The sequence below is a fragment of the Aquirufa sp. ROCK2-A2 genome (assembly GCF_054558485.1).
Window position 1 is genome coordinate 57,672 of the sequence record NZ_JBPXKA010000007.1, and the last position, 96,457, is coordinate 154,128.

Here is a 96,457-nt window from a genome sequence, read left to right on the forward strand (position 1 = left end):
ATTTTATAAATTCATCTAAAAATCATTGTAATATGGAGAATAAAGAATTAGCAATTAGGTTAAAGACATATTGTGAATCATTAAAGGATGCGGACTCCATTTCAAAAAAACAAATGGAAAAACTATTTAATATGGTCGATGAATTAGTTGAAATATTATATTCCGAACTTGATGATGACGATGATGATAATTTCCCTGAGACCATTAAAGTGAATCAAAAAGTCAAAATAAAACCATTTATTTCTTCTTATGAAGAAGATGATTTACCATTTTAGGAATTTATTTACTATTCTATATAATTTATATTTAGGAATTTGTGAAAAACCCGAATTGAAAAAGAAAATTTTTTAATTTTCCTACAAGCTTCACCTAAGTACGGCCAGTAAGATTAGAGTTAATAACAAAAGCTTGTTAAATTTAAATATCATAAAAAAAAGAATATTTGAAATCATATAAGCACAAAAAATACTGAAGCTAACTTACATGCTTATAATTATTCAAAAAATAATGCCGATATTTTATCCAAAAATTAACTATTAAACTAAAATACAAAGACGAAAGTGGGACTACTTATCATACTTTTATAATTGAGAAAAAGATGAAAATAAGCTATTCATATGTTGAATTAGCAATTTGGAATAGAATAATCTTTATTTATGCTGACCCAGTTATGAAATAAGTTATTTTCTACTAAAAAAAATATAATTAAAGGTGACCATTATTAAAATCAACTCATTAATTTTTATTTCTTCTATCATTTTTGTTTTTATTAGCTATTTTCTAATTCAACAAAAAAAGAAGGCTAATCTAAGAAAATTATGGCAAGAAAGATTGGAAAAGGAAAGACTGGAACGAGAACGCCTTCGTTTAGAAGCTGAGGAAGCAAAACGTTTAAAAGACAAGAGAATTATTGAAAATCTATTTCCCGAGGTTATCATTGCAAATAAATCATTTTCTAATTATACACTCTACAAATCTGGCTACTTCAATAACAACAAATTAGTATTCTGGAAACAATCCATTAGTGATTTACGTAAAAAGCTCAATAAGTATAATTTAGAATCACTAGGGCTAGACATTTCAATTATAACAGAAATAAATCAACTGAACAGGTTCTATGAGAACTGTGAATCAATTCGAAAAAAGTATAATAAAGATTTTATTGAATATGAGTTAAACGAAAACGATGCTCTTTTTGCAAACATTGAGGGTCAGTCATTAGACGTTCAACAACGAACAGCAATAGTTAAAGATGAAGATCACAATTTAGTAATTGCTGGTGCGGGTAGTGGTAAAACAACAACTGTAGCAGGTAAAGTTACTTATGTAATTGAGCGTTTCAATACAAATCCAGAAGATATATTACTCATTACATTTACCAAAAAGGCAAGTGATGAAATGAAAGATCGTATAAAGGAGAAAATGAATATTGACATTGAAGTCAATACATTTCACTCATTTGGAAGAAAAGTCATTGGTGAGGTTACACAAAACATGCCCTCTGTAATTGAAGAAACGCAATCTTACAAAGAATTGAAAAATATCTTCGCTTCTTTATTCAAAGATTATAAGTATGCCAACAATGTAATAAGATTCATTACTGAATTCCGAATAGAAACTAAGGATGTAAATGATTTTAAAAGTCACGGTGAATACATCAACTATCTTAAAGATAACAATATTCGAACATATAAGATGTCAGAAGTTGTTATCAATGGCAAAAAAACCATAATGAGGGATTATTGTAAAAGTTTGGAAGAGGTACAAATTGCGAATTATTTATTTCTTAACAGCGTAAACTACAAGTATGAAGATCCATACAAATATAAGACCGCAGACAGTGTTTATGCTCAATATAAACCTGACTTTTATTTACCTGACTATGATATCTATATTGAACATTTTGGGCTAATAGACAGAAATAATAATGTACCACATTGGTTCTCAAGTTCAAACGGTCAATCCGCAAAAGAAAAATACAATGGTGACATTGCGTGGAAACGTGAAACCCACACCAAACATGAAACAACACTCATTGAAACGTTCTCCTACGAAAATAAGGAAGGTATTTTATTAGAAAATCTAAAAGAAAAATTAGAAAATCAAGGAGTTGTTTTTAAGCAAAGAACAAGTGAAGAAATTTGGAAAATTTTAAATTCAACTGCAAAAGAAGAAGTTAGTGCTTTAGACACTTTAATCAGCACATTCTTAAACCTCTTCAAGTCTAACAACTATATCATTAAAAATATTACTGATCAAATTTCATCTTATACAGATGAGAAGATTAAAGCACGATATTACCTATTCTTAGAGATATTTACTCCTGTATTAATCAAATATAATGAATTCCTAAAATCAAAAAATCTAATTGATTTTAGTGATATGATAAATGATGCCACAGCATTCATCGCATCAAACAAATTCAAAAACAAGTTTAAATATATTATTATTGACGAGTTTCAAGACACTTCTATTGGTCGATTTAATTTGATTAATGCTTTACTAAAGAATAATAAAACTTGCAGATTATTTGCGGTTGGGGATGATTGGCAAAGCATTTATCGTTTTGCTGGAAGTGATATTTCTCTTTTTACTCAATTTGAAAAACACTTTGGAGTCACAGAGTTTTCGAAAATTGAAACAACATACAGGTTTGGAAAAAGTATGATAGATATTAGTAGTAAATTCATTTTAACCAATCCTAATCAAACAGTTAAAAAATTAAAATCGATTAAGGATGACAATATTAGCCCAATCGAAATAATACATAGTAACAGTTTTCGAAACGATGACCCATTTCCATTAATTGATGCTTTAAATCAAATTGATATAGAAAATTTTGATAACGATAAGAATCTAACGATTTTAGCATTATCTCGATACAATTTTGTAATAGAGCTTTACAAAGAAAGATCTGATTTATTTTCTGTTTACAAGGATCAAAATGATAACAGTTATACCATCGTATATTTAGAATTACCCCATCTTGAAATTAAATTTCTTTCAGTTCATCGGGCTAAAGGATTACAAGGAGATTATGTTATTTTGTTAAATTGTGTCTCAGGCCAATTTGGCTTCCCATCGGAACAATCGGATGACCCAATATTAAATTTATTACTATCAAAATCTGATCAATTCACAAATGGAGAAGAAAGACGATTGTTCTATGTAGCTCTAACCCGTTCAAAAAGGAAAACATTTATTACTACGAATATAAGCTATAAATCAAAATTCATTAACGAAATTGACCCAAATTATATTGAAGATCCAATTAGTAAATGCCCAATATGTAAATTGGGAGATAGGATAAAAAGAGAAGGTATAAGCAAAACAGGTAGACCTTATATTAAATATTCTTGTTCAAACTGGAAATTCGGTTGCGACTATTTGGCTTGGGGATAATTTAATATAAAATTAGAAAAGTCCCTACGTAAAGAAAGAAGAAACTGATAATCATGCACATTTAAGGGATCATCAAATATCTCCCATATTTTATCTACCAATGCCTCCCTGATTTCAATATCTAGTGCAAAACGCCTGAGCCTAGGAATGACGTTGCTAATAAAATTAATATCCAAAATTTAAAAAGTTAATAAGGTAAAAATAGAGATAAAATTTACAGTGGAAAAATTTCATTATCCTAAGATTTTTTTTCTTTTTGTTTAGGTAAGTTTTCCAAATAATCGTTCATTGAAAGTAGAAATGATATTCGTGAATTTACATAAATGAAAATTCTAAAACTCATCTTTTTCGTTTTTTTGATTTTAGTCTTACATTTCTCTTAAGTGAGAAAAAATATAAATTTTGTAATTCAACACCATCAATAACAATCTTGTCTTTCAGAATTTCAAAAACCTTTGATTTTGACATTCTTAACTTAAACGTTACCCTACGTATTTCATTTTGAATACTCTCTTTGGTGAAATTTTTATCTATTCCCTGAAAAGGCCTTATGATTTGAGATTTACTACCTAATATTTTAACTTCCTCTAATTTAAGAGTTTTATCATTTTCTCCCCAAAAAGGCTTTAATAAAGATCGACTTGAATTAATATCATATTTCATATTAAAAAGCTTAGTGATTTTAATCTATTAGATTATGGTTTAATATCCGAAGTTATATTTTCAATTAAGGTTCTTTAAATTCTCATTTAAATTAATTTTAAATATTATTTCTTTTAAATTGATTGAAATCAAATTTCTATTCTTATAATTTTCATATAAAGTTATAAAGTCAAAATTTGATTTTTCAAATGATATGGTCAAAATTTCATTTGAGTCAAATAATTTAAATTCGTTATTATTTTCTTTATAATAATTAAAATAAGAAATAATAAATTGAAAATATAGAGCCCTTAAATGTACACCATCATTCTCCTTTTTTAATTTCATATAGTCATTTTCAAATTCATCAATTAAACCTTGAACTGTGTATTGTAGGTTATAAATTTTATCAAATATGAAAGGTTTTATATTTTTCAAATAAACAAGCCAAAATATTAATGAGGGATAACAGTAGTGGCATTTATTCATTTGGCCAATAACTAAACTAGAATGAAAATACAATTTATCAATTAGTCGTAAATTAAGGTGATAATCCTTACAAATATAAAAAGCTATCTTCATGAAAATACCTTCATCACCTTCAAATATTGGATAATTTTTACGTTCAGAGTTGATAAAAAATTCATTGAGTTTATAATGAAAAAAAAGAAATTGAGTGTAAGGTTCAATATTGGGTGATGGCAAGGTATATTCAAGATCAATAAACCTTCTAAGGTATTCATTTGAATTAATACTCTCCGATCCATAGTAACCTTTAATAGAATTACATAATTGATTCTTATCTATAGCCAAAACAAATACGATACCAGGTATATTAAAGAAATGTTTAATCTTTTCGAGTACTTGCACCGCATAATCTGGCCGACATCTATCTAATTCGTCTACAAAAAAAACTAAAGGTTTTTTGTCGATTCTTTTAGAAATAGCAATTGATAACTTGTTTTTAAATTCTTTAATTGAATCTTTTCTTTTGGAGTAATCATCAATTTGATTTAATAGGAATTCAGAAGACTTTTCAGTAATTAATTTAAATAACTCATTAGCAGGACCTTCAGAAATAATTTTAGATAATACACCTTTAAGAAAGATAGGTAAAGCTTTGGCAGAAATTTTTCCAGCAGCCAAAATAATATTTTGAAAATCACTATCGTTTAACCCTAGAGTTTTAAAAGCCGCTAAAATTGCAACCATGGGATCAACCTCGAGATCATTTTCCCATGAATTAAAATAGACAGTTTGATATTCTGCGTTTTTCAAATTTTGTTCCCACATTTTGATAAATGTAGTTTTTCCTCCTCCCCATTCATTATCTATTGCCAATACAAATCCATCGCAATGCATTTGAATAATTTGAGTAAGGTTGTCGGCATATAATTTCCGATTAAGCCTACAATTTTTAAAATTATAGTGAGAATCGTCAACTGAAATACTATTATTGGATAAAGACATGTTATTAGTGATTTTAAGTATTTACAAAATTATCGAAAAAACTATGTATAAATATAAAATTGAAAAATATTAAAATTATTTAGTGACAAAATTACTTTAAAAGATCAGAAGATGAATTCAAATTGAGTCTTATACTTTTAAACAAAATATTGTAAAAACTATAAAATTCAACAACTTTTAAGATAACATTTTAACATATACATTATCACTATTTCAATATTCTCAAAGCTGATAGAATGAATAAAAAACATAAAATAAGTCGGTATTATAAAAATCGCTAATTCCTTAAATATTGATAATTTATATTTTAGCACCTCAAAAAGTGCATTTAAATTAACCATAAAGGCTTTAAATTTTTTAAGTAGGTAACTATACTATGAAAAATCTTCCTTTAATTTGCATTGCAACTAAAGAATATTTTATATAATCCTATTATAAATAGCAATCCAGTATATTTAATTATTTCAATATTTAAAATACCAAAAAGTGGTGTACAAAGTGGTGTATAAAGTGGTGTACAAAAACCAAAAAACAAGTAAAATTTGAGTGATTCATAAAGTATAAACAATTGGCTATCAGCAACTTAAACAATATATCATTTTTGAGTCTACTCCCTTGTAATCAGTAGGTCATTGGTTCGATCCCGATAGGAGGCTCTTGATAATTAACCCGTTACGATGTAAAAATTGTAACGGGTTTTTTATTTGCACCCAGAGAATATTTAACCCTATTTAATATTTTCTCTTTAAGTTAAATAATTCTGAATAAATCCTCAAAACTCCTCCCTATTTTTATCATTATTAGATCAACATTTTTTATTGACCAGGCTTATGAATATGAGGTTTTAGTTCTGGAAACTTAGGTTTATTTTCAGGAGTGACCCTTCTCCTTTCGTCAGGTTTGCCATTGGGCTTCATTGGTTTAGGCCCTGGTTTAATTGCATGAATTTGCATCATAATATAAATAATTAAAATTGAAAACAAATGAGTGTAAAGCTCATTAGAGTACACACGTAACTCCATTATAATTAACAATTTAAACTACCAAATAATTCCTCCCATATACGGAATAAATAGCTATAAATTCAAATGATTTTTTTTGGGTAAAATTTTTCATTTGCATTACGCTTTCTGAAGGGTGCCACCTTTTAAAGACCCCTACTCAGTTCGGGGCGGGAACACCCCCCTCTATTTCAATATCATAGAAATAGATTTCATCCAATATCCAAAACAAAATTATTATGGTAACAGTATCAAACTTCTTCGAAATGAAGAATGAAGAAGGGGAATCCTTCGTATCACTTGAATTGAGTGGTGATCTAGAAATGGTCCAAAGTCAAACGACAGGACTCTTCTATGCTACTTCTAGACGTTGTAGAATCAATAGCACCTTCAACGTGGAATTAGCAAAAACGATGGTTGGCAAAACACTTTCAGGTAATCTTGCTAAAATTCAGTGTGAAGAGTATGATTATACAATTCAAGACACAGGCGAAATTGTAAGGCTCGGACATCGATATGTCTATATGCCTGAAGGAGCATTTCCAGATGCATACTTAAATGTAAATGAAACTCCTCAAGCAGAAAAAAAGAAGAGCATTTCATTACTAAATCGTTAAATCTTTAAGGTGTGGGTTAATTCCTACACCTTTTTCGTTTACACCTAAATTATTTAACAAAATGGAATTACAAACAGCAAAACGAAAGAAAGCCAAGATTAAGTTGGCAATTACAGGTGCTTCTGGAAGTGGTAAGACCTATTCATCTTTACTACTTGCACACGGGCTTGCCATGGATTGGGAGAAAGTTGTAGTTATTGATACAGAGAATCATTCAAGTCATTTATATGCCCATCTTGGTGCTTATAAAGTCCTCAATTTGGATGCTCCATATACACCTGAGAGCTACATTGATACAATAGACTTTGTAGTATCTCAGGGAATGGAAGTTGTTATCATTGACAGCCTTAGCCATGAATGGGAATGCTTGCTAGATTATCACAGCAACCTAACAGGTAATAGCTTTGCCAATTGGGCGAAGGTAACGCCGAGGCATCAAGCATTGGTTCAGAAGATGCTTCAAGCTCCTGTACATATAATTGCTACCATGAGAAGTAAGAGTGATTATGTACTCTCTGACAAGAATGGCAAAATGGTTCCTGAAAAGGTAGGACTTAAAGCCATTCAGCGTGATGGGTTAGATTATGAATTTACCCTCGTATTTGATATTGATATCAAACATTTAGCTACAGCTACTAAAGATCGGACAGGATTGTTCTCTTCCAAACCTGAGTTTAAGATAACCTCGTATACAGGTCAACAAATAAGTCAATGGTGCATGGAAGACCTTACACCAAGGATTGAGTATGTTAAGGATAGAATTCAACAAACTAACAGTACGATAGAACTGCTTGGCTTGTACAATCAATATCCTGAGTTTAGAGATCTTCTGCTTCCTTATTTTGAGAAGCGTAAACAAGAGATTCGTTCCCATTTTATAACAAAAAAAGTTAATCCAATAGAAAATGTCTAATCAAATTGATTATTTAGAGGAAGTGGAGATAGTTTCCAGTTCTTCTGCTTTTATAGAAGCGAATACCATTGAAGTTAGCCTTCAAGAAATAGAGCGTCATCATATAGTTCCGAGCTACACAAAGGACTACGAACCCTTTATTTCTGTGGGTGATTTTGTCAACCGTACAAAAGATGTGCTTCATCATTACCTTGATGGTGAAACAATCCTTGCACCCGCTATTCGTGTTTCTCATCCTATCAAAGGAAGAGTTCCTGAAGCCAGGTTTAAACCTACTTCTGAACTACTAGAAAATGAGAAGACCGTTTACTATGAACGAACCATGTTTCTCTTTGAAATACCTTCAATTACAAGCTCAATAGATGGTCAGCCTATGAATCTTATTGTTGGGGGTATTAAAGCCTACAACGAGGATAAAATCAACGGTAAGAAAGGAAGCCTAGAAAGCTTCAAGCTCTTTATTGGATTTCAGGTAAAGGTGTGCAGTAACCTTGCTGTTTGGACAGATGGTGCTGTAGTGAATGTGAAGGTTAGATCCATTGGAGAATTGATGGATCACACGATGCAAATGCTCAATCAATATCATCCAAAAAGACAAATACAAGCCATGGAATCATTACTAAATTATAGCCTTACAGAGAGCCAATTGGCACCAATCATAGGAAGAGCAAGGCTTTACAATTACTTACCGATACAAGAGAGAAAAGGCATCTCCGATCTGTTGTTTACTGACTCTCAAATCAATGCGGTAGCAAAAGATTACTACCAAGATGAAAGCTTCTGTAGAGGGCAGAATGGAGAAATATCTCTCTGGCGATTGTACAACTTACTGACTGGAGCAAACAAATCAAGTTACATTGATCAATTTGCATCACGGGCGCTCAATGCCTCAAATTTTGTGCAACAGCTACAAAACTCGCTTGATGAAGGAACTAGTAACTGGTTCTTAAACTAGAATTGATGAAGAGAAAACAGAATGTCGAATATCTTCATCCCAATGTCTTATTACTAGTAAATTCCAAAGGTATCTTGATTGAACTGTTTACGCCGATCAGAGCACAGGTCACTTCGCAAGTTGGCAAGTTAGCAGAAGGTACACATGTGTACATTGATGCCATCATGCAATCCAAGGAACATAAGATATTGTATTATGTCATGGGAAATTGGCTTCCCTATCATCATTTTAAAGTAGGTAAATATGTAAGTGTCCCTAAATAACAGACAGTTTAGAATTGAAGAAAAAACCTTTAATTTTAAATTGCATATGAAGAAGACCCGATTTACAGAAACGCAGATTGTTTCGATTTTGAACCAGCAGGAAAGCGGCCGAAGTGTCCGTGACATCTGCCGAGAACACGCCATCGCCGAAGGCACTTTCTATAAGTGGAAGAACAAGTATGGCGGAATGGTTGTCAGTGATGTCAAGCGATTAAAAGAGCTTGAGGAGGAGAATTTCAGACTTAAGCGGATGTTTGATGATTTAAGCTTAGATCATTCGGTTTTAAAGGATATAATATCAAAAAAAGGCTGGGGCATAAACCCTTTTTCTTAAAGGGTTTTTAAGGCTATCTCAACTGATTTTTGGCAAGCTGTTTCATCAATTTCAAATTCTAGCAACAAATTTTCAATTATTTGTTCCTTGGTCATTTGATTTTGGAGCCCTAATACAATTTTAGTTAAGGTTTCGTTTGTGCTAAAATATTCATTTGTTTCTACATGAAATAAAACTCCGTCCTCACCTAATTGTGTAAATAATACTTTTTCTGGATTTATGATATGCATAAGCTTTTATGATTTATTGCCAATATCCAAAATGTTTCATCATTTCTTAATTAACTATTTTAATTGATTCTATTTGTTCTTCAGTTAAAAGCGATTTTCCATAATTGATTTCCCCTTTGTTAAAAAAGAATTTAGTCTTACTACTTTTTTCTTTGAATCCATTTTGTTCTTCTTGTTTTCTGAGGTTTTCAAATGAGGTTATCATCAAAGCCTGCCGTATTTGTTCATCTGAATAATCTAATTCCATGAATTTAACTGCATTTTTAAAGGATTCAAAAGAATTTAATTTCATATCCTCATAGCGCAGAAAAAGAACGGGAAATTTAGGGTGGATAAGCCAACTTTTCACATGTTCATTCCAAGTTCCTAGATGTTGATAAAATTGATTTGCCGCTTCACTTATTTTCTTTTTAAGATTGATAAAACAAGCCTCTGACCGATTTATAAATTCAACAGTTTGTTCAATGGAATCACCTGAATGGTTGGCGAGCGAAGGTACAACATCAAATGGGTTTCTTACAAAATAGATGGCTTTATATGTAGCTTCTTCAGGAATGAGTGGCTGATTTTCATTATTTGACAAAAAGTCAAAAGCATCATGAATTTTGACAAATTGCTTATTTTTTGCTTGTAAAGAAATATGAGTCCAAGCCAATCGTTGATATTTTTGAATTTCTTCAGGGTACAGTACATCAGAATCAACATCTAATATGTTTTCAAAATGTTCTTTGCCTGAAAATATACCATCTGTTTTTAGGTCGTTTATATTAAAAACACTTTCATCTGTTTTTAATGCCGTTAAAAATGATCTAAACCATGTATTTCCCGATTTTGGATACGAAGCTAGCCAAATGATTTTATTTACGGATTCCATTCAATTTATAAATAATTTCCTTTTCAATGCTCGATGAAAATTCATCAAAAGTATCCTTCGATTTAGGCCTATTTGCTAAATAGGCTGGAACGCATTGACTGATGGTAGAAATCAATTGGAATTGTGGGATCTGTTTTTTCATTCCTGCAATCCATTGTTTTCGATAAATATTATGCCCTAAATGTAAAAAAACATCCTTCGTTTTTAGACTTTCGATTTTTTAATTCATCTGTTTGGTTATTCAAAAATACTAAGGCGGCAACCTCCATTTTTTTGTAGGTAAACTGATCATTAATTGAAATGCCAAATTTTGACATACCCGGCCTTAATTCATACCCATCCGCTACATTGAATTGCTCACTTTGCTCAATTGTATTTTGCCATGATCGCATGATGGGATAGGAAGGAGTAGCGTAGCATTTGCCATTAATTACTTCTAAGAGGACTGTGTCATCTGAAAAAATGGGATAGCCTAATTTATCTAAAAATAAAGCGGTTGTCGATTTTCCGGTTCTAGATGGTGCGGGAAACAGAATTACTTGTGTATCATTAATTTTAACACCAGAGGCATGAAATGGAATAAGATTTCGCTGATATAAAATAGCAGCTAGGACATTCGAATAAAAGAATAAAAGGATTTCTGTTAAATTTTCTGAAATAGGTTCAATGCAGATTTAATTTCCATTCCGAATGTAGTAGTTAGCAATATTTGGAATCCGGTAAAGGAATTCATTTTCATTAAATGTAGAGAAAGGTTTTTCTTGATTAGAGGCAATCTCTAGCTTTTCAGGTGTTTTACCATAAGAAACATGGATTGAATCTAAATTGAATTTAGGTGCTTCTAAAGTTGGAATCCCAGGAAATTCAATTTCTGAAATAATATGCTGGGAATAAAATTCATAATCGAACATAGAATTTCATAATATTTAAATGATAAGTAATAGTGGAATGTTTTATGAGGTTACAGAATTGGTATCTTCCAATGGCCTTGGGTTAATACCAGAATTTAGAATTAGTGTCGTTAGTTTTGGCTCTTGCCACGATTTCTTTTGAATTTGAAATTCTTCATTTTTAGTTACTTCAGTTGAATTTTTCAGTTGATTTTTCATGAAATTAAAAAAAGATAAATGTGATTACTAATGAAAAGTTTCCAAAAATCAAATATAGTTGAATAAATTATAGTTACAAAAAGAAAAATGTAGATTTGGTTTAAAGTTTTTTTCAAATACCTATATGTATCATTTTTTTGCAAAATTTTCCGCCAATTCACTAGGTACAGTTCAATCAAAAAGGGTAAATAAATATTTCCATAATTTATCTCAAAAAGAAGTTTTCTAATTTAATAATAAAGAATTCCATGCGAAAATTTGGTCACATAAATCATGGGGATCGCCGAATCATATACGTTTTCAACGAGGCCATTTGACATTTATAGAATCGGCTCGATTGGATAACTTGGATGAATTAATATTGGATTTAGGAGATGGAAGGGTTCAGGAAGCTTCTGAAATTATCTTAGCTCTGTTTGAAAAATATCAAGAGGAATGTTTAGAAAGATTATCAGGAGATTTTGGATTTCTTATATATGATGCTGAAAAAAACATGGTGTGGTGCGTAAAAGATCAATTAGGAGTTCGTCCCCTATTTTACCTTCAAAATGAAGATTTCATTTTATTTTCTTCCTCTTTAGCAGCCATTCGCGCCTATGTTGGTCTTGAGAACTTAAGCATCAATAAAAAATACGTTGCTAAGGAATTGAAGAATTATCCGGTTGATGTGGAAGAAACTTTTTTCAATGAAATTCATCGCCTAAAACCCGCTCATTATGCTAAAATAGGTCTTGGAAATTCTCCAATTCAGGAAATAAGGTATTGGACTTTTAAGCCAATGGTGAACTGCTAAGATTTTCCATTGTTATTTAATTGTGAAATTGTTTTAACTAAAATACCAATAAAATAAAATTTAGAAAACATATTTTATGTGAAAACATGTGCGAAAAATTAATCTTGACTTCTTTATGCTGAATATCCTTAAATTATGACAAAATGGGGCTTGACATATCAATTTTTCTGATTACTTTCTTCAATCTTTCGCCCTCAGGTTTATACTCAGATCGGTGAAGGCTAATTATTCTTTTTTAGGACATATAAATGAATTTGCGGTAATCCGACGAAAGAAAAGAAATAAATGATGAGTTATGAATTATGAGTTATGAATTTTTAAAAACGCTCATAATTCATACTTCATAATTAAATTGATTCGTCTTGGATTAACTGGTAGAAAATAAGTTTTTTTGTTTCTTTTTTTCTAAAAAAAGAAATGCCTTAAAAAATGAATTAGCCAATAAATTGCATTGTCAGGTAATAGGTATTAGTGTTTAGATATTAGTGATTAGGGATTAGTGTTTTTAGTATTTTTTGTTATTAGTTATTAGTTATTAGTTTTGTCTTGTCCTGAAATAGGCTGACTAATTATTTTACTAACAACTAATAATTAATCACTAATACCTAAACTATTACCTATTACCTTTTACCTATTACCTATTACAAAAATACGCTCAAACTGCTCAGACCAAAGGTCTTTTAGTTCTTGGTGCATCGAAGCAAGGGATGCTGAATTTTGCTTAAAATTACCCATTAAATGCACGTAAGGTCGTTTGATATCACCATTTGTGAAACTTGTGATGTGGTCATACGCTACCTTAAATGAAGGTTTTATCAGCGTCCGAATGTCAATTTCTTTATTCTTAATCGCTTCGTACAAAATATGCTGCTCCAAAAACAAATAGAAAAAATAAAGTTCCTCTGCATGTTGTTCCAACAAAACACTATTCTCCTCCAACATATTTTTGGCCAACACATAAAAATCTTTAAAAAACGCCAGATTCTTCCCTCCTACAATCCCAACATTTAATGCTACAGCAGGATGTTTCGCTTCCAAAATATAATTGGGTAATTTCAATCCCAATTGAACCGATTTTGTTCTCATATCCGTGTAAACAGGATGATTGATTTCCAAATTTTGTGCAAATATGTCCGAATCTAAGTACTCCTCCGACGGCTTTTCAAATAGAAAAAAATCCGTATCAATATGTACAAAAGGCTCTTTCTGAATGGCATACGCATACAATTTATGAATACTCCAAACAAAATCGCTTAACTCAGTTTCCTCATGCTCAATCATTTGAATTTTATCAAATTTCAATCCCAACTCCTCAGTCATAAACCTCTTCCCATATTCATTACAAACCAAATGAACTCGATTAAAATGCTTCTTCAAAAGAAAATAACTAAGCGAACAACTTACCATTAAATTCTGCTTATTCCCCCAAAACTGCCAACTCGTATCCCCCTCTTTTAACCAAAATGTTTGTACTCCGACCATTTTTTTCTTATTTTCATTCATTAAAACACATCTTGTCAAAAATAGACAAGAATTTCTACATTATACTCAATCATTTATACCAAAATTCCCCAATATTCTTTCGTTATGAATTACATCTTAAACAAAGTCGATTTATCAAAAGAAATTTTTGATAACGAAGCAGTTATCATCAATATTCCTTCTGGTAAATATTACAGCGTAAACAGCGAATCAGGTGTTGTTGTCTTACGTTTATTAGAGAACGCAACGAACAAAGAACAGATTTGCGAATACTTGATGGCTAGATATGATTGCAGTGCAGTCGATTTATCTACCCAAGTAACTGCCTTTCTGGAAAGTTTATTGGTAGAAAAAATTATCATTGAAATATCTGAGAAGGAGCAAGCGACCACCGACATTTCCATCAGCACGCAAGCATTTAAACCTCTATTGCTAGAAATTTATGATGATATGCAAGAACTCATCGAATTGGACCCCGTTCATGATGTAACAGCTTCCAAAGGCTGGCCAAACAAAAAATAATAGGCTTGTGTGGAATTTTGATATAGAAAATCTCCATAATGAGCTAAAAGAAGTCAGCGATTACCAAATAGGACCTGATATCTTAAAGTTGCATTATTCAGAACTCTCAGATTTAACGTATTACCTGCAAAGCATCAATCATTTGTTGCTGGAAATATCTGTGGCCCCCTCCGATTTCCAACTCTATTGTTGGGAAACGGACGTCGTCGACATTCCAATACCTAATCTTTTGCTGAATTGGGAAAACATTGACCCTTATAATGGTCAATTATTGGGATTGCCAAATGGACTGATCGGAGTGAAAAATTCGAATGAAAAAAGTTTCATTTGGATCGATAAAGCGAATAAAAGCATCTTTTATGTCCTTGAAAATATTCGATTCATCACTCACAATGAGCTTGTAGCGCCCTTTCGATCCATTTTTCATCTTTGGTACGAAGATAGTCCCTTTTTTATGTGTCATGCCGCTGGAATCGCTATCAATGACCAAGGCATTTTACTTACTGCCAAAGGAGGTTCCGGGAAATCCACCAGTTCATTGGCGTCCATCCAGCATGGTCTAAACTATGCAGGCGATGATTTCCTTTTGGTTGATACTCAGAATTGCATCGCCTATAGCCTTTACCATGTGCTCAAATTGGACATTCCGCAATTCGAGATGTTTCCCGAACTAAAGCCCTACATTGAAAACATTGAAAGTACCCCAAGGGAAAAAGGACAAGTTTTTTTAAATAAATTATATCCGGGCCAAATGTGCTTAAAATTCCAAATAAAGGCACTTTTGATTCCTGTATTTTCCAAAGGTATAGATACCCATGTTCGCCAATGTTCAAAAAGTGAGGCCATCAAAGCATTGGTTCCTTCTTCCATTTGGATCATGAGGGGCTCACCGGCTTCAGCGACTAAAATGATTGCCTTTATTCAGAAGCTCGACTGCCACATATTATCCACGGGCACCGACTTTAGACAATTATCTGCCAAAATAAAAGAAGTAATCCATGAAAATTAGTGCCGTTGTTACCTGTTATAATTGTGAGGCCTATGTCGCAGAGGCTATTCATTCCATTTTAAACCAAACGGTTAAAGTGCATGAAATTATTGTCGTCAATGATGGATCAACGGATAAATCCTTGGAAATTCTGGAATCATTTGGCGATCAAATTAAAGTTTTTACTCAGGAAAATAAAGGACTTTGCAAATCCCTCAATCTGGGGGTGAGACTTAGTGAAGGCGATTTTGTAGCGTTTTTAGATTCTGACGATTTGTGGGAATTGGACAAAATAGAAAATCAATTAATCGATGTACAAAATAACCCCGATTATTCTGTTTATGCAGGAGCTGTTCGGCAATTTGTTAGTCCTGAAATTGAAAACCACAGTTATTCCTTTACCGAATTTCCAAAAAAATCTTTTTCGAAAACAACCTGTTTGATCAATAAAAAGGTGTTTTTGAATGGTGCGTGGTTTAAGGAAGAAAACAGCTTAATCGATTTCCTTGAGTGGGTTGAATTAGTGAAATCAAACAATGAAAAGATTTATTTTTCTCCAAAAATAGTTTCTCTCCGTAGAATCAGGCCAAATTCTATGTCGCAATCGAAAGATTATTACCCAAACCTTTTGAAATTTTTGAAAAATAGAATTGACCAAAAAAGACAAAATGAGCAAGAATAACTTAAGAGCTAACTACCCAAATCAAAGTCAGGTAGCTTTGCTAAAAGCAGCCTTGTTGACTAACTTACAAGTGGCAGAAAAACACTTTGAATCTTGGTTAATTGACAAATACCTTGACCAATTGGATGTCCAACATCCTGATTTCCTATCCCATTTCATGGATCCTTTAGATACGGGAAGTCAACGACTCATTCCGCTTTTACATCATAATTTGACGGGTTCAAAGCATGCCTATATTCCTTATTTAATCGGGCACACAAAAAAGACTTGGTTCAGAAACAAACAAATAGAATTTTTTGCACAAAAATTGCAAGCTCAATTGGAAGAACACCAAATCCCTTCTATAATTATGAAGGGATTAGACTACGCCAATAATTATTATCCAGCATTTTCCTCCAGACCCATGAACGATGGAGATCTTTTGATTTCCCTCCGTGACAAAGAGAAATTTTTTAAATTGTACTACCAAGGGGTATTTGATTTTACCATCAGTGAAGGAGTCGCGAATATGCTTGATTTCACCCATGCTGCACATTTAGAATACCCATACGATGTTGATATTGACCTACATTGGAATCTTTTTCCAGAATATGCTGAGGATTTGAGTGTAAGCGATCTCGTTTGGAAGCAAACTAAACAGGACGCAAAAGGAAATCTAAGACTTTCTGAAACGATGACCCTCTATGTTGCATTGACACATGGAAGAAATTTTGATCCCATCCCACCCTTTCGATGGGTTTCTGACAGTATGTTGATTTCTAAAAATTCAAATATTGATTGGGAAGTATTTTATGAACTTACCCAACAATTACAATTTAAACCGTTTATCATTCATGCTGTCAATTACTTAAAAGAAGAATTTGGTTTTGAAATACCTGATGATGTATTAATTAAACTGAATCTTATTCAGCCTTCGTATCTAGAAAAGCAATATTACAACACAATTTCAATGGACATAAGGACTTATGGAATATTTTCTTTGTTCTACGTGGGACTAAAAAGAAGAATCGTTTTTTATCAACTTTTTCTAATAGATTATTATAAAAGTATTTGGCATTACTTGTTTAGTTGGTTAGCAAAAAGAATTTGGATAGAAATAGAAAAATATAAAAATTGGAAAAATAAATTATTCAAAAACCAATAAGTAAAAGTGTATTTACCATCTGCATGATGGATTCAAATCATTTTGCCTCATTGAAATTTCACAACTCTTGATTTAGAAAAACTATCAAATTTTCGCCACTCATTTCCAATGAATAATCAAAAGTAGAAAGCGCATTGAAAAATGATCGAGTTGATCCTGCGCGCATTTTATCATGCAATTCAATAATGATTACTTTTGTTTTGGGCAACCATGTTTCAAAATTGCTTTCAAACAATTCTTTTTCGGAACCCTCAATGTCAATTTTAAGAATATCAATTTGATCAATGCCAAATTGCGTCATCAATTGAGCTATAGTATAAGATTTGATCGAATCATTGGTTTGAAGAGATGACTCTTCAATCATAAATCCCCAACTACCTATCCCTTGGTCTTTGATGATTAAATTTGTTTCCTTATTCCAAACTGCCCCTTTTACACAAAACACATCTGAATAACCTCGCGTATTTTGTAGAAGCATATCAAAATTATCTCGATCTGGTTCAATGGAGATGATTTTTGATTGAGGAAAGCGATTTTTGAAATACACCGATGCCAATCCTACATTAGCCCCACAATCCAAAATTACCTTGGGTTCAAAAGCAAAATTAATGGCATATTCATGCTTCAAAAAAATTTGATAAAATACGGAGAAGTCGGATGAATGATTTCTTAGCCACAAAGGGTGAAGTAAATGGGAACTTGAAAATGGTGTAATTGAACTAAAATTCAGATACTTTTTCAACAAAAGCACGAAGCCTCGAATTCCAAATACCTGAAAACAAATAAAAACTTTCTTTAATTGACCGAATATAAACATTGATGATATTTTAACACAATTTCCAATTGTATCGAATTTAGTAGTATAAAGGAGGATTTACAAGGGTAAAAAGTTTAAAGTAGGTGACTTTCACATGTCAACAGACTCAGCAAGCTATCCATGTGTCAATTATCCATTTTTGTCACACTTTATTTCGGTAAGCATTTGTTCAACGTATCGAATTTTCAAAAGAATAAGGATATTTGTGGAAAGAAAATACCTAACCATGTGCGACTTAAATGGCCCCTTCAAGCTTTGTTCCTGTGATTCAACAGTTAACAGATCCAAACCTCATTGGATTTTACATCAAACATTGATCCTTAAAAATGAAGAAAATACCATCATGGGATTATTAATTGGACCCAATCCATTTGAACGATATGTGTCAAAGAACCTTAAAAAACGATTAAATTCAACCCATGTATTTGATTTTGAGTACCAAGCCCAAGAAGGTGATTGCCTAGAATTATTTACAGAAGATATTCCAGAAGAAGATTTTGAAGAGGATGAACTCGAACCTACCCACCGTTTTGTATTCAAAAAAGGAAAATGGCATTGGATCGTTCCTTTTGATGCGACAATTTACCAACATAAGACCGAAAAATCAGGCACAATCATTGGACCTACAACAGAGCTAACAAAAGCCTATGAACAATTTAAAAAGGAAGCAAGCCCAGACAGGTTTGTGAAATTTGAAGGTCGGACATTCTTTTATAACCAAGCACATTTACAAATCTCTAAAAAACATCTATTGGATTTTTTTAAGCAAACAGAATAAAATAAATATCAGTGATTTTAGCCTCTGGATTAGGCAATAAAAACCTCAAGCTTCCGTTATTTTCGTTTATTATAATTATACAACATGAAAAAAATCTTTTCTACCATCATCGTTTTATCGGGACTTTTATTTAGTTCAGCCCTTTTCGCACAAAATGACAAAATAGCCGTGGGGGTACAATACCAGGCTCTTTCGATGGGACTAAGCGTAAAGTATAATGTAGATAGCAAATCGAGTATCCAAGGAACCATAAATCCCATTTCAGTAGGCGATTTAAGTATGAATTTTTTCGGAGGTCGTTATTACTATTATTTTGAGACCAGTGAATTTGGCCAATTAAAGCCATATGCTTTTGGAGGTTTAGGGATTGTGACATACAACTACAAATTTTCCAACATAACGGGCGGAGTGTTAAACGACTACAAAGGGAATTTCTTGGGTTATTCAGCTGGGGCTGGACTTATGGGCAGATTAACCGAAAATCTTGAATTGTCAGGAGATTTAGGATTCGGGCGATTAAATGTTTCATCCGGAATAGGCGTTACGGGATTCAACTTAGGTATTGGTTTACATTATTATGTGAAATAAAAAACCGTCAATTTTAAAATCAGAAACAAATCCTCATTAAATCAATGACCTAAGCTTTAATAATTAGATAAATAATACGTGTGTAATCACTTAATTTTCAATAATCACGGAATTTAATTAACTACTTTTGAACTTTAATTTTGTCTAAACTAAAAATCGTGATCAAAATTTAAGAAGTTACCTCAACAAATATTCAAATCACTCATTCTAAAAAAATGGTAGGATCTAGAAATAGAACTTTTGAATGTCAATGGAAGGCCTAGTCGGAGTGCGCCACAAGAAAGTACCTATAATCGTATAAAATCCTAAATTAAATCATTTATGACATCCCAAAAAGACAATTTGTCGAACCAAGAAAATCAAATTTCTAAAACATCATGGCAAGAGCCTCAGTTGGTTGAATTAAATATTAAGTCAGGCGCTGATCCAAACAATTTTGAAAACAACGAATATACGGTCGATATACCATCTTAAGTAAACTATTTCATTTCAGTAACCGGCTCCTGAATATTGACCATTACTTCCTTTTTTTGTCCATTGGGCAATTGAATGATAGAATGTCCATTGTCATCTAAGTCGTCCGATTTAACTGAAACAATGGATTTATCTGAGTAATGTATACGCAAAATCAAACACCCCTCTATGTCGACAACGATGGATGAATTAGATAATTTACCCTTTTCCAACCATTTCGCACGGTACAACCCATCTTCAAAAATACATCCCGAGGATTCAGAAAAAATTAAAAATATCGAAAGATAAAGCTGTAACAACATCATGCTGATTAATTCGTATTTTATCTTAATTTAGCTATTCAATGCTAATGTATTGAATATTTCGGCATGAATCTACGCAAAATTTATATCATTTTAATTCATTTGACTTTTGTCTTTTCCGTAAAAGCTCAAAAAGAATTGGACATCGAAATAGAAAAAGATGAATTTTGTAGCTATGTAAAATTATCAAGCGCAAATATCGAAAAATTGATCTCATCAAGTGATGAAGACTTCCAACTATTCATGGAGAAAAAAGGCTTTCGAAAGGCTGAATTGGGAAAAAAAAACGAATACATCGCTTCTAGTAGTAAATTAAACCATGCTCGCCTTTTGAATAAAGAGCTCACACACCTCCAATTTACATTTTCTCCAAGCCCTTTAGCATTAATTCCACAGTTCTTAGACGACCTAAAAAAACACGCTCAGGTCATCAAAACCACTCAAAAAAACTCAAAAACCACCTTGATTGTAAAATTTCCTACTTTATCACCAATTAACCAATACCAAATAATCTGGGAAGAAAAAACCGATACCGAAGAATATGTAGGAAGAACCGTAAAGGTTAAAACGGTGCTGGTGGAAGTATTTATTTATTAGTTATTAGTTATTAATGCGAATTAAGGGTTAAAACTTCTAATTAATTTTTTCGTGCTGCTCTTTGTGACAATCATAATAAACATGGCTTCGATACTTCGGTAAGCTCATTAACCATACTTTGACAGGGTTAGCAACCGCGTACTTTCACTGTTCTTAATCACAAAAACCTTTGTTCCTAAAGCTAATTATATCTCGATACTAACGGTTAATCCGACGAAAGATTTGAACGAAGCGGTAGGCGGAGCTTTGACAACGCGCATGGGCCATGTGCGTCAGGGTCAAAGAAAATAGCCGAAAGCGTAGTGAAAATCGTGCCGCTTGCGGATTCGTCTTGGATTAACTGGCAGAATTTAAGTTTTTTTGTTTCTTTTTTTCTAAAAAAAAGAAATACCATGGAAAATGAATTAGCCAATAAATGGCAATGCTATATCGAATATTGAGATAATTATGAATATTTCAACTCTTAATTCGCATTATTAGTTGTTAGTTATTAGTTATCAGTGTTTAGTTATCAGTGTTTAGTTATTAGTTATTAATGCGAATTAAGGGTTAAAATTTCTAATTAATTTTTTCGTGCTGCTCTTTGTGACAATCATAATAAACATGGCTTCGATACTTCGGTAAGCTCATTAACCATACTTTGACAGGGTTAGCAACCGCGTACTTTCACTGTTCTTAATCACAAAAACCTTTGTTCCTAAAGCTAATTATATCTCGATACTAACGGTTAATCCGACGAAAGATTTGAACGAAGCGGTAGGCGGAGCTTTGACAACGCGCATGGGCCATGTGCGTCAGGGTCAAAGAAAATAGCCGAAAGCGTAGTGAAAATCGTGCCGCTTGCGGATTCGTCTTGGATAAACTGGCAGAATTTAAGTTTTTTTGTTTCTTTTTTTCTAAAAAAAAGAAATACCATGGAAAATGAATTAGCCAATAAATGGCAATGCTATATCGAATATTGAGATAATTATGAATATTTCAACTCTTAATTCGCATTAATAACTAAAAAGAATATACCAACAAATCAAACACTTTACATTCATGAATAGCACTTGGATTTTTGAGTTTCAACTTCACTTGATGCTTTTTCTGAGGAATTAAATACTTCCAAGTAAATTCATGCCTGCGTGTGGTAAAAGAAACCGGTAATTTGGCTACTTCCATCAATTTGCCATCCAAATACACTTCCATTTCGAAGATATAAGGATCTAAAGATGCCCATTTGGAAGCCTCTCCAGTCAATACAAATCCATTTCCTTCAAATTCAAATTCCATTTCATCCTTTAAAGTTTTACCAATTCCTCTACGCTCGATAGGCCTCATTCCAGTAAAACTTTGTTCCAATTTAACAGGCTTAGGTGCCTCAAATGGAATTTCAACGATGTTGTTCTCCACCTTGCCTCCATGATTTTGAATATTTTCCAAGGCATGTTTGAAACCCAAGCCATAAACATCATTCAATGAGGTACTTGTATATTTAAAATCAATACCCTCCGCCTCTTTTAAACCTAATTTCCAAAAAGCCGGAATTTTATCATAACCCAACATCGTACCCAAAATTCCCCCTGCAGAAGAAGGATTACAATCGGCATCTTGTCCACAGCGAGTCGTGATGTCCATTGTTTTAGTATAGTCACCATTTCCATACAACAAACCAATCACCACATAAGCAGAATTTACGGTTGCATCAATATTAAATGGCTTAAATACACCATCTGGACAACCAATATCCTGTGCCCATTTTTTTTGAACTTCAAACCAAGTCGCTTTCCAATCGTTGGGATATTTTTTATGCCAAGCAATCACATCCGACAAGCATTTATAATAATTGCTTTGTTTAGGTATGGTTTTCAAAGCTTCATTGATAATCGTTGAAACATCATTATTTACAAAAGCCAAGGAATAACAAGCACCAATGAAAACTCCCCCATAATAACCATCACCATAGTTCATGATATGGCCAATTTTGTCGGAAATTTCAGAAGCTACATTGGGCATTCCTGGCGACATAAGTCCTGCGAAATCGCTTTCAATTTGATAGTCAATACAATCAGCATGTGGATTATTCATCCAATGTCCCGAATCAGGCGCTTTCATTCCATTCAAAATATTATTTCTACCTGCTTGATTTGCATGCCATAAAGCATAACCCGCATTGGCATACGCATTGGCATGAGAACTTATAGGAGCATTTAATCCTTCCTTTTCAAAAACTTCCACAAAAGTGATGTCCATGTATAAATCATCATATAATCCTGGACTTTCCAACATCGTTTTCTTTAAATATCCATCGTACCATATAATGGGTTGATAAGCGTCAATGATTGTACCATTGTACCGAAATTCCATAGGCCCACCATAGGTCACACCGATGGTTTGACCAGCCCAACCACCTTTGATTTTATCCAATAATACGTCTTTGGAAATCGTTTTGATCCTTTTTTGAGCAATGAGTGTTTGACCAATTGAAAGAAGCAATAGAATAAAAATAGCTTGGAAAGATTTTTTCATAAAATTAAATTAAGGAATATGGAAAGCAATTTGAAAAAATCTGTTCGAAAAACATAATTTTGAGAAAAAATGGGATAATCCATTGAAAAAAAAGCTTTACATGAAAATAGAAAGACGAAATTTCATTAAAAATTCCAGTATTTCTTTTCTTGGTTTTCAAATACTTGGCCACCATTTGAATTTCGAGAAAAATCATTTGGAAGAATTCCAGAAAGTTCAATTCAATCCAATCACTCGGGATGAGCGTTTAAATCGAATTTCAAAGGCACAAAAGCTCATGCAAGAAAATCAAATCCAAGCCTTGATATTGGATGCAGGAACCAGTTTGGAATATTTCACAGGCTTGAAATGGTACCCTAGCGAGCGAAGTATGTTATGTATCATCCCTCAAAAAGGTGAGATCCAATATATTTGTCCAGCATTTGAAGAAGATCGCTTTCTGGAATTAGAAAAAATCGGTGATCAAATTACTACCTGGGAAGAACACGAGAATCCGTTTTCACTTTGCATTGCTCTTCTTAAAAATGGGGGCTTTTCAAAAGGAAATTTAGCAGTTGAAGAAAATACGCGGTTTTTTATTACAGATGGACTAAAAAAATCAGATCAAAATTTCGAAATCATCAGTGGAGATCCCATAACAATACCTTGTAGATTGATCAAATCCTCCCATGAAATTGCTTTGATGCAATTGGCCAACGATATTACGTTAAAGGCCATTGATTATGCCTATTCCTTTCTTAACGAAGGAGTTAGCGCTAAATTGATTGCAGACAAAATCGCCTATGCACATGCTCAAATGGGTGCCGTACATGATTTTGCTTCAGTAACCTTCGGATTAGCCACATCTTTCCCTCATGGAAGCAATAAAAAATCGCCACTCAAAAATGGCGATGTGGTGATGTTAGATGTAGGTTGTCGACTAGGTGGATACAGTTCAGATATTACTCGGACGATTATTTTTGGTAAGCCCACCGATAAACAAAAATTCATTTGGGAATTAGAGCAAAAAGCACAATTAGCTGGATTTAAAGCTGCCCAATTGGGCGTTGCTTGCGAGGAAGTGGATTTTGCTGCTCGAAAAGTCATCACAGATGCAGGATTTGGGCCGAATTATCAATTACCTGGACTTCCGCATCGAACCGGTCATGGGATTGGCATGAATGGACATGAATGGGGAAATATGGTAAAAGGCAATAAATTACCGCTACAAGTTGGCATGTGCTTTAGCATTGAACCTACCATCGCCATTCCTGGTGAATTTGGAGTGCGACATGAGGATTGTGTTTACATGACCGAAAATGGACCTAAATGGTTTAGCCAGCCGAGCGAGCGAATGAGTTTGGAGGTATCAAGAGAGAAAAGAGAAAACGGGAAAAGAGAAAAGTGAAAACGGGAAAAGAGAAAAGAGAAAAAAAACAGAATTCAAAATAATCCCGCAGGGATGATAAATTTTGTAGCCTTGGACTTTAGTCCAGGGTGAAGATAAAAGAGAGAAAAATCATAATTCAAACCTATTTTCCACACAACTTGGAATATCCGAATCATAATGCGATACATAAATCAAGGTCATATCTGAATTTTCAGCTAGGTAATCAATGACTTGTTTGATATGTTCAATTTGATATTGGTCTAATCCCTGACAAGGTTCATCCAAAATCAATAAGGGTGGATTTTTAACAAAAGCCCTTGCCAATAGTACCAAACGCTGTTCTCCGGTCGATATACGCTGAAAATAATGATTTTTAAGGTGGACAATTCCAAGTATTTGCATCCAATCCAAAACCCTTTTCTCTTGTTGCTCAGTTAATTTTTTGAATAAACCAATGGTATCAAATAATCCAGACCCAATGACCGAAAAACAGGTTTCAGCAGATTTAAAGTATAAATGCAATTCTGGACTCACAAAACCAATCCGTTTTTTGATGTCCCAAATACTTTCACCGGTGCCCCTTTTTCGATCAAACAACCACAATTTTTGAGAATAACTTTGAGGATTATCTGCTGTTATCATACTGATCAAAGTCGACTTACCAGCTCCATTGGGACCCCGCAAAGCCCATTGGCTACCTTTGGATACTTCCCAATTCACATTTTGCAAAATCACTTTTTCTTGATACTTAATCGTTGCTGATTCCATCTGAACCGCCTTTTCAAAAGTCGGAAATTGAACAGCTGTGCGGATTAATTCATCCAAAAGTCTTTTCCAATCGGTTTGAACATGAAAGGATTGGTTCAAATTTAAATATTCAGCCCTTGATCCTTGGAACTTCACTTTTCCTTGATCCAAAAATAAAACTTGATCGACCAATTCAGGTAAATCAATGGGACTATTAATCAGGATAAATGGAATTTGCTGATTTTTTAATTTTTCCAAAGATTGGGTCAATAGCGCTCGACCCGATTTATCTAAGCCTAAATACGGGTTGTCAAAAATCAAATAATCAGGTTCTTTCAAAATTGCCTTGATGATTTGCAAACGCTTATTTTCACCATTGGACAATTGCAATAAAGGTATATCAAAGTGTTCTGTCAGTTGAAACATCTCCAACAAGTGCATTACTTTGGAAAGATCCTCTCCTTCCAATTCCTCTTTTATGGTGTAAGAATCTTGTGAATCAGCTGAATTGAAACGTTGTTGTAAATAAAACTCATTGACATTGCTTCGATTTTTAAACTGATGTTGCTGATCAACCAAAAGCACAAATGGATTCTTCCGATCACCCAAAGCCTTAAATTGCACCTCCCCTGTTCGAAATAACCGACCGGTTAATGCTTTGGCTAGACTTGTTTTTCCAGCTCCCACTCCACCCACAATTGCCCAAACCTCCTTTTCTTTCATGGTGAAATGGATATTGGACAAAATCACTTGATTACCATAGGCAACACCCAAATCCTTAACTTGTAATAAAACTTCGCCCATGATGAATCTTTTGAGATTAATTGGTAAATTAAAATCAAATTTCGTGTAAACCTGTTAATTATGAAAAAAATCCAACAACTAAGTCTGGGATTCATCCTGATTTTATTTGTCTACTCATCAATTTTCGCACAATCATTACCTAGAAGTACCCCCGAGCGAGAAGGTGTTTCCTCCGAATCCATCGAACAATTTATTCAATCATTTGATCCATCCAAACATGAATTGCATTCCATTATGATTGTCAGACATGGTAAAGTCATTGCCGAGTCGTGGTGGAATCCTTATAGTTCAGACAAAAAACACAGCATGTATTCGGTCAGCAAAAGTTGGACCTCTACAGCCGTAGGATTTGCAATTGATGAAAAAATTTTTGGATTGGATGATAAAGTCATCGATTTTTTTCCGGAATACAAAGAATTAAGTCAAAAGCCTTTTATCAGCGATTTAACAGTTAGAAACCTATTGACGATGTCGGCAGGACACAAAGTTGAACCCTTGAGAGGCGTAGTACCGGCGACAGATGATTGGATTAAAGGATTTTTATCTGCCCCTATTGAAAACAAGCCGGGATCAAAATTTCTTTACAACACCTTAGCCACATATATGCTTTCAGCGATTGTTCAAAAAACCAGCGGCAAAACAGTCATTGATTTTTTGCAAAGTAGATTATTAACTCCCTTAAGGATAAAAGATATCGATTTTGAAACTGACCCGAAGGGTATCAATACTGGCGGTTGGGGCATTCGAATTCATACGGAAGACATGGCTAAATTAGGCCAATTGTATTTACAAAAAGGAAATTGGAACGGGAAACAAATATTATCCAAAAATTGGGTCAATATGGCAACTTCGAAGCAAATCGATCAAGATCCAACGGCGAGTCAAGCCAAAAAAGATTCTTCCGACTGGTTACAAGGTTATGGATTTCAATTTTGGAGATGCCGCAACAATGGTTTTAGAGCGGATGGGGCATTTGGACAATACATTGTTGTTCTACCAGAAAAAGATGCGGTAGTTGTCATCACATCTGAATCCTTGGATTTACAAGATGATTTAAACATGATATGGAAACATCTTTTACCTGCCTTTGAGGAAAAACCAATAGCAAAAAATGAAAAAGCCTTAGCACATTTAAACCAATTACTTAAAAACAACAAAATAAAATTTCCGACTTCCCATTTAAATCATGGAGAATTAAATCCATTTCTTCATCGATTTGAGTTCAATAAAAATAGCTTCAATTTTAAAGAAATTTCTTTCGAAAAATCTGCTGAAAACATTCGAATGAATATCCAATTGGAAGATAAATCAATACACTCTATTATATTGACAGAAAATTCATTAGAATCGGGTGAAACTACTTTACCAGGACCCTATTTACTGCGAGCAGCTAGAAATGCCCAAGCCAATTTAGCACCCTTCAAAACAGCGGCTTCTTATCATTGGAATCCCAATCAGGAATTGAATTTAACTATTCGATATACTGAAAATCCTCATCATTGGAATTGGAAGGTATCCAGACAAGGAAATGCTTTACTTATTCATTTGCTAAATTCATTTGATACCAAAAATATATTGACGCTGAAAGCCAATTTAATGCCTTAAATTAGGCATTTGGTCGCAAAAGAAATTTTTCGGGATAATTTATTGAAAAATATTTACAACATTGCTTACTCATTTTTTAAAACCTATTACAAACATGTTAAACGAAGAACAATCAATCAATAGTCAATCGAGACGTAATTTTCTATTAAAAGGCTCATTGGCATCTTTGGGGATTTTCATGGCAAGTAAAACAGCCTTTGCACAAGGAAATCTTTTTTTAGGACCTAATTCGAAATTCGCTGGAGTGCAAATAGGTGCAATAACTTATTCATTCCGTTCTTTACCTGGAAGTATTCAAGAAACCTTACAATACTGTGTAGATTCAGGAGTAAGTGCAATTGAGTTAATGGGAGAAGCTGTTGAGGAATACATCGGCAAACCGAAAAATCCAGTTGCAATGCCAAGATGGCAACCTGGCCAACCAAGACCTACTTTGACGGATGAGCAAAAAGCAGCCATGGCACAATATAACAAAGATGTGGCTACTTGGAGAGAAACGGTAAGTATGGATAAGGTAAAAGTAGTAAAAAATATGTTTGATAAAGCGGGTGTAAGCATTTATGCGTTCAAACCTAATGCTTTGAATCCTAATAATACTGATGGTGAAATTGAATATGCATTGAAAGTAGCTAAAACATTAGGTGCTAATTCAGTAACCATCGAATTACCTACTAATCCAGCTCACTCGCAACGATTAGGCGATTTAGCAAGCAAACACAAAGTTTATATCGGTTACCATGCTCACTTACAAGCAACAGATACAGCTTGGGATGTAGCATTGGCACAATCACCTTATAATTCATTGAATTTAGACTGTGGCCATTACATCGCGGCAGGTGGACCTAATACAACAGAAACCTTATTGAAATTAATCGAGAACAAGCATGATCGTATCACTTCGATGCACATTAAGGATAGAAAAAATAAAGAAAACGGTGGACAAAATATGCCATGGGGACAAGGAAATACTCCATTGAAAGAAATCTTAACCCTTTTGAAAGAGAAAAAATACAAATTCCCTGCTACCATCGAATTAGAATACGATGTACCAGCGGATTCTAATCCTGTGGCGGAGGTGAAAAAATGCGTTGAATACGCAAAAGCGATACTTTTATAGTTTTTAGTTATTAGTTATTAGTTATTAGTGTTAAATGTTAGGGAATAGAAACACTAATAACTAATAACTAATAACTAATAATGCGAATTAAGAGTTAAAATATTCATTAATATCTAAACATTCCATATCGCATTGCCATTTATTGGCTAATTCATTTTCCATGGCATTTCTTTTTTTTAGAAAAAAAGAAACTAAAAAACTTATTTACTGCCAGTTAATCCAAGACGAATCAGTCAGCTGACTGACCGATTTTCACTACGCTTTCGGCTATTTTCTTTGACCCTGACGCACATCTCCCATGCTCATTGTCAAAGCTCCGCCTTCCGCTTCGCTCAAATCTTTCGTCGGATTAACCGCAAGTTCAATTATAAGTCCTGAAAAGAATAAATAGTGTTAACTGAGCTCGCTTAGTTAGCTTTCCGAAGTATCGAAGCCAAAAGCGGTAAAGGAAGAGATTAATAATTGGAAATTTCAACCCTTAATTCGCATTAATAACTAATCACTAAAAACTAATTTCAATGCCTCCACGATATCACTAGCTATTAAACTTGCTTCACTTTGATGATTGGTTGCTAAATCTCCTGCTAAACCATGCATATAAACTCCCATGCATGCGGCGATTTTTGGAGAATAGCCTTGAGCACATAAAGAAGCTATAATTCCTGTTAACACATCCCCACTCCCTGCAGTAGCCATACCCGAATTACCAGTTGTATTTTCAAAAACTTGACCATCAAAAGTAACTATCCGAGAATTCTTCCCTTTCAAAACGAGATTAACACCATGGTCAATGGCAAATATATTTGCTTGTTCCAAAATTTTAGTTGAATCAAAACGGTCACCCATTAATCGAGCAAATTCACCCACATGGGGAGTTAGGATATGATTTTGATTCAAAAGAGAATATGTATCCGGGTTCTGAGCAAGTATATTTAATCCATCAGCATCGATCACCATAGGTTTTGATGGATAGGTTTCCAAAAGTTGCAAAAGTAAATCGCGTACTTCTAAATCAGTCCCCATACCAGGACCAAAGGCAATTGCCTCCACATTATTAATATCGATGGTCAAAAACGGGTGATTATCATGCGAAACAGTCATGATTTCAGGAGCAAAAGATAATAATGCTTGAACAGCAGCTTGAGGAACATAAGCTGTCACTAATCCACAGCCTGCTCTCATCGCTGCTTTTGATGTTAGCATAGGTGCCCCACATTTACCATCGCTCCCACCCATCACCAACACATGGCCAAAGGTTTTTTTATGTCCGTCTACTTTTCTAGTACGTACATTTTTTTGATACCATTCGGCATTTAATAATTCCATTGTGGGTAATTTAAATAATTAAAATCCAACTTCAATTTAATTATAGGCTGAAATTACCTCAATTTTACCTTTGGCATCATGCTTTAATTCTGTCATTTTGATATTTCGTAAATGCGTTTTGCCTGAAAGCTCCACATCATGGTAATACAAGTACCATTTACCTCCAAACTCTACAATGGAATGATGATTCGTCCAACCATTTACGGGCTTTAAAACTTCTCCTTGATAAACAAATGGTCCATAAGGAGAATCAGATGTCGCATAAGCAATGTGATGTGTATCTCCTGTTGAATAACTAAGGTAATATTTTCCTTGGTACACATGCACCCAAGCAGCCTCAAAAAATCTTCTATCATGATCAGATGAAAGTAAAAGTTGGCCTTTTTCATCTAATATTTTGACGTCTTTTAAAGGTTCAGCCAATTCAATCATGTTTCCTTTCAACTTGGCAATTTTAGGCATCAAAGCTGGAGAATTATCAGATGGTTGCGAATCATCCATTTGGTATTTACCCGACTTCCATCTTTGTAATTGACCACCCCAAATACCACCAACATATAAATAATATTCGCCATTTTTGTCTTTAAACACACAAGGATCAATACTAAATGAACCAATTATGGCTTCTTTTTCAGCTATGAAAGGCCCTTCCGGCTTATTTCCTTTGGCTACACCTATTCGAAAAATACCCTCTTTATCTTTAGCAGGAAAATATAAATAATATTGTCCAGCTTTCTCCGCCGCATCCGGTGCCCAAAGCATTTTAGATGCCCAAGGTATATTTCCCAAGGCCAAAGCCACACCATTATCCTTTGCCTCAGAACTTGGATCTTTCTGCGAAAAGACATGATAATCATTCATCGCAAAATGGCTACCCATATCATCTTCTTTAACACCCGCATCGATATCATGCGAAGGATAAATATAAATTTGACCATTAAAAACGTGGGCAGAAGGATCAGCGGTATAAATATGGCTGATTAATGGATGTTGTTTAGGTTGGGAAAACTTGTTTTGAGAATAAGTCGCAAATGCAATGAAACTTAGTGCAATCGTTAATTGGTTTTTCATTCAGTTAAAATTTTACTTTTTAAAAGGTTTAATTTCTTTATTTTTACCCTTCAATTTAACAAAATAATTTGATTATGAGTCATCAACTGAAATCAATAAACACCGCTTTATTGTCATTTGGGATGTCGGGCAGAGTTTTTCACGCACCTTTCATTCATTTGCACCCAGAATTTACCCTTGTGGGGAGTTGGGAAAGGAGCAAAAAAGTGATTCAAGATTATTATTCTGATGTGAAATCTTATGAAAATTTAGATGAAATTCTGAATAATGACCAAATCGAATTAGTGATTGTCAACACCCCTATTTACAGTCATTTTGAATATGCAGAAAAAGCATTAAAAGCAGGAAAACATATCGTAGTAGAAAAGGCTTTTATGTGTAATACAGAAGAGGCAATTAAAATTCATGAATTGGCTCTATCAGTCAATAAACAGGTTTTTGTTTACCAAAATAGACGTTGGGATTCCGATTTTTTAACGGTAAAAAAAGTGAAAGATAGTGGAGTACTTGGAGAAGTTGTTGAGGCTGAATTTCATTTTGACCGATTTAATCCGAATTTATCCCCTAAGCTTCACAAGGAATTAGAAGGTCCTGGGGCAGGAATTGTCAAAGATTTAGGTGCACATATCATTGATCAAGCATTGTCCCTTTTTGGAATGCCCGATAAAGTATATGCAGATTTAAGAAAATTAAGAGAAAATACCCAAGCAGAAGACTACTTCGAAATATTACTTTTTTATCCACATACTCGAGTACGTTTAAAAGGAGGATATTTTATCAAAGAGGCCATAGCTTCCTATCAATTGCATGGACGTTTAGGAAGTTTTGTTAAATCTAGAGCCGACAAACAGGAAGCAGATTTACAAAGTGGTAAAATTCCATTTGGAGAGAATTGGGGAACTGAAACGGATAATGAATTTGGGATTTTGAATACGGAAAAAGAACGAGTAAAAATCCCATCTGAACAAGGAGTATATATGGCTTTTTATGAAAACGTATACCAAACGTTACGAAAAAATAGCTCGCCTATCGTTTCTTCGCAAGATGGTATCAATTGTTTAACAATCATTGATGCTGCATTTTTAAGTAATCATGAGCAAAGAGTAGTTAATCTGTAGGAAGAGAGAAGAGAGAAGAGAGAAAAGAGAAAAGAGAAAAGAGAAGAGAGAAAAGAGAAAAGAGAAAAGAGAAAAGAGAGAAGAGAAAAGAGAAAAGAGAGAAGAGAAGAGAAAAGAGAAAAGAGAAAAGAGAAAAATAGCGGTGGTCGAGGTTCTAGAAGCCAAAACAAAATACTAGTTAAAATATACGATGTCAAACAAAACAGAAACACTTTTCAAACAATTTGAACCTGAATTAATGAAAAAAATCCAACAAGTTGGATTGGTCCGAAAATTCAAATCAGATGAATACTTGATGAAAACCGGGCAAAGTATTCGTTCGGCGGTATTGGTATTGAATGGAATCATCAAGGTTTTTAGGGAAGATGATGAAGGCAATGAGGTATTTATGTACAATATTCATCCAGGAGAGGCATGCGCCATTTCAATGACTTGTGCAGCTAGAAATTTATCGAGTCAAATTATGGCAAAGGCTCTAGTAGATACGGAGGTTTTAGCCATTCCTGTAGAACTTATGGACGAATGGTCTAGTAAATATAAATCTTGGTATCAATTTGTGTTGGAAACGTATCGTTCACGTTTTGAAGAATTATTGGACACCTTAGATCAAATTGCTTTCAGAAATTTGGATGAGCGATTACTTTGGTATTTGAAACAACATCAAAAAAGCCTTAAAACGAATATCATAAAAGTTTCCTTCACTGATATTGCTCAAGAATTGAATTCTTCTCGGGAAGTCATATCAAGATTAATGAAAAAATTAGCCGAAAAAGGGCATATTAGATTAAATAAACAACATATTGAGATCTTGAATTTAGACCTTTAGAAAAAAAAATGGTTTAAATAATAGACAGCTATGAATACCAAATCGATCTATGTGATGTTTATCACGCTTAATGTTTGGGCTTTGTTTCAATTTGCAAGAAAAAACCAATGCTCATTAACAAAATTTCGATCGTATTAATTTTACTCTTTCTCATAAACCATCTTGCATTTGCTCAAGAAACAAAGGTAAAAGAAGATACGAGCAAAATTTCATATGCTTTCAAGCACCCAAAAATTCATGGTAGCATGCGCTATTTCATGATGGCTACAGAAAACCATAATTCGACAATCAACTCTAATGCCAATGCATTGAGTATAGGTCTTTCCTTCGAAACTAGAAAATTTCATGGATTTCAATTTGGAATAGGTCAATATACTATTTTTAATTTAGCATCCTCCGATATGACCTTGGTAGACCCAAAAACCAATCAAACTAATAGGTATGAAATAGGTTTATTTGATCAGGAACATATTGAAAAAAGAAGTGATATTAATCGACTAGAAAATTTATACCTCAAATACCAATACAAGAATATAATTTCGACACTTGGAAAACAATCTATTAATTCGCCATTCATCAATTTGCAAGATGGAAGGATGCGCCCTACTCAAGTAGGGGGAATTTGGACTGAGGTAAGATTTAAAAAAAAATCCCAAATAGAAGCTGGCGTATTATGGGAAATTTTGCCTAGAGGAACGACTCAATGGCATTCCATCGGCCAATCGTTTGGAATTTATCCTACGGGAATTAATGTAGATGGAAGTAAGTCCATTTATGCAACTAATATTTCATCCAATTTCATCGGACTTCTCGGAATAAATCATCAACTCAATCAAATGATCAATTTGAAATTTTGGAATGTGTATGTCGACAATGTTTTCAACACCTCATTATTTCAAGTTGATTTTAAAAAGAAAAATTGGGTGGCTGGTTTCCAATACATCGAACAACATGTGGTTAATCATGGTGGAAATGATTTGTTAAGTAAAACCTATTTTTCTCCCAATCAAAAATCAAGGATATTCGGAGGAAAAATAGGCTGGGAAAAATCCGCATGGAAAACGTCCCTGAATTTCACTAGAATTTCGGCAGATGGTAGATATTTAATGCCAAGAGAATGGGGAAAAGATCCATTTTACACCTTTTTGCCTCGGGAACGAAATGAAGGTTTTGGTGATTTAACTGCCTATGTTTCCAAAACCTCCTACACCTTCAAAAATTCAAAATTATTATTTCAATCTGGCCTAGGATATTTTCAGTTACCCGATGTGAAAAATGTGGCATTAAATAAATATGGAATGCCTTCCTATTGGCAATGGAACTTTGAAGTAAGCAGTCCTCTGAAAAAAGTACTTAATGGATTGGAAATTCAATTTTTATATGTGTACAAAAAACAAGAAGGAAATAGTTATTCGAATGAAAAATACATCATCAATAAAGTAAATATGAGTAATTTCAATGTCGTTTTAAATTATCAATTTTTTTAGAAAAATAAATGAGCAATTGTGATATTAATCACGAATTTGACAAAAAAAAGGCTCGAAATTTGTACTACAAAATTTAAAATTAGACATGGAAATAATTGGATACTTTGCCTCGCTTCTCATTGGAATTTCTTTAGGCCTTATTGGGGGTGGTGGATCGATTCTCACAGTTCCAGTTTTAGTTTATTTATTTGGAGTGAATCCCATTTTAGCTACAGCCTATTCCTTATTTATCGTAGGGGCAAGTTCTTTAGTGGGTGCATTTCCCAAATACAGACAAGGATTAATCAATGTAAAAACGGCCGTTATATTTGGACTACCTTCTATCGCTGCAGTTTATGCCACACGAAAATTCATTGTTCCTTTGATTCCCAATGAAGTATTTATGGTAGGAGATTTCATGGTAACCAAATCAATATTAATGATGGTCTTATTTGCCATTTTGATGGTAGCCGCATCCATCTCCATGATTCAAGGTAAATGTGAACAATGTGAAAAAGAGAAATCAGGAACTTTTATTCCTGAAGAACAGGTTTTCAACTATCCAATGATATTGTTAGAGGGCACAGTGGTGGGTGTATTAACAGGATTGGTAGGCGCTGGAGGAGGATTTTTAATCATACCAGCCTTAGTAATGCTTTCCAAATTATCTATGAAGCAAGCCATTGGAACATCGCTTATGATAATTGCAGCAAAATCATTGATTGGATTTACAGGTGATCTCGGACATCAAATCATTGATTGGAAATTATTATTAACGGTAACTGGATTGGCCATTGTAGGGATATTTATGGGTGATCTTATTAGTAAAAAAGTAGACGGAAATAAACTTAAAGTAGGTTTTGGATGGTTTGTATTGGTAATGGGAATGTATATTCTTATTCAACAACTAGCCTTCCCAATGAAATAAATTAGACAACAGAATTAGAAAAATAATACCATGAAAGTAGAACAAATTTACACAGGATGTTTAGCGCAAGGGGCCTATTACATCGAAAGCAAGGGAGAGGCGGCGATTATCGATCCATTGCGTGAGGTTCAACCCTATATTGAAAAGGCTCAACGAAATAACGCAACTATAAAATATGTCTTTGAAACACATTTTCATGCGGATTTCGTTTCAGGTCACATTGACTTGTCGAACAAAACCGGTGCACCCATTGTCTATGGACCTAATGCAGCTTGTGGATTTGAATGTATATCTGCTGAAGACGGACAAGAATTTTTATTAGGAGATGTTAAAATCCGTGTCATTCATACACCGGGGCACACTATGGAGTCGACTTGCTTTTTGTTATTAGATGAAAACGGCAAAGAAACTGCCTTATTTTCTGGTGATACTTTATTCATAGGAGATGTTGGCCGCCCAGATTTGGCACAAAAAGTGAAAGCAGATTTAACAGAAGATATTTTAGCGGGCCATTTATTTGACTCCTTAAGAAACAAAATCATGCCATTGCCAGATGATATCATTGTTTATCCAGCGCATGGTGCGGGTTCTGCATGTGGAAAAAACATGAGCAAAGAAACAACAGATACTTTGGGAAATCAAAAGAAAAGCAACTATGCCTTAAATCCAGCTTTATCAAAAGTACAGTTTAAAAAAGAGGTATTAACGGGTTTAGTAGCACCTCCTGCTTATTTTCCTTTGAACGTTTTAATGAATATTCAGGGATATGATTCTATCGACAAGGTTTTAGAAAGAGGCCAGCATGCCTTAAGTCCAGAAGGATTCGAAGCAGCTGCCAATGAAACGAGTGCTTTAATTTTAGATACGAGAAATGCACAAACTTTTGCCAAAGGATTTGTTCCTAATTCCATTAACATTGGCATTGACGGCTCATTTGCACCATGGGTAGGTTCAATGATTCCAGACATTAAACAAGAAATCTTATTAGTCACAGATGAAGGCCGCGAGGAAGAAGTAATCACTCGTTTAGCACGTGTCGGTTATGATTTCACCATTGGATATTTAAAAGGTGGTTTTACGAGCTGGAAGAACTCAGGAAAAGAGTATGATCAAATAGAATCCATCGATACGGATGAACTAATCAATCGTGTCAATGCCAACGAAGGAATCATCTTAGATGTTCGAAAAAACAGTGAATATTTATCGGAGCATATTGTTGATATTGAAAATGCACCTTTGGATTTTATCAATGAAAGTATGGTGAAGATCAATAGAGATAAAACTTATTTCGTTCATTGTGCGAGCGGATATCGATCGATGATTTTCATTTCAACTTTGAGAGCAAGAGGTTTTGCCAATTTAATTGATGTAAAAGGCGGATTCAAGGCAATAAAAGAATCTGAAAAATTTAAATTAACGGAATACGTGTGTCCTTCAACTTTATTATAACATGGAAGATCTATTAAAAGACCCAACGACAACTGTGGTTGATGTGAGAGAAACGGGAGAATTTGCAAGTGGACATTTTACAGGATCACTTAATATTCCTTTGGGAATTATTCCTCTGCGTTTGGATGAATTTAAATCGATGAGTGGGCCCATCGTGGTTTACTGTAGAAGTGGTAACCGTTCTGGCATGGCTATGAATTTATTAAAACAGGCGGGAATACAAAATGTTTACAATGGTGGAGGATTAAATGATATGTTAGTTTATCAATCATAAAATGGTCAAAAATATCATGCAAAATTGGGGTTTAATGCGCATCATCCGCCTGGTAATCGGCGGATATGCGCTTTATGAAGCTCTTAGGGCCCAAGATACCATCATGGGTATTTTAGGATTTGTATTAATAACTATGGCTATTCTAAATGCGGGCTGTGGTGCACAAGGGTGCGGAATTCCACCAAGCATAAAGAAAACTGATCATAACAAGGAAGAAATACATTATGAAGAAGTTCAATCCAAATAATTTTTTACGAATTTCTGGAATTATGCTAGGAGGCATCGTAGGATATTATTATTGGAAAGAAATCGGTTGTTCGACAGGTACATGCCCCATAACAGCAAAACCTCTGAACAGTATATTATATTTTTCTATATTAGGCTTTATATTTACAGGATTATTAACAAAAGAAAAATCAAATAATGATTGAATTTTTAACACAGCCTTGGCCTTGGTATACAGCCGGCTTAATCATAGGACTTATCGTCCCTACCCTTTTAATTTTAGGAAATAAACACTTTGGTATATCCGCCAATTTACGTCATGCTTGTGCGGCTTGTTTTCCGAGTAATATTTCATTTTTCAAATACGATTGGAAAAAAGAGAGCTGGAATATGTTTTTTGTAGGTGGAATTTTCATTGGTGGTGCCATTTCGGCTATTTATTTAAAATCAGATGCTCCTATCATCATTCATCCTGATTTAGCCAAAGAGTTGGCAAATTATGGAATTACCAATTTTTCAGGCTTGGTTCCTGACCAATTATTTTCTTTTGAAAATTTGTTTACGCTAAAAGGATTTATCATGATGGTCGGTGGAGGATTTTTAGTAGGATTTGGTACTAGATACGCAGGAGGCTGTACTTCTGGACATGCTATTATGGGCCTAAGCGACTTGCAATGGCCTTCATTAATTGCAACCATCTGTTTTATGATAGGTGGATTTATCATGGCCAATTTAATTTTACCATTCATTTTAAGCTTATAAATATGAAAACGAAACAAGAAGAAACTGATTTTGAAGTACGATCATTGGATACAATGTGTGTCAATGAATCAGAATTAAAACATCCCTGGTATTATAATTTAAAATATTCAGTCGTTGGCATCGTATTTGGTATCGTTTTCGTGAAAGCGGAAATTATATCTTGGTTTAGAATTCAAGAAATGTTCCGATTACAAAGTTTCCATATGTATGGTGTTATTGGAACAGCTGTTGTGGTAGGTGCCATTTCCGTATTTTTAATCAAAAAATTCAAGGTTAAAACGATTCATGGAGAAGAAATCACCTTCACTCCTAAAAAATTCAACAAAGGTCAAATATATGGCGGATTGATTTTCGGTTTAGGTTGGGCTGTTACTGGAGCTTGTCCAGGACCATTATTTGCACAAGTTGGTACAGGAGCATTTGCCATTTTAATTGTGATACTTAGCGCGGTAGTTGGAACCTGGGTTTATGGAAAATTCAGAGATCAATTACCCCATTAAGAAAAGAAAAGAGAGAAAAGAGAAAAGAGAAAAGAGAAAAGAGAAAAGAGAAAAGAGAAAAGAGAAGAGAGAAGAGAGAAAAGAGAAAAGAGAAAAACAGATTTCAATATAATCCTGCAGGGATCATAAATTTGTAGTCATGGACTTTAGTCCAAGGGAAAGAAAAAAATATCATGCCTATCGACAATTCCATGGAAAATAAGATAGAAATAATTGACTTTACCATCGATTTACAAGATCATATTCGGCTACTCAATTATGAATGGTTGGAAAAATATTTTAAAATTGAGGAAGGTGATTACATCACATTATCCAACCCTCAAAAATATATCATTGAAAAAGGTGGATATATTTATTATGCAAAATTCGACGAGAAAATTGTTGGAACTGCCTCTCTTATCAAAAAAAGTGAATTCATTTTTGAATTAGGTAAAATGGCGGTTACAAAAGAAATGCAAGGTTTAGGAATTGGGAAATTATTAATTGAACATTGTTTAAGAATTGCCCATAATTTATCTATCCAAACGCTTATTTTATATTCCAATACGAAGTTAGAAAAGGCTATTCATCTCTATCAAAAATTTGGATTTCAAGAAATAGAATTAGAAAATGGAATATACGAAAGAGCTAATATTAAAATGAAAAAGGTACTTATTGAGTATTAATAGCCCCCATTATTATTATTTTTCACCCTTCAAAAACTCTCTTGTACATTCATGGACTTATTCGGTTTAAAGATTAATACTTCCAATAAAATACCCTTTCAAATTCCAAATTTGGAAGGGTATTCTTATTCATGGAATAAGGATTGGAATGGTTTTGACATACAGATTCCACAAGGGGAATTGTTTTATTCTGAAGGGTTTTTAGATGAAAAAAGGAGCAATAAGTATTGGGAATATTTGTTTGAAACAGAAAACAACGACTTCAATATGGTCGATTGGCGAACAAAGAAACTAAATGAAGTCATTTTTAAGCATATTGAATGGAGTCAGGACGAACTAAAAATGTTCGGAAAGTCCATTCTCGCACCTAGATATTCAGCCTGGTATGGGGATGAGGGTAAGAAATATTCCTATTCTGGATTACAATTAAGCCCAAAACCATGGAATGAAGGCCTACTTTATTTGAAACAACAAGTGAATAAACAAGCTCAAACGGAATTTAATTCGGTTCTTTTGAATTGGTACCGTGACGGTGATGATTACATGGGTTGGCATTGTGATGATGAAAAGGAATTAGGTAAAAATCCCACCATCGCATCCTTAAATTTAGGTGCCACTCGACGATTTTTTTTAAGAAGAAAAATGAATCATGCTGAAAAAATCGAATTTCATTTAAAACACGGATCTTTATTGATCATGAAAGGAGAAGTACAACACTTTTGGCAACATTCTGCCCCGAAAGAGAAAGCGGTAAAGCAAGCAAGGATCAACCTAACATTTAGGATAATCAAATAAGTAATTCTTTAATTTTTTAAGGTAATTCCATAATTTCGCATCTTCATTTATTTTTTCATTTCTAATTCAAATAGAACAAACCGCTAAAATATGTACAAATACATTTCCATTCTCTTCGTTTCATTATTCATCTCGTGTACATCCCAAAATGATGAAAATTCAATCATCCAATCCAAAATTACGAGTATTTATTCCAATCACTCTTCCATTTACGAACGACAATTGGATACCAATTTATTTTCAAAAAAATTAATCAATGCCATATCCATTTGTAGAATTAGCACACAACAAGATATCAATCGTATAAAAAATAGTAATAGTCCATCCGATAAACCAAATCAAATAGAAGGCGAGGTATTGGCAAGTTTACCTGATGGATTCACTAAATATGACCTCAAAAAGATTATTTTAAAGGATAATCAGGCAATATCCATCGTTGAATTCCGAAATGAACATACAGCTCCCCAAGTTATTTGGATCGATACTATTGTCTTCATAAAAGAACATTCCTGGAAAATGGATAATGTGATTTATGATCCCAAATTGAATTTTAACCAAGATCTTCAACACTTATTGAAACAATTTCATCCATAATACGTTTAATAGACAAATTGTTGTAACATGAAATATATCACTGTTTGTATTTTGTTAACTTTTGGATTTCAAGCCTGTAGTCAATCGAATACGGAACAACAAAACAATTCAATTCGCCTAAGTAAAATGGATAAATTACCCCAAACGGAAACCGAGTGGAAAGCAAAATTAAGTGAAGAAGAATACTATATTTTGCGTCAAAAAGGTACCGAAAGACCTTACACCGGAAAATTCCTCATGCACAATGAAAAAGGAGTTTACACTTGTAGAGGTTGTGGAGCTCCCCTATTTACATCTGATTCCAAATTTGATTCTCATTGTGGATGGCCAAGTTTTGATAAAGAAATCAAAAAAGGTGTGATCAAAGAAACCGTTGACAACACCTTAGGAATGCGTAGAATAGAGATTACCTGTGGAAAATGTGGTGGACACCTAGGTCATGTTTTCGATGATGGACCTACAGAAACAGGATTACGTTATTGTGTTAATTCTGTTTCTATAGGATTTGAAAAAGTAGGGAGTAAGTAGGTAAAAGGTAATAGGTAATAGGTAAAAGGTAATAGGAACTCCTTTTCTCTTTTCTCTTTTCTCTCTTCTCTCTTCTTCTTCTCTCTTCTCTAGTATTTCAAATAAGCCCAACCTGCTTCTTGCTTCAACACAACTTCAGCTACTCCAGAGGGAACAAAACCGGATTGTGGCAATAAAGAGGATTTATCGATTTTACGTTCACGAATCGTATTTTCGCACGCTTTAAATAACACGCCAGCTGCAGCTAATTCAGCGATTTTCAACTTTTGTGTGGTTTTCGAATCAATCAAAATAGCAATTCCGCTTCCGTGAGCAACAACTTCAACCTGCGTATTTGGACCTAGAGCAGTTTGTAAATTTGAGATGTTCTTCAAAGCACCATGCCATACCAAGGTATCGCTTGTGTTTAATTGAATGACTACCTTGTGCTGCGAGTTTTGAGCATTCGCGAAATAGGATGCGACAACTAATAATGTTATTGTAAATAATGTTTTCATAGATGTTTTTATTTTTAACGAAACTACAAAATATCTTATTAAATCAATACCCGGCAAAAATCACAAAGAGACATTAGTCACGTTTTCAGCTTTTAAAGAGGATTATATTTGCATGATAAACAGAAAAAATCATGTTAACATTATTGAAAAAAATATTTGGAATTGGCCCTAAGGTAGATTTTCGAGAATTAATTAAAAATGGGGCAAAAGTTGTGGATGTAAGAACTCCAGCTGAATTTAATCAAGGTCACCTGTCTGGCGCGATGAACTTACCTTTACAAACCTTAACTTCGCAACTAGGCAAATTAAAAAAGGATCAAATCATTATCACGTGTTGTGCATCTGGAATGCGAAGTGCTGCTGCTAAAAGTTTATTAAAAGGCCAAGGATTTGAAAATGTACACAACGGTGGTACTTGGATGTCACTTAGATAATGCAATATAAATAATACAGATATGAGCAATTTTGCAGAATTATTAAAAACCACAGAACCCGTATTGGTTGATTTTTCAGCTGAATGGTGCGGACCATGTAAACAACTAAAACCCATTTTGGAACAAGTCAAAAAGAAAGTGGGAAATTCCGCCAAAATCATCAAAATAGATGTGGACAAGAATAGAAGCACGGCAGAGAAATTTCAAATTAGATCCGTACCAACTTTAATTCTATTCAAAGACGGAAAATCTGTTTGGCGACAATCGGGTGTTATCCCTGCTAAAACTTTGGAAGAAATTATTTCCAAATATCAATAATCAGATCACTATATCGAACAAAAATTTTCTATGAAAAAATTACTTTTTATTTTATCGGTCGCTTTCATTATTTCTTGTGATAAAGATCCCCAAAAAGGGATTACCGAGCTTAATCCAAAAGATTATCAATCTCAAATTACTTCCGAAGAAAAAAGTCAACTTATTGATGTCAGAACACCTGCCGAATTTCAGTCTGGACATATCGATGGAGCTCAAAACTTGGATATTCAAGCATTAGACTTTTTAGAAAAAGCAGCTAGTTTAGATAAAGAAAAAACGGTTTTCGTTTATTGTTTATCAGGTGGTCGTTCTACAGCTGCTGCCCAGCAATTAGCCACTTTAGGATTTCAATCTGTAGTGAATCTAAAAGGCGGAATATTAGCATGGAACAATGCTCAACTTCCCTTAAGTACCGAAAATAGCAAAATGGAAAGCAAAGGGATGAATTTAGTCGCTTATAAAAAAATGCTTTCTGGAAAAAAATCCGTTATTGTTGATTTTCATGCAGAATGGTGTGGACCATGCAAACAATTAAGTCCTATTTTAGAACAATATGTAAAAGATCAAAAAGGAGCAGTTGAACTAATAAAAATAGATGTAGATCAAAACCAGGAATTAGCCAAAGAATTGCAAATTGAGGCCATTCCTTATGTTGAACGCTATGAAAATGGGAAGTTGGCTTGGAATAAAACGGGATTGTTTGATATTAATACTTTAAAATAAGAAATCATATCAATTCCAAGGCAAGAATTTGGGTGTATTCGTATCCAAAATTTGTGGGTTCACTTGATTTAAATTTTCACCATTCAATACCTTTTCATACATGGAAAGGTATTTTTTTGCCATGGTTTTTGAATCATACAACTCCTGAGCAATGGCATGGCAAGTGGATTGTTTGTATTGATTTGATTGCAAAATTGCCTCAGCTAAATCTGTGGAATTATTTGACAAAAATCCAATTTCATCATTGACCAATTCAGGTAAAGAGCCATAAGGTGTTGCGAAAATGGGACAACCGTAAAATAGACTCTCGGTAATAGCTAAACCGAAGGGTTCATGCCAAAGTACTGGAAAAATAAGTCCTTTGGAAGCCTTCAATAATTCAAATTTTTGTTGCCCGCCAACCATTCCGTGAAAATGCATTCGTGGACTAAACGTAAAGCGCATACCCATTTTGAAATTAAAACGCTTCCCTCCCAATACATCTAATTGCTCCTTAGGCGTTTTTCGAATCACTTTAATCGCTCCTTTTACATTTTTGATTCGCCAAGCAGCATTACCCAAAAAATGAAAACGTTGCCTTTCTGAATGTAAATTAGGCTTCGCATATGCACTCCAATCTAAACCATTGTGAACAAATGATTCAGATCCATGCCGGTTTGCATGATTTTGAGACACAAAAACAGCATTAATGTTTAACAATCGGTCTTTATTACCATTCCCATGAATGGTCACAATATGAGGTATAAAAATAGGCTCATCTGGCTCTTTTTGAAGATGAACAATATCGGTTTCTTTCGGTATTTGATCATTTAAGGATTTTAAGGGATTCCAAACCAGACAAGTAGCGAAATCACATTTTGAACCAGCTGGTAACAAAAACGTTACCTGATGGCCCAAAAGATGTAATTCTTTGGCCAATCCCCAAATAACACGCTCCGTTCCCCCATAAGTGAAAACAGGCAGTTTTTGGTCATGAACAAGTAGGATATTCAAAATCGATAAATTATAAATTCAATCCCAAAATTAAGGTATTTAAGGAGAATTTAAACATGAGATGAATTTTTCAATTTAGTAGCCTTGAATTGGATAACCTCAGCAATTCCCTGATGCAGTGGGCCTTCGTTTAAAATACGCTGTTTTTCTGTATTTTCCAAAATCAATAAAGGATCAAAATCATTCCTTAAAATCACTGAATCAAATAACCAATCTTTATTTTTTGGACCGCCTGATGAAAGCGCTAATTGTCTGTAATTAAAACCTTCCAAAATTACTACACCATTGTTCTTTAACCATTTAGTAGATATTTGATGAAATACACATCTAATTTCAGGTGGTAAATGAAAATAAATGAAAGCAATTGCATCGAAAGATTCCAATGGATATCTGATTTTTAAAGCGTCCTCAACAGTGTAATAGATTGAAACCTTTTCATTTTTTGCTAATTGAATGGCTTTATCCCTGCCGCGTTCGCTAGAATCAAAGGCATAGACCTCCCAACCCAATTTTGCTGCGTAAACGGCATCTCTGCCTTCGCCAGCTGCGGGAATCAATATTCTACCGACGGGTAATTGATCAATTTGAGCCTTAAAATAATCATTAGGCTCTGTTCCGTATTGAAAAGCATCTTGCTTATATCGATCATTCCAACTATCTATCATATTCATATTACATTCGTCCTGGTAAAATTTGATTCCAATATAAGTAAGGTAAAAGATATTTTTTCATTTGATACATTGACCATCTTTCTTTTGATTGATCGATTGGAAATGTCTCTGTAGGTACATTGTTGTAATCAAATTCTGCCAAAACTAATTTATTATAACCGGTGATAATGGGACAAGAAGAATATCCATTATAAAATGAATCGATTGGTTCATTCTTCATAGTAGCTAATAAATTAGCCACAAGAACCGGAGCTTGTTTACGAATAGCAGCACCGGTTCTAGAAACTGGTAAATTAGCGGCATCACCACAGGCAAAAATATTTTTAAACCTATTGTGTTGCAATGTATGCTTTTCCACATCAATCCAGCCTGCTTCATTAGCAATGGGACTATTTCGAACAAAATCTGGAGCCGATTGTGGAGGAGTTACGTGAATCATATCATAATCAATCCAATAAACTTGGTCTTTATTTGCTTCACCTAAACCAATAAATTTGGCTTTTTTATTTTCACCATCAATTTCATCCAATCTAACAAAAAATTGAGTGGTAATTCCGTATCGCTGAATGACCTTTTTTAATGTGTTTTCATATTTTTCCACACCAAAAACTCTTGTTCCACCACTCCAAAATTGAACTTGTGTGGAAATATGATGCTTCTTAAAATAATCCGCAGCTAAATACATGATTTTCTGAGGTGCTCCACCGCATTTTATTGGAGTGTGCGGATTAGTAAAAATAGCATTCCCTCCCCGGGTATTTTGCATGCATTCCCAAGTATAGGGAGCCGTTTCAAAGCTGTAATTACTGCAAACTCCATTTTTTCCTATATTTTCTTTCAATCCCTTGATCGCATCCCAATTCACTTGTATTCCTGGCGCGACAATTAAATACTCATACTCTACTTCGGTGTTATCCTCCAATACAACTTTATTCTCATTTGGAATAAAACTTTTAGCCATCTGTTGAATCCAACTGACCTTCTCTGGCATAACAGATGATTCTTCTCGAACCGTATCTTTGATATCAAACTCGCCACCCCCTACTAAAGTCCAGTCGGGTTGGTAATAATGTTTTTTACTTCCTTCAACAATAGCAATATCTAATGTTTGATCTTGTCTAAGTAACTGTGACGCTACGGAAATTCCAGCATTTCCTCCTCCAATAATAAGTATTTGATGTTTCATGGCTTTTAATAGTTTCGTTTTTAGGGGCAATTTGAATTTGATTGAGTAATATTATAGGAATAAACTTGAATTCATTGTGACTATTATCACGACGAATGAAATTTGAAAATGTGAATTTTGATTTTTTTATGGCAACCATCTTATGTTTACTAGCAACTCTCCAAAATCAAAGTTCCAAAGCTTAAATAGCCTCTTGTATAGCTTATTTGTTTCTTTGCTTGTGATACTATTCTATTTAGCTTATCAACAAGTAAATCGATATCCAAGCACCCAAAGCGATTCAACCCAAGTATTTGTTGAACCGGATTCTAACTTTACTCGTTTATGGACGGCTCCTTCCGATTGGCGAATGATGTATTTGTCGAAAGAAGAAAAAGAATTGGTTTTGTATGGAAGAGAATTAATTGCGCATACTTCCGACTATTTAGGCCCCAAAGGTTCCGTAAAAGCAATTTCCAATGGCATGAATTGCCAAAATTGCCATTTAAATGCAGGAACTCAGCCTTGGGGTAATAATTATTTCGCAGTTCAATCGACCTACCCTAAATTCAGAGCCCGTTCTGGCACTAAAGAAGATCAAGTTAAGCGGGTAAATGATTGCTTCGAAAGGAGTTTAAATGGTCAAGCATTAAACAAAGAAAGCAAGGAGATGCGTGGAATTTTAGCTTATATCAAATGGTTGGGGTCAGATATTGAAAAAGGAAAAGTTCCGAAAGGGGCAGGAATTTTTAAATTAAAAAAGTTAAAAAGAGCTGCCGACCCTCAAAAAGGGCAATTGATTTACGAGTCTAAATGTCAATCTTGTCATCAAGCTGATGGTGCTGGTCTATTGGCCGAAAATGGAAAATCCTACACCTATCCACCACTTTGGGGACCACATAGTTATAACCAAGGCGCTGGTTTGTATCGTATTTCAAATTTTGCGGGCTTTGTTAAATACAATATGCCCTTAGGTGCAACTTATGAAAAACCTCAATTAAGTACGGAGGAAGCATGGGACATAGCTGCTTTTGTGAATTCGATGCCAAGACCTAGCAAAGATTTAAGCCAGGATTGGCCCGATATTTCCAAAAAACCTTTTGATCATCCTTTTGGTCCATATACCGATGGAAAATCTGAAATTCAACATAAATTTGGCCCCTATTCGAAATAACTTAACCCATGTACCTCGGATCCACTTTCCAAGCAAGTTTACGTAAATAAGTAACTCGCAAAGAACGATGCCCATGTTCTTCCATCACCATTCCTTCCAATACGTACACCCCTGAACCTTGAAAAGAATATTTTTTCAAGTCGCTAGGAAAATGTACAGTATCAAAAAATTCGCCCTGCTGATCTACAAAATACCCGAAATACATCCGATCACCCTTTTTTGTCCGAGTTGGTTTTAAGGTAACCAAATACCCCAATATACTTCCTCGATCAGCGATTAGTTGAGCATTCAAATTACTTTCAGGCAAATCATTGACCAATAAAAATGGATCACATAAGGGAAATCCTAATAATTCCCATTGATCAAAAGCATCTTCCAAAGGATCATGCAATAATTCGGGCAAGACGCCAATATCGGCCGTTTCCTCGGTAAACATTTCCATCGAAACTACTTGAGGGGCTTTCCCATGAAAACGAGCATGCGCTTCCCACAACAAAGGTTTTTTGGCGATTCCCAAATTCCGAAATGCCCCCACCCGAATCAAAATCATGGCTTGTTCCAAGCCCACTGAAACCCGACGAGCAAAATCATCCCATGATCGAAATAAGCCACCCTGTTCTCTCTGAAATAGCAAATCGGAAATAACCCTTTTCTCTAAGCCTTTTACATGCACCCAACCCAAATAAACCGTTTCTCCATCTATCCGAGTTGTAAAATCGCTTTCATTAATATCAGGCGCTTCCACCCAAGCACCTGATCGCCTGGCTTCATGCACGTAAAACTCGGTCCGATAAAAACCCCCAAAATTATTAATCACCGCCACCATGAACTCCCTCGGAAAATACGTCTTCAAATACAAACTCTGATAACTCTCCACAGCATAACTCGCCGAATGAGCCTTACTAAACGAATACCCACTGAAACTTTCCATTTGTCGCCAAACCTCTTTCGCCACACCTAACTCATAACCTTTCTCGGCACAATTCATAAAAAATGCGGCCTTGATTCGGTCAAATTCATTTTTAGACCGACTTTTACCCGACATACCTCTGCGCAATACATCCGCTTCGGCTAAACTCAAGCCTGCAAAATAATGCGCAACTTTAATGACATCTTCTTGGTAAACCATGACCCCATACGTTTCCGACATTAATTCACCCATCAAAGGATGTACTGGCTCATAACTATTGGGCGCATGGTGCCGATCAATGTAGGCCTTCATCATCCCTGAGCTAGCCACACCCGGACGAATAATCGAACTCGCCGCCACCAGTGTTAGATAATTGTTACAATTTAGTTTCTTAATCAATTGCCGCATGGCTGGCGATTCAATATAAAAACAGCCCATCGTTTCATGCATTTCCAATTGCAAACGAATATTTTCATCTCGCATAAAATCCTGCACCCGATGTATATCCACATCCACACCTCGATTGGTCCGAATAATATCCACCGCTTCTTTGATGTGCCCTAAACCCCTTTGAGATAAAATATCAAACTTGGCAAAACCTATCTCTTCCGCCACATGCATATCAAATTGGCAAATCGGAAAACCTTTGGGCATTGGCTCCAATGCCGTATAATGACTTAATGTTTCATCGGATATCAAAATCCCACCCGCATGTATGCTCAAATAATTAGGAAAATCGAGCAACAAATGGCCGTATTTAACAATCAACCGATGCAGTTGATCGCCACCCTCTCGCCGAATCAAAGAATCAGGCTCCAACCAAGCATCCACTTCCGCCTTGGGTAAACCAAAAACCTTGGCTAATTCTCGGTAAATCGACTTATCCCGAAAAGTCACATAAGTAGCCAACAAGCAAACATGTTTGGCGCCATAACGTTTGAAAATATAATCAATGATCTCATTTCGCTCATCCCAAGAAAAATCAATGTCAAAATCAGGCGGACTCGTACGATGAGGATTGATGAATCGCTCGAAATACAAATCCAATTCGATGGGGTCAACGTCCGTAATGCCCAAACAATAAGCAACAATCGAATTAGCGCCACTTCCTCTACCCACATGAAAATAACCTCTGGAGCGCGCATAACGTATAATGTCCCAGGTGATCAAAAAATACGCATCAAATTGCAATTCATGAATAACTTTCAACTCTTTTAACACACGTTCCTTCGCCTGTTTATCCGAACGAGGATAGCGATATGTCATTCCTTCCAAAGCCAATTTGCGCAATAGATCTCGATCATCCTCTTGGCTAGAGCCAAATCGTTTCCTGTTTTTCGACAAATGAAATTCAAAACTAAATTCACAGGAAGCTAAAATCCGTTCCGCTTCTTCCAATATTTCAGGAAAATCCACACAAAAATCAGCCAATTCATTTGGCCGATACCAACGTTCATGTTCCTTCGCCTGCGCGCTTAAAGGTAATTTACTCAACAACACATTTTTATCAATCGCACGCAATAAACGATGCATGGAAAAACCTTTTTTATCGATAAATGTGGCGGCTTGACACCAGACAAAATCCTTTTTATTGGCTTCTTTCCATAGAAAATTACGATCTCCAGCATTGATCCCCCAACGCTCTTGATAACCTAATTTTAAATTTTCTTTTCGTCTTTTTAAGGGAAAAATGGTCCAAACATCTTCCCATTCCGGCGGCCGAATCGGCCAAGACTCATTGGCCAATAAATAGGTACTCGCAAAAGCATTGATCTTCTCCAGTCCACGCGGATTCTTCGCCAAACAAATAAAATGTACGTCATCTCCTTGTCGAAACTCCATTCCAAGCACCGGCTTAACCCCATGCAAATGGCAAGCTTGTAAAAAATCATAGATCCCAGACACCCGATGGATGTCCGTCAAAACAACCACCTTAAAGCCATACGCTACCGCCACCTCCACCAATTGCTCCGGTGAAAGTGTCCCATAACGTAAACTGTAATATGAATGATTGTTGAGCATTATTTTTTTGAAGAGAGAAGAGAGAAGAGAGAAGAGAGAAGAGAGAAGAGAAGACTTTTACCTGTTACCTATTACCTATTACCTTTTACCTATTACCTTTTACCTATTACCTTTTACCTATTACCTTTTACCTATTACCTTTTACCTATTACCTATTACCTACTTCCCACTTGCTCTCGCTAAAGAAAAAATTCCATATCGAGTTCTTATTTTATCCATCGCATCGTATAATGGAGCTAGTTTAGCGCCTTCATCAAACAAATTCAATTGCTCTTGTCCTTGTAAAAGTTTAGAGAATCGAATGCCAATTAGGCGAATCAATAAACGCCTATCGTATAGCTTTTGGAACAATTCCAGCACAACGGGAATCAAACGATGATCACTGGCGGTCGCTGGCAAAGCAAGCTGCCGAGTATGTGTATCAAAATTGGAATACCTCAGCTTAATGGTCACACAAGAGGTACAATTACCCAATTTGCGTAAATCAAATGATAATTGCTCCGTCAATTGAATCAAGACCCTTTGCAAAAAATCCACATCCGTGGTGTCTTTTTGGAAGGTGATTTCTTTGGATAAAGATTTTTGCTCATGATAAGGAACAACAGGCCGCAAATCAATGCCGTTGGCCCTTTCCCAAAGCATTACGCCTGATTTTCCAAAGGTTTTTTCCAATAGTTGAAGTGGCATTTGACTCAAAGTTCCTACCTGAGAAATACCCATATTTCGCAAGGTTTGAGCGGTAACAGCCCCAATCATTGGAATTTTAGCCACCGACATAGGTGCCAAAAAGGCCTTTTCTTCCCCAGCAGGAACCATGAATTGCCCAGCAGGTTTCACATGATTCGTAGCTACTTTGGAAACCGTTTTATTCACCGATAAACCAAAAGATATTTGCAAACCAATTTGTTTTTGAATCCTTTGCCGCAAATCAGCCGTGAACTGAAAAGCACCAAAAAAACGCTCCATACCTGTCATATCCAAATAAAATTCATCAATAGAAGCCTTTTCAACCAAAGGTGCTCGTTCGGTTATTAACTGAGTCACCATATCAGAATGCTGCGAATAGGCCTCATAATCGCCACGCAAAACAATGGCATCGGGACAAAGCTTCAGCGCAACCCGCATGGGCATAGCAGACCGCACTCCAAATGTCCGAGTCTCATAACTACAAGCAGCGACTACTCCACGATCCGACATCCCTCCTACAATGACCGGCTTACCCATGAGTCGATCATCCCGTAAACGCTCAACCGAAACAAAAAAACTATCTAAGTCCATATGGACAATGGTACGATTTTGCATATTTTTTTTACATATTTGGCAATTTTGAATACATTTTGTAATTTCGAATACTTGTCAATCAATTTTTGAATACCAATTTTATTCAAAAGTATAAAATATTCCAACAACATGAGCACATTTTTTAGTCAAAATTTACGTTTTTTACGCAGCAAGATGACGGAAAAAACTTCCCAAGAAAAAATGGCAGAATTGTTACAAATCAAGAAACCTACACTAGGATCATATGAATCGGGCAGAGCAGAACCCAAATATGCCGATTTAATAGCCATTACTCAGTTTTTCAATGTGGAAATCGATGAAATGCTTACGCAAGATTTATCCACTAAAACGCCAGGAAGCAAAGCCAATAAACTACGAATTTTAGCCACAACGGTTTCTCCAGACAACGAGGAAAACATCGAATTTGTGCCCATCAAAGCGGTAGCTGGTTATGCCAATGCCTATGACGATTTAGATTTCATCAAAGAACTTCCTACATTCCAAGTACCATTTCTATCCAGAGACAGAAAATACCGTGTTTTTCCCATCAAAGGTGATTCCATGCTACCTCTTCAGTCGGGCTCATTGGTTTTTGCGGAATATGTAGAAGATTGGACAGACATAAAAGATGGCACGATTTGTATCGTCGTGACGAAAGAAGATGGCGTAGTATTGAAAAAAGTCATTAATCACTTGAATGAAAAAAATGTCCTCATTCTGAAATCAACCAATAAAATCTTTGACCCATACCCAATCTTAGGCACCGAAATCCAAGAAATCTGGAAATTCGCCGGGTATTTTTACAATGAATTCCCTGAAGAAGAGCAATTTAGGTAATAGGTAAAAGGTAATAGGTAATAGATTGAGTGATTAGTTATTAGTGCCTCATGTCAGTAAAACCCTATTACCTTTATCTATTACCTTTTACCTATTACCTTTTACCTATTATTTTACCTATTACCTTTTAAATCACCCCATGCTTCTTCCCTATAAAAAATTCGCCGATAGCTTACAAATAAGTGAAAATCAAGTTCGTAAAACCATTACTCTATTGGAAGAAGGAGCAACTATCCCTTTTATTTCCCGATACAGAAAAGAAATGACAGGTAGTTTAGATGAAGTCCAAATCGCACAAATACGCGACATGATGGAGTCTTTTATTGAGCTTGAAAAACGCAGAGAAGCCATCCTAAAATCCCTAAAGGAAATGGAAAAACTAAGTCCAGAGCTAGAAAAACAAATTTTAGCCGCTGAGTCATTAGCCAAACTTGAAGACTTATACCTACCCTATAAACCTAAACGAAAAACCAAAGCGACCATTGCAAGAGAAAAAGGACTGCAAGAATTAGCCCATCTGATTTTTCAACAAAGAATGGTAGATATCAATGAAATCGCTAAACCATTTGTGCAAGTGGATAAAGGTGTAAACAATATTGATGAGGCATTAGCGGGTGCACGCGACATTTTAGCAGAGGAAATGATGGAACAGGCCCCAGCAAGAGAAGATGCTCGCGAATTATTTGCCAGACATACCCAGGTTAAATCCAGCGTTCAAAAAGATAAAAAAGAAAGTGGTATCAAGTACAAAGACTATTTCGATTGGTCGGAATCCCTTTCTAATGCCCCTTCGCATCGAATACTAGCTTTATTAAGAGGAGAAAATGAAGGCGTATTGAATCTAAATCTCATCGGACCCGATGAAGAAGTGATTAACCGTTTGGAAAACCGTTACATTACAGGCCGCAATGCCTCCTGCGCTCAAGTGGAATTAGCTATCAAAGATGGTTACAAACGACTCCTTCAGCCTGCTATGGAAACTGAAATGAGAGCAGCAGCCAAGAAAAAAGCAGACGAAGAAGCTATTCGAGTTTTTGCCGAAAACATGAGGCAATTACTTTTAGCCGCTCCATTAGGACAAAAAAGGGTCATAGCACTCGATCCTGGTTTTCGAACAGGTTGTAAACTTGTTTACTTGAATGAACAAGGTAATCTGATGGAAAATACCACAATTTACCCGCATACAGGTCCAGGGCAAGCTCAAGAAGCAGCACAAACCCTAAAACACTGGGTAAAAACGTACCAAGTTGAAGCCATTGCCATTGGAAATGGAACGGCAGGAAGAGAAACCGAAAGCTTTGTAAAAATACTTAATCTACCGAACCTTCAAATCATCATGGTTAATGAAAGCGGTGCTTCTATTTATTCTGCCTCAGCGGTTGCAAGAGAAGAATTTCCAGACAAAGATGTTACCGTTAGAGGTGCGGTTTCCATTGGCAGAAGACTCATGGATCCTTTGGCAGAATTAGTTAAAATTGATCCTAAATCGATTGGCGTAGGACAATACCAACATGATGTCGATCAAAAGAAATTACAAGCATCTCTAGACGATACTGTCATCTCTTGCGTCAATTCCGTTGGTGTAGAAATCAATACCGCTTCTAAACAAATTCTATCCTATATTTCTGGCCTAGGACCTCAATTAGCTCAAAATATCGTAGATTATCGTAGTAAAAATGGCCCATTCAAAAAAAGGTCTGAATTGAAAAAAATACCAAGATTAGGCGAAAAAGCATTTGAACAAGCTGCTGCCTTTTTAAGAATTCGAAATGCCTCTAATCCTCTGGATGCAAGCGCTGTTCACCCTGAGCGATATGATTTGGTAGAAAAAATGGCCAAAGATGTAGGTTGCAAAGTCGGCGATTTACTGAATTCTGACACCTACCGCAAACAAATTAAATTAAGTCAATATGTGAGTCAAGAAGTAGGATTACCTACCTTAAATGATATCATGGATGAATTAGCTAAACCAGGGCGCGACCCAAGAGAACAATTCGAAACATTTTCTTTTACCGAAGGTGTTAATGAAATCAAAGATTTACGAATTGGTATGAAACTACCAGGAATTGTTACCAACATTACCAATTTTGGTGCATTTGTTGACATTGGCGTCCATCAAGACGGGCTCGTTCACGTAAGCCAACTAGCCAATAAATTCGTCAAAGACCCCAACGAGGTAGTAAAAGTCTCCCAAAAAGTGATCGTAACGGTCACCGAAATAGATGAAGCCAGAAAAAGAATTGCGCTATCAATGAAAATGTGAAAATCAGTTATTAGGTATTAGTTTGTCCATGCCTAATAATTAATAACTAAAATCACTTCTTTTTACAGCAATCTGATAACTTATCATATCCAGCTTTTTCTGCAGGCATATCATCCGCATCATATCCCACCTCAGCAATTGCCTTGCGAATGGCTAAGGCATTGGTTTTCTCTGAATTATATTCAACTGTAACCACTTTATCATCTAAATTCAAATTAGCACTTTTCACTCCTTTAGTCAAAGCCAAATTCTTTTCAATCTTCGATTTACACATTTCGCAAATCGCTGAAGTCTTTACCTTTAAAATCTCCTTAGGACCAGCCACTAATATGGTAGGCATTGACAACAATGTGAATAAAATCAACTTCTTCATTTTGTATTCCGTTTAAATTATTTCTTTGCTACTACTAATTTTAAGTCCATTGTACATGCTGGACACTTCCCTTTTTTGGCATAGGTTTTTTCACCCTCACATTTCATTGGACACTGATAAGCCTCTTTTTTATCTGATTTACCAGCCTTTTTCTCTTGCTTTACTTTCGCGTGATCATGTTGAGCATTTGCTACAAAAGATCCCAAAATAATCGCTGACATTAACATGAACTTTTTCATAAGCATCTATTTTAAATTAATTATTGAATTTTATAACGCATACCAATATAAATCATCCTTCCTACAATCGGCCCCCAAACCATGGATGCATCAAAATTGACCGAAAATGGATCATTGGCATGGTGTATTGGATTTTCCTGCGTAAAATTAAACAGATTTTCTCCACCTACATACATTTCCCATTTTTTAAATTGTTTACTAACCTGGGCATAAACCGTTGAAAATGGAGGAGCATAAACTTGCGCCAATGTATTCGTGGCAGCATGCACATGCCCATCACTGGCATCTGGAATTCTCCTATCTCCATTCCATTGCCAAGTTAAATCAAACTTCCAAATGTCAAATGGTGTCGCATATGCCAAATTAAGCAATACTCGATCACTATTGACAAATGCCTTACTTAATCGACTTAATTTACCATCCACAGTTCGATAATCGGCTTGCACATCTTGGTACCGATATGCAGCTTTAATTTCAAACCTTTTGAATGGACTGTAATTCAATTCGGATTGAAAGCTAGTGGCATATGAAATTCCAGGACTCGAATACATCCAAATACTAGCAGCATTTTCCATGTCAACCATCCATTGATTTTGAAAATTGGTTTGAAAAGCATCAAAAACCAAATTAGCCGGACGACCTAAAAGCATAAATGTATGCGTTAAAGTCATACCAAAATTATCAGCTTTTTCCACGGGGTCAGCTCTAGAATCAATTTGCAATCTTCTTTGATTCACTAAATAACCCATATTTTCAGCCAAATAATTTACCCTCCGCCAACCTTTACCAAAGGAAGCTCTTGCAATCCACTGAGTATTTATATCCCATTTAGCATGAACACGCGGTATAAATTGAACACCATATAAATTATGCCAATCGAGCCGATTACCCAAAATTAGAATCAATTTATTTGGCATCGTATACGTATATTCAGCAAAAACACCAGGCACTAATTCCGACCTAGCAAATCCATTTTCCAAATAGTTTTCCTGATAGGAATCGTATAAAAAGCTGGATCCTGCCTTCCAGGTATGGTTGGTTGTACCAATGATCGACTGATAAATTAAATTTCCATAGAAGCTCTGCTCTCTTCCCTGATAAGCTTTTAAGCCAAAATAAGAATCATTGGAATGATTTGCACTTGATAAAATCAAGCCCAATCCCTTATAGGGTTTATCAGGGAAAAGTCGGGCCATTTTTGAAAATAATTCGATCCGGGAAGTATTACTTCCGAAACCATATACGGCATATCTTTTGCTTGATGAAGGATCAAAATTGGATTGACCTCCTACCCGATTCTCATACAAATAATTACCTCCAAATTGAACCATCCAATGATCTGAGGAATATTTCCATCGATTCAATACATTCACCAATTGAAACAAAGGCAAATCCAAAAATCCATCACCATTTCCATCAATTCGACTAGCTTGTTGAGAGTAATGAGTGAAAATTCCCATCGATAAGTTCGAATTAAATCGATGTGCCCCTTGTTGATTGAGTTCAAATCGCCCTTGTGAATTTGCATAGGCGTTTAAAAAGTAGGCTTCAGACGTATCTGGTTTGGCCAATTCCACATTTATGGCACCTGTCATGGATTCATAGCCATTGACAACTGAACTCTGTCCTTTGGCTAAATCGATGGATTTCACCCATGTTCCAGGTAAATAATTCAAACCATATGTCGATTTCAATCCACGAACAGAAGGCATATTTTCCACATTCGTTTGAACATAAGTACCCGCTAATCCCAACAATTGAATTTGTTTGGCGCCCGTCACCGCATCCGAGAAATTAACCGATACAGAGGCATTGGTTTCAAAACTCTCCGACAAATTACAACAAGCCGCTTTTGCCAAAGTTTTCATGCTTAAAATTTCCGTATGAATCGTCGAGAACTCATCCTGTCCTCCCGGTTTAGCAAAAACCTTAATATCTTTCAATTCCTCATTACGCAATCTCAAATGAATGTGTAAAAATTTGTTGGAATCTACAAAAACGGAATCCGAATTATAGCCTTGATAACTAATCAGTAACCATCCTGTTTTCCCTTGAGTATCCAATTGAAATGCACCTTTGGCATCTGTCAAAACCCCTATCTTCAGGGGCTTAAAGAATACAGAAGAGCCCACGAGATCTTCCATATTTCCCGCATCATCCAAACTCATCACCCGTCCAGAAATGGTTTGACCTAACGATTCAAAAACGAGGAAAAAGAAGGCTAAAAAAATAAAATAATTGATTGATTTCATATCTAATTGATTAAAGTGAAAATACATTTTCTCTTTAATATCAAATTAAATACGATTGTAAAACAGCCAATCGGACCGAATGGCTAGGAGGATGAACAAAATATCCAAAAAAAACTTTTGAGATTACCTGAATACCAAATTGCCTACCATATGAAAATGCCGAATTCAAAATACCGGGAGAAATCAAAAACAAAGCAAATGATTTCAGCTTTTCAACAGAGAAATTAAACTTTACAACATATTGATTATAGGCACAACATGACGATTTGGATAAGATAGTAGATTTATTGGAATTGATGGAAACATTTCGCTTGCAACATGATTGATTGTTGGCAATCATCCATTTTTTGCTTCCTGTAACTAAACACTTCTTTGATTGAAATGCGAATCCTACTTGACCCATCAATAGCCAAAATGCAAACAAAATCAAAAAAACACGTTGAAATGCTTTCATTATTACATAGAATACGTACAAAAATACACAATAATTGTATTGCTAGTCATTCTTAATTAATTTACATCTTAAATATTTGTTCGGTGTTGAGAAAAATCATTTTAGTTTATTTCTTATTTAGTTTAGGCTTCATTTCAAAAGGGCAAATTGGCACCTATCGATACTTGATCCAATTCAAAGACAAAAATAATTCCACTTTTACTACTCAAAATCCTTCCGCTTTTGTCACACAAAAATCCATTGACCGCAGAAAAAAAAACAATATCACTTTTACGGAACAAGATTTGCCTGTTAATAATTCCTTTTTAAAAGAAATTTCTGCTTTGGGTATCAAAATAATTTACCCTTTGAAATGGATTAATTCGGTTCTTATTCAAACCAGTCCCGATAAAATCAAAGCGGTTTTAACCAATAAAAATGTAAAAGGAATGTATTTTCCTTTTGCCTTGGATTCCTTGGCAACCAAATCAGGAAATACAAATGTCAGCCCTCCAAATCCCGTTTTGAATAGTAGGCTAGCTGACATTTCATATGGGAATTCTCTGACTCAAAATACCCAATTAGGGACAGATAAAATGCATGCGAGCGGTATTACTGGAAAAAATGTACTGATAACATTATTGGATGAAGGATATTTAAATGCCGATGTTGTTACGTACTTACAACAAGTAAGAGATCAAAAAAGAATCATCGCAACCCTTTGCACAAGTCCCAACAGAACCAGCGTTTACAATGAAGGCAAACATGGAACGAATGTCATGAGTACGATAGCGGCTTATGTACCTGATAAATTAATTGGAACTGCGTTCAATGCTAATTTTGCCTTGGCACAAACCGAAGAAGGTTTAACTGAATTTCCAGTAGAAGAAGTCAATTGGCTAAGGGGGGCAGAATGGGCGGATAGTTTAGGAACTGACATCATTAGCTCTTCTTTGGGTTATTCCACCTTTGATAATAGTTTTTATAATCATGCGTACAATAACTTAGATGGTAAAACGGTACTTAGTACATTAGCAGCTAATTGGGCATCGGAAAGAGGTATTATTTGTGTCATAAGCGCAGGCAATGAGGGTGATAAAGCATGGAAATACATTAGTTCTCCTGCTGATGCTTTGGACATATTAGCTGTGGGCGCTGTTGATGGAAAAGCTCTTAAAGCGAGTTTCAGTTCCTTTGGCCCAAGCTATGACCAGCGAATTAAACCTGATGTTTCAGCGATGGGGCAAGCAACGGTTTTAGGATCGATTACAAGTACAATCGGGACTGGAAATGGAACCTCCTTTTCTGCTCCCTTAATTGCAGGATTAGCAGCAGGTTTAATTGAAAAATTTCCAAAAAAAACCGCTAAACAAATCATGAATGGCATTCGAAAATCTGCTTCTCAGAGTAGCAATCCCGACAATAATCTAGGCTATGGCATTCCCAATTATGAAAAAGCCTTACCACTCATTGACCCCATTTTAAGTATTGAACCTACCCATTTTCAAGAAATAAGCGTTTATCCAAATCCAGCTATGCTTGGACAAAAAATTAGTTTGAAACGAGAATTGGAAACCCCTTTACAAGTAGAAATTTTGTCGCCTTTTGGACAAGAAATAATTCAATTTGAATGGAAAACTAATTTCAAAGAAATTTATTTAGGCCCGATACAAATTGGGAAATATTATGTTAGATTCACTTCCGAATTTGATCAAAAAGTAATTCCGATCATCATTAGTCATTAAACCTATTATGAAAACTCGATTTTTATCTCTAGACATTCTGCGTGGCATAACCCTTGCGGCCATGATATTAGTTAACACTTCCGGCAATGGCGAATTTACCTATGCTCCTTTAAAACATGCCCAATGGCATGGATTTACCCCCACTGACTTAGTATTTCCAACCTTTCTTTTCATGGTGGGAGTTGCCATGCGCTTTTCGTTCAAATCATTCAATTATACCTTGACACCCATTTTGAGAAATAAAATCATCAAAAGAACCTTGATGTTGTTTTTGATCAATTACATCATATTTTATTTTCCTTTTCTGGATTTTGATATTTCAAAACTTCGATTTCTCAATGTTCTGCCTCGAATAGCGCTATCTTATTGTGCCATTTCATTTCTTGTTTTACAAGTTTCAGAAAAGTGGCTAACCAGAGTTAATATAGTTATTTTACTAACCTTTTGGGCCATCATGGGATTTTTTGGTGAGCCCGGTGCCGCCTATGAATTAGCCACAAATGCAGTAAGAAAATTGGATTTATTCTTGTTTGGCGCAGATCATTTATACCATGGAAATGGATTAGCATTTGACCCTGAGGGACTTTTAAGTACGCTACCTGCTTTTTCAACTTGCCTATTTGGCTACCAAACCAGTTTGTATTTGGAAAAACAAAGAGCCAAAAATGCTCCGATAGTACCGACACTTATTGCCTTTGGAATTGGATTAATAATCCTGGCATTACTTTGGGATGTAGCCTTTCCGATTAATAAGAAATTATGGACCAGCTCATTTGTTTTAATATGTGCTGGAATTGATTTTATCTTGATTAGTTTAACGTATTGGTGGATTGAGGTCAAAGAGAAACATTTTGCCAACACATTTTTCTTGGTTTTCGGTACAAATTCAATTTTAGCTTATGCCATTTCAGAAGTACTTGCCATCCAATTGGATAAATTCAAAATTGCGGAAGGAGATGGTTTAACATCCGCAAATACATGGATTTATTGGCATATTTTTGAACCCATATTTGGAAAATACAATGGTTCATTGGCCTATGCAATTGCCTTCGTACTTGTTTGTTGGAGTATTTGCTATGTATTTTATAAAAAGAAGATATTTTTGAAAGTATAAAATGCTTTTTTTTAACACGGAGATCACAAAGAATATTAAATTAAAACTTTGTGCCTTCGTGGTAAAATTCATTCCCTCCCCAATTCTTTACGGAGGCGCTCATTTTCCTCTTCTAATTTCTTCACATATTTAATCAAATATTCGTCAGAGTGGTAATGAACAGAACTAGCTTTGGTACCAATACCTTGAATCACATTATTATTGTTGACATTGAAAATTTGGGTAGCATCAAAGTTCATTAATTGAGAAAGTTCTACTCCCAAAATACCTGCAATTTGTTGAATTCTATTTAATGAGACATCAATTTCACCTCTTTCCAACTTAGAATACCCACTCAATGAAAGATCCAAATCCGATGCCATTTGCTGACGTGAAATGTTTTTCATTTCACGAATTCGCTTGATATTCTCGTAGATTTTAGGTTCAGTTTCGAAGGTATTTTCCATAGTCATAACACTTTGAGTTCAAAAAAAGTAGTTTGAGAGGTAAATTAGTAAGATAATTTGACAATTAAAACTAAGGGTGAAAAATTTGCCAAGCGATTTTATCTAAAAAAAATAACAACTTCAAGGGTAAGTTATAAAGTCAAATGGGACTTTCCTATCAATTCTCTATATTTAACAGCAACATTTGACATTTCAGCAAAATCATTCCAATTGCCAACGTTATCGCTAATCTGTTGAATAATGGCATTCGCATTTTTCAAATTCATGGCTTTGGCAACAATCAATAGATCCTCTTTGGTAATATTTTTTCTTTTACCATTAACACTTAAATTGTGTTGACTTACCCAACTACTATCAGGACGATAAGCAAAACAAATATCATAAGCTGGAGCTAATTCCCAAACGCCATTTTTTTTCAGCATAAAGGCGAAATTTTTTGTGTGGTCATCACAATTTCTAGCGATGACATTAAAAACCATCCTTCTAAACATTTGTTCTGCTTGAGAATACGGTAGCTTTAACAATCGCATCGTTTGAAATACTTGTTCATAACTAAAACTTGCTATTTGATTGAAATCATAATGCTGTAGGGCACAAAGTGTCTGAATATGGTGTTTTTGTTCACCTCCATCTCGGTCAAATCGTTTAGTCATAAAATGAGATCGCCCATTTTCTTCCAATAGTCGACTCTCCATCATCTCAATTCCACAAGCACGCGCCATCAAATAATAAGCCATTTCAATTCTCCCATAGCCTTTCTTTTCACCGAATTGCACATCACTAACAGTGTCCAATTTTATCAACCAGTGTTCAAACCCTTTGGGAGCAATCGTTTGACCTGATTTCACTTGTCCCGTTTTTTCATTATAAGCAATGATCGCTTTCGGACGAGCTCCTCCGGCAGACGTTCCAATTTTAAGAATATCCATCATCGCTTTTTCATCATCCTCCTTCAAGTTTGTTTCGAAACTTTCTCTTTTGGATAACATATTTTGAGAAATATTTATCAAGGAATCTACCTCAATATCAAAAGCTCTTTTATTTGTTTTCAAGTGAGAAGGTTCAAATTCCAACGCTCCCATCCCTCTGGTACCTATAAAACATAAAAGTTCTACTGGATTCATACTATTTTCGGGACGACCATTTTGCACCAGCCAATGATTAATTAATTGATTACCATAATCGTCTGGCAACACATCTGCCAACAAACCAGGTAAACCTTTAAACGTATTCGTATTACTAAGATCTGGGAATGAAAAAATTTGTCTATGGCTATTGGCTAATGGCATTTTTAAGGGTGCTAAATCAAAACTAGTACCAATAAAAGAAGCAGTATATTCAAAACTAGCCATTCCAGTCGCATCATTCCATACAACTGCGCCAACTGTTTCTCCCCAAATTTTCACAAATGCTGTTGTTATCATGATTACCAGCTTGAAGGATTATCATTTTCTTTACTTGAACCTCTAGACCTTTTTCGTTTTTTCAAAGCCTGTTTAGCCAACAACAAAGGGCTAATTTCCTCTTGAATGGCAAAAATTTTCATGACATAGAGTAAATCCAAAACCCTTAAAACTTGTATGAGTGTTGGGACAGTAATGGACTCCCCTTTTTCAAGTAAACTCAAAGTAGATCGACTAATATTAGCAGCTGCAGAAACATCCTCTTGTGTCTTATTTTGAAACAAACGGTGATGTTTCACAAATGCACCAATGGTCTTCGCGAGTGAATAATCACTCATTTCAACCCAATTATTGTATTGATTATCATTCATAAAATAACATTTAAATACTTAATGACTGATTTATAATACAAAATTAGTGATAAAATATAAGTATTTCAAAAATAGTTTATTTATATACCCCAATTATCTACAAAGACTCAAAATCCAACTTCTTTCATCACCAAGAATCTAAAATTTTTAAAATCCTTCAAAGTAGCAAAAATCGATTCCTAAATCACATGTATTTTAAACGAGATAATTCTTACTAAAAAAGCCCCAGAAGGAGCTTTTTAATAACCAAAATATTGAACGTAATTTAAACTTTGCCTCCGCCCTACACAAACAACATCGCCGCACCAAATACCCCAGCGCTGTCACCTAGTTTGGGTTTGACTATTTGAGTATGCACCTCGCCGGAATTAAAAATGTATTTCTTGATGCGTTCATAGCCTTCTGTATAAAGTAAGTCAATATTGCCTACGCCTCCTCCAATCACAATCACTTCTGGATCTATCACATTAATCAAGGTAGAAATTGCTCTACCAAAATATTCCAACAACCTATCAATGGTCTCCTCCGCGATCTTATCTTCTTTTGCCTCCGCCAATCGTAAAATTTCTTTTAACTTTAATTTTCGGCCTGATTTCTTCTCATAAAATTGCTCCAAGGCTGGGCCTGAAATGACATTTTCTACACAACCAGCTTTGCCGCAATAACATGGGGTTCCACCCTCTTCCAAAATATTATGTCCCCACTCGCCTCCTATGCCATGCAATCCATTCACAATTTTACCATGCACGACCAAACCTCCTCCTACTCCTGTGCCCATGATTACTCCAAAAGCCGACTCCGCATTGGGATTAATGTCTTTCACTGCCCCTAACAAAGTTTCTGCCAATGCAAAGGAATTGGCATCGTTGGCTAATTTCACTTCTACTCCCAATATTTCCTCCAAATCCCTCGCCAAATACTTTCCATTCAAACAGGTGGTATTGCAATTTTTCATAGTCAAGGTCCTTGGATTCATCACTCCTGGCGTAGCAAATCCAATTTGAGTTGGCTGAATGGCTATTTTTTCAATTACCCTGTCAACTAAGGATTTTATTTGATGCAATATGTGCTCATATCCCTTTGCCGATTCGGTATCAATGCGCTCCCGAATGACCACTTTTGTGGGATCTTTTTTGTCTAAAACCGCACATTCAATTTTTGTTCCTCCTAAATCAATACCCCAAAGTAAATTTTCCATAGTTTATAAAAGGTTTATCTTCGATTATCATCATTTTCCAACATACTCAAATAACTCATATACCTTGTAACAGCTATTTCTCCTTCGTCCACCGCTGCACGTACCACACAACCTGGTTCACTCAAATGCATGCAATTATTGAATTTACAGTCGCCCAATAAGGCCCGCATCTCCGGAAAATAATGCGCTAATTCATCTTTTTCAATTTCCAAAATGCCTAATTCCTTAATTCCCGGACTATCGATCAAATAGGTCTTTTCGCCCAATTCCCACATGGTTGCATAAGTCGTTGTATGCACACCTTTTTGAGCAAAATCAGAAATGGCTTTGGTTTTTATGTTCAAATCTGGCGCAACAATATTCAATAAGCTGGATTTCCCTACCCCTGAATGTCCCGACATCAATGATACTTTACCTTGAAACATTTCTTTGAATTCATCAATACCTTCATTGTTAGGAATAGAAGTAAATAAAATACCATACCCCAATTCTTGATACAATCCAGCCCATTCAAAAACCTGATCTTTTTCTTCTTCCGTTAGCAAATCCATTTTATTGAATACAATTTGAACTGGAATTCGGAAAGCCTCTGCTGTTACTAAAAAACGATCTAAAAAACCCAAAGATGTTTTCGGAAATTTATAGGTCATGATAAAAATGGCTTGATCCACATTGGCCGCCAATAATTGACCTTGACCTGTTTTATGTACTGATTTCCGAATTAAATAATTGGTTCGTGGTAAAATTTCTTCAATTACAACCGTTTGATTAGCTTCATCCTCAATAAAAAACATCACCCAATCTCCTACCGCTATTGGATTAGAAGTCTTGGGACCATTTAATTTAAACTTACCTTTCAATCTACCAGAAAACACTTTTCCCGATTCCGAACGAATCTCATACCAAGAACCGGTCGATCGAATAATTAATCCCTTGATTAATTCATTACTCATATTTTCGTTTGAATAAAGTTCATAATTTGATCCTTAGCACCAATATTCGTTGAAATATAGGCCTTTGATTTCTTTTTAATCTCCTCTAAATGCATGGGATTTTGAAAAAAATTATCCATTTTTAAAATAAATTCTTCCGAATTTGCTACCGGAAATGCAATTCCCAAATCTATTAAATCGCAAGCTTCTTTGAATTTTCTAAAATTCTTATTTCCAAAAAACAAAGCCAGACCAAAAACGGCGGCCTCCAATGTATTATGTAATCCTTTCCCAAAAGAACCGCCAATATAAGCAAATGAAGCTCCTTTGTACAAGGTAGAAAGTCGGCCAATTTCATTAACAATTAATACCTCTTTATCGAAAATTTCATCCGAGATATTCCCTACAGAAAACAGGGCAGGACGATTAATCTGATTCTTCCACGAATTCAACTCGTCTTGATGTATTTCATGAGGAACTATAATCCACTTCAAAGGCCATTTATATGAATTAATGATGGGAATAAGCATTTGCATATCTGCTTCCCAAACAGAGCCTAAAACGATAAACTCAGAACCATTTAAAAATGCCTCAGCTAAATCCCAGGATTCTACTACCTTAGACATTTGATCTACCCGATCAAATCGAGTATCACCTGCAACTTGAACTTGCTCCACTTGAATGGATTCTAACAGCACTTTTGATGCCAGATCTTGGACAAAAATTTGACTAAATGATTTGACAATATTTCGATAAAAGCCACCATACCATTGAAAAAACACAGAATTTTCTCGAAAAATGGCGGATACCAATAGACTAGGAATATTTCTTTTTTGGATTTCCATTAAATAAAAATACCAATATTCATATTTGACAAAAATGACCATTTGAGGTTTTACAAGATCCAAGAACCTGACTGAAGACCTTTTACTATCCAAAGGCAAATAACTGACCCAATCAACCAAAGGATAATTTTTTCGAATTTCATATCCAGAAGGCGAAAAAAAAGTAAGTAAGATAAAATATTTCGGATATTTTTCTTTCAGTGCATCTATGATAGGTCTTCCTTGTTCAAATTCTCCAAGAGATGCAGCATGTACCCAAATAAGGGGTTTAGAGTTATTTTTCAACTTTTCTTCCAAACTTTCCCATACGTGATCTTGTCCTTCGGACCATAATTTCGCCTTGACATGGAACTTTGAAACAAGCCTCAAGGTTTGCCGATATAAAAACAAGCTAAAAGAATAAAGCCAAACTCTCAAGTTTTTCTTAAATTTGATGTTGAATCGTTAAAATTACGAAATTAGACTTATATCCGCATCATGCATATGAACTGGAATGATTTAACTGAAGAAGTACAATTGGATGAAATCATCACTCATTCACATCAAAAGCCCATTCTTATTTTCAAGCATAGTACGAGATGCTCCATTTCTTCTACGGCACTTAATCGATTAGAGAGAGCTTGGAATGCAGAAGAAAGTCCAGCTTACCTATTGGATTTAATTTCTTTCAGACCTATTTCACAAAAAATTGCTGATATATTTGCGGTGGAACACCAATCACCACAAGTTTTGGTTATTTCCAATGGAAAATGCACCTACTCTGCTACACATTGGGACATTTCCATGGACGAAATTAAACCACATTTAAATTAATAATGAAAAAGCTTCTACTCGCAACATTGATTCTTCTGACATCCCCTTTATTTTTATGGGGCCAAAGAAAGACCATACAAGTAGAAGCACCTAGTACAACAAAAAAGAATTCCAATACAACAATCAGCAAAAACAGAGTTAATCCTCCTTCAAAAAGTTCGACAATAGCGCCAAAAAAAGAATCCGATGAATTACATACGTGGGCCATTGGATTAAGTACATCTACCAATTCAGGAGTTATCGGTGGAGTAAATTTTAGAAATGTTTGGGGCAAAAAAAATAAGTCATTAAATGTCATCAATGTAGATTTAGCCCATATAAAAGATTACCGTGAATTCACTTCACCCTATTCCTACAATGGTCAAACCTACATAGAAGGTAAATTAAATTATTTATACACTATTCGGCCAGAATACGGCAAAGAAATAACTTTGCTTAAAAAAGCGAGTCAAGGTGGCCCAGCACTAAAAGGTATTTTCACCACAGGCCCAACCATTGGATTGCAAGCTCCTTATATGGTGGATATTGCCTATAGCTCCAACAATCCTATTGGTAATAATACCATTTCAGTATCCATGAAAGATTTATTGGATAACAAATACCCAAGCGCGGGAATCGTTAGAGAATCCGGAATGTTTTCCAGTGTGGGAAAAAGCATCTTGGTTCCTGGTTGGCACCTTAAATCAGCTTTAAACATAGAATTTAACTCAGAAAAAAGCAGCTATATGGCCATTGAAGTAGGATTTATCATTGATGTATTCAATAATCCCATCGAAATGTTAAACCAAAGCACCCAAAGACCGGTTTATACCACTGGTTACCTTACTTTTTTACTGGGTAGAACGAAATAGAATTTACTTCGCAAAAACATGATTGAATTACCTCAAATAAATCCAGCAGCAAACACGAATCGTAAACCCGATTGGTTAAGAGTAAAATTACCCATCGGAGAGAAATATACAAACGTTCGTAAAATTGTGGATGAATATAAATTACATACCATTTGCCAATCAGGTAATTGCCCCAATATGGGCGAATGCTGGGGAGAAGGTACAGCCACATTCATGATTTTAGGAAATGTTTGTACGCGATCTTGCACCTTTTGTGCGGTAGCGACAGGTAGACCTCAAGAATATGATGAAGATGAACCTCGAAGAGTAGCTGAAGCCATCCGATTAATGAAAGTAAAACATGCGGTTATCACTTCTGTTAATCGAGATGAATTAAAAGATAAAGGGGCTGAAATTTGGTACCAAACTGTAAGAGCGGTAAAAGAAGAAACGCCACAAACAACTATTGAAACCTTAATTCCGGATGTCAAAGCAAACTGGGATGCTCTCATTCGTATGATTGAAGGTGGGCAAGAAGTTGTTTCTCACAACATGGAAACAGTAGCTAGATTGTACCGTTATGTTCGTCCTCAAGCAAAATATGAAAGAAGTTTGGAACAAATAAAGCGAACCAAAGAATTTGGAAAGCGAAATAAATCGGGCATTATGTTAGGTTTAGGTGAAACAAAAGACGAGGTCTTACAAGCCATGGATGATTTGGTGAATAATGGCTTAGACGTTTTAACGCTTGGTCAATATTTGCAACCAACCAAAATGCACCATGAAGTTATTGAATGGATCCACCCTGATACCTTTGCCATGTACAAAGAAGAAGGTTTAAAAAGAGGATTAGCCTATGTGGAATCAGGCGCCTTGGTTCGATCTAGTTATCATGCAGAAAGACACATTTAATTAAGTTAGCTATGCGATTACCATCACCCAATCAAACTGAATATTCGTATATTATCGCCGGTGGAGGACTAGCAGGACTATCTTTAGCCTATTATTTAAGTAAAAGTACATTGGCCAAAGAAACGGTTTTAATCATTGACGAGCATCAAAAAGGTTCTAATGATAAAACTTGGTGTTATTGGTCCAAAGAAAAAGAAGAATTCGATTCAATAGCTGAAAAAGAATGGTCAAAAATTACCATTTCCCCCAAATTAGCTCCCAGCGATTTATTCGATATTACACCCTACAAATACAAAAAAATCAAAAGTGAAGATTGGTATAATCTGATCAAAAATCAATTAGTTAAACATCCCAATTTTCAATTCCTACAAGCTAAAATTCAACAAATTCATTACGCAGGTGTGGGTGTGAATGTGGAAACGAGTAAGGGAAATTACCTGGCTACCAAAAAAGTATTCGATAGCATTTCCCCCTTTCCCATCGATATGAATAATCCTTTACATGTTAAACAGCATTTTTTAGGATGGAATATAGAGAGTAACTTCCCCGCCTTCAAATCGGAAAGTGCCCATTTATTTGATTTTAGAGTATCAACTGGAAGGGATTGCGAATTCATGTATGTATTGCCCATTAATTCACATACAGCCCTATTTGAACATACCTTTTTTTCGGGAACATTGCGAGAAAAAGAATATTACAAACATAAAATCAAGGCCTATTTAGCTGCATATTACGATCTGAAAGAGGATGATTATCAAATAAAAGAAGAAGAATATGGGGTAATTCCTATGGTAGAATTAGAAAACACGAACCAATTTCTTCATCAAAAATGGATTAAAATCGGGACACCCGCTGGATTTGTTAAATCAACCTCAGGTTATAGTTTTTTACGCACTCAACATATTTGTCAAGAATTAGTCAATAATTTGGCAGATGGGAATTTTGAAGCAAAATTGATTCAAAAAAGTATTTTTAAGCGTTTTATTGATCGGGTTTTCCTTCGAGTTTTGAGTGAATCAGACTTGAGCGGTCATGAAATTTTTGAAGCACTTTTTAAAAATAATTCGCCCATATTGATTCTAAAATTTTTGGAAGAGGATACAAATATCTTCGAAGATTTGAAAATCATGTCAAGCGTACCTACTACCCCATTTTTCAAAGCTGCAATTACAGAGCTTTTCAAAAAGTAGATAAAGATTAATTTCTTTTTGCTCCTTGCTATTATTAATTGTAAATTTGAACGTTTTTTAATTAAAAAATTATTCGCTAATGGCATATTTATTTACCTCTGAATCGGTTTCAGAAGGTCATCCAGACAAAGTAGCAGATCAAATCTCAGACGCATTAATTGATCATTTCATGGCCTTTGATCCAAGTTCGAAAGTAGCTTGTGAAACATTGGTTACGACAGGACAAGTTATTTTAGCGGGTGAGGTTAAAACCAATGTTAATTTAGATGTTCAATCCATTGCCCGTCAGGTAATTGATAAAATCGGTTATAATAAATCAGAATACATGTTTGATGCCAGATCTTGCGGTATTCTTTCAGCCATTCATGAGCAATCAGCTGATATTAATCAAGGAGTTGATCGTTCCAATCCAGAAGAACAAGGTGCTGGAGACCAAGGGATGATGTTTGGTTATGCTACAACTGAAACGGAAAACTACATGCCATTAGCCTTGGATTTGGCTCATAAAATTTTACAAGAATTATCCTTGATTAGAAATACAGAACCAAATGTAATTGGCTATTTACGTCCAGATGCTAAATCTCAAGTAACCATAGAATACAGTGACAATCATGTTCCTCAACGAATCGATACGATTGTCGTTTCAACTCAACACGATGATTTTGATTCTGATGAAGTAATGTTGGCTAAAATTAGAAAAGACATCATCGAAATTGCGATCCCTAGAGTCAAGTCGAAATTAAAGCCTGAAATTCAAGCTTTATTTAATGATAAAATCACCTATCACATCAATCCAACTGGAAAATTTGTCATTGGAGGTCCTCACGGAGATACCGGCCTAACAGGTCGTAAAATCATTGTAGATACCTATGGTGGAAAAGGTGCACATGGAGGAGGAGCATTCTCGGGTAAAGATCCTTCAAAAGTAGATAGATCGGCAGCCTATGCAACGCGTCATATTGCCAAAAATTTGGTAGCCGCTGGATTATGCGATCAAGTATTGGTTCAAGTGTCGTATGCCATTGGTGTTGCTAAACCTTGCGGATTATTTATTGATACATATGGTACAGCTAAGGTGAATTTAACGGACGGCGAAATTGCCAAAGCTGTTGAAGGTATTTTTGATATGCGCCCGTACTTTATCGAGCAAAGATTAAAATTAAGAAACCCTATTTATTCCGAAACAGCTGCTTATGGTCACATGGGCAGAAAAAATGAAATTGTTACCAAATCTTTTCAAGGTAATAATGGACAAACGATAGTAAAAGAAGTGGAATTATTCACTTGGGAAAAATTAGATTATGTGGATCAAGTGAAAAAGGTATTTGACATATAATTCATCTATTTTTACATAAAAAAAGGCCACTTGTTAATCCAAGTGGCCTTTTTTATGTGTAATTTTTATTATTCTAGATCGATAGAAATGTTCTTCTGATGGATCTGATTTGATTTAGATTTAAACCTTTTTATTTGTTCTGCTATGGCATCAAGGGCTAAATCAAGCGCTTCTTCAAAAGATTTGGCTTTTTCCTTGACAAATAAAACAGCACCCGGAACAGAAATTTTAATTTCCAATAATTTCTCTTTAACCTTTCCTAATCCTTGTTCGATTTTTAAGTATACTTCTCCACTCGTTATTCGATCGTAAAAAGTATCTAATTTATTCAACTTGGATTGAATGCTTTCCAATAATTTACGGTCCGCATTGAAGTGAATGGCATGTACTTGCACTTTCATAATCATAAAATTTATAGGGTGAAAAAATGCTTTTGGAATCTAAAAAGCAACAAAATATAAGAACGTGGCAGATTCATTTGAAATGTATAGTTAATTTTAAAATAAGTCAAGCAGAAAGAGAAATATTTTTACTTGGGAACCAAGAGTTATGAAATTAAATCCCAAAAATGAAACCAAATTATTAACTCATCAACACTAATTCATAATCCTTCAGTCATAATGCGACTCGTGGGTTAAAATCTTGAAAAAACAGGAATTTTCAACCCATGATTCGCATTCATAATTATTTGTCAGACCATTCCACTCGAATCAATTTGAATTCAATACCCACTTGTTTGAAGAAATCATGCCAATAGTATTGTATGGCAGAAAGATGATCGTTGGGAGATTTCACCTCAATAAATACATACTCCTCTCCTTTCTGAACAAATAAATCGGGAAATCCTTTGGAATGAGTAGATAAATTCATCCAAATTTGATTAATAACTGCCAAAATAGCTTCACTAGGTAAAGCATAAACAACTTTCGCTATTAACTCCATGTCTAAATTCACCCAATCGACCAAAGGATTAATTTTAGTATGATATTTTTTCGACTGAATGTTCAAATGGGAGATCAATTCATTCTTATTTTCAATCATCGATAATAAATCTAAAAATTCTACTTTTTTTGTTACCAAAAAGTCCTCTTTGGCATAATGACTCGGTGCCGTTTGAAAGGGATGATGATAGGCCAAATCTTTTGAATCAAAAATAATATCCCAAAACCAAAGACCCACCAAGCTTTTCCAAACCCTATTTTCACTAAATGCCGCATAATAGCCTTGATTTTGAAAATATTCAATCACACCTAACTCTACATTAGATTTCCACTCGCTTGGAATGGTAATTTTTTCAGCTTCTTTTAACGATTGGGTCACCTTTTTGACCGATTTTCTGGTTTCCAACTTGGCTAAAAAATCAGTAAAAAAATGAATTTCTTTGGGATTGAGGCTTAATTCCAATCCAATTCTTGCCCAATAAATTGATTGATCCCAATTTTTGAGTTTTTGATAAATCCGGACAATTCTTTCAATAACGTTGGATTGTAAACTATGTTGGTAAATTTCCAAAGCCATTTCTAATTCATTTTTTCTTTCTAAATACCTACCCACCTCAAAAAGGGTTTTCTCAAAAGAAAATGATGCTAATTCTGTCAGCTCATCCTTCAATGGCAAAATCTCATTTTTCCAAGAAATAAATATCACTTCAGATACCTGCTCTTGAGGCATGATCTCATAAAACCATTGTCGCCAAATACTGATATTCCATTTTTCAACGGCTTCTTTTCTGCTTTGGAAATAAGGCACAAAATTTTCTTCCTTCGTTTCTACAAAAGACCGATGACCTAAATCGCGAACTACAAAATCGCTTAGATCCCTGTGTCGGCTACCAAAAAACAAAAATTGAAAAAATGAAAAATAGGTTAATGCAAGAGGCCGGACAATTTGGGATGAAAAAGATTGAATAAGATCAAAAACATAAGTTAAATCTTCCGCTTTCAACAATTCCAGTACAAGATCATTCTTTTTTAATTGCTGAATTCCTTTTGAATGGGGTATGATTTTTTTTGCTATTTGGGTACATTCCTGCTTAGAGAAAACAGACAACACCTCCTGAAAGCTTTCTACATTTTCGATTGAAAATTTGGTCATGAAACCTTTCGAAATTAGTTCTTCTACACATCCAGAAATGTTTGGAATTTCAGCATAAACCAGATTTTCTGTTCTAAACCAAGAAATTCGACGAGAGGCTAAGCGTAAGTAAAGACATTGACTCTCAAAGGTAAGCCCTTGAAAAGACACTTTGAATTCCATCTCAGCGTCCGATAACAAATTAGAGTAATGTTTTTCAATGTATTTAATGATATAATCAAAATAATCCCAATAATAGGTGGGTGATAATTCAACCGGATTCATTTGATTCATCATCTAAATTTTTGTTTTTATTTTTAAAATTGTATTATTCGAATATTTTTTTCCATATTTTAAACAGAAAATTAGATTATTTCAACATATTCAGAAACTTAGGTATATTTGTATGCCTTAATAATGGCCATGCTTGTCATTCTCTAAAACGAAACAAAAATAGTATGCAAACGGTTTCCAATTACAATTTTTCTGGCAAAAAAGCCTTAGTTCGTGTTGATTTCAATGTACCATTGAATGATCGATTCGAAATTACTGATGATACACGTATCAAAGCTACCATTCCAACCATTCAAAAAATCTTGAAAGATGGTGGCTCTGTTATTTTAATGTCACATTTGGGTCGTCCGAAAGATGGACCCATAGAAAAATACTCGTTAAAACATTTGGTAACTCCCTTATCCATTGTATTTGGTGTAAAAGTACAATTTGCTTCGGATTGTATTGGAGAGGAAGCTGTTGAATTAGCGAATAATTTACAAGCGGGAGAAATTCTTTTATTGGAAAATTTACGTTTCTACAAGGAAGAGGAAAAAGGTGATGAGGCTTTTGCTCAAAAATTGGCTCGTTTAGGTAATGTTTGGGTAAATGATGCATTTGGTACCGCACACAGAGCCCACGCTTCAACTGCTGTCATCGGAAAATTCTTTACTGAAAAAGTAAGTGGCTTTGTAATGCAAGCAGAGATTGATAATGCTCAAAAAATATTGGAATATGCCGATCGTCCATTCACAGCAATTATGGGAGGTTCTAAAATTTCAGATAAAATTTTAATTATCGAAAAATTATTAGACAAAGTTGACAATTTGATCATTGGTGGTGGCATGACTTATACATTCACTTTGGCTGAGGGTGGTAAAATTGGAAAATCAATTTGTGAACCTGATAAAGTAGAATTAGCAAAAAGTTTAATTGAAAAAGCCAAAGCTAAAGGAGTAAATATATACATGCCTTTGGACAATGTTTGTGCTGATGATTTCAATAATAATGCCAATAGACAAACGGTAGAAACTGGTTTCATTCCAGATGGTTGGGAAGGTTTAGATATTGGCCCAAAATCCATTGAATTATTTCAAAAGATTGTTTCTGAATCAAAAACTATTTTGTGGAATGGTCCAATGGGCGTTTTTGAATTCCCAAATTTTGCCATAGGAACCAATGCAATTGCCGATGCAGTAGTAAAAGCTACTGAGGAAAATGGGGCATTTTCATTGATTGGCGGCGGAGATTCCGCATCTGCTGTCAATAACGCAGGTTACGGAGATCGTGTATCCTATGTATCAACAGGTGGTGGTGCATTATTGGAATATATGGAAGGTAAGGTTTTACCTGGCGTTGCCGCATTAGAAAACTAATTCGAAAAATATTACAAGATATCATTCAAGGCGAGGAAAGAATTCCTCGCCTTTTTGTATTTTAGCTCTTCAAAGAGTTCGATATTATCATATGATCCATTATTCTAATCCAAACAAATTAACATCTACCCAAATTAGTTTGGATAGCAGACAGATAAGTGATCCAATCAATACTGCTTTTTTTGCTATTAAAGGCGTTCATCATGATGGACATCAACAAATTGAAGCCTTGTATCTTAAAGGAGTTAGAGAATTTGTTGTTGAAAAAAATAGCTGGAGCAATCAACTCATTGAAAAATCAAAAAAATGGACTGATGCAGATTTTTACATCGTCGATAATACGATTCAAACATTACAAAACATTGCCATTCATCACAGAGAACGATTTCAAATTCCAGTCATTGCCATAACAGGATCAAATGGAAAAACGAGCGTCAAAGAATGGCTTTCAAGTATATTACAAACGAAATTCCAAGTAGTAAAAAGTCCCAAAAGCTTTAATTCACAAATAGGAGTCCCTCTTTCAATTTTAAAAATGAATGAGACCCATAATTTGGGGATTTTTGAGGCAGGTATTTCTAAAATGAATGAAATGGCCAAATTGGAGAAAATCATTCAACCTAAAATTGGAATACTAACCCATTTTGGAGAAGCACATGCCCAAAATTTCGAATCGGACGAACAAAAATTAAAGGAAAAACTCCTCATGTTCAAACAGGTTGAAAAACTTATTTTTCGAGATTCTTCTAGCTATGGACAATTGATCAAAAACATGATGAAAGAATTAAATCCAAATTGCGATTTAATTCCATGGTCAACGGTGGATACTAACAGTGGAATTCTAGCATTTTGGCAAAAAAATGAGCAATCCTATCACATAAAGTTAAAAAAAGCAGCTCAAAGTGAAACATTTCTAGATATTCAGACTGACCTATCTGATGAAGCGTCCTTAGAAAATCTAACACACTGTCTCATATTAGCTCATTATTTACATGTAGAGCCACTCGAAATTCAAAAGAGGACCAAATTGCTTCGACCTATATCGATGCGCTTAGAGATCAAAGAAGGAGTTAGAAATAATCAAATCATAGATGATTCATATAATAATGATATTGATGGTTTAAAATTAGCTTTACCTATTCTGAAAAATAGCTCAAAAAAACGTAAAGTCATCATTTTTAGCGACTTGCTAGAAACTAGAATTGCTGAGGAGAAACTTTACACCGAAATTTCAAAATTACTTCAACAACAATCGATCGATCAAATTATTGGAGTCGGAGAACATATATCACGTAATTCAAGTAAATTCAATCATATAACTACCTTCTTTTCTACAACTGAATTAATTGAATCCGGTATATTAAACCAAATAGATCATTCTTCAATATTGTTAAAAGGTGCAAGAAAGTACAATTTCGAACATCTGGTACAACAACTTGAAACGAAAACGCATTGTACCCAATTAGAAATCAATTTAAATGCAATTCAACATAATTTAACTTATTATAAACAACAAATTGGAACACAAACCAAGCTGATGGGAATGGTGAAAGCTTTTGCCTATGGGGCAGGTGCAATTGAAGTCGCTACTGTACTTCAAAGTCAAGGAATTGATTACTTAACAGTTGCCTATACAGATGAAGGAGTACAATTGCGGAAAAATGGAATTTATGTTCCTATAATGGTCATGAATCCTCAAATACAAGAATTTGATTTATTAACAGAATATGCCTTAGAACCAGAAGTATACAATTTTGAATTATTACAAGCTCTTGAGGAATACAGCACAAACAATAGCTTAACCATAAAAATTCATCTAAAATTAGATACAGGAATGAAGCGTTTAGGGTTTGAACCCGATCAAATCGCTCAATTAAAAGAAAATTTATCTGAAATGCCACAATTATGGGTGGTAAGTATTCTAAGTCATTTAGCGGCTTCCGAAAGTGAAAGACATTTAAATTTTACGAAAAAACAGATAATGATATTCCAAAAAATGTGTGGTGAAATACAAAACACGCTGGGATACAAACCATTATTACACATAGCCAACTCTGCAGCTATTCAAAAACATCCAAAGTCAAGATTTGACATGGTTAGACTTGGAATTAGCTTATATGGAATAAGTTATAATCTTGATGAAAAAAAGTCCTTGGAAAGTGTTTTAAAGTTAAAAACCTATATATCACAAATTAAAACAATCAAAAAAGGAGAAACAATAGGTTATGGCAGAAAAGGAAAACTAAAATCTGAAGGCAAAATTGCCACGCTAGCCTTAGGATATGCAGATGGTTATGCTCGTAAATTAGGAATGGGTAATGGAACATTTGAAATTAAGGGACAACTTTGTCCTACTGTTGGATCCATTTGTATGGACATGTGTATGGTAGATATTAGTCATTTAAAGAATGTGAAAATTGGAGATGAAGCCATCGCATTTGGCGGAAAAGTACAAATTGAGGAGATTGCCAAAAAAGCAGAAACTATCCCTTACGAACTAATGACAAACATTAGTGAACGTGTCAAAAGGGTCTATGTTAGAGATTAAATTCAAGTCAATTTAAAAGTGGAATTTTTATCCAAAATTTCATTTTTAAAGATCTACATAAGAAAAAAATAAATTCATATCGGCACTTAAAAATCAACATTTCCATGATTGATAAATTTCACATGGTCTAAAATAATTCCAGTTAGATATGTATTGGCAAACATTAAATTTAGCTATTTGACTAATCGATAAATAATCAACCTGTATATTAATTAGCATTAAAGCTAATAAAATTTAGTTCAATTGCTAATTAATTGTTTGAGTCGCTAAATAACCAAAAAAATGATTCTTAATGGATAATCAATGCATATGTTGGAAATTGCCTATTTAATTATTAAATTAGCTAAATAGATAATTAATAAAATGATTGAATTAATTGCTAAGGCCATTGGTGATGAATCCAGAAAGAAAATTATCGAATTATTATTGCCTGGAGAATTAGCCGCCAGTGCCATATTTGAACAATTCAACTATGCTGCACCTACTATTTCAAGGCACCTTTCGGTACTAAAAGAGGTTGGAATTGTTGAGACGAGACGTGATGGCGTATTCATTTATTACTCCTTAAATAAGGCCGCATTTATGGAATTAAATGTTTGGCTGGCACCTTTCCTACCGGAAACTGAGAAGCCTAAAATCAAGGTTCGTGAAAAAACAACGGAACCTAAAATTAGCAAAAAGGATAATCCGTTTGATAAATTCCAAAGCGAATTCTAATATTAAAAAAATACAATTTTATGAAACGTTATGTTTTCATTATTCGAGGTCCAATAAGTGGAATTTCTAAGGAAGAAATTCTAGCCTCTGAACAAGAATTAGAGCAAATTAAAAACTGGTTAAGAGGTTTAAAAACTTCTTACGAAGATATGCTTTTTCAAAAATTAGGTCCTAATCAAATGGTCATCAATTTGAATGGCGAAATTGAAAATAGAATTTTAAATCAAATTGATGGTGGAGAAATTAGCCAAATTGTTACTTTAATTTTGAGCAACATGGAAGAAGCACAAAAAATTGCTAAATCCTTCCCTTTTCCCAACACTTTTTACTCACTGGAACTCAGAGAGCTCATTTAAACTAAAAAAGGCCTTAAATCGTGAAATTTAAGGCCTTTTTTGTTAATCGACTGAGAATCAAATATTTCGCACCTAATTACAGATTGATTTCTCCTACCATATTCTCAGGCCTTACCCATTGGTCAAATTCTTCAGCTGTTAAATAACCCAAAGCAATGGCTGTTTCTTTTAAGGTTGAACCATTTTTATGGGCTGTCTGTGCAATTTCAGCAGCTTTGTAATAGCCAATCTTTGTATTTAAGGCGGTAACTAACATCAAAGAGTTATTTACGTGCTTGGCGATATTATCATATAAAGGAGCAATGCCTACTGCACATTTATCATTAAATGCCACACAAACATCTCCAATCAATCGAGCAGAATGTAAAAAATTATAAATCATTACTGGCTTGAACACATTTAACTCAAAATGTCCGTTGGAACCTCCTATACCTATTGTTACGTCATTTCCCATTACTTGAGCTGCAACCATTGTCATAGCTTCACATTGAGTAGGATTCACCTTACCTGGCATAATAGAAGAACCTGGCTCATTATCGGGTATAAATATTTCGCCAATTCCCGAACGTGGACCCGAAGAAAGCATTCTTATATCATTACCAATCTTCATTAAACTAACAGCAACGGTTTTTAAAGCCCCGTGAGCCTCTACAATGGCATCGTGTGCAGCCAATGCCTCAAACTTGTTTTCAGCGGTTCTAAATGGCAAACCTGTTAATTCTGCAATGTGTTTAGCTACATTATCCGCATAACCTTTTGGAGTATTGATTCCTGTTCCTACCGCAGTTCCTCCTAAAGCTAATTCAGATAAATGATCCAATGTATTTTCAATTGCTTTCAATCCATGATTCAATTGTGATACATAACCGGAAAACTCTTGACCAAGTGTCAATGGAGTCGCATCCATAAAGTGCGTACGACCAATTTTAACAACATTTTTAAACTCTTTTGATTTGGCAGCAAGTGTATCTCTTAATTTCTTAATTCCAGGTAAGGTTGTTTCCATCAATATTTGATAGGCAGCTATGTGCATAGCCGTCGGAAAAGTATCATTGGACGATTGTGATTTGTTAACATCATCATTTGGATGAACAAATTTTTGTTCGTCCATTAAGTTTCCGCCTTGAATGACATGCGCTCGATAAGCAATCACCTCATTGCAATTCATATTGGATTGTGTTCCCGAACCCGTTTGCCAAACAACTAGTGGAAATTGATCAGCCCATAGTCCTTCTAAAATCTCATCACAAACTTGACCAATCAAATTTTTCTTGTTTTCCTCTAAAACCCCCGCCTCAAAATTGGTTATTGCAGCCGCTTTTTTCAAAAATGCAAAAGCCCTAATAATTTCTTTTGGCATTTTATTAATATCTTGAGCGATTGGAAAGTTCTCAATTGATCTCTGCGTTTGAGCTCCCCAATATACATGAGCAGGAACTTGCACCTTTCCCATTGTATCTTTTTCAATTCTGTACTCCATAAGGTAGGTTTTGTGTTAAATTTGTAAAGAAAACACAAAAATACGACCAAAATTCAAGAATTTGAACTTTACAACTAAAATTAAAATATGATTACTATATACGGAATACCCAATTGCAATACCATGAAAAAAACCTTTGATTGGTTAAAAGAAAACAACATTGAATTTCAATTTCATGATTACAAAAAAAAAGGAATAGATAGAGCTACCTTGGGCAAATTCTTGTCAATTTTAGGCCAACAAGTTGTGTTGAATAAACAAGGAGCTACTTACAAACAATTAAATGATCAAGAAAAAGCTGCCCTGAATGATCAAGTGCAGCTTTTAGAATTTTTAACAAACAAAACTTCTGCCATTAAAAGGCCGATTTTAGAAAAAAATGGTCAATTATTGGCCGGATTTGACGAAGCTAAAATGGCAGAATTTATCAACTAAATTTTATAAAATATCCACTTACCAATCTCTTTCCAAGTCATCTTTTTGCCATACATAAGTATACCCACTCGATAAATTCGAGAAGAAACCCAAGAGGTCCCCAAAAAGCCTAGTATTAATAATACCATGGATAGAATCAATTCCCAAGTAGGAACCCCATAAGGTAGACGAACCATCATATTGATAGGTGAAGTAAATGGAATAATGGATGCCCAAAATGCGATGGTACTGTCAGGATCTTGAATAGTAAATTGTGCAAAAAGAAAGGATACAATGATAGGCAATGTCACTGGCAATGTAAATTGCTGGGCTTCTGCAGCGGTTTCTACAGCAGATCCGATAGCAGCAAATAATGAGCTATATAATAAATACCCAAACAAATAGAAAAATAAGAAGGAGCCTAAAATCAATGGAATGTTGGTCGATTGGACTACCTCATTCACAACTTTCATTGGCTCAAAATCAGCATTTTCTTGGGCGTTATTGACTTCTTTTTGCGCATCTGTACTTAATTTACTTTTCGCATTTTGCTCAATTTTATCCTTGAATTTGTCGCCATATATCGTTGTGGCAATGCCACTGAAAGCAAAAGTTAATGCAATCCATAAAGCAAACTGAGTCAAACCAACCAATCCAACTCCGATAATTTTACCCAACATTAATTGATAAGGTTTTACGGAGGAAACGATTACTTCAATGATTCGGCTACTTTTTTCTTCTATTACTCCATTCATCACTTGGCTACCATAAATCAATACAGTAAAATACAGCAGAAAGCCTAAAATTCCAGCTAATATCATCACTCCTCCACTATTGGAGTTCGTTTCTCCGCCGTTGGTTGAAAGGGTCAAGGTGTCACTTTGCACATTAACTTGCGTACTTTCATAGATCTTCCCTTCTATACCAGCATTTTTCATCAATACCTGACGAATTTTATCCTGTATTTTATTTTCTATATCGCTTTGCAATGTAATACTCAATGTCTTTTCAGAATACATCCTTAATCCTTTTGGATTGGTAAGTATATCAGAAGGAATAATAACCAAGGCATCATAATCGCTTGAACTAAGCTTTGCTTTTAATTGATTAACGTCCCCCTTTTGTAATAAATCAAACTGTATGGAATTCGCTTGCAAATCTTCCTTTTGAAAATAGGTACTTTGATCCAAAATTTGAATCTTTTTCATTTCGGCATCTCTTGTTGACAACCAAATGGGAATTGCATATATGGCAGTTATCAACAAAGGAGTTAAGATCGAGGCAATCCAAAACGATTTTTTTTGAATCCGAGTAAGGTATTCTCTAGAAATAATTAATACTATTTTGTTCATGGCTAGTCGGTTATTGATTTTCTACAACTTGAATAAATATGTCATTGAATGACGGAATGATTTCTTTAAAAGATAATACCTGGGTATTTTGAATTAATTCAGCAAGTGCTTCATTGGTATTGATACCTTCATGTAATTTTATAGTAGCAACATTTTGCTCCATTTTTAAGGGATCAAAATTCATCCAATTTTCTTTCCATTCGCCCATAAATTCAACTTGAAATTCGTTCTTTTTAAATTGATTCTGAATTTCATTTTTTTCACCCGTTAAAACCACTTCAGCATGATTGATCAGAGCAATTCCATCACATAACTCTTCGACAGACTCCATGCGATGCGTAGAAAAAAGAATGCTTGTGCCATTGGCTTTTAAATGAAGTATTTCATCCTTCAACATATTAGCATTGATTGGATCAAAACCAGAAAATGGCTCATCTAATATCAATAATTTAGGTTGATGTACCACTGTTGATATAAATTGAGTTTTTTGCTGCATTCCTTTGGAAAGGTCTTCTACAGGTTTATTCCACCAATCTTTTATATCCAATTTAATAAACCATTCCTTTAATCTAGAAATGGCTTCTTTCTTTGAAAGTCCTTTTAATCGAGCCAAATAAACCAACTGCTCCCCTACCTTCATTTTCTTATATAATCCCCTCTCTTCCGGCAAATAACCAATTTGTTCAATATGCTTTTGCGATAATGGCTCACCATTAAAAAGCACTTCTCCTTCATCCGGAGCAGTTATTTGATTTATTATACGAATTAATGAAGTTTTACCAGCACCATTTGGGCCTAACAAACCGAAAATTTGACCTTCCGGAATATCTAAATTGATTTTGTTTAAAGCTACGTGATTTTCATAGCTTTTACTGACATTTTGTATTGAAAGTATCATATAGGTTGGTTATTGATTTTGCTAAAATAAACAAAAGATAAATAACCAAAATAATTTAATGGATGAACGGAAGAAAATAGTTTTTAATGAAGAGAGGAAAGAGGAAAGAGGAAAGACACCTATTACCTTTTACCTATTACCTATTACCTATTACCTATTACCTTTTACCTATTACCTATCTTAGAAATATAATCCCAAATAATAATCCCCATACTAACAGAAACGTTTAAAGAATGCTTAGTGCCAAATTGAGGAATTTCAACACATATTTGAGCATTTTGAATATAATCTTCTGTAACACCAAAAACTTCATTGCCAAATACAAAAGCATATTTCTGGTCTGGTTGAGGCTGAAAATCCAACAAAGAAGTTGAATTTTCAACTTGCTCAATAACAATAATCTGGTAATTCTGGGAACGCAAATCGTCTATACAAGCTTTGGGATTGTCAAAATAAACCCATTCAACAGATTCATCAGCACCAAGAGCTGTTTTAGAAATTTCTCGATGAGGTGGTTGAGCGGTTATTCCACACAAATAAATTTTTTCGCAACGAAAGGCGTCTCCCGTTCTAAAGGCTGAACCAACGTTATTCATACTTCGAATATCATCCAACACAATCACAAACGGGAATTTAGTGGCAGACTTATACCCCTCCAAATCGAGCCTATTCAGCTCGTCCATTGATAATTTTTTAATCATTCTTTATGCAATCCAAGTAAATGGATAAGCCAATTCTGGCACTTTGACACGGTCTGCCAATTTTTCTAATCGAGCTGGTAAATTCGCAACATAATCTCTTGCTTTTTCTGCAGCTTCATTTAAACCACCCATTTTTTCAATTTCCCATTCTTTAATCAAACTCTGCATGATGGAAACATAATCCATGGTCGTATAAACTCCAAGTCGTTGTGCCGCGTCTGAAAAATGCTCAAACAATGAACTCTTTTGACCATTTATTTCTCTTAAAAAATGCGCTGGCATCACAATCTTTTTCTTCATCATATCCGCAAATGCTAACATCATTTCAGAAGGATCTAACTTAAATATCTCAGCCACAAATCGACGATATGCCCTTGCATGACGAAGTTCATCTGCAGCAATTAAAGCACACATTTTAGACAAATTTGAATTACCATATTGCTTCGCCAATGTAGCTGTTCTTCGATGAGAAACATTGGTAGCTTGCTCTTGAAAGGAGGTGTATACAAAATTACGATAAGGATCAGCTGTAGTGCCTATATCAAAACCATCTGCTATTAAATATTGTGTTGAGATAGCTACTGCCCGCATATCTACTTTACCAGAAAGGTACAAATAGGTACCCAACAAATTTCCATGCCTATTTTCTTCGGCAGTCCAGCTTCTGATCCATTTTGCCCAACCATTTTCTTGGTCCAAATGGTTAACAGTTTCCATTCCAAGTAACCAGGATTCATAGGTAGGCAAGGCTTCTTCCGTAATGGTGTCACCTACTAATACTGCCCAATAATCATACGGCAACTCATTAGCAGCCTCTTGCAAAGATTTAACTTCTTGAAAAAAATTGTCTTTAGTAGAATCAGGTAACATATCGGAAGGCTGCCAATTGCTATCTATTGGATTCAAATATTCTTTCATATAGTCGTCCATATTCTTTCCGAGTTCATTCATGACTTCAAGGCGACTTGTCGATAGTGACATAAGATAGTATTTTAGATTAGTATAAAAATTGAGAACCTACTTGAGTTCCCAAATTCGAATTTGCTTAATTTCAGTTTCACCATTATCTGTAAATAATTCTACATTCTCTGTATTCCCTTTTGGAAATCTCAAAGAAGAAATGGCAACGGTTCCTTCTTGAGCCAATACCTCGATGATGGACTTATCGACAAAAATACGGATGTTTTTCTGCATACCACCAATACTTGGCGCTTTATCATTCGAAATAAAGTTATTTCCTAAATCAAGCCCAGATTGAGTACGATCAATAAACCAATTTAAATCCTTTTCGTCAAAGCCAATTGAAGTTTTTTCATTTTTAGTAGAGGTTAAATTTAAGCCCCATTTCGTCGATTTTGAATTAGATATTACTAAATCAATCACATAGGTTCTGTTGGATAAAAATTGAATTCCATTCAATTTTTTACTTTTAGAAACCTTCAAATCTTGAGCCTGAAAATCAGGTGCTTTGCGATCCAAATCTGGTAAAAATTTCTGTTTTAATCGAATTCCTTCAGCGGTATTTACTAAACTCAATTTTCTAACAGAAGACATTTGACCTTTCCATGGGAAAGTAGGTTGCTCTTTGGCATATTGCCAAGAAAGTGCCCACCCCAACCAAATATTTTCATTTTTGGGTGCATTGTAAAATGGAATTGCCGCATAAAAATCTTTCCCATAATCCACATACAGTTTAACATCTTTTGGATTTTCATTTTGAAAATGTGTACCATCAAAACGACCAATAAAATATTGCATACCAACGAATTTTTTAATAGGACCTTGAGAGCTTAAACTTAAAACCCATTTCTTTTGTCCAATTTGATCTTCCATCGGCAACTCCATCAATGCTGGACATTCCCATATCATATCGATATCACCTTGCATACCAAAATCACTTAAATGATTCCAATTTTTTAAATTTTTAGATCCATAAAATTGAACTGTAAATTCTTTAGGTTTAGAAACAACCATGATAAATTGATTCGATTTTTCATGCCAAATAATATTGGGATCCCTAAAGTCTTTGTAATCAATATTTAAAACCGGATTTTGATCAAATTTTGTCCAAGTTAAGCCTTCATCGTTTGAAAAAGCTAAATGTTGTTCCTCTCTGGTATTGGGAAAATCAGCTGTATAGATGGCTATCAATAGGGTTTTATTGGGATCACCTAAGCCAGAAACATGATTTTTATCTAAGACCACACAACCCGAAAATATATATTCCTTCGCGTTCGAGATAGCTACAGGTAATTCTTCCCAATGTAATAAATCTTTGGACCGTGCATGCCCCCATGACATATTTCCCCATTCATTTCCTTTTGGATTGTGTTGAAAAAACACATGATAATAACCGTTTAAATAGATTAAACCATTGGGGTCATTTGTCCAATTTTTCTTGGGAGAAAAATGAACTTGGGGTCTCCAAAATTCAGTAGATTGATTAGAAATAGCAGTGTTTTGTGCAAATAAATCACACATGATAAGTGATAAAAATAGGGTAATTGATAAACTAAGATTTTTGATACTTAGAAAGTTTAGTTTCATTTTCAGAAATAGTTAAATAAAATGCATTTTTATAATTAGGACTAAACCAATCCCCTAGATTATAATAATGTGAGGATGTATTTAATTTAAAAACAATAGGGTGATGACGATGGCCAAAGATATAAGAATTGATGACAATATTGTCTTTCGAGTGCTCATTTATTCTTTGTCTCACAAAAGAAAGTATGTAATCCGTCTTTTCGTCAAACGGGACTTCTCCTTCCACGATTGAATTCGACTTGCGGGTATTTGACCATAAGTGAGCTAATTTTATCCCAAAATCTGGATGCAAACATCGGAATGCCCATTGAGCAATAGGATTGGTAAATACCTTTTTTAATAATTTATACCCATAGTCACCAGGTCCTAGTCCATCACCATGACCCACATAAATGGATTGGGTATGTTTTTCGAAAATTAAATCTATTTGACAAGGTTCACGATAAATGATCGCAGAAATCTCTTTTTCAAAATAATCCCACATCCATAAATCATGATTGCCCACAAAAATATGAATTTCAATTCCCGAGTCCGAAAGCTCTGCTAATTTCCCTAAAAATCTAACAAAACCTTTGGGAATCGTTTGACGGTATTCAAACCAAAAATCAAACAAATCACCGACCAAAAACAACGCTTGAGCATCAGGTTTAATGCCATCTAACCATTTAACTAATTCCTTTTCGCGCAAAAGACTTTCATCTACATTGGGAAATCCCAAATGGAAATCAGAAGCGAAATACACTTTTTTACCCGATAAAATTTCAATTTGTTTGGCCATCACAAAAAAATGGGTGAGAAAGCTCACCCATACAAAATTACAAATTTAGGATAATGTATCCTCGGTTGGAGGAGCATCCGATTCATCGGATTTTGCTTTTACTTTTCTTTTAGGTTTCACCTTTAATGCTTCTTCTTTCTCAGCTAAATCTCTAACATCTTTTGCATCTTTGCGTTTCTTTTCAGTTTCACCTTTAATAAACTCTTGATAAGAAGTTAATTGCTCAAAAGGTCTAGGCCCTACTAAAGCTTCTAAATCACTTTGAAACAGTACTTCTTTCTGCAACAATTGCTCAGCTAAAATCGTTAGTTTATCTTTTTTATCTGACAATAATTTTTTCGTTCTTTTGTAGGCTTCAGCTATAATTTTTCGAACTTCTTCATCTATTTCACGAGCTGTTTGTTCAGAATATGGCTTGTTAAATTGATATTCTGAGCCTTTTGAATCATAATATGAAATATTACCTAACTTATCATTCATACCATAAATGGTAACCATGGAATAGGCTAATTTAGTTATACGCTCCAAATCATTTTGAGCACCTGTTGTGATTTTTCCAAATACAATTTCTTCCGCAGCACGACCACCCAAGGTAACACACATTTCGTCCATTAGTTGCTCTGTACGATACAAAAATTGTTCTTTAGGCAAATATTGAGCATAACCTAAAGCGGCAACCCCACGAGGAACGATAGACACCTTAACCAGTGGATTCGCATGTTCCAAAAACCAACCTGCGATGGCATGACCAGCCTCATGGAAAGCAACTATTTTCTTTTCTTCCGGAGAAATTAACTTATTTTTCTTTTCTAAGCCCCCAATGACACGATCCATTGCTTCTTGAAAGTCAGACATGTCAACGGCCGTTTTATTACGCCTAGCAGCGATTAATGCAGCCTCATTACAAACATTAGCGATTTCAGCACCAGCAAAACCTGGAGTCTGTGCTGATAATTCTTTAGGATCAACATCATCAGACAATTTGATCGGCTTCAAATGCACTTTAAAAATAGCTTCGCGACCAATAATATCAGGCTTATCAATTGAAATTTGACGATCAAAACGACCTGGTCTCAACAAAGCAGGATCCAATACATCCGGACGGTTGGTTGCAGCCATGATGATAATACCAGAATCTGTGGCAAAACCATCCATTTCAACTAATAAAGAGTTTAATGTATTTTCACGTTCATCATTTCCACCTGGCATTGACCCTCGACCTCTTGATCGTCCTACCGCATCAATTTCGTCTATAAAAATGATACAAGGTGCCTTTTCTTTGGCTTGCTTGAATAAATCACGAACACGAGCAGCTCCCACCCCTACAAACATTTCAACAAAATCGGAACCAGATAACGAGAAAAAAGGAACACCAGCTTCTCCAGCTACGGCTTTTGCCAACAATGTTTTACCAGTTCCCGGAGGGCCTACCAATAAGGCACCCTTAGGAATTTTACCTCCTAAGTCCGTAAATTTCTTTGGAAATTTTAAAAACTCGACAATTTCTTGAATTTCTTCCTTAGCTTCATCTAAACCTGCTACATCATTAAAAGTTACACGAACCTTTGATTCTCCTTCTATCAATGTTGCACGGCTCCGACCAATATTGAAAATTTGTCCTCCTGCTCCTCCTCCAGCTCCTCCCATTCGGAAAAACAAGAAATAAAAACTTAAGCCCATTAAGATAAGGAATCCCCAAGTACCTAGCCAATCCAAAGGACCCGTTCTAGTTTCAGGATTTGCCATGATTTGTTCGTTCCTTGGAAATGCCTTCTGGCGATCTTCCAGAAATCGTTCAAATCCTTCTTTGGAAATCACTTGAAATTCAAAGTGTGGGCCTTTTCCTACAGCTGTGGGTGCTTGAGGCGTGTTTTTGAAATATTTAGGAATATAGGCAGATTTCAAACTAACCTCTACTTCTTTATCGTTTACGATTGTCACAGATGCTACTTCTTTTTGAAGCAACATAGTTTCAAATTGTTTTTGAGAAATGGTTTGCAAAGTGGTTTGCTTTGTCAAAAAAAACATACTAAGTAAAACAATCAACAAACCAACTACCATCCAACTTTGCATACCATTAACTGGCTTTTTGGGTAATCTTGGAGGTAAAGATGGTCGTTTAGGTCCTTTTGAATTATTAATTTTTGCCATTGAATGAGTAATTTGGACTTAGAACGTTTTTTACAAACGATTTAGTTTCGTCTTAGATAAATATTTTTTTAATAATCTTATTCTGGTATGATGGTAAATTTTGCGTCCCCCCAAAGTTCTTCCAATTTGAAAAAAGAACGTTTATCTTTTAAGAAAACGTGAACAATAACGTCATAGTAATCCATTAAAATCCATTCTCGATTAGCCTTTCCTTCAACTGAATGGGCATGAATTTTACCTGATTCCCAAACTTCTTTATCGACTGATTCCGCGATGGCGTCAATTTGTGTATCAGACGTTCCTGAACAAATAACAAAGAAATCTGTAAAGGCATTATTTACTTCACGTAAATCTAAAACCATGATTTCCTGCGCCTTCTTGTCTTGCATTCCTTTTACTACCCAATCCACAATTTCTTCTGATATCTCTACTTTGGTAGCTTTTTTTGGACTTTTCCCCATAAATTATTTTAATCTAAATTTCGTTTAATTAAATCCTTAACGAATAAAAATTTATTTTTGTTCTAATAAATCTAAAATTACAAATAAATATTGAACAAATATCACGCAAACACGCAGTTCGTAGGCAAAAAATCAAAATATCTACAAACTTGTAGTTCAACTAATTTGGTTGCTTTTGAGGAAAGTTCAGAAAACACTCTTGAAGAGGGTTTTGCATGGATTGCAGGGCATCAAACCTCCGGCAGAGGCCAAAGGGGAAATACTTGGGAAGCAAAACCAGGTGAAAATTTATTGGTTTCTTATTTGTTAAAACCAAAAGCCCATTTATTAGAAAATCAATTTTATCTGAGTAAAGCAGTGGCTTTGGGAATCATTTATGGTTTACAGGAATGGGCAAAATCATCGCTTGGAGAAACTATTCCATTACAAATAAAATGGCCAAATGATATCTATTTGGATAATCATAAAATTGGTGGGGTATTAATCGAAAATAATTTTCAAGCGGGAAAATGGACTTTTTCAATCGTTGGAATTGGCTTGAATATAAATCAAATGGAGTTCCCCGATTTACGTGCCAATTCCCTTAAAAAATGGATTCAGAATCCATTTTTAATAAATATTGAGGAAATTTATCAATCTATTTCAATTGGAATTGAAAAATATTATTCACTTTTTTTAGCACAATCATTCGAAATAATTGATCTAGAATATCATCGAAATTTATTGCGTTATCAAGAATGGAGCACATTTGAGGAGAAAAACATACCATTTCTTGGTAAAATAGTACAAGTAAATCATCAAGGATTACTATTAATGCAAAAAGAAAGTGGAATTCAAACCTATGATTTAAAAGAAATTATCTTTATTTTTCAGGAGTAAAATAGCATGTCATTCGATGATTAAAGAATACAAGAGTCAATTAGAGAATTTTTTATTTTGGGCAAAAAATACCCCCAATTCCATTTATCTAAAACAACCCATCGGTGACAAATTCATCGATTTCACTTATAGTGAATCCGAAAATCAAGTAAAAAAAATAGGGAATTTTCTTCAAAAACATTTCAAGGAAGGACCTAAACATGTTGGTATTTTATCTAAAAATTGTGCGCATTGGATATTATCTGATTTGGCTATTTTCATGTCAGGTGGAATTTCGGTCCCATTTTATCCTACTTTATCTGGAGAACAATTACATCAAGTATTAGTTCATTCAGATTGTCAAATATTATTTGTTGGAAAAATCGATAATTGGAAAGAAATTAAAGATTCTATCCCAAAAGATATTTTAATAATTTCTACAGGTGAAATTGCTGAAGAAAATATCATTCAATGGAATGATATTTTACTATCAGAAAATAATCACATCGAATTACCTAATTACAATGATTCCGACATAATTACAATTGTTTATACATCTGGAACTACTGGGACTCCGAAAGGCGTTATGATACCTTCCAAATCAGTTCCTTTAGCGATTAATGCCGCAAAAGATGTGGCTTTCTTAGACACACCCAACACTCGTTTTATTTCTTATTTACCATTATGTCACATTGCAGAACGTAATTTTGTCGAATTTGCTGCTACTGCTGCTGGAGGAACCATTTATTTTGTTGAAAGTTTAAGTAGTTTTAGAGAAAACTTATTGGCGGCAAGACCAACCCATTTTCTGGCTGTACCTAGGATATGGGCCAAATTCAAAGAAGGTATTATCAGTAAAATGGGTAGTGACAAATTGATTCAAGTTGTTTTGTCTATTCCATTGATCAATAAAATGTTCATTCAATTAATAAAAAAATCATTAGGTTTAGATCAAACGATATTAATGATCACCGGAGCAGCTCCGATGCCTAGCGATTTACTTCTTTGGTATCAAAAACTTGGAATGAGAATACAAGAAGCGTATGGAATGACTGAAAACCTAGGTATCAATTCATTAATGCCTCAAAAGCAAATTAAATTAGGTACAGTAGGTAAGCCATGGGGTATTTGTGAGGTTCGAATCAACAAAGAAGATAATGAAATTCAAATGTTTGGAGATCACCTCACATCAGGGTATTACAAGGAAACCAAACTAACGGAGGATTTATTTGATGGAAAATGGTTGAAAACAGGAGATATGGGTGAAATTGACGAGGATGGATACATCAAAATAATAGGAAGAGTGAAGGATATTTTTAAAACTGCGAAGGGAAGTTATGTATCACCTGCACCTATTGAAAATCACTATAGTCAACATCCATGGGTGGAACAAGTTTGTGTTTTAGGCATGAATTTACCACAACCCATTGCATTAATTATTTTAAACAACCAGGGAAAAGAAAATAGTCAAGAAGACATTATTTCTGAAATGAATAAATTAAGAAACGAGATTAATCCAAATTTTAAAAAATATGAATCAATAGCCAAAATAATTATACTTTCAGAAGAATGGACTATTGAAAATAATTGCTTAACTCCAACGCTAAAAATTAGGCGACCTAGTGTAGAAAGAAGATATCAAGAAAATTTAGAAAGTTGGTATAAACAAAAGGAAATCATACTATTCAATTAATCTTTTCAATAAAATATTTTCATTACCTTGTAAGTAATGATCAAATTTAGTTCAACACAATTTCTTACATATCTACTATTTACGCTTGCTATTTCCTTTTATGGCTTTAGCAGCCATGCACAATACATTCAAATTGAATCCATTCATTTTAAAGGTAATGAAAAGACCAAAGAATCCATTTTAACAAGAGAACTAGATATACTCCCTTTAGATTCACTGGCAATTGATGACATCGAAAAAAGGTTAGAATTCAATCGGAGAAAATTAATGAATACAAACCTATTTATATGGGTTAAAGTTGATTATCACCAAACAAATAATGGCAATTTAGATATCACTTTTGAATTCTTGGAACAATGGTATATTTTGGGTTATCCAGTAATTCAACTAGCAGAAAGAAATTTAACAGATTGGTGGACAAGAGGACGAAATCTAGATAGAATTATTTACGGCTTACATTTCACGCACAATAATTTTCGGGGAATGTCAGAGAAAATTCAATTTAGAGCCGAATCCGGTTTCACAGATCGATTGGATTTTAGCTATACTAATCCATATATAGACATAAAAAAAACATTAGGAATAACGTTTAATATCAATTATCAAACCACAAAAAATTTAGCCTATAAATCAAATAATGATACACTACAATATATAAATTCGAATACAATATTGCGAGAAAAATGGACAACAGGTATAAGTTTCAAAAAGCGATTTAAATTTTACGATTTTCAAATGTTAGAAATTAAATATAACCATTACATCATAGCAGATACTATTTTAAAACTCAACCCAACCTACTTACAAGGAAAAAGCAACGAGCAAAATTACTTACAAATGGGCTATACATTTTCCTATGATTATCGTGATTATGTAGCTTACCCACTCAGAGGAAAGAAAATTGATTTTTCAATCCAAAAATTAGGCTTACTTTCTCAAGATGCTATTAATTATTGGGAAACCTATGCATCTATAGCTTATTTCTTTGACTTAAAATCCAATTTTTTTGTAACCAACCAAGTAAAAATAAAATACACACAAGAGAATAAAAATATACCATATGCTAACGCAAAAGGTTTAGGTTATGGAAATGAACTAGTAAGAGGCTATGAATTAAATGTAATTGATGGAGACAGTTATTTTTTATCAAGAAATACATTTAAGTATCAATTATTTTCAAAAATTCTGCCTTTACATTTTATACCTTGGAAGCAATTCAATCAGATACCAATAGCTATTTATCCGACAGCCTTTTTCGATTTTGCTTATGTAAATCAACCTAAGACGATGGAGTACAATAGCCGTTTAACCAATAAATGGATTTACGGTTATGGACTTGGTTTTGATATTGTAACCTACTATAACATTGTTTGCAAAATAAGTATTCCAGTAATTAATGGAAATAAATCTGGCTTTGTGATCAATTTAGGAAGAGAATTTTGAATTAAGAGTTAATGATTAGGAGTGTATCTTTTATATCATGTGTGCTCATTTGCAAAATAATCAAATAAACATTCAGATAATACTAACATGATTAGGCGTAAAAAGAGGTGAGCAATAGAAATTAATAATAACCATAATTTTAGCGTATATTCTCTTTTGGTCTTCTTTCTCCTATCTTCCCATTTTCCAACTTCTCTTTTCCACAACAAAAAAGCCAACCCATTACTGGATTGGCTTGATGTTAATAACTTGGAGCTTACTTACTTTCCCGGGTTTGATCCCAGTATCATCAGCGGTGCGGGGCTTAACTTCTCTGTTCGAGATGGGAAGAGGTGAACACCCGTCCTATCGGCTCCATAAATCTTGCAAGGCTTAGCCTTTTTCCATATTGTGAGTAAAAATAAATAGTAGTAGCATTTCAATTAATTAAAAAATAGTAAGCTTTCGGGTAATTAGTACTACTCGACTTTGACATTACTGCCTTTACATCTGTAGCCTATCAACCGTGTCGTCTACACGGACCCTTCATGGAATACTCATCTTCAGGTCAGTTTCGCACTTAGATGCTTTCAGCGCTTATCTGGTCCCGACGTGGCTACTCAGCTATGCCCTTGGCAGAACAACTGATTTACCAGCGGTCAGTCCAACTCGGTCCTCTCGTACTAAAGTCAGAACCTGTCAATATTCCTACGCCCACAACAGATAGGGACCGAACTGTCTCACGACGTTCTGAACCCAGCTCGCGTGCCACTTTAATCGGCGAACAGCCGAACCCTTGGGACCTTCTCCAGCCCCAGGATGTGACGAGCCGACATCGAGGTGCCAAACCTCCCCGTCGATGTGAGCTCTTGGGGGAGATCAGCCTGTTATCCCCAGAGTACCTTTTATCCTTTGAGCGATGGCTGTTCCATACTAAACCACCGGATCACTATATCCTACTTTCGTACCTGATCGACTTGTCGGTCTCACAGTCAAGCTCCCTTTTGCTATTGCACTCTACGCACGGTTACCAAGCGTGCTGAGGGAACCTTTGAAAGCCTCCGTTACTCTTTTGGAGGCGACCACCCCAGTCAAACTACCCACCAAGCAATGTCTCCGTTTAACGGATTAGAATTCCAGTACAAGAAGGGTGGTATTTCAACGTTGGCTCCCCGATGCCTAGCGACACCGGCTCACAGCCTCCCACCTATCCTACACATCCAGTACCAAAACTCAATGCTAAGCTATAGTAAAGGTTCATGGGGTCTTTCCGTCCCGTTGCGGGTAAACGGCATCTTCACCGTTACTACAATTTCACCGAGCTCACGGCTGAGACAGTGCCCAGATCGTTACACCATTCGTGCAGGTCGGAACTTACCCGACAAGGAATTTCGCTACCTTAGGACCGTTATAGTTACGGCCGCCGTTTACTGGGGCTTCAGTTCAATGCTTCGCCTTGCAGCTAACATCCCCCCTTAACCTTCCAGCACCGGGCAGGTGTCAGGCCTTATACGTCATCTTTCGATTTTGCAAAGCCATGTGTTTTTGTTAAACAGTCGCCTGGGCCATTTCTCTGCGGCCACGATTGCTCGTGGCTCCCTTTATCCCGAAGTTACAGGGTTAATTTGCCGAGTTCCTTAGCCGTGATTCACTCGAGCGCCTTAGAATATTCTTCTCGACCACCTGTGTCGGTTTACGGTACGGGTTACTTAACAGTTATGCGCATAAACTTTTCTTGGAAGATTACTCGCTACACTCGGTTTGGCATTGCTGCCGCCTCTCTAAGACACTATTCCGTCAGTATCTGGTAACCCATTCTCTCCGTCATCTAATTGCCCATTAAGTAAGTACAGGAATATTAACCTGTTGTGCATTAGGCTGTCGCTCTCGCTAGGCCCTTAGCCCCCGACTAACCCTCAGTTGATTAGCATAGCTGAGGAATCCTTAGTCTTTCGGCGTGAGGGTTTCTCGCCCTCATTATCGTTACTCATGCCTACATTTGCTTTTCTGAACGCTCCAGCAAAGCTTGTCGCTTCACCTTCTCCGCAGATCAGAATGCTCCCCTACCAGTATATAAATATAATCCAAAGCTTCGGTATTTTACTTGATGCCCGTTTATTATCGATGCCCGCCTCGCTCGACCAGTGAGCTGTTACGCACTCTTTAAATGAATAGCTGCTTCCAAGCTAACATCCTGGCTGTCACTGCAATCAGACTTCCTTAGTTCAACTTAGTAAAAATTTTGGGACCTTAGCTGTTGGTCTGGGTTCTTTCCCTCTCGGATTGGGACCTTAGCACCCCAACCCTCACTCCCGGGTATATTTTAAGCCATTCAGAGTTCGTCAGGATTTGGTAGGATTTGACTCCCCCTAGTCCTATCGGTAGCTTTACCTGCTTAAAACTTGACCCCGAGGCTGTTCCTAAAAACATTTCGGGGAGTACGAGCTATTTCTCAGTTTGATTGGCCTTTCACCCCTACCCACAAGTCATCCAAATACTTTTCAACGTAAACTGGTTCGGTCCTCCACTCCGTTTTACCGGAGCTTCAACCTGCTCATGGGTAGATCACAAAGTTTCGCGTCTACTCCCACTGACTAAGCGCCCTATTCAGACTCGCTTTCGCTCCGGCTGCTCACGTCTACGTGATTAACCTCGCCAGTGAAAGTAACTCGTAGGCTCATTATGCAAAAGGCACGCCGTCACCCCACGAAAGGGCTCCGACCGCTTGTAAGCGTATGGTTTCAGGGTCTTTTCACCCCCTTACTCAGGGTACTTTTCACCTTTCCTTCACAGTACTAGTTCACTATCGGTCTCTTGGTAGTATTTAGCCTTACCGGATGGTGCCGGCAGATTCAAAGGGGATTTCTCCAGTCCCCCCCTACTCAGGATACTCCTACAATTAAATAAACTTACCATTACAGGGCTCTCACCTCCTACGGCCCGCCTTCCCAGACAGTTCATGTTCATTTATAAAATCGATAT

The 96,457-nt window shown here is 35.0% G+C and carries 96 protein-coding genes, 1 rRNA gene, 2 pseudogenes and 2 other annotated features (1 of these 101 running past the window's edge); of the genes and pseudogenes, 55 read left to right on the top strand and 44 right to left on the bottom strand.

Going from position 1 to position 96,457, the window contains the following annotated elements:
• Both V7S76_RS09750 and V7S76_RS09755 read left to right on the top strand, forming a co-directional pair.
• Positions 1-275: the 3' end of a 3'-5' exonuclease gene (locus V7S76_RS09750; protein ID WP_459509912.1), read on the top strand. Its footprint begins 625 nt before the window's first position; only the last 275 of its 900 coding nucleotides appear in the window; the start codon falls outside the window, past its left edge; it ends in the stop codon at positions 273-275.
• A gap of 436 nt (positions 276-711) precedes the next feature.
• Positions 712-3,402, top strand: coding sequence for a UvrD-helicase domain-containing protein (locus tag V7S76_RS09755; RefSeq protein ID WP_459509913.1), 2,691 nt, complete (start codon positions 712-714; stop codon positions 3,400-3,402).
• A gap of 339 nt (positions 3,403-3,741) precedes the next feature.
• On the opposite strand, the gene V7S76_RS09760 is transcribed toward V7S76_RS09755, so the two are convergent.
• The 3 genes from V7S76_RS09760 to V7S76_RS09770 all read right to left on the bottom strand — a co-directional run bounded on the left by V7S76_RS09760 (position 3,742) and on the right by V7S76_RS09770 (position 6,536).
• The gene (locus V7S76_RS09760; protein ID WP_459509914.1) at positions 3,742-4,065 is read right to left on the bottom strand and encodes a hypothetical protein; all 324 of its coding nucleotides are present in this window, start codon (positions 4,063-4,065) and stop codon (positions 3,742-3,744) included.
• 60 nt (positions 4,066-4,125) lie between these two features.
• On the bottom strand, positions 4,126-5,514 hold the full coding sequence (locus tag V7S76_RS09765; RefSeq protein WP_459509915.1) for a KAP family P-loop NTPase fold protein: 1,389 nt from the start codon (positions 5,512-5,514) through the stop codon (positions 4,126-4,128).
• 815 nt (positions 5,515-6,329) lie between these two features.
• The gene (locus V7S76_RS09770; RefSeq protein WP_459509916.1) at positions 6,330-6,536 is read right to left on the bottom strand and encodes a hypothetical protein; all 207 of its coding nucleotides are present in this window, start codon (positions 6,534-6,536) and stop codon (positions 6,330-6,332) included.
• A gap of 218 nt (positions 6,537-6,754) precedes the next feature.
• Here V7S76_RS09770 and V7S76_RS09775 point away from each other — a divergent pair, with 218 nt between their 5' ends.
• The 5 genes and pseudogenes from V7S76_RS09775 to V7S76_RS09795 form a co-directional block, all read left to right on the top strand.
• A complete protein-coding gene (locus tag V7S76_RS09775) occupies positions 6,755-7,132 on the top strand; it encodes a hypothetical protein (protein WP_459509917.1) in 378 nt (125 codons plus the stop codon).
• Positions 7,133-7,193: 61 nt separating this feature from the next.
• On the top strand, positions 7,194-8,045 hold the full coding sequence (locus tag V7S76_RS09780; RefSeq protein ID WP_459509918.1) for an AAA family ATPase: 852 nt from the start codon (positions 7,194-7,196) through the stop codon (positions 8,043-8,045).
• The gene (locus V7S76_RS09785) at positions 8,038-9,000 is read left to right on the top strand and encodes a DUF3871 family protein (RefSeq protein ID WP_459509919.1); all 963 of its coding nucleotides are present in this window, start codon (positions 8,038-8,040) and stop codon (positions 8,998-9,000) included. Before V7S76_RS09780 ends, V7S76_RS09785 begins: the two co-directional genes overlap by 8 nt.
• 5 nt (positions 9,001-9,005) lie before the next feature.
• Complete coding sequence (locus V7S76_RS09790; RefSeq protein ID WP_459509920.1) at positions 9,006-9,263, top strand: hypothetical protein; 258 nt, start codon at positions 9,006-9,008, stop codon at positions 9,261-9,263.
• Between the two features lie 46 nt (positions 9,264-9,309).
• Positions 9,310-9,570: pseudogene (locus V7S76_RS09795) on the top strand (transposase); the annotation flags it as partial.
• Positions 9,571-9,593: 23 nt separating this feature from the next.
• Here V7S76_RS09795 and V7S76_RS09800 read toward each other — a convergent pair.
• The 6 genes from V7S76_RS09800 to V7S76_RS09825 form a co-directional block, all read right to left on the bottom strand.
• Complete coding sequence (locus V7S76_RS09800) at positions 9,594-9,827, bottom strand: PqqD family protein (RefSeq protein WP_459509921.1); 234 nt, start codon at positions 9,825-9,827, stop codon at positions 9,594-9,596.
• Between the two features lie 46 nt (positions 9,828-9,873).
• On the bottom strand, positions 9,874-10,701 hold the full coding sequence (locus tag V7S76_RS09805) for a sulfotransferase domain-containing protein (protein WP_459509922.1): 828 nt from the start codon (positions 10,699-10,701) through the stop codon (positions 9,874-9,876).
• On the bottom strand, positions 10,685-10,843 hold the full coding sequence (locus V7S76_RS09810) for a hypothetical protein (RefSeq protein ID WP_459509923.1): 159 nt from the start codon (positions 10,841-10,843) through the stop codon (positions 10,685-10,687). Before V7S76_RS09810 ends, V7S76_RS09805 begins: the two co-directional genes overlap by 17 nt.
• A gap of 28 nt (positions 10,844-10,871) precedes the next feature.
• Entirely contained in the window at positions 10,872-11,093 is a 222-nt protein-coding gene (locus V7S76_RS09815; protein ID WP_459509924.1) for a hypothetical protein, read from the bottom strand.
• Between the two features lie 282 nt (positions 11,094-11,375).
• Positions 11,376-11,612, bottom strand: coding sequence for a hypothetical protein (locus tag V7S76_RS09820; RefSeq protein WP_459509925.1), 237 nt, complete (start codon positions 11,610-11,612; stop codon positions 11,376-11,378).
• Between the two features lie 42 nt (positions 11,613-11,654).
• On the bottom strand, positions 11,655-11,810 hold the full coding sequence (locus V7S76_RS09825) for a hypothetical protein (protein WP_459509926.1): 156 nt from the start codon (positions 11,808-11,810) through the stop codon (positions 11,655-11,657).
• Between the two features lie 313 nt (positions 11,811-12,123).
• On the opposite strand from V7S76_RS09825, the gene V7S76_RS09830 reads away from it, so the two are divergent.
• Positions 12,124-12,603: a hypothetical protein gene (locus tag V7S76_RS09830; RefSeq protein ID WP_459509927.1), complete on the top strand. Its 480-nt coding sequence runs from the start codon at positions 12,124-12,126 to the stop codon at positions 12,601-12,603.
• A 627-nt stretch (positions 12,604-13,230) separates the two neighbouring features.
• Here V7S76_RS09830 and V7S76_RS09835 read toward each other — a convergent pair.
• Positions 13,231-14,085, bottom strand: coding sequence for a DUF6734 family protein (locus V7S76_RS09835; protein WP_459509928.1), 855 nt, complete (start codon positions 14,083-14,085; stop codon positions 13,231-13,233).
• A 105-nt stretch (positions 14,086-14,190) separates the two neighbouring features.
• Here V7S76_RS09835 and V7S76_RS09840 point away from each other — a divergent pair, with 105 nt between their 5' ends.
• From V7S76_RS09840 to V7S76_RS09855, 4 genes are read left to right on the top strand one after another with little or no spacing between them, the layout of a single operon-like run.
• A complete protein-coding gene (locus tag V7S76_RS09840; RefSeq protein ID WP_459509929.1) occupies positions 14,191-14,607 on the top strand; it encodes a PqqD family protein in 417 nt (138 codons plus the stop codon).
• Positions 14,608-14,614: 7 nt separating this feature from the next.
• Complete coding sequence (locus tag V7S76_RS09845) at positions 14,615-15,616, top strand: phosphoenolpyruvate carboxykinase (ATP) (protein ID WP_459509930.1); 1,002 nt, start codon at positions 14,615-14,617, stop codon at positions 15,614-15,616.
• Positions 15,606-16,277 carry a glycosyltransferase family A protein gene (locus V7S76_RS09850; protein ID WP_459509931.1) on the top strand — a complete coding sequence of 224 codons (672 nt, stop codon included), beginning with the start codon at positions 15,606-15,608 and terminating at the stop codon, positions 16,275-16,277. Before V7S76_RS09845 ends, V7S76_RS09850 begins: the two co-directional genes overlap by 11 nt.
• On the top strand, positions 16,264-17,421 hold the full coding sequence (locus V7S76_RS09855) for a nucleotidyltransferase family protein (RefSeq protein WP_459509932.1): 1,158 nt from the start codon (positions 16,264-16,266) through the stop codon (positions 17,419-17,421). Before V7S76_RS09850 ends, V7S76_RS09855 begins: the two co-directional genes overlap by 14 nt.
• A 58-nt stretch (positions 17,422-17,479) precedes the next feature.
• Here V7S76_RS09855 and V7S76_RS09860 read toward each other — a convergent pair whose 3' ends face one another.
• Positions 17,480-18,238: an FkbM family methyltransferase gene (locus V7S76_RS09860; protein ID WP_459509933.1), complete on the bottom strand. Its 759-nt coding sequence runs from the start codon at positions 18,236-18,238 to the stop codon at positions 17,480-17,482.
• A gap of 94 nt (positions 18,239-18,332) precedes the next feature.
• Here V7S76_RS09860 and V7S76_RS09865 point away from each other — a divergent pair, with 94 nt between their 5' ends.
• The 3 genes from V7S76_RS09865 to V7S76_RS09875 all read left to right on the top strand — a co-directional run bounded on the left by V7S76_RS09865 (position 18,333) and on the right by V7S76_RS09875 (position 20,078).
• Positions 18,333-19,016: a hypothetical protein gene (locus V7S76_RS09865; protein WP_459509934.1), complete on the top strand. Its 684-nt coding sequence runs from the start codon at positions 18,333-18,335 to the stop codon at positions 19,014-19,016.
• A gap of 84 nt (positions 19,017-19,100) precedes the next feature.
• Positions 19,101-19,604 carry a hypothetical protein gene (locus V7S76_RS09870; protein ID WP_459509935.1) on the top strand — a complete coding sequence of 168 codons (504 nt, stop codon included), beginning with the start codon at positions 19,101-19,103 and terminating at the stop codon, positions 19,602-19,604.
• A gap of 321 nt (positions 19,605-19,925) precedes the next feature.
• Positions 19,926-20,078 (top strand): hypothetical protein, encoded by a 153-nt coding sequence (locus V7S76_RS09875; RefSeq protein ID WP_459509936.1) that lies wholly within the window; start codon positions 19,926-19,928, stop codon positions 20,076-20,078.
• Between the two features lie 5 nt (positions 20,079-20,083).
• Here the strand turns inward: V7S76_RS09875 and V7S76_RS09880 are convergent, their stop codons facing one another.
• Complete coding sequence (locus V7S76_RS09880) at positions 20,084-20,383, bottom strand: T-complex 10 C-terminal domain-containing protein (protein WP_459509937.1); 300 nt, start codon at positions 20,381-20,383, stop codon at positions 20,084-20,086.
• Positions 20,384-20,446: 63 nt separating this feature from the next.
• Here V7S76_RS09880 and V7S76_RS09885 point away from each other — a divergent pair, with 63 nt between their 5' ends.
• The gene (locus tag V7S76_RS09885) at positions 20,447-20,977 is read left to right on the top strand and encodes a hypothetical protein (RefSeq protein ID WP_459509938.1); all 531 of its coding nucleotides are present in this window, start codon (positions 20,447-20,449) and stop codon (positions 20,975-20,977) included.
• A gap of 1,002 nt (positions 20,978-21,979) precedes the next feature.
• Here the strand turns inward: V7S76_RS09885 and V7S76_RS09890 are convergent.
• Positions 21,980-23,488 carry an ADP-ribosylglycohydrolase family protein gene (locus V7S76_RS09890; RefSeq protein WP_459509939.1) on the bottom strand — a complete coding sequence of 503 codons (1,509 nt, stop codon included), beginning with the start codon at positions 23,486-23,488 and terminating at the stop codon, positions 21,980-21,982.
• Positions 23,489-23,588: 100 nt separating this feature from the next.
• Here V7S76_RS09890 and V7S76_RS09895 point away from each other — a divergent pair, with 100 nt between their 5' ends.
• Positions 23,589-24,875: a M24 family metallopeptidase gene (locus tag V7S76_RS09895; protein ID WP_459509941.1), complete on the top strand. Its 1,287-nt coding sequence runs from the start codon at positions 23,589-23,591 to the stop codon at positions 24,873-24,875.
• A gap of 111 nt (positions 24,876-24,986) precedes the next feature.
• Here the strand turns inward: V7S76_RS09895 and V7S76_RS09900 are convergent, their stop codons facing one another.
• Complete coding sequence (locus V7S76_RS09900; protein WP_459509942.1) at positions 24,987-26,408, bottom strand: ATP-binding cassette domain-containing protein; 1,422 nt, start codon at positions 26,406-26,408, stop codon at positions 24,987-24,989.
• Positions 26,409-26,468: 60 nt separating this feature from the next.
• Here V7S76_RS09900 and V7S76_RS09905 point away from each other — a divergent pair, with 60 nt between their 5' ends.
• Both V7S76_RS09905 and V7S76_RS09910 read left to right on the top strand, forming a co-directional pair.
• A complete protein-coding gene (locus V7S76_RS09905) occupies positions 26,469-28,013 on the top strand; it encodes a serine hydrolase domain-containing protein (protein ID WP_459509944.1) in 1,545 nt (514 codons plus the stop codon).
• Positions 28,014-28,107: 94 nt separating this feature from the next.
• Positions 28,108-29,130 (top strand): sugar phosphate isomerase/epimerase family protein, encoded by a 1,023-nt coding sequence (locus tag V7S76_RS09910; RefSeq protein WP_459509945.1) that lies wholly within the window; start codon positions 28,108-28,110, stop codon positions 29,128-29,130.
• A 495-nt stretch (positions 29,131-29,625) separates the two neighbouring features.
• On the opposite strand, the gene V7S76_RS09915 is transcribed toward V7S76_RS09910, so the two are convergent.
• Together V7S76_RS09915 and V7S76_RS09920 are read right to left on the bottom strand one after the other, a co-directional pair.
• A complete protein-coding gene (locus V7S76_RS09915; RefSeq protein WP_459509946.1) occupies positions 29,626-30,456 on the bottom strand; it encodes an NAD(P)H-hydrate dehydratase in 831 nt (276 codons plus the stop codon).
• 36 nt (positions 30,457-30,492) lie between these two features.
• Positions 30,493-31,527, bottom strand: a complete 1,035-nt coding sequence (locus tag V7S76_RS09920) for a glycoside hydrolase family 43 protein (protein WP_459509947.1) — start codon at positions 31,525-31,527, stop codon at positions 30,493-30,495.
• A gap of 74 nt (positions 31,528-31,601) precedes the next feature.
• Between V7S76_RS09920 and V7S76_RS09925 the strand changes: the two genes are divergently transcribed.
• The 14 genes from V7S76_RS09925 to msrB all read left to right on the top strand — a co-directional run bounded on the left by V7S76_RS09925 (position 31,602) and on the right by msrB (position 41,657).
• The gene (locus V7S76_RS09925; RefSeq protein ID WP_459509948.1) at positions 31,602-32,645 is read left to right on the top strand and encodes a Gfo/Idh/MocA family oxidoreductase; all 1,044 of its coding nucleotides are present in this window, start codon (positions 31,602-31,604) and stop codon (positions 32,643-32,645) included.
• Positions 32,646-32,835: 190 nt separating this feature from the next.
• Positions 32,836-33,471: a Crp/Fnr family transcriptional regulator gene (locus tag V7S76_RS09930; protein ID WP_459509949.1), complete on the top strand. Its 636-nt coding sequence runs from the start codon at positions 32,836-32,838 to the stop codon at positions 33,469-33,471.
• Between the two features lie 245 nt (positions 33,472-33,716).
• A complete protein-coding gene (locus V7S76_RS09935) occupies positions 33,717-34,958 on the top strand; it encodes an OprD family outer membrane porin (RefSeq protein ID WP_459509950.1) in 1,242 nt (413 codons plus the stop codon).
• 85 nt (positions 34,959-35,043) lie between these two features.
• Positions 35,044-35,865 carry a sulfite exporter TauE/SafE family protein gene (locus V7S76_RS09940; RefSeq protein ID WP_459509951.1) on the top strand — a complete coding sequence of 274 codons (822 nt, stop codon included), beginning with the start codon at positions 35,044-35,046 and terminating at the stop codon, positions 35,863-35,865.
• 30 nt (positions 35,866-35,895) lie between these two features.
• Positions 35,896-37,314 (top strand): MBL fold metallo-hydrolase, encoded by a 1,419-nt coding sequence (locus V7S76_RS09945; RefSeq protein WP_459509952.1) that lies wholly within the window; start codon positions 35,896-35,898, stop codon positions 37,312-37,314.
• A 1-nt stretch (position 37,315) separates the two neighbouring features.
• A complete protein-coding gene (locus V7S76_RS09950; protein WP_459509953.1) occupies positions 37,316-37,588 on the top strand; it encodes a rhodanese-like domain-containing protein in 273 nt (90 codons plus the stop codon).
• 1 nt (position 37,589) lies between these two features.
• Positions 37,590-37,835 carry a hypothetical protein gene (locus V7S76_RS09955; protein ID WP_459509954.1) on the top strand — a complete coding sequence of 82 codons (246 nt, stop codon included), beginning with the start codon at positions 37,590-37,592 and terminating at the stop codon, positions 37,833-37,835.
• 176 nt (positions 37,836-38,011) lie between these two features.
• Positions 38,012-38,575, top strand: a complete 564-nt coding sequence (locus tag V7S76_RS09960) for a YeeE/YedE family protein (RefSeq protein WP_459509955.1) — start codon at positions 38,012-38,014, stop codon at positions 38,573-38,575.
• Between the two features lie 2 nt (positions 38,576-38,577).
• Positions 38,578-39,075: a DUF6691 family protein gene (locus tag V7S76_RS09965; protein WP_459509957.1), complete on the top strand. Its 498-nt coding sequence runs from the start codon at positions 38,578-38,580 to the stop codon at positions 39,073-39,075.
• Positions 39,044-39,187 carry a hypothetical protein gene (locus V7S76_RS09970; protein WP_459509958.1) on the top strand — a complete coding sequence of 48 codons (144 nt, stop codon included), beginning with the start codon at positions 39,044-39,046 and terminating at the stop codon, positions 39,185-39,187. Before V7S76_RS09965 ends, V7S76_RS09970 begins: the two co-directional genes overlap by 32 nt.
• Before the next feature lie 79 nt (positions 39,188-39,266).
• Positions 39,267-39,740: a GNAT family N-acetyltransferase gene (locus tag V7S76_RS09975; protein WP_459509959.1), complete on the top strand. Its 474-nt coding sequence runs from the start codon at positions 39,267-39,269 to the stop codon at positions 39,738-39,740.
• Positions 39,741-39,791: 51 nt separating this feature from the next.
• Entirely contained in the window at positions 39,792-40,535 is a 744-nt protein-coding gene (locus V7S76_RS09980; RefSeq protein WP_459509960.1) for an alpha-ketoglutarate-dependent dioxygenase AlkB family protein, read from the top strand.
• Between the two features lie 90 nt (positions 40,536-40,625).
• Positions 40,626-41,129, top strand: a complete 504-nt coding sequence (locus V7S76_RS09985; protein WP_459509961.1) for a hypothetical protein — start codon at positions 40,626-40,628, stop codon at positions 41,127-41,129.
• 27 nt (positions 41,130-41,156) lie between these two features.
• On the top strand, positions 41,157-41,657 hold the full coding sequence (gene msrB, locus V7S76_RS09990) for a peptide-methionine (R)-S-oxide reductase MsrB (protein ID WP_459509962.1): 501 nt from the start codon (positions 41,157-41,159) through the stop codon (positions 41,655-41,657).
• Between the two features lie 89 nt (positions 41,658-41,746).
• On the opposite strand, the gene V7S76_RS09995 is transcribed toward msrB, so the two are convergent.
• A complete protein-coding gene (locus tag V7S76_RS09995) occupies positions 41,747-42,154 on the bottom strand; it encodes a DsrE family protein (protein WP_459509963.1) in 408 nt (135 codons plus the stop codon).
• A gap of 131 nt (positions 42,155-42,285) precedes the next feature.
• Between V7S76_RS09995 and V7S76_RS10000 the strand changes: the two genes are divergently transcribed.
• Genes V7S76_RS10000 through V7S76_RS10010 form a run of 3 tightly spaced genes read left to right on the top strand, consistent with a single transcriptional unit; the run spans position 42,286 to position 43,629 of the window.
• Positions 42,286-42,588, top strand: a complete 303-nt coding sequence (locus tag V7S76_RS10000) for a rhodanese-like domain-containing protein (RefSeq protein ID WP_459509964.1) — start codon at positions 42,286-42,288, stop codon at positions 42,586-42,588.
• A 21-nt stretch (positions 42,589-42,609) separates the two neighbouring features.
• On the top strand, positions 42,610-42,906 hold the full coding sequence (trxA, locus tag V7S76_RS10005) for a thioredoxin (RefSeq protein WP_459509965.1): 297 nt from the start codon (positions 42,610-42,612) through the stop codon (positions 42,904-42,906).
• Positions 42,907-42,936: 30 nt separating this feature from the next.
• Positions 42,937-43,629: a rhodanese-like domain-containing protein gene (locus V7S76_RS10010; protein WP_459509966.1), complete on the top strand. Its 693-nt coding sequence runs from the start codon at positions 42,937-42,939 to the stop codon at positions 43,627-43,629.
• A 9-nt stretch (positions 43,630-43,638) separates the two neighbouring features.
• On the opposite strand, the gene V7S76_RS10015 is transcribed toward V7S76_RS10010, so the two are convergent.
• Genes V7S76_RS10015 through V7S76_RS10025 form a run of 3 tightly spaced genes read right to left on the bottom strand, consistent with a single transcriptional unit; the run spans position 43,639 to position 46,479 of the window.
• Positions 43,639-44,622, bottom strand: a complete 984-nt coding sequence (locus V7S76_RS10015; protein WP_459509967.1) for a glycosyltransferase — start codon at positions 44,620-44,622, stop codon at positions 43,639-43,641.
• 50 nt (positions 44,623-44,672) lie between these two features.
• The gene (locus V7S76_RS10020) at positions 44,673-45,287 is read right to left on the bottom strand and encodes a class I SAM-dependent methyltransferase (RefSeq protein WP_459509968.1); all 615 of its coding nucleotides are present in this window, start codon (positions 45,285-45,287) and stop codon (positions 44,673-44,675) included.
• A 7-nt stretch (positions 45,288-45,294) separates the two neighbouring features.
• Positions 45,295-46,479, bottom strand: a complete 1,185-nt coding sequence (locus tag V7S76_RS10025; RefSeq protein WP_459509969.1) for an NAD(P)/FAD-dependent oxidoreductase — start codon at positions 46,477-46,479, stop codon at positions 45,295-45,297.
• Positions 46,480-46,699: 220 nt separating this feature from the next.
• On the opposite strand from V7S76_RS10025, the gene V7S76_RS10030 reads away from it, so the two are divergent.
• Positions 46,700-47,632 carry a c-type cytochrome gene (locus V7S76_RS10030; protein WP_459509970.1) on the top strand — a complete coding sequence of 311 codons (933 nt, stop codon included), beginning with the start codon at positions 46,700-46,702 and terminating at the stop codon, positions 47,630-47,632.
• A 1-nt stretch (position 47,633) separates the two neighbouring features.
• On the opposite strand, the gene V7S76_RS10035 is transcribed toward V7S76_RS10030, so the two are convergent.
• The gene (locus V7S76_RS10035) at positions 47,634-50,564 is read right to left on the bottom strand and encodes a DNA polymerase III subunit alpha (protein WP_459509971.1); all 2,931 of its coding nucleotides are present in this window, start codon (positions 50,562-50,564) and stop codon (positions 47,634-47,636) included.
• A 159-nt stretch (positions 50,565-50,723) separates the two neighbouring features.
• Entirely contained in the window at positions 50,724-51,866 is a 1,143-nt protein-coding gene (gene dinB / locus V7S76_RS10040) for a DNA polymerase IV (protein ID WP_459509972.1), read from the bottom strand.
• Positions 51,867-51,974: 108 nt separating this feature from the next.
• On the opposite strand from dinB, the gene V7S76_RS10045 reads away from it, so the two are divergent.
• Both V7S76_RS10045 and V7S76_RS10050 read left to right on the top strand, forming a co-directional pair.
• Positions 51,975-52,682: an XRE family transcriptional regulator gene (locus tag V7S76_RS10045; protein WP_459509973.1), complete on the top strand. Its 708-nt coding sequence runs from the start codon at positions 51,975-51,977 to the stop codon at positions 52,680-52,682.
• 139 nt (positions 52,683-52,821) lie between these two features.
• On the top strand, positions 52,822-54,945 hold the full coding sequence (locus V7S76_RS10050; RefSeq protein ID WP_459509974.1) for a Tex family protein: 2,124 nt from the start codon (positions 52,822-52,824) through the stop codon (positions 54,943-54,945).
• 52 nt (positions 54,946-54,997) lie between these two features.
• Here the strand turns inward: V7S76_RS10050 and V7S76_RS10055 are convergent, their stop codons facing one another.
• The 4 genes from V7S76_RS10055 to V7S76_RS10070 are packed head-to-tail and all read right to left on the bottom strand — an operon-like array spanning position 54,998 to position 58,263.
• Positions 54,998-55,318, bottom strand: coding sequence for a heavy-metal-associated domain-containing protein (locus V7S76_RS10055; RefSeq protein ID WP_459509975.1), 321 nt, complete (start codon positions 55,316-55,318; stop codon positions 54,998-55,000).
• 17 nt (positions 55,319-55,335) lie between these two features.
• Positions 55,336-55,557 (bottom strand): heavy metal-binding domain-containing protein, encoded by a 222-nt coding sequence (locus V7S76_RS10060; RefSeq protein ID WP_459509976.1) that lies wholly within the window; start codon positions 55,555-55,557, stop codon positions 55,336-55,338.
• Positions 55,558-55,577: 20 nt separating this feature from the next.
• On the bottom strand, positions 55,578-57,809 hold the full coding sequence (locus V7S76_RS10065; protein WP_459509977.1) for a TonB-dependent receptor: 2,232 nt from the start codon (positions 57,807-57,809) through the stop codon (positions 55,578-55,580).
• A gap of 40 nt (positions 57,810-57,849) precedes the next feature.
• Entirely contained in the window at positions 57,850-58,263 is a 414-nt protein-coding gene (locus tag V7S76_RS10070; protein WP_459509978.1) for a hypothetical protein, read from the bottom strand.
• A gap of 83 nt (positions 58,264-58,346) precedes the next feature.
• Between V7S76_RS10070 and V7S76_RS10075 the strand changes: the two genes are divergently transcribed.
• The gene (locus tag V7S76_RS10075) at positions 58,347-59,987 is read left to right on the top strand and encodes a S8 family serine peptidase (RefSeq protein ID WP_459509979.1); all 1,641 of its coding nucleotides are present in this window, start codon (positions 58,347-58,349) and stop codon (positions 59,985-59,987) included.
• A gap of 61 nt (positions 59,988-60,048) precedes the next feature.
• Positions 60,049-61,101, top strand: a complete 1,053-nt coding sequence (locus V7S76_RS10080) for an acyltransferase family protein (RefSeq protein WP_459509980.1) — start codon at positions 60,049-60,051, stop codon at positions 61,099-61,101.
• 68 nt (positions 61,102-61,169) lie between these two features.
• Here V7S76_RS10080 and V7S76_RS10085 read toward each other — a convergent pair whose 3' ends face one another.
• The 6 genes from V7S76_RS10085 to V7S76_RS10110 all read right to left on the bottom strand — a co-directional run bounded on the left by V7S76_RS10085 (position 61,170) and on the right by V7S76_RS10110 (position 66,665).
• A complete protein-coding gene (locus V7S76_RS10085) occupies positions 61,170-61,547 on the bottom strand; it encodes a helix-turn-helix domain-containing protein (RefSeq protein ID WP_459509981.1) in 378 nt (125 codons plus the stop codon).
• Between the two features lie 131 nt (positions 61,548-61,678).
• A complete protein-coding gene (locus tag V7S76_RS10090; RefSeq protein ID WP_459509982.1) occupies positions 61,679-62,971 on the bottom strand; it encodes a type II toxin-antitoxin system HipA family toxin in 1,293 nt (430 codons plus the stop codon).
• Positions 62,972-62,973: 2 nt separating this feature from the next.
• The gene (locus V7S76_RS10095) at positions 62,974-63,321 is read right to left on the bottom strand and encodes a helix-turn-helix domain-containing protein (protein WP_459509983.1); all 348 of its coding nucleotides are present in this window, start codon (positions 63,319-63,321) and stop codon (positions 62,974-62,976) included.
• A 283-nt stretch (positions 63,322-63,604) separates the two neighbouring features.
• Positions 63,605-64,519: an ROK family protein gene (locus tag V7S76_RS10100; RefSeq protein ID WP_459509984.1), complete on the bottom strand. Its 915-nt coding sequence runs from the start codon at positions 64,517-64,519 to the stop codon at positions 63,605-63,607.
• 14 nt (positions 64,520-64,533) lie between these two features.
• Positions 64,534-65,472 (bottom strand): ribosome small subunit-dependent GTPase A, encoded by a 939-nt coding sequence (gene rsgA / locus V7S76_RS10105; protein WP_459509985.1) that lies wholly within the window; start codon positions 65,470-65,472, stop codon positions 64,534-64,536.
• Positions 65,469-66,665, bottom strand: coding sequence for a 3-deoxy-D-manno-octulosonic acid transferase (locus tag V7S76_RS10110; protein WP_459509986.1), 1,197 nt, complete (start codon positions 66,663-66,665; stop codon positions 65,469-65,471). Before V7S76_RS10110 ends, rsgA begins: the two co-directional genes overlap by 4 nt.
• A gap of 114 nt (positions 66,666-66,779) precedes the next feature.
• On the opposite strand from V7S76_RS10110, the gene ytxJ reads away from it, so the two are divergent.
• The 5 genes from ytxJ (at position 66,780) to metK (ending at position 71,377) form a co-directional block, all read left to right on the top strand.
• Positions 66,780-67,109, top strand: a complete 330-nt coding sequence (ytxJ, locus tag V7S76_RS10115) for a bacillithiol system redox-active protein YtxJ (protein WP_459509987.1) — start codon at positions 66,780-66,782, stop codon at positions 67,107-67,109.
• Positions 67,110-67,111: 2 nt separating this feature from the next.
• Entirely contained in the window at positions 67,112-67,960 is an 849-nt protein-coding gene (locus V7S76_RS10120) for a hypothetical protein (protein ID WP_459509988.1), read from the top strand.
• Positions 67,961-67,978: 18 nt separating this feature from the next.
• Complete coding sequence (lipA, locus tag V7S76_RS10125) at positions 67,979-68,851, top strand: lipoyl synthase (RefSeq protein WP_459509989.1); 873 nt, start codon at positions 67,979-67,981, stop codon at positions 68,849-68,851.
• 11 nt (positions 68,852-68,862) lie between these two features.
• The gene (locus V7S76_RS10130) at positions 68,863-70,041 is read left to right on the top strand and encodes a lycopene cyclase family protein (protein ID WP_459509990.1); all 1,179 of its coding nucleotides are present in this window, start codon (positions 68,863-68,865) and stop codon (positions 70,039-70,041) included.
• 79 nt (positions 70,042-70,120) lie between these two features.
• Positions 70,121-71,377, top strand: coding sequence for a methionine adenosyltransferase (metK, locus tag V7S76_RS10135; RefSeq protein ID WP_459509991.1), 1,257 nt, complete (start codon positions 70,121-70,123; stop codon positions 71,375-71,377).
• Positions 71,378-71,445: 68 nt separating this feature from the next.
• Here metK and V7S76_RS10140 read toward each other — a convergent pair whose 3' ends face one another.
• Together V7S76_RS10140 and V7S76_RS10145 are read right to left on the bottom strand one after the other, a co-directional pair.
• Positions 71,446-71,778 (bottom strand): HPF/RaiA family ribosome-associated protein, encoded by a 333-nt coding sequence (locus V7S76_RS10140; RefSeq protein WP_459509993.1) that lies wholly within the window; start codon positions 71,776-71,778, stop codon positions 71,446-71,448.
• A gap of 283 nt (positions 71,779-72,061) precedes the next feature.
• Positions 72,062-73,747: a VRR-NUC domain-containing protein gene (locus tag V7S76_RS10145; protein ID WP_459509994.1), complete on the bottom strand. Its 1,686-nt coding sequence runs from the start codon at positions 73,745-73,747 to the stop codon at positions 72,062-72,064.
• Positions 73,748-73,908: 161 nt separating this feature from the next.
• Here V7S76_RS10145 and V7S76_RS10150 point away from each other — a divergent pair, with 161 nt between their 5' ends.
• The 4 genes from V7S76_RS10150 (at position 73,909) to V7S76_RS10165 (ending at position 78,720) form a co-directional block, all read left to right on the top strand.
• Entirely contained in the window at positions 73,909-75,099 is a 1,191-nt protein-coding gene (locus tag V7S76_RS10150) for a phosphoglycerate kinase (RefSeq protein WP_459509995.1), read from the top strand.
• Positions 75,100-75,190: 91 nt separating this feature from the next.
• Positions 75,191-77,647, top strand: a complete 2,457-nt coding sequence (locus V7S76_RS10155) for a bifunctional UDP-N-acetylmuramoyl-tripeptide:D-alanyl-D-alanine ligase/alanine racemase (RefSeq protein ID WP_459509996.1) — start codon at positions 75,191-75,193, stop codon at positions 77,645-77,647.
• Between the two features lie 363 nt (positions 77,648-78,010).
• Positions 78,011-78,364, top strand: coding sequence for an ArsR/SmtB family transcription factor (locus tag V7S76_RS10160; RefSeq protein WP_459509997.1), 354 nt, complete (start codon positions 78,011-78,013; stop codon positions 78,362-78,364).
• 20 nt (positions 78,365-78,384) lie between these two features.
• The gene (locus tag V7S76_RS10165) at positions 78,385-78,720 is read left to right on the top strand and encodes a hypothetical protein (protein WP_459509998.1); all 336 of its coding nucleotides are present in this window, start codon (positions 78,385-78,387) and stop codon (positions 78,718-78,720) included.
• 76 nt (positions 78,721-78,796) lie between these two features.
• Here V7S76_RS10165 and fumC read toward each other — a convergent pair whose 3' ends face one another.
• Positions 78,797-80,200: a class II fumarate hydratase gene (gene fumC, locus V7S76_RS10170; protein WP_459509999.1), complete on the bottom strand. Its 1,404-nt coding sequence runs from the start codon at positions 80,198-80,200 to the stop codon at positions 78,797-78,799.
• An 87-nt stretch (positions 80,201-80,287) separates the two neighbouring features.
• Between fumC and V7S76_RS10175 the strand changes: the two genes are divergently transcribed.
• Positions 80,288-80,635: a Spx/MgsR family RNA polymerase-binding regulatory protein gene (locus V7S76_RS10175; protein WP_459510000.1), complete on the top strand. Its 348-nt coding sequence runs from the start codon at positions 80,288-80,290 to the stop codon at positions 80,633-80,635.
• On the opposite strand, the gene V7S76_RS10180 is transcribed toward V7S76_RS10175, so the two are convergent.
• The 8 genes from V7S76_RS10180 to rsfS form a co-directional block, all read right to left on the bottom strand.
• Positions 80,632-81,966, bottom strand: coding sequence for an ABC transporter permease (locus V7S76_RS10180; protein ID WP_459510001.1), 1,335 nt, complete (start codon positions 81,964-81,966; stop codon positions 80,632-80,634). The genes V7S76_RS10175 and V7S76_RS10180 overlap by 4 nt on opposite strands.
• Positions 81,967-81,976: 10 nt before the next feature.
• Complete coding sequence (locus V7S76_RS10185; RefSeq protein WP_459510002.1) at positions 81,977-82,864, bottom strand: ABC transporter ATP-binding protein; 888 nt, start codon at positions 82,862-82,864, stop codon at positions 81,977-81,979.
• Positions 82,865-83,028: 164 nt separating this feature from the next.
• On the bottom strand, positions 83,029-83,562 hold the full coding sequence (locus tag V7S76_RS10190; protein WP_459510011.1) for an RNA methyltransferase: 534 nt from the start codon (positions 83,560-83,562) through the stop codon (positions 83,029-83,031).
• 6 nt (positions 83,563-83,568) lie between these two features.
• Complete coding sequence (locus V7S76_RS10195) at positions 83,569-84,546, bottom strand: acyl-ACP desaturase (RefSeq protein WP_459510003.1); 978 nt, start codon at positions 84,544-84,546, stop codon at positions 83,569-83,571.
• A gap of 36 nt (positions 84,547-84,582) precedes the next feature.
• Positions 84,583-86,112, bottom strand: coding sequence for a glycoside hydrolase family 32 protein (locus V7S76_RS10200; RefSeq protein WP_459510004.1), 1,530 nt, complete (start codon positions 86,110-86,112; stop codon positions 84,583-84,585).
• A complete protein-coding gene (locus tag V7S76_RS10205) occupies positions 86,078-86,890 on the bottom strand; it encodes a UDP-2,3-diacylglucosamine diphosphatase (protein ID WP_459510005.1) in 813 nt (270 codons plus the stop codon). Before V7S76_RS10205 ends, V7S76_RS10200 begins: the two co-directional genes overlap by 35 nt.
• Before the next feature lie 45 nt (positions 86,891-86,935).
• On the bottom strand, positions 86,936-89,041 hold the full coding sequence (gene ftsH, locus V7S76_RS10210) for an ATP-dependent zinc metalloprotease FtsH (protein ID WP_459510007.1): 2,106 nt from the start codon (positions 89,039-89,041) through the stop codon (positions 86,936-86,938).
• A gap of 77 nt (positions 89,042-89,118) precedes the next feature.
• Positions 89,119-89,502 (bottom strand): ribosome silencing factor, encoded by a 384-nt coding sequence (gene rsfS / locus V7S76_RS10215; protein ID WP_459510008.1) that lies wholly within the window; start codon positions 89,500-89,502, stop codon positions 89,119-89,121.
• Positions 89,503-89,592: 90 nt separating this feature from the next.
• On the opposite strand from rsfS, the gene V7S76_RS10220 reads away from it, so the two are divergent.
• From V7S76_RS10220 to V7S76_RS10235, 4 genes and pseudogenes are all read left to right on the top strand, one after another.
• Complete coding sequence (locus tag V7S76_RS10220; RefSeq protein WP_459510009.1) at positions 89,593-90,381, top strand: biotin--[acetyl-CoA-carboxylase] ligase; 789 nt, start codon at positions 89,593-89,595, stop codon at positions 90,379-90,381.
• Positions 90,382-90,397: 16 nt separating this feature from the next.
• Positions 90,398-92,053, top strand: coding sequence for an AMP-binding protein (locus V7S76_RS10225; RefSeq protein WP_459510010.1), 1,656 nt, complete (start codon positions 90,398-90,400; stop codon positions 92,051-92,053).
• A 36-nt stretch (positions 92,054-92,089) separates the two neighbouring features.
• A pseudogene (locus tag V7S76_RS10230) lies at positions 92,090-92,389 on the top strand (POTRA domain-containing protein); the annotation flags it as partial.
• A gap of 147 nt (positions 92,390-92,536) precedes the next feature.
• Complete coding sequence (locus V7S76_RS10235) at positions 92,537-93,496, top strand: BamA/TamA family outer membrane protein (RefSeq protein ID WP_459510012.1); 960 nt, start codon at positions 92,537-92,539, stop codon at positions 93,494-93,496.
• Between the two features lie 247 nt (positions 93,497-93,743).
• On the opposite strand, the gene rrf is transcribed toward V7S76_RS10235, so the two are convergent.
• Positions 93,744-93,855: ribosomal RNA gene (rrf, locus tag V7S76_RS10240) — 5S ribosomal RNA — on the bottom strand.
• Between the two features lie 85 nt (positions 93,856-93,940).
• Positions 93,941-96,204, bottom strand: a sequence feature (most likely nonfunctional fraction of RNA operon).
• Between the two features lie 101 nt (positions 96,205-96,305).
• Positions 96,306-96,457, bottom strand: a sequence feature (23S ribosomal RNA rRNA prediction is too short).

Coding starts and splice junctions, on each gene's coding strand:
- V7S76_RS09760 (WP_459509914.1), bottom strand. CDS start 4,065: ATGAAATATGATATTAATTCAAGTCGATCTTTATTAAAGCCTTTTTGG.
- V7S76_RS09765 (WP_459509915.1), bottom strand. CDS start 5,514: ATGTCTTTATCCAATAATAGTATTTCAGTTGACGATTCTCACTATAAT.
- V7S76_RS09770 (WP_459509916.1), bottom strand. CDS start 6,536: ATGGAGTTACGTGTGTACTCTAATGAGCTTTACACTCATTTGTTTTCA.
- V7S76_RS09775 (WP_459509917.1), top strand. CDS start 6,755: ATGGTAACAGTATCAAACTTCTTCGAAATGAAGAATGAAGAAGGGGAA.
- V7S76_RS09780 (WP_459509918.1), top strand. CDS start 7,194: ATGGAATTACAAACAGCAAAACGAAAGAAAGCCAAGATTAAGTTGGCA.
- V7S76_RS09785 (WP_459509919.1), top strand. CDS start 8,038: ATGTCTAATCAAATTGATTATTTAGAGGAAGTGGAGATAGTTTCCAGT.
- V7S76_RS09790 (WP_459509920.1), top strand. CDS start 9,006: ATGAAGAGAAAACAGAATGTCGAATATCTTCATCCCAATGTCTTATTA.
- V7S76_RS09800 (WP_459509921.1), bottom strand. CDS start 9,827: ATGCATATCATAAATCCAGAAAAAGTATTATTTACACAATTAGGTGAG.
- V7S76_RS09805 (WP_459509922.1), bottom strand. CDS start 10,701: ATGGAATCCGTAAATAAAATCATTTGGCTAGCTTCGTATCCAAAATCG.
- V7S76_RS09810 (WP_459509923.1), bottom strand. CDS start 10,843: ATGAAAAAACAGATCCCACAATTCCAATTGATTTCTACCATCAGTCAA.
- V7S76_RS09815 (WP_459509924.1), bottom strand. CDS start 11,093: ATGCGATCATGGCAAAATACAATTGAGCAAAGTGAGCAATTCAATGTA.
- V7S76_RS09820 (WP_459509925.1), bottom strand. CDS start 11,612: ATGTTCGATTATGAATTTTATTCCCAGCATATTATTTCAGAAATTGAA.
- V7S76_RS09825 (WP_459509926.1), bottom strand. CDS start 11,810: ATGAAAAATCAACTGAAAAATTCAACTGAAGTAACTAAAAATGAAGAA.
- V7S76_RS09835 (WP_459509928.1), bottom strand. CDS start 14,085: ATGGTCGGAGTACAAACATTTTGGTTAAAAGAGGGGGATACGAGTTGG.
- V7S76_RS09840 (WP_459509929.1), top strand. CDS start 14,191: ATGAATTACATCTTAAACAAAGTCGATTTATCAAAAGAAATTTTTGAT.
- V7S76_RS09850 (WP_459509931.1), top strand. CDS start 15,606: ATGAAAATTAGTGCCGTTGTTACCTGTTATAATTGTGAGGCCTATGTC.
- V7S76_RS09855 (WP_459509932.1), top strand. CDS start 16,264: ATGAGCAAGAATAACTTAAGAGCTAACTACCCAAATCAAAGTCAGGTA.
- V7S76_RS09860 (WP_459509933.1), bottom strand. CDS start 18,238: ATGTTTATATTCGGTCAATTAAAGAAAGTTTTTATTTGTTTTCAGGTA.
- V7S76_RS09865 (WP_459509934.1), top strand. CDS start 18,333: ATGTCAACAGACTCAGCAAGCTATCCATGTGTCAATTATCCATTTTTG.
- V7S76_RS09870 (WP_459509935.1), top strand. CDS start 19,101: ATGAAAAAAATCTTTTCTACCATCATCGTTTTATCGGGACTTTTATTT.
- V7S76_RS09875 (WP_459509936.1), top strand. CDS start 19,926: ATGACATCCCAAAAAGACAATTTGTCGAACCAAGAAAATCAAATTTCT.
- V7S76_RS09880 (WP_459509937.1), bottom strand. CDS start 20,383: ATGATGTTGTTACAGCTTTATCTTTCGATATTTTTAATTTTTTCTGAA.
- V7S76_RS09885 (WP_459509938.1), top strand. CDS start 20,447: ATGAATCTACGCAAAATTTATATCATTTTAATTCATTTGACTTTTGTC.
- V7S76_RS09890 (WP_459509939.1), bottom strand. CDS start 23,488: ATGAAAAAATCTTTCCAAGCTATTTTTATTCTATTGCTTCTTTCAATT.
- V7S76_RS09895 (WP_459509941.1), top strand. CDS start 23,589: ATGAAAATAGAAAGACGAAATTTCATTAAAAATTCCAGTATTTCTTTT.
- V7S76_RS09900 (WP_459509942.1), bottom strand. CDS start 26,408: ATGGGCGAAGTTTTATTACAAGTTAAGGATTTGGGTGTTGCCTATGGT.
- V7S76_RS09905 (WP_459509944.1), top strand. CDS start 26,469: ATGAAAAAAATCCAACAACTAAGTCTGGGATTCATCCTGATTTTATTT.
- V7S76_RS09910 (WP_459509945.1), top strand. CDS start 28,108: ATGTTAAACGAAGAACAATCAATCAATAGTCAATCGAGACGTAATTTT.
- V7S76_RS09915 (WP_459509946.1), bottom strand. CDS start 30,456: ATGGAATTATTAAATGCCGAATGGTATCAAAAAAATGTACGTACTAGA.
- V7S76_RS09920 (WP_459509947.1), bottom strand. CDS start 31,527: ATGAAAAACCAATTAACGATTGCACTAAGTTTCATTGCATTTGCGACT.
- V7S76_RS09925 (WP_459509948.1), top strand. CDS start 31,602: ATGAGTCATCAACTGAAATCAATAAACACCGCTTTATTGTCATTTGGG.
- V7S76_RS09930 (WP_459509949.1), top strand. CDS start 32,836: ATGTCAAACAAAACAGAAACACTTTTCAAACAATTTGAACCTGAATTA.
- V7S76_RS09935 (WP_459509950.1), top strand. CDS start 33,717: ATGCGCTATTTCATGATGGCTACAGAAAACCATAATTCGACAATCAAC.
- V7S76_RS09940 (WP_459509951.1), top strand. CDS start 35,044: ATGGAAATAATTGGATACTTTGCCTCGCTTCTCATTGGAATTTCTTTA.
- V7S76_RS09945 (WP_459509952.1), top strand. CDS start 35,896: ATGAAAGTAGAACAAATTTACACAGGATGTTTAGCGCAAGGGGCCTAT.
- V7S76_RS09950 (WP_459509953.1), top strand. CDS start 37,316: ATGGAAGATCTATTAAAAGACCCAACGACAACTGTGGTTGATGTGAGA.
- V7S76_RS09955 (WP_459509954.1), top strand. CDS start 37,590: ATGGTCAAAAATATCATGCAAAATTGGGGTTTAATGCGCATCATCCGC.
- V7S76_RS09960 (WP_459509955.1), top strand. CDS start 38,012: ATGATTGAATTTTTAACACAGCCTTGGCCTTGGTATACAGCCGGCTTA.
- V7S76_RS09965 (WP_459509957.1), top strand. CDS start 38,578: ATGAAAACGAAACAAGAAGAAACTGATTTTGAAGTACGATCATTGGAT.
- V7S76_RS09970 (WP_459509958.1), top strand. CDS start 39,044: ATGGAAAATTCAGAGATCAATTACCCCATTAAGAAAAGAAAAGAGAGA.
- V7S76_RS09975 (WP_459509959.1), top strand. CDS start 39,267: ATGGAAAATAAGATAGAAATAATTGACTTTACCATCGATTTACAAGAT.
- V7S76_RS09980 (WP_459509960.1), top strand. CDS start 39,792: ATGGACTTATTCGGTTTAAAGATTAATACTTCCAATAAAATACCCTTT.
- V7S76_RS09985 (WP_459509961.1), top strand. CDS start 40,626: ATGTACAAATACATTTCCATTCTCTTCGTTTCATTATTCATCTCGTGT.
- msrB (WP_459509962.1), top strand. CDS start 41,157: ATGAAATATATCACTGTTTGTATTTTGTTAACTTTTGGATTTCAAGCC.
- V7S76_RS09995 (WP_459509963.1), bottom strand. CDS start 42,154: ATGAAAACATTATTTACAATAACATTATTAGTTGTCGCATCCTATTTC.
- V7S76_RS10000 (WP_459509964.1), top strand. CDS start 42,286: ATGTTAACATTATTGAAAAAAATATTTGGAATTGGCCCTAAGGTAGAT.
- trxA (WP_459509965.1), top strand. CDS start 42,610: ATGAGCAATTTTGCAGAATTATTAAAAACCACAGAACCCGTATTGGTT.
- V7S76_RS10010 (WP_459509966.1), top strand. CDS start 42,937: ATGAAAAAATTACTTTTTATTTTATCGGTCGCTTTCATTATTTCTTGT.
- V7S76_RS10020 (WP_459509968.1), bottom strand. CDS start 45,287: ATGATAGATAGTTGGAATGATCGATATAAGCAAGATGCTTTTCAATAC.
- V7S76_RS10025 (WP_459509969.1), bottom strand. CDS start 46,479: ATGAAACATCAAATACTTATTATTGGAGGAGGAAATGCTGGAATTTCC.
- V7S76_RS10035 (WP_459509971.1), bottom strand. CDS start 50,564: ATGCTCAACAATCATTCATATTACAGTTTACGTTATGGGACACTTTCA.
- dinB (WP_459509972.1), bottom strand. CDS start 51,866: ATGCAAAATCGTACCATTGTCCATATGGACTTAGATAGTTTTTTTGTT.
- V7S76_RS10045 (WP_459509973.1), top strand. CDS start 51,975: ATGAGCACATTTTTTAGTCAAAATTTACGTTTTTTACGCAGCAAGATG.
- V7S76_RS10050 (WP_459509974.1), top strand. CDS start 52,822: ATGCTTCTTCCCTATAAAAAATTCGCCGATAGCTTACAAATAAGTGAA.
- V7S76_RS10055 (WP_459509975.1), bottom strand. CDS start 55,318: ATGAAGAAGTTGATTTTATTCACATTGTTGTCAATGCCTACCATATTA.
- V7S76_RS10060 (WP_459509976.1), bottom strand. CDS start 55,557: ATGAAAAAGTTCATGTTAATGTCAGCGATTATTTTGGGATCTTTTGTA.
- V7S76_RS10065 (WP_459509977.1), bottom strand. CDS start 57,809: ATGAAATCAATCAATTATTTTATTTTTTTAGCCTTCTTTTTCCTCGTT.
- V7S76_RS10070 (WP_459509978.1), bottom strand. CDS start 58,263: ATGAAAGCATTTCAACGTGTTTTTTTGATTTTGTTTGCATTTTGGCTA.
- V7S76_RS10080 (WP_459509980.1), top strand. CDS start 60,049: ATGATATTAGTTAACACTTCCGGCAATGGCGAATTTACCTATGCTCCT.
- V7S76_RS10085 (WP_459509981.1), bottom strand. CDS start 61,547: ATGGAAAATACCTTCGAAACTGAACCTAAAATCTACGAGAATATCAAG.
- V7S76_RS10090 (WP_459509982.1), bottom strand. CDS start 62,971: ATGATAACAACAGCATTTGTGAAAATTTGGGGAGAAACAGTTGGCGCA.
- V7S76_RS10095 (WP_459509983.1), bottom strand. CDS start 63,321: ATGAATGATAATCAATACAATAATTGGGTTGAAATGAGTGATTATTCA.
- V7S76_RS10100 (WP_459509984.1), bottom strand. CDS start 64,519: ATGGAAAATTTACTTTGGGGTATTGATTTAGGAGGAACAAAAATTGAA.
- rsgA (WP_459509985.1), bottom strand. CDS start 65,472: ATGAGTAATGAATTAATCAAGGGATTAATTATTCGATCGACCGGTTCT.
- ytxJ (WP_459509987.1), top strand. CDS start 66,780: ATGAACTGGAATGATTTAACTGAAGAAGTACAATTGGATGAAATCATC.
- V7S76_RS10120 (WP_459509988.1), top strand. CDS start 67,112: ATGAAAAAGCTTCTACTCGCAACATTGATTCTTCTGACATCCCCTTTA.
- lipA (WP_459509989.1), top strand. CDS start 67,979: ATGATTGAATTACCTCAAATAAATCCAGCAGCAAACACGAATCGTAAA.
- V7S76_RS10130 (WP_459509990.1), top strand. CDS start 68,863: ATGCGATTACCATCACCCAATCAAACTGAATATTCGTATATTATCGCC.
- metK (WP_459509991.1), top strand. CDS start 70,121: ATGGCATATTTATTTACCTCTGAATCGGTTTCAGAAGGTCATCCAGAC.
- V7S76_RS10140 (WP_459509993.1), bottom strand. CDS start 71,778: ATGAAAGTGCAAGTACATGCCATTCACTTCAATGCGGACCGTAAATTA.
- V7S76_RS10145 (WP_459509994.1), bottom strand. CDS start 73,747: ATGATGAATCAAATGAATCCGGTTGAATTATCACCCACCTATTATTGG.
- V7S76_RS10150 (WP_459509995.1), top strand. CDS start 73,909: ATGCAAACGGTTTCCAATTACAATTTTTCTGGCAAAAAAGCCTTAGTT.
- V7S76_RS10155 (WP_459509996.1), top strand. CDS start 75,191: ATGATCCATTATTCTAATCCAAACAAATTAACATCTACCCAAATTAGT.
- V7S76_RS10160 (WP_459509997.1), top strand. CDS start 78,011: ATGATTGAATTAATTGCTAAGGCCATTGGTGATGAATCCAGAAAGAAA.
- V7S76_RS10165 (WP_459509998.1), top strand. CDS start 78,385: ATGAAACGTTATGTTTTCATTATTCGAGGTCCAATAAGTGGAATTTCT.
- fumC (WP_459509999.1), bottom strand. CDS start 80,200: ATGGAGTACAGAATTGAAAAAGATACAATGGGAAAGGTGCAAGTTCCT.
- V7S76_RS10175 (WP_459510000.1), top strand. CDS start 80,288: ATGATTACTATATACGGAATACCCAATTGCAATACCATGAAAAAAACC.
- V7S76_RS10180 (WP_459510001.1), bottom strand. CDS start 81,966: ATGAACAAAATAGTATTAATTATTTCTAGAGAATACCTTACTCGGATT.
- V7S76_RS10185 (WP_459510002.1), bottom strand. CDS start 82,864: ATGATACTTTCAATACAAAATGTCAGTAAAAGCTATGAAAATCACGTA.
- V7S76_RS10195 (WP_459510003.1), bottom strand. CDS start 84,546: ATGTCACTATCGACAAGTCGCCTTGAAGTCATGAATGAACTCGGAAAG.
- V7S76_RS10200 (WP_459510004.1), bottom strand. CDS start 86,112: ATGAAACTAAACTTTCTAAGTATCAAAAATCTTAGTTTATCAATTACC.
- V7S76_RS10205 (WP_459510005.1), bottom strand. CDS start 86,890: ATGGCCAAACAAATTGAAATTTTATCGGGTAAAAAAGTGTATTTCGCT.
- ftsH (WP_459510007.1), bottom strand. CDS start 89,041: ATGGCAAAAATTAATAATTCAAAAGGACCTAAACGACCATCTTTACCT.
- rsfS (WP_459510008.1), bottom strand. CDS start 89,502: ATGGGGAAAAGTCCAAAAAAAGCTACCAAAGTAGAGATATCAGAAGAA.
- V7S76_RS10225 (WP_459510010.1), top strand. CDS start 90,398: ATGATTAAAGAATACAAGAGTCAATTAGAGAATTTTTTATTTTGGGCA.
- V7S76_RS10235 (WP_459510012.1), top strand. CDS start 92,537: ATGTCAGAGAAAATTCAATTTAGAGCCGAATCCGGTTTCACAGATCGA.